An 89,956-nucleotide genomic window follows, 5' to 3' on the forward strand; every position below is an offset into this window, starting at 1 on the left:
TGCCCCTGAACGCGACCGCCGAACTCGCAGCATTCTTCGCCCCACTGCTCACCACGGACCAGCACGCCCAGGCATAGGGCGAGCACCGGCGCAGGCCAGGCGGCAGGGTAGGACAGGCAGCGGCACGACGGCGGGGCACCGCCGTCGTGCCGCCGCCCCTCACGAAAAGTGACGCGCAAGTGCGGGTGCCGCCCGAAAAGTGACGCGTTTCTGCGGGTGCCCACCCGAATTGTGCGCTGTTGCCCCGGCGGAAGGGGGCGCCCCGCCGGAACGCGGTGCCAAGGCCGGCCCGACGGGGGCCTCAGGCGTCCTGTTCCACCTCTTCGAGCAGGAAGAGGCGGCGTTCCCCAATGGCGTCATCCCGCACCCACACCACGCCCAGCCCGGCGGAGGCCTCGTCCACGCGTCCGTGCAGGTGGGTGCCGTGCCCGTCGCGGGCCACCACCTTGGCGCCCGGGTCCAAGCCCTCGGGCGCGGCCTCCGGCGGGAGGAAGTTGCTTCTGGTCTCCATGATCTGCCCCTTTTCCGTTCGGGTTAGGACTGGTCCTAGCCTGCCCGGGCATCGTGGTCGATGACGCCCCCATCCGCATCGATGCGACCCCGCTATCGTGACTTACGCTACAGGTGTCACCGTTGCATCCACGTTGCACGCCCGGCGCGTCCGCCGGGAACCGCGCCCGGACGCAACCGCGCTTGGACGCAACCGCGCTTGGACGCAGCGAGGCGGCCGAGGCCCGCAACGGGGTTCCCCGGCCGCCCCGGCCGCCATCATCCGTTCCGGTAGGCCGCCCGGAACCGTTCGGCCCTAGGCGCGTGCCCCGGCGGGCAGCTCGTGGCCGAAGTGGTCCAGGGCCCAGTTGCCGTAGGCCGGTTCGGCCACGTTGACGATGTGGTTCATGCCCGCGTGCATGTCCCGCCAGAAGCGCTGCAACGGCTGGTCCATCTGCAGGGAACCTCCCCCGGCGTGCAGGAACAGGTCATCGACCGCCGCCAGCGCACGGTGCGTGGCGCGGGCCTGGTTGCGGCGCACCTCCAGGCGCATGTCCAGCGGAACCACCTTGCCGGAGGCGGCGTAGTCATAGACGCGCGCGAAGTCGCCCAGGACGTGGGAGATGCTGGACTGGATGTCAGCGGCGGCCTTGCCGACCGCCTGCAGCTGGAAGGTGTCCGTGGAGGCCTTCACCCCGCCGCGCTGCACGCGGGTGGAGTTGAACGCCAGCGCCGCGCCCAGGGCGCCCTGGGCGATGGCCAGGGTGCCGGTGGCGATCGCGCCGGAAAACATCACGTGGCGCGGGATCGAGTAGAGCGGGTTGTCCAGCCCCAGCGCGCGCCCGGCGGTGCCGGCGATGATGTCATCCTGCGCGATCACCCGGTAATCGGGCACGAAGACGTCCTTGACCACCAGGTCCTTGGACCCGGTGCCGCGCAGCCCCATCACGTCCCACGAATCCTGCAGGATCTCGTAGTCGGCGCGCGGGAGGCAGAAGTGGCGGACATCGTCCTTGTTCGGGGTGCCGTCCGGGTTGGCGACGAACCCGCCGATCATGACCCACTGGCAGTGGTCGGTGCCGGAGGAGAACTTCCAGTGCCCGTTGAAGATGTACCCGCCCTCCACCGGACGGCCCACCCCCATCGGCGCGTACGGGGAGGCCACCCAGGTGTCCTGGTCCTGACCCCAGATCTCCTCCTGCAGGCGCAGGTCGGCCAGGGCGAGCTCATGCGGGTGCACGCCCACGACGCCGGCCACCCAGCCGGTCGCCGCGTCCGCGGAGCCGGCGGCGATCACGGCCTTCATGAAGTCCACCGGGTGCGATTCCATGCCGCCGAAGCGCTTGGGCTGGAGCATGCGCATCACCCCGGTGTCCTTGAGCCGGGAGGCAACGCCGTCGGTGAGGCGTCCGGCGTTCTCGTTGGCACGGCCGTTGGCGGCGAAGTAGTCGGCCAGCGCCTCGATGCGGGTGAGGACGTCTTCGGTCGCGGCCGCCGCGGTCTCGTTCAGGGTGTCGGTCATTGTCGTATCCGTTCGTGAAATGCCCGCCGCCCGGGGGTTTGGATCCCGGCTGCGGATCGGGTGGGTTAGGAGTTGTCGGCGGCGTCGGCCGGATCCACCGGGACCACGCGGGAGTGGCCCCAGTAGTGGGCGGCCGAGTACCGGGTCGGGGTCCACGTGTCCTCGTCGATGGTGATGCCGCCGGTGCCGAACTCCAGGCCGAAGTTGGACGGGGTGCGGACGTAGAAGGAGACCATCTTGTCGTTGGTGTGCTTGCCCAGCGTCGAGAGGATCGGCGCGGCGTCCTCCTCCAGGACCTTGTCCCAGGCGCGGCCAATGACGTCGAGTTCGTCCACCTCCAGCATCAGGTGCCCGATCGCCGAGCCCACTCCCGGGAGCGAGGCGAAGGCGAAGGAGTGGTGGCGCTCGTTGCAGTGGGTGAACGTCAGGTCGAAGACCTCGCCGCCGATTTCGCGTTCGATGTGGTCGGAGAGCCTGAAGCCCAGGACCTCGAAGTACAGGTGGTTGTAGGCCTCCCAGTCGACGACGGACTGGAAGACGTGCCCGAGCCCGCCGGTGCCGGTGACGAAGCCGGCCCCGGCCGGGGAGACGAACCGGTCGGTGGCCTCGCGCAGGCCGTAGTGCAGTTCCAGGGCCACCAGCCCGTCCGGGTCGGTGAACACGGCACCGGCGGTGATGCGGCGGGCCTTGGCGGCCTCCTTGTCGAGCTGCTTGACCGCGTAGCCGGCGGCCTCGACGCGGGCGGAGAGTTCGGCGAGCTCCGCGGCGCCGCCGACCTCCCAGCCAAGGACGGAAACGCCGTCGCGGCCGGCCTTGTTGACCACCAGGCGGTATTCCTTCTGGTCAGCCCGGAACTCGAGGCGGTCGGCGGTCTTGACGGCCACCTGCAAGCCGAGCAGGCCGGCGCCGAACTCCTCCCAGGCGTCCAGGTCGGTGGTGTCGATGATGGCGTATCCAAGGCTCTTCACGGCAGCTGGCATGGGGCTTGTCTCTCCTTCGTGCGGGGATTCCGGCGGATCCCCCGCCGGGCTTCTGGAGCCCCGCCCGCCGGACCGGGGTCCGCGGCGGTGAGGCACATCACCATTGGGCCCCCGATTTGCCCTTGCCGGAACCAAATCGTTCCAAATCCCAGAACGGCCCCCACCACCGGCCCGGGGCCGGAATCGCGGCGTCCGGCGGCCGTTTCACGTCACGGAACGCTTTGCGCGGTCCCCGTCCCCGCGTGGCATACGGTCAACACAATTCGCTCCCGGAGCGCTCCCGCGCCCCGGCACACCGTTGGAAAGGACCCCATGATCCACGTCGACGAGGCCGGCTCCGGCCCCGCCCTGCTGCTGCTGCACGGGGCCGCTCCGGGAGCCACCGGCAAGGCCAACTTCGGCCAGAACCTGGACGGCTTCTCCCGCACCTTCCGCACGCTCATCGCCGACCTTCCCGGCCACGGCGCCTCCGACTCCCTGCCGGCCGACGGCGGCCCGCAGTACCGGCGGCTGGCCGCGGCCTTCGACGCGGACCTCGAAGCCCGCGGCATCGAGAAGGTGCACGTTGTGGGCATGGCCACCGGTGGCGCCGTCGCCGTCGCCCTGGCCGCGCTGTTCCCCGAGCGCGTGGGCAAGGTGGTCCTGGTGGGTCCTCCCGGCAGCCGCGCGCACCTCTCCCCCGCACCCTCCGAGGGCATCAAAGCGATTCAGGCCTACAACCGCGGCAGCGGTCCCAGCCGGGAAAAGATGCGCGCCTACCTGGAACTGACCGTCCACGATCCGGGCCTGATCACCGAGGAGATCCTGGACGAACGCTACAACGAGAGCGTGCGCCGGCTGGGCCTGGACGGCCAGCAGAGCATCGGCGCCACCGCGCCGGGCCGCGAGGACGTGCTGGCCTACCTGCCCGAGGTGGCCGCCGAGACGCTGGTGGTCTGGGGCCGCGGCAACCGCCTGCAGGGCGTCGAGGGCGCCTTCCAGTTCCTCTCCGGCCTGCCGCGCGCCGAGGCGCACATCTACGACGACGCCGGCCTTTGGGTTCCGTTCGAGAAGAAGGACCACTTCGAGCACCTGGTCACCGGCTTCCTCACCCGCTCCTAGCCCGTTTCACCCGCCGCATCCACCCGTCCATCCGCAGCCCGGACGGCCGCCCCATCCGCAGGATTTTGCTACCTCCGGGGCAGCCCTCCCGGAATCTTGCTCGCTTGGAGCCGGTGTTTCCGAAATAATGCGCGACGCCGGAAGGCCGGTTCCGTAGCCACGGAACCGGCCTTCCGGCGTCGTTCTGCTGTTCGTCGCGCACCCGGCGCACAATTCGAGCCGGCACCCGCACAAACACGCCACTTTTCGGGAAGGGACCCGCACTTACGCAGCACTTTTCCGCGCGAGGCGAGGCGGCGTGACGCTGCCTACAGGACGGGTCCGCGGGGCTGCGCCGGCGGTAAATTGGGTGCCAGAGAACCGTCCCGGGACGGCGCGGAGGACCGGAAGGGCGGTGGCAACCTTGCAGAGCGCACTGACCCATGCCCGGGCCCTGTTTGCCCTGGCCCCGGCGCAGAACGACCACCTGGCCGCGTTCCGGGTGGCGCTAAGCGTGGCCGTTCCCTCCCTCGCCCTGCTGCTCCTGGGCCGGACGGATCTGATCATCTACGCCGTGTTCGGGGCCTTCACGGCGATGTACGGCAGGGCCGAATCCCACCAGCTGCGCCTGAGGCACCAGCTGCAGGCGGCCTGCCTCCTGCTGGCCGGGGTGGGAACGGGCATCCTGCTCTCCGCCCAGCGCGTGGACCCCTGGGCCCTGGTGGCAACCGAGGCGGCCTTCGCCGCGCTGGCCTCCCTGGGAGCCGACCGCGCGGGGCTGCGGCCGGCCGGACCGTTCTTCAGCATCTTCGCCCTCGGCGCCTGCGCCTCGGTCCCCCTCAGCGTCGCCCCCGGGGCTGCCCTGCTGATCGCCGCCGGCTCTGCGGCGTTTTCGGTCCTGGTGGGATGCGCCGGATGGGCCCGCACGCGCCGGTGGGCGCCGGGAGCGGCCCGGCAGGTTCCCCCGTTGCGCGGCCCGCGACTGGCCGCCGCGACGACCCAGGCCTCCCGCTACCTGGTGGCCGTCGCGGCCGCCGGCACCATCGGACTGCTGGCCGGCATCGGGCATCCGCACTGGGCCATGGCCGCGGCGGCGGTGCCGCTGGCCGTCGAGGGAACCACGCGCCGGGTCTACCGCGGCATCCACCGGATCCTGGGCACCTTCGCGGGGCTCGGCGTGACCGCGATCGTCCTGTTCGCGGACCCGGGCGCCACCGTCCTGGCGCTGCTGGTCATCGCGTTCCAGTTCCCCACCGAGCTGTACATGGCCCGCCACTACGGCCTGGCCCTGGTCTTCTTCACGCCCCTGATCCTGATCATGACGCAGCTGGCCGCTCCCGCCGATCCGGGATCCCTGATCATGGACCGCGGCCTGGAAACGCTCCTGGGGGCATTGGCGGGAATCGCCACCGCCCTGGTCCTCAAAGGCCCCCGCAACCGAACCGGGACCGGAGCGCACGCCTAGGACGGATGGACGCCGATGGCGGCGGCCTTGATGACGAAGTGGACGGCCATTCCGGGGGCGAGGCCAAGGTCGGCCGACGCGGACGGGGTGATGTCTGCGGCCAGGCCCCCGGCGCGCACGCGGATCTGGTCGCCGTGCGGTTCCAGGTCCGTGATGGTCACCGGGAACGAGTTCCGGGGGCTGCCGTGCTCCTCGGTGAGGAACACGGACACCGCGGAGGGCGGAAAGACCGCCACGGCGTCCTGGCCGGGGCCAACGGTGTCGTCCAGGCGGCCCGCCACGGCCCAGCCCTGGGCGGTGGTGAGGCCGGCCGCGGTGGCGGTACCGGCCATGAGGTTCAGTCCGGCCAGGCCGGCGGCGAACCGGCTGCGGGGTTTTTCCAGGACTTCGCGGGTGGGGCCCGCCTCGCTGATCCGCCCGTCCTCGAGGACGATCACCCTGTCTGCCAGCATGAGGGCGTCCAAGATGTCGTGGGTGATGATGATGGCCCGGCGGCCGGCGAGGACGCGTTTGAGGAGCCGCCGAAGCAGCGGGGCCGCATGGATGTCCAGGGCGGCCATCGGCTCGTCGAGCAACAGCAGCTCGGGATCCGCGGCCAGGGCGCGGGCCACGGCAACGCGCTGGGCCTGCCCGCCGGAGAGCTGTCCGGGCCGCCGTGCGGCGAGGGATCCGGCGTCGACCTCGTCGAGCCAGCGCCGTGCCGTTTCCCGGGCGGCGGGGCGGGAGGCGCCGGCGCTGCGGGGCCCGAACGCCACGTTGTCCAGGGTGCTGAGGTGCGGGAACAGGAGCGCCTCCTGGGCCAGCAGGGCCGTGCCCCGGGCATGCGGAGCCGTCCATAGGTTCCTGCCGGCCGCCAGGTCGAAGAGGACCTTGTCGCCGATGGATGCCTTGCCGGCGTCGGGGCGCAGCAGGCCGGCGATGATCGCCAACAACGTCGACTTGCCCGCACCGTTGGGTCCAAGGACGGCAAGGGTCTCGTCCGGTCCGACGCTGAGGGAGACGTCGAAGCCGCGTGCGGCAAGGGTTGCGTCCAGCTGGAAGGTCACCGCAGCGTCCTTTCCGGTGCCGGACTTTCTTGGGCCGGACTTTCCGGTGCGGGCCTGGCCCGCGCCGGGGCTGGGCGGGGGCCCCGGTAGGCGAGTCCGACGACGGCGACGGCCACGGCGACCAGGACCAGGGAGAGCGCGACGGCGGCGTCGGCGTCGGTTTCGCGCTGCAGGTAGATCTCCAGCGGCAGGGTCCGTGTGACGCCCTGAAGGCTGCCGGCGAAGGTGAGCGTCGCCCCGAATTCACCCAGGCAGCGGGCGAAGGAGAGCACGGCGCCCGAGGCAAGTCCGGGCAGGACGAGCGGAATGCTGACGCGGCGCAGCACGGTGGTCGGCCGCGCGCCGAGCGTGGCGGCCACCGCCTCGTACTTGGTGCCGGCCGTGCGCAGGGCTCCTTCGAGGCTGACGACCAGGAAGGGCAGGGCGACGAACGTTTGGGCGAGAACGACGGCGGTGGTGGAGAAGGCGATCTGGATGCCCGCCACCTCGAGGCTGCGCCCCAGGAGTCCTTGGCGGCCGAAGGTGTAGAGCAGCGCGATGCCGCCAACCACCGGTGGCAGCACGAGGGGCAGGAGCACGAACGCGCGCAGCAGGCGCTGGCCCGGAAAGCTGCCGCGGGCCAGCACGAGCGCCAGCGGCACGCCGAGGACGACGCAGAGCGCCGTGCTGGCCGCGGAGGTGCGCAGGCTCAGGCCCAGGGCGGTAAGGGATGACTCCGAGGTGATCAGGGGAAAGAACTGGGCCCAATTGACCTTGGCCACCATGGCCGCCAGCGGCAGCAGGACGAAGAGTCCGCCTGCTGCCGCGAGGGCGTAGATCCAGGGCGGGATGCCGGTGTATCCGGTTCCGCGGTGTGGCGCCATGCCGTCCCTACGGGGCGCCGAAGCCGGCATCGGCCAGGACCTTCTGGCCCTCGCTGCCGGTGACCGCGTCAATGAAGGCCTCCGCCAGTTCCTTGTTCTCGCTGGTGCCGACGGTTCCGATCGGGTAGGTGTTCACGGCCTGGCCGGACTCGGGGAACTCGATGCCCTTGACCTTGTTGCCGGCGGCCTTGACGTCGGTGACGTAGACCAGGCCGGCGTCCGCTTCGCCGGAGGTGACCTTGCCGAGCACGTCGGTGACGGAGGATTCCTCGCTGACCGGGGTCAGGATGGTGCCGGTGGCCTGCTCGACGGTTTCGGTCGCGGCACCGCAGGGCACCTGCGGGGCGCAGACGACGACCTTCACGTCCGGCTTGGCCAGGTCGGCGAAGGAGGCGATCGAGGCGGGGTTGGCCGGCGGGACCGCGATCTCCAGAACGTTGGTCGCGAAGTTGGCCGGCGTCCCTTCGATGAGCTGCGCGTCGGTGAGCTTGTCCATGTTCTTGGTGTCCGCCGAGGCGAACACGTCCGCCGGCGCGCCCTGGCTGATCTGGGTGACCAGGTCCGAGGATCCCGCGAAGTTCAGCGTGACCTTGGTGCCGGGGTGGTCGGCCTCGAAGCCGGCGGCGATTTCGGTGAAGGTGTCCTTCAGGGACGCGGCGGCGAACACGGTCACCGTGCCGGAGAGCCCGGACGTCGCGGAAGGGCTTTCGCTTGCGCCGGGCGTGCCGGAGCCGCAGCCTGCCAGGCCTGCCGCCAGGGCGCCGGCGACTAGCAGGGCCGCGATGTTCGTGCGGGTAACCCTCATACGATGCTCTTTCCTTGGGGCGTTTCGATGATGACGGTGGTGGCCTTGACCACGGCGGTGGCCACGGACCCGAGCTCCAGGCCGAGTTCCCTGACCGCCTCGCTGCTCATGAGCGAGACGACGCGGAACGGCCCGCACTGCAGTTCCACCTGCGCCATGACCTTGTCGGCCGTGATGCCGGTGACCAGGCCCACGAAACGGTTGCGGGCAGAGGACCCCACCCGCGTGGGATCCTCGGGCAGCTGCGCCTGGTTCCGGGCAAGCTGGGCCAGTTCCAGGCCATCCACGGCCAGCCGGCCGGAGTCGTCCTTCAGCGGGGTCAGGATGCCGTTCTCGGTCCAGCGCCGGACGGTGTCGTCGCTGACCCCCAGGAAACGGGCTGCTTCGGATATGCGAATTTTCGGCATGTGTTCATATTCCCCCATTTGCGGATCTTTTGCGCATTATTAACCGCATGTCAGCTTGAGAGGGCCTATTTGGGCCGATTCTGAGTTGCGCCCAAGGAGTTGCGCCGTCGCGCCGGCAGGCGCCGCGCCCGCAGCGTTTCCGCGTCCCCGGCCCTTGAGGGAGGCCTTCGCGCCCGGGCCGCTCCACAGGATTTTGCTACCTTCGGGGCAGTCCTCCCGGAATCTTGCTCGCTTGGAGCCGGTGTTTCCGAAATAATGCGCGACGCCGGAAGGCCGGTTCCGTAGCCACGGAACCGGCCTTCCGGCGTCGTTCTGCTGTTCGTCGCGCACCCGGCGCACAATTCGAGCCGGCACCCGCACAAACACGCCACTTTTCGGGAAGGGACCCGCACTTACGCAGCACTTTTCCGCGGACTGGGTGTACTTAGGCGGCGCGGCTGGCCTCGAGGCGTTCGATCTGGTCGTCATGCGGGTCGTTCAGGCGCACCATGCGGACGCTGCCGGGGACCGCGTAGAGGATGATCGGCACGACGATCATGACGATTCCACACGCCAGGATCGAGGTCTGCACCCCGTGCAGGTCCGCAAGCCAACCCGTCAGCAGCCCGCCCACCGGGAAGGACAGTGTGTAGACCACGTGGCGCAGGCCCAGGACCCGGCCGCGGAAGTGGGTGGCCACCATCAGCTGGATCGCGGTGTTGATCGAGGCCAGCGCGCCCAGGGCCGCCACCCCGATGGCGACCAGGGCCACCATCGCGACCACGAAGGAATCGGTAAGGCCGATCACTGTCAGGCCAAGGCCGTAGACGACCACCGAACCGCCGATCATCTGGGACATCTTGAGCCGATCGTGCAGCCCGGCCACCAGCGGGGCGGAGAAGATCGCGCCCAGGCCCAGCGCCAGGCTCAGCGCGCCCACGCCCCCGGCGTCCACGCCGTAGACGTCCTTGCCCAGGACCACCGTCAGGGAGTAGATCGGGTTGCCCAGCAGGCCGATCAGGACGGAGAGCAGGATCGCGACGAAGATGCCCTTCTTGAGCCAGATGTAGGCGCCGGCGTCGATGTTCTGCTTCAGGATGTTGCCCTGGACGTGCGAGCTGAAGGAGATCGGCACGGTGCGCAGCAGGAACAGGGCGGTGAGCACGAACAGGAAGGACAGGGCCGAGCACAGGAACGCCCAGTTGACGCCCACGCTGGCGATGATGGCGCCGGCGATGGCCGGGCCCATGGCCTTGGAGATGTTGCCCTGCAGCGAGTTCAGGGTGACGCCGGACATCAGGTCCGAGCGCGGCACCAGGTCGTTGATGAAGGCGGCCCAGCCGGGCAGCGTCATGCCGTTGAACACGGCGATCAGGGCGACCAGCCACAGGATGGCGTAGGGTTCGCGGACCCCGGCGTTCCAGGCCAGGAACATCGCGAAGGTGGAGAGCATCATGCCGATCTGGGCGAAGATGATGACCTTGCGCCGGTTCAGCTTGTCGGCCAGCGAGCCGCCGATCGGGCCCATGATGACGCCCGGGACGTACTGGAAGGTGGCCACCAGGCCCACCATCGTCGCCGACCCGGTCATCTGGTAGATGACCATCGGCACGGCCAGCGTGGTGATGAACTTGCCGGTGTTGGTCAGGATCGCGCCGATCCAGAAGATCGCGAAGTCGCGGTGCTTGAGCGCGCGCAGGGAATGGATGAACCCGGTCTGGACGGGTTGGTCCGGCGCCGTGGCGCCGGGGGCCTTCGGGGATGAAAGGCTCACGGGGGCTCCTGTCCTGGCGGCCGCAGGGGCCGGTCCGGGATGGTCTGGGAATGCGCGGCGGTCCGCGCTCTCCCTCCATTAAGGGGGTGTGGCGCAGAACACCCAAAACCGCGGTTTCGTTCTCCGAAACACCGGGCGCCGCCCGATCACCGGATGGAATTTGCCCGGTCCGCGGCGCCCGAGGTCAGCCCGGAGTTCGACGGCGGGCGGTTCGACGGCGGGCGGGTTCGGCGGATGGGCGCGGCAGGCGGGCACGACGGCGGCGAGTTCGACGGCGGCGGCGCGCGCCGGCGTCGTGCCCCCCCCAAAAAAAACACACACGGAACCGTTAACCGGCTATGCCCCATAAGCGCCCGTGGCCCCGCACCGGTTGCCGGTGCGGGGCCACGGGGCCTGCGGGTGTCAGCGGCCGAATTTCCTAGCGGCCGAAGGCCTTCTGCCAGACGGCGGCGTCCGCGGACTGCTTCGCCGCGTCGCTCAGCGGCATGCGCCACACCTGGCCGGAGTCCAGGGCCGGCAGCGCGCGGCCGAGGGCGGTCGGGGCCGGCACGTCGGCGCGGACGGCGTAGTCGCCCAGTTCGGCGAACAGGCTCTGGCCGCGCTTGGAGAAGTTGTAGTTCATGAAGACCTTGGCGGCCTCCACGTTCTTCGAGGAGGCGGTGGTCCCGAGGTAGTAGTCGAAGGTGACCAGGCCCTCCTCGGGGACCACGTACTCCATCGGGGCCTTGTCCTCGGTGACGGCGACGTTGACCGAGGCCGAGCCGGTGGTGGCGACGGAGACCTCGCCGCGGGCCAGCGCGGTCAGCTTCTCGCCGGCGCCGTCGTAGACCGTCGGCTCAAGCGCGGCGACCTTGTCCCAGTAGCCTTCCTCCAGCTCGGTGGCCACGAAGCGGTTCAGCGCGGCGACCGAGCCGCCGGAGAGGCCCTGGGAGATGCCCATCTTGCCCTTCCACTTCTCGTCGGCCAGGTCTGCCCAGGACTTCGGGGCATCCTCCGGGGAGACCAGCTGGGTGTTGTAGCCGAAGGTCTGGACCACGTTAAGCACGCGGGAGAAGTTGCCGTCCTGGATGACCACCTCGTCCAGGTCCTCGGTGCCCGGCACCACGTAGGGCGCAAACACCCCGCTCTTGCTGAAGTTGTCGACGATGTCGTAGTCGGAGGTGCGGATCACGTCCGCGGTCAGCTTGCCGGCGCCCTGTTCGGAGAGCACGCGCTCGGACAGGCGGGCCGGCACCAGGCGCATCAGCTCGACCTTGATGCCGGTGTCCGCGGTGAAGGCCTCCAGGTAGGCCTGCTCGGCCGACTCCTGGTAGCTCGAGTACAGGCTCAGGGTCTGGGTCTTGGCGGTCTCGTAGGTGTCCTTGTCGGCGATGGTTTCGCCGTCGATGACCAGGCCGTTGGCGGTGTCCACCGCCGCGGAGGCGCTGAGCACGCCCCCGCCCGTTTCGGTGGAGCCGCCGCAGGCGGCCAGGGATGCCGTCAGCATCAGGGCGATGCCGGGAAGCGCGATCTTCTGGAACTTCATCGTTCGAACCTTTCGTGGTGCGGGCTAGAGGGAGTTCTTCCCCGAGTCGGAGGCCTCGTTCAGGGACTTGTTCTGCTTGTCCCGGCTGCCGAGCAGCTGCGCGGTGATGGCCAGGGCGGCGATCACGATCACGAACAGCACGCTGATCGCGGCCGCGGTGGTGGTCTGGCCGTTCTCGAACTTGTCGTAGACCAGGATCGAGAGGATGCGGGTGTTGGAGGTGAAGAGGAACAGCGAGGCGGACAGCTCGCGCATCGCCAGCATGAGCAGGAGCAGGACCGTTGACACGATGCCCACGCGCATGAGCGGGACGGTCACGTTCACGATGGCCCGGGAGCGCTTGGCGCCCAGCATGACCGCGCTGTCCTCGAGGTCGCTGTGCAGCTGCAGCATCGAGGAGGAGATGGAGCGGTAGCCCTGCGGCAGCGCCACCGACATGCAGGCGATCATCAGGATCGCCAGGGTGCCGTAGACCGGCATCGGCAGGCTCAGCCAGGTCCAGAGGATGCCCATGCCCAGGACGATCGAGGGGATCGCCAGCGGTGCGGTGGAGATCTGCTCCAGCAGGCCGCCCAGGCGGCTGGTGGTGCGGTAGCGGATGTAGGAGCTGGCGAAGTTCAGCGTGGTGCCGGCCAGGGCCGCGACGACGGCCACGATCACCGAGTTGGTCAGGGACGTGAGGAAGTCGGGAGCCGAGGCGACCTCGAGGATGCGCTCCAGCGTGAGGCCGCCGTCGAACAGCTGGCCCATGCTGGTCAGGTACGGGGAGTCCTGGGTGGCCGCCAGCAGCAGGGCCAGCATCGGCAGCGCGACGGAGAGCGCGAAGTACACCAGCGCGAAGATGGTGGCCGGCCACCGCCAGGCGCGCAGCGGGATCTGGCGGGGGCGGGCGCCCTTGCCGGTCATGGTGGTGAACTTGCGCCGGTTGACGATCCACTGCTGGGCCACGGTGATGATCACCAGGCCCGCGGTGAGCAGGATGGCGATGCCGGCGGCCGCGTTGGCCTGGGCCGGGGCCGAGGACATCAGGCGGAAGATGTAGGTCGGCAGGGTGTCGATGCCCGCGGGGTTGCCCAGCACCGCGGCGACCGGGAAGTTCTCCATGCTCAACGCGAACACCAGGATGCCGGAGCCGAGCAGCGCGGGCATGGCCAGCGGCATGGTGACGGTGCGGAACATCCGGGGCAGCGAGGCCCCGTGCACGGCGGCGGCCTCCTCCAGGTCGGCGTTCATCATCGACAGGGAGCTGTGCACCAGCATGAAGACGTACGGGGCGTAGAACAGCCCGAGCACGAAGATCAGGCCGCCCATGCTGTAGATGTTGATGGTCAGGTCCAGCCCCAGGTCCTTGAGCAGGATGTTGGCGAAGCCGGCGTTCGGCGAGGCCAGCATGGACCAGGCCAAGGCCCCGACCAGCGCCGGAACGAACACCGGAGCCATGCCGATGATGAAGATGAACTTGCGCAGCGGGGCGTCGGTGCGGGAGCAGATGAAGGCCAGCAGGGCGCCGACCACCAGCGCGATCACCGAGGCGCTCAAGCCGATCAGCAGGGAGTTCCACAGCCCCTTGGTGGCTTCCGCGGTGGCGAGGAACCCGAGGTTTTCCCACGTGAAGGAGCCCAGCCCGGCGTTGCCGGGACGGGGAACCTCGGTGGACATCGCGGCGACCAGGACCAGGATCATCGGCATGACGACCAGGACGGCCAGCGCGGCCAGGATCACCAGCGCGGGGATTTCCTTGCGGATCCTGCCACGCAGGCGGCGTCCGCCGTTGCCGGGGGACGGGGAGGGGGCCAGGTGCTTGGCCTCGGGACGGTCCAGGATCTGCGTCATGCGCCCACCTCCTCCAGACGTGCATTGTTCTCCGGCAGGCGGGCATCGATGTTGTGGCCGGCGGGGACCTCGGCGGGCAGGACCTGCACGTTCTCCGGAGCCACGGTGGCCCAGAGGCGGTCGCCGATCCCGAATCGCTCGGCGCCCTTGGTGGGGGCGAAGATGTCCAGTTCGGAACCGTCCTGAAGCTCCACCGCGTAGCGGACGCTGCTGCCCTGGAAGCCGGTGACGCGCACGGTTCCGGCCCATTCGTTGGCGCCGCCGTGCGGGGCGCGGGACAGCGCGAAGTCCTCGGAGCGGATGCACAGCTTCAGGTCCTTGCCCCCGGCCAGCGTCCGCTGGGTGGAGCGCACCGGCACGTCGGTGCCCGCGACCTTGGCAGTGACCTGGCCGTCGCCGTCCAGGCTGGCCTGGCAGTCGAAGACGTTGGAAACACCCAGGAAGTGGGCGATCGAGGCGCTGACCGGCGCATCGTAGATGTCGGTCGGCCCGCCCATCTGGACGATCCGGCCTCCCTGCATCAGGGCGATGCGGTCGGCCAGGGCGAACGCCTCCTGCTGGTCGTGGGTGACGTACACGGTGGTCAGGCCGAGCTTCAGCTGGATTTCGCGAAGCTCCACGCGCAGGTTGTCGCGCAGCCGGGCATCCAGGTTGGACAGCGGCTCGTCGAGCATCAGCACGGAGGGGCGCATGACCAGCGACCGGGCCAAGGCAACGCGCTGCATCTGGCCGCCGGACAGCAGCGAGGCGCCGCGCTGGGCGAACTCCTGCAGGCCCACCAGCGCCAGGACCTCCGTGACGCGCTGCTTGATCTCCGCGGCCGGCAGTTTCTGCAGCTTCAGCGAGTAGGCGACGTTCTGGAAGACCGTCATGTGCGGCCACACGGCGTAGGACTGGAAGACCATGCCCACGTTGCGCTTGTTGGGAGGCAGGTTGATGCCGGCCTCGGCGTCGAACACCACGGTGTCGCCGATGGTGATGCGGCCCGCGGTGGGCTCCTCCAGCCCGGCGATGCAGCGCATGGTGCTGGTCTTGCCGCAGCCGGACTTGCCCAGCAGCACCACCGATTCGCCGTCCCCGATCTCCAGGTTCAGGTTCTCGATGGCGGTGAACTTGCCGTACCTCAGTTGCAGGTTCTCAATGACGATTTTCATGGCGTTACCCTCGTTTCGCGGATGGTGTCGTGGGGCCGCGGCAGCGGCGGCCTGCCTATTCGAAGTAGGTGCGGGCCTCGATGAGCACGGGCACATTGCCGGCGAAGGCCTTCTGGAGCGCGGCGCGCAGTTCCTCGGCCGTGTCCACCGCCTCGGCGGCGACGCCGTAGCCGTTGGCCAGGTGGACGAAGTCGATGCGCGGCACGTCCAGTCCGGGGGTCTCCCCCGCGTCCAGGGCTCGGGTGAAGCGGCGCAAGGCGCCGTAGGTGCCGTTGTTCAGGATCACGAACACCACCGGGATGCCGTACTGGGCGGCGGTCCACAGGCCGGTGATGCCGAAGTTGGCCGAGCCGTCGCCGATGGTGGCCACGACGCGGCGGTCCGGGTGGGCGAGCTGGACCCCGACGGCGGCGGGCAGCCCAAAGCCCAGGCCCCCCGAGGCCGGGGAGTAGAAGGAGCCTTGGCCCTCGAGGACCGCGTTGTTCCAGAAGGAGTCGGCGGTGGAAGTGGATTCGTTGACGTAGACCACGCCCTCGGGCGCGTGCTCGGCGATGGTGCGGAAGACCGTGTCCGGGTGCAGTCGGTCCGCGCGGTCGACGCCGGCCGGCGCCTGGGCGCGGGACGCGCCCGCCTGCCCTGCCGCCGTCGTGCTGCCCGTGCCGGGTGTGACGACGCGGGGAGCGACGGCGGCCGCGAGGCGGGCCAGGCCGTCCCCGACCGGGGCCAGGTACGCGCGGCCGAAGGGTGCGCGGGCCACCTCGGAGGGGTCGTTGGAGAGGTGGATCAGCTCGGTGCCCTCGGCCAGGAAGCGACCCGGGCGGTGGTGGTGGTAGCGGAAGACCGGGGCGCCGGCGACCAGCACCAGGTCATGCCCGGAGAGCAGTTCGTTGATGGACGCGACGTTCGCCGGGAGCACGCCGCGGAACAGCGGGTGGGTGTTCGGGAACGGGCAGCGGGCCGGGGACGGGGCGATCCACACCGGGCAGCCAAGGCGTTCGGCGAGGGCGACCGCGTGCGCGTTGGCGCGTTCGGCGTCGACGTCCGGGCCGAGGACCAGGACCGGGTTCTTGGCCGCATCGATGGCCTCGGCGATTTCGGCGAGCTGCTCCGGCGCGAGCGCGGCGGCGGCGCTGACGGTGCGCTTGGCGAGGTAGTGGGTGTTCGGGTCGGCCTCGCGCTCCCAGTCGTCGTAGGGCACGGAGACGTAGACCGGGCCCGGCGCCGGCAGCGTGGCCATGTGGATGGCCTGGGAGATGGTGCGCGGGACGTCGGTCGCGGCCAGCGGTTCGGCGCTCCATTTCGCCAGGGGCCGGGGCAGCTGGGCGGCGTCCATGTTGGCGAGCATGACCTCCTGGCCCACGGTGTCGCGGACCTGCTGGCCGGCGGTGATCACCAGCGGGGAGTGCGAGTAGACGGAGTTGGTCAGCACGCCCATGCCGTTGCCGGTGCCGGCGGCGGCGTGCAGGTTGACCAGGGTGGGCCGGCCGGTGGCCTGGGCGTAGCCGTCGGCCATGGCGACGACGGCGCCCTCGTGCAGGCCCAGCACGTACTCGAAGTCCTCCGGAAAGTCCTTCAGGAAAAGCAGCTCGTTGGACCCGGGGTTGCCGAACACGGTGCGCATGCCGTTGCTGCGCAGCAGGTCGTAGGTGGCTTCGCGGATCGTCGTCATGGTGGTTCCTTAGGAAAACGGGGAAGGAGCCGGGAGTGTCGCAGCTCACGTCAAGCTAAGCGGAACGCGTTCCATAGGACAAATAAAAACTATGGATTGTTCCATAGAGAAGATCTATATTGGAGGACGTGAGCGACTACGACATCGGCATGGTCCGCATCTTCGTGCTGGTCTACGAGACCCGGTCGGTGACGGAGGCGGCGCAGCAGCTGTTCATCACCCAGCCCTCGGTCAGCTACGCGCTGGGAAAGCTGCGCAACCGGTTCGGGGACCGGCTCTTCGTCCGCCGGCAGCAGCGGCTGGTGCCCACCCGGCTGGCCGACGAGCTGTACCCGCGGCTGCGCGAACTGCTCGAGGGCATGGACGGGGTCATGGGGCAGGCGGCCGGCTTCGACCCGGCCACCTCCACGCGGACCTTCCGGCTGCACATGACGGACGTGGGCATCACCGGGCTGCTGCCGCGCGTGCTCCGCCGGCTGGCCGCGGAGGCCCCCGGCATCGCCGTCGAGCTGGAATCGCTGAACCTGCCGGCGGCGGCCGACGCGCTGCGCCTGGGCCGGGCCGACGCCGTGGTCTGCACTCCCCTGCTGGACGGGCCGGATCTGGTGCGCGAGCTGCTTTTCACCCAGCCCTACGTGGGCGTGTGCGGGACGGGGCACCCACGCATCGGCGAGCGTCCCACGGTGGAGGAGTTCGAGGCGGAACTGCACGTGGGCGTCGCCGCGGAGACGGGCCACCAGGCGGTGGACCTGCGGATCCGGGAACTGGGCGTCAAGCGCCGGATGGCGGTGCGGCTGCCGAGCTTCGCGGGGCTGGCCGGGATCCTGGCGCAGACGGAGCTGCTTTCCTTCGCCCCGGAGTCGTACGCGCAGCGCTTCGTCGCGCAGGGCCAGCTGCGGGTGTTCGAGCTGCCGTTCGCCGTCCCGGTGTCCGAGGTCGCGCTCTACACGGTCCGGCGCCAGCTGCCCTCCCCCGAGGCTGACTGGTTTCGGGGCCTGGTCGCCGACGCGCTCCGCACTCCCGTCGCCTGAGTCCCCTGCCGAATTCTGACGCGTAAGTGCGGGTCCTCCAGGAATTTTGTTACCTCCCGGGCAGTCACGGCGAGATTTTGCTACCTCCCGGTGGGTGTTTGGGGAATTCTGCTCACCCCACTCGGGCGCTGCGGACACGGTTCGCGGGTAAGGCAAAGGAAGCGATTCAGGTACGACGCCGGATCCGCGGGCTTGGCCGGGGGGAAGGCCGGCAGCAACGGGCCGGGGAACACCTCCCCAAGGCGGCAGGATTGTGAAACCACCCGCCGAACGTGCGCACTTTCCGGAAAACACCCACCGCGAGGTAGCAAAATCCCGTGGCGACTGCCCGGGAGGTAACAAAATTCCGCTGGGAAACGGACCGCCTACGGTTCCGCGGCCGCCCAGGGAAACACGGCACAGATCCTTCCGACAACCGCACTTACGCGTCAGAATTCGGGCCAGAACCCGCACTAACGCGCCATAATTCCTGCCCACACCCACACAAACGCATCACAATTCGGGCCGGGACCCGCACTTACACGTCAGAATTCGGAGGGGGTCAGCGGCCTCCGGCCTTGGCCAGGTCGGCGCTGATGCCGCGGGCGGCGGCGACCACGCGCGGGAGGATCGTCTGCGGGACGGGGATCCGCGAGTCGGGGAACGCGACCGCCACGGAGGCGACGATCCCGCCGTCGTCCCCGAACACCGGGGCCGCGACCGAGGTGCGCCCGGGCAGGCCGTCGTCGCGGGAGACGGCGGCGCCGGTGTGGCGGATCTCGGCGAGGTCGGCCCGCAGGGTGGGCAGCAGGCCGGCCAGGCCGGCGTCGCGCTCGCCCATCCGGCACAGCTCGTTCCAGGCGTCGGGGCTGTAGGCGAGCAGCACCCGTCCCCCGCCGGTGCGGTGCAGAGGCAGCCGGCGGGTGGCGCGCGCGGAGCCCTCAGTGGCCTTGACGCGGGTGATGCGGTCGGCGAAGAGGCCGTCGGTGCCGTCGCGCACGCCGAGGTAGACGGTGCCGCGGGTCGCCACGTGCAGGTCCACGAGGTACGGCTGGGCGAGCTCGCGCAGCCGGCGCACCTGCGGGGCGCCGATGCCCAGGCGCCAGATGCGCATGCCCAAGCGGTAGCGGCCGTGGGACAGCCGCTCCACCCCCTCCCAGCTGACCAGGGCGGCGAGCATGCGGTGCACCGTCGCCGGGGGCAGGCCGGTCTCCTCGCAGATCCCGGCCACCGTCATCTCCGCGCCCCCGGAGAAGCAGTCCAGGATCTCGAAGGCGCGTCCCAGGACGGAGCGCTTGCCGTCATCCTCCGCAGCGGCGCGGGCCATGGCACCTCCTGTGACACTTGCTGGATCCACGTTCCATCGAACCCAGCTCCATTGAATCGAGCTCCATCGAACCACGGCCCGGTCGCGGGACCGCCGGTTCCGTTGCGGCAGACGGAACAGTTTCCGCACCGCCTAGAACGGGTACTGCTCGATCTCCGGGCGCAGGGTGACCCACTGGGTTTCCGTGAACGCCTCCAGGTTGGCCGCGGCCCCGCCGAAGCGCGACCCGGTGCCGGAGGCCCCGGTGCCGCCGAACGGGGCGTTGGCCTCGTCGGACACGGTCTGCTCGTTGATGTGCACCTTGCCCGTGCCGATCAGGTCGGCCAGCCCCATCGCCGCGCCCACCTCGCCGAGGATGCCCACGGACAGCCCGAACTCGCTGGCGTTGACCAGTTCCGCGGCCTCCGCCACGTCGGAGAACGCCAGCACCGGGGCAACCGGACCGAAGATCTCCTCCTCCCAGGCCCGCATGCCGCGCCGGATGCCGGTGAGCACGGTGGGGCGGTAGAACGGCCCGTCGTGGGTGCCGCCGGCGGCCACCTCGGCCCCGGCCAGGACCGTGTCCTGCACGATCCCGTCGATGTTCTTGAGCTGGCGCTCGTCGATGATCGGGCCCAGCTGGACGTCCTCGCGGAACGGGTCGCCCACGCGCAGCGCGTCGGCCTTGGCCGCCAGCGCGGCCACGTACTCGTCGTGGAGGGACTCGTGGACCAGGTGCCGGCCGGCGGCCATGCAGATCTGGCCCTGGTGCAGGAAGGAGCCGAAGGCGCCGGCGGAGGCGGCGCGCTGCACGTCGGCGCCGGGCAGCACCACGATCGCGTTGTTGCCGCCCAGTTCCAGGTGCGCCCGCTTCAGGTGCCGGGCCGCGGCCTCGCCCACGCGCCGGCCGGCCGGCGTCGAACCGGTGAAGGAGATGATCCGCACCTCGGGCGCGGCTACGACGGCCTCGCCCACGTCGGCGCCGCCGGGCAGGGTCTGCAGGACGCCGGCGGGCAGGCCGGCCGCGTCGAAGACCCGCTGGAGCACGACGCCGCCGCTCACCGAGGTGCGCGGGTCCGGCTTGAGCAGCACGGCGTTTCCGAGCCCCAGCGCCGGCGCCACGGAGCGGATGGACAGCGTGAGCGGGAAGTTGAAGGGCGCGATCACGGTGACGACGCCGGCGGGGCGGCGGCGCGCGATCGACCAGCGGTCCTTGTTGGAGGTGAGCACCTCGCCGTGCGGATGGGTGGGCAGCGCGGCGGCCTCGTGGCATTCGGCGATGGCCGCGGCGATCTCGGTGCGCGCCTTGGTGCGGGTGCCGCCGGATTCGCGCACGATCCAGTCCTCGATCTCCGCGGCGTGCTCCTCGAAGAGCGCGGCGGCGCGGCGCAGCACCGCTGCGCGTTCGGCGGGCTTCAGCGCGGCCCAGCCGCGCTGCGCGGCGGCCGCGGTGGCTGCGGCGGCGCGGGCCTGGTCGCCGGAGGCGACGCCGATCTCGCCGAGGACCTCACCGGTGGCGGATTCGCGCACGGCGAGGGTGCCGGCGGCGCCCGCGGTCCAGGTGCCGGTGTGGACCTTGCCGCTCCAGAGCGCGGGGTCGAGGAAGCTCATGGGTTTCTCCTGCTGGGGTTCGGGGGCAGTGGCCGGCGCGCGGGGCGCCGGCCACGGGGCGGAAAACAGCGGACGACGGCGGGAACGGCTACCGGTTCTTCCATTCGGGGGCGCGCTTCTCCAGGAAGGCGCGGACACCCTCGACGCGGTCCTCGCTCAGGTACGGGTTGGGGCCCACGTTCAGGCGCAGGGCGCTGGGCAGCGGCAGGCCCCAGCTCTTGGTGGCCATCTCCTTGTAACGGCGCAGCGTGACCGGCGAGTTCGCGAGGATCTCGTCGACGTACTTCTGCACCTCCGCGCCGAAGGATTCGCGCGGGACCACCCGGTTGACCAGGCCGATCTCCTTGGCCTCCTCCATCGGGATGGTGCGGGCGGTGTAGAGCAGGTCCATGGCGACGGCGCGCGGCAGCAGGCGCGGCAGCAGCACGGAGCCGAGGTTGGCGCCCATGCCGCGGCGGGCCTCGGTGAGGCCGATCGTGGCGCCCTCGACGCCGATGCGGACGTCGGCGGAGAGGGCGATCTCGCAGCCGCCGGCGATCGCGTGCCCGTTGAGCGCGGCGATGACCGGCTTGTAGGTCTCCAGCATGACCTCGAAGAGCGCGCGGTAGGTGCCGGTCATGGGCACGTGGATCTGGCGGCCGGAGCGGGCGAGGTCGTCCATCTCCTTCATGTCCCCGCCCGCGCAGAACGCCTTGTCGCCGGTGCCGGTGATGACGACGGCGTAGACGTCCGGGTCCTCGCCGGCCTCGACGAACGCCTCGGTGAGCTGCTGCACGGTGCGGCGGGCCATCGCGTTGCGGCGGTGCGGGCGGTTGATGGTGATCCAGGCGGCGTGGCCGCGGACCTCGTAGAGGACCTCGTCGCTGTGGTCGGGGGTCTCGGCGGGGTTGTTCTCAGTGACCTCGGTGCTCATGGCCGGGTCTCCTTCCGTGGTGCTCTGGCTTTTCTAAATGCTCTGGCTTGTCTGGTGCTTTGGCTTGTCTAGTGCTTGACCGCGTCGGGTGTCCCGCGGCCGGCGGCGGTGCCGTCCGCGAACAGCGAATCGATGTCCTGCTCCCCCAGCCCCAGCGAGGCGAGGACGGAGCGGGTGTCGGCGCCCAGTTCGGGCGGGGCGCCCTGGTGCGGCGGGTAGCCGCCGTCGAACGTCAACGGCAGGTTGACGACGCGGAACCCGGGGATCCCGGGGTGCTCCAGCGGGACGATCTGGCCGATCGCCCGGACCTGCTCGTCCTCGAGCGCCTGGTCGACGGTGTGGACCGCCGAGTGCGGGACCAGCGTGGGCCCCAGCCGGTCCAGGACCTCGGCGGTGGTGAACTTGACGGTGTGCTGGGACAGCGCCACGTTGACCGGGTTCCGGTGGCGCACGCGGTCCGCATTGGACCCGAAGCCCTCCCGGTCCCGGAGCTCCCGGGCGTCCAGGGCCTCCAGCAGCCGGTGCCAGGTGTCGTTGTTCCCGGCCTGCAGGAACACGTGGCCGTCGGAGGTCGGGAACGCGCCGCTGGGCACGGTGGCCCGGTAGCCGGAGCCCAGCCGCTTCGGGGCCGCCCCTCCGGCGGCCACCCCCATCAGCGGGGCGGTCAGCCACGTCAGGGCGGTCTGCAGCAGCGAGGGCTGGACGTGGCTGCCGCGGCCGGTGGCGTCGCGGCGGCGCAGCGCCTCGTAGATCCCGACGACGGCCCACATGCCCGTGCCCATGTCCAGCAGCGAGACGGGCACCCGGGCCGGGTCGCCGTCCTCGCCGCCGGTGATGGACACGATCCCGGAGTAGGCCTGGACCATCGGGTCGTAGGCCGGCTGCCCGGCGCGCGGGCCTGTGTGCCCGTAGCCGGACATCTCGCAGTAGATCAGCCGCGGGTTCAGCTCCCGCAGGCGCTCCCAGGTGAAGCCGGCCTTGGCCAGCGATCCCGGACGCAGGTTCTGGATCAGGACGTCGGCGGAGGCGACCAGTTCCTCCAGCAGTTCCCTGCCGCGACCGGTCTTGTAGTCCAGGACGACGGACTTCTTGTTCCGGTTGAAGGACAGGAAGGCCACCGAGCGTCCCTCCCACTCCGGGGGCAGCCACTGCCGCGCGTCGTCGCCGGTCCCGTGGCGCTCCACCTTAATGACCTCCGCTCCGAGGTCCCCGAGGACCTGGGCGCCGTACGGAGCGGCCACGGACGTGCCGATCTCCACGACGCGCAGCCCGGCCAGCGAGGACCCGGCGGACACGCTAGCCACCGTGGGCTCCGGCGTGCTCGGCGAGGCGGGCCTCGAACTCGTCGCGGGCGGCGGACGTGATGTCCTGCTTCCACGGGGCCAGACATCCGGCGTAGGTCTCCGGGCCCAGCCGGAAGTGCTGGGCCTCCTCGGCCGTCTCCACGAACGGCATGTCCATCGGGTAGGCGTCCGCGCCGTAGGGGCGCGGGCCGGCCTGGGAGACGTGGCCCCAAAGCTCGTGGCCGACGATCCCCTCCGCCATCACGACGCATTCGATCAGGGCGGCCAGGTCGACGCCGGTTTGGATCCCCTCGCCCTCGAGCATGTGCACGAAGTCCTCGGTCGGGATCATCTTGCTCAGCCGCCCGTTGCCCCCGTAGGGGCAGCCGCCGAGGCCGCCGATGGCCGTGTCCACGATGAGCCGGTGGCGCTCGTCGAGTTCCTTCATGGCGACGTAGGCGCTGATCGGGGCCATGCCGCGGCCGTTGTGCAGGTGCAGGTTGATCGTGGTGACCTGGGGCCATTCGCGCAGGACCCGCCGGATCTGGGATTCCATGGCGCCGGGGGTGTTCCAGCTCATCGGGTCGCCGAAGAGGATCCCGGTGGTCGGGACCCCCGCCGCGGCCCACGCGTCCATCTGGAGCTGGATGGTTTCCATCCGCTGGTCCTCGCTGAACTCTCCGAGCCAGTTCGAGCCCCAGGCGGCGTTGACGGCGACCATCGCCTCCGTGGCGCCGGCCTTCACCTGCGCCTCGATCTGTGCCGGGAGCATCTCGATCTCCTGGGCGATCGTGCGTCCGGCGTTGCGCTGGACGAAGACGTCGCACACGTGCACGCGCGAGGTGCCGACCTTCGAGGGCGGGGACAGCGGGGGCATGAACCGGGCCCGCCGCTCGATGCCGCGCTGGTTCAGGACCAGGGCCGTGTAGTTGACCCCCTCCACGGGGGTGAACCCGTTGATGATCTCCTCGATGTTGGCCATCTGCGGGACCCACCGGGGGCTCACGAAGGAGCCGACCACGATGTTCTCCAGGCCCGTGGCGGACAGCGCATCCAGCAGGCGGATCTTCTCCGCCACCGGGATGGCGGCGCTTTCGATCTGCATGCCCTCGCGCATGCCCTGCTCGATGATGCTGACCTGCGGGAACCCGGTCATGCCCGGACCGCGGGGACTTCGTCGGGGGCCTGGGCCACCACGTTGTCCGCCAGCAGCCGGTCGATCTGCTCGGAAGTCCGGCCCAGGGATTCCAGCACCGCCACGGTGTCCTGGCCCAGCTCCGGCGGGGTGGTGGCCAGCGTGGGGTACTCCCCGTTGAAGGTCATCGGCAGGTTGACCACCTCGAGGTCCTCGACGGCGGGGTGTGGCAGCGGCTGCATCATCCCGATGGCCTTGACCTGCTCGTCCGCGTACACCTTGTCCACGGTGTTCACCGGGGAGTGCGGGACCTTCGCCTCGATCAGGCGGGGGACGATCTCCGCCAGCGTGAAGCGCGAGGTGCGCTCCGAGAGTGCCTGGATGACCTCCGCCCGGCGGAGGTTGCGCTCCGGGTTGGTGGAGAAGCCCTCGCGCTCGTCCAGGTCCGTCGCCTCGATGGCCCCGAGCAGGCGGCGCCAGATGTGGTCGTTCCCGGCGGAGATGAAGACGTGGCCGTCCGCCGTCGGGAAGGCGCCGTAGGGGACCACCCCGCGGAAGCCGGAGCCGAGGCGCTTGGGCGGCGGGTTCCCGGCCGCTGCGCCGATCAGGGGCGAGGTGATCCAGGTCAGGGCGGTCTGCAGCAGCGAGTTCTGCACGTGGCAGCCTTCGCCGGTGGTGTCGCGGCGGCGCAGCGCCTCGAACACGGACAGGGCCATCCACATGCCGGTGCCCATGTCCAGCAGGGAGACCGGCACCCGGGCCGGGGACCCGCCGTCGTCCCCGGTCATGGAAACGATGCCGGAGAACGCCTGGAGCAGCGGATCGTAGGCCGGCTGCATGGCGCGCGGGCCGGTGTGCCCGTAGCCGGACATCTCGCAGTAGATCAGCCGCGGGTTCAGCGCGTGGACGTGCTCCCAGGTGAACCCGGCCTTGGCCAGGGCGCCCGGGCGCAGGTTCTGGATCAGGACGTCGGCGCCCGCGATGAGGTCCTCGAGGACCTTCTTGCCCTCGGCGTCCTTGTAGTCCAGGACCACGGACTTCTTGTTGCGGTTGAAGGACATGAAGGCGATCGACTCGCCGTTCCACGACGGCGGCGCCCACTTGCGGGTGTCGTCCCCGGCGTGGCGCTCGATCTTGATGACCTCGGCGCCGAGGTCGCCCAGGATCTGGCCGCCGAAGGGGGCGGCCACGGACGTGCTGATCTCGATGACCCGCAGTCCGGTGAGCGAACCTTGGCCGGGCATGGTAAAGGGGGTGCTCATGCGGTCTCTCCTGTCTGTGCGAACTGCCCGTCCAGGGCGAGCAGGGAGCGTTCGAAGTCGTCGCGGGCGGCGCTGGTGACGGCCTGTTTCCAGGGCGCCAGCGCGCCGGCGTAGGTGTCCGGGCCCAGCCGGAAGTGCTGGGCCTGGTCGAAGGTCTCGATGAACGGCATGTCCATCGCGTAGACGTCCGTTCCGTAGGGGCGCGGGCCCACCTTGGAGACGTGGCCCCAGAGTTCGTGGCCGACCACCTCCTCGGCGAGCAGCGCGGCCTCAATGAGCGCGCGCAGGTCGACGCCGGTGTCCACGCCCTCACTCTCGAGGAAGTGCACGAAGTCCTCGGTCGGGATCATGCGGGTGGCCCGTCCGTTGCCGCAGTAGGGGCAGCCGCCCAGGCCGCCGATGGCGGTGTCGACCACCAGCGTGTGGCGGGAGTCCAGTTCCGTGAAGGCCGCGTACGCGCTCAGCGGCGCCATGCCGCGGCCGTTGTGCAGGTGCAGCTGGAAGTTGGTGATCCGCGGCCAGGTCTCCAGGACCCGGCGGATCTGGGAGCGCATGGCGGCCGGGGTGTTCCAGCTCATCGGGTCGCCGAACTGGATGCGGGTCACCGGGATGCCGGCGGCCTCCCACGCGTCGATCTGCAGCCGCAGGTACTCCATGCGGGTGTCCTCGGAGATCTCGCCGATCCAGTTGGAGCCCCAGCAGGCGTTGATCGCGACCTGCGCCTCGGTGGCGCCGTTGGCGACCGCGCGCTGGATGGTTTCCGGGACCGCGTCGACCTCGTCCTCGAGGCTGCGGGCGGTGTTGCGCTTGACGAAGACGTCGTCCAGGTGGATGCGGGTCTGCCCGACGGACGGGTCCGGCCCGGAGATCTTCGGGGCGAACGCGGCGCGGCGCTCGGCTCCCTTGGCGTTGAGCGCCAGGGCGGTGTAGCGGACGCCCTCGGCGGGGGTGAACCCGTCGATGACCTCCTCGACGTGCGCCATCTGCGGAACCCACTTGGGGCTCACGAAGGAGCCCACCACGATGTTCCGCAGGCCGGTCGCGGAGAGCGCATCCAGCAGGCGGATCTTGTTCTCCGTGCTGATGCCGGCGCTTTCGATCTGCATGCCTTCGCGCATGCCTTCCTCGACAATGATGACCGCCGGGTGGTTCCGGTCGGCGTGCAGCAGGTCGGCGTTGGGGCGGGGGTGGCTCATGCCATGGCCTCCTTTTTCTGCGGCGCCCAGGCGCCGGGTGCAAGTGCGGCTCCCGCGGCGCTGGCCTGGCCGCCCCGCGGCAGCGCGCGCAGGGCCCGGTAGAGTTCCTCGGTGGCCTCGGGGGTCAGCCCGCCGACGGCGCAGCAGTCGGTGAACTTGGTGCGCAACTGGTCCTCGTCCAGCGGGTTGAGGGCGTCGCCGCGGGTGATGTCGACGCGGCGGGCCAGCGTGCCGCCGTCGTCGAAGGCGATCTCCACCACGGTGAAGCCGGCTCCGTACCCGGGGTCCCCGAGCGGGGGCTCGGCGCTTTCGCCCACGCTGACGCGCCCCATCAGGGAACGCACCTGCTCGTCGGCGAAGGCCTCCTCGGTGAAGTCGCTGAGCAGCACGTTGCCGCGGATGATTGCGGCGGCCAGCGCGTACTCGAGGCTGAACTTGGCCTGGGTGGCGTTGCGCGGCGGGTAGGCGCCCAGCGGACGCGTTCCGTTGGTGTGCAGCGTGGCCGTGATCGCGCGGATGGGGCGGGTGCCGATCTCCGCGCGCAGCTCCAGCACCGCGTCAATGCCGCGGTGGGTGCCGTAGCACGCGGGGTAGCGCTTCAGGCCCCAGTCCCGAACCCAGGCGTCCTGCCAGTACTCCAGGCGTTCGGCCAGGGTTTCGGCGGCGTCGCCGATGGGGGCCAGGTCCGGGTCCCCGAAGCGCTCCAGGAACCCGCCCGGCACCTCCAGTTCGGAGGTGTTGGCGGTGAAGCCCGCCTCGGCCAGTTCCAGGGCCATGACGGCGTCGCGGGCCGCGACGCCGGCGTGCAGCGGCTTGGTCATGGAGCCGAAGTTGGGCCGGCTGCCGGCGACCAGCGAGGACACCAGGCCCAGCGCGTGTTCGGCGGTCCCCGCAGGGGTCCCGCAGAGCCGGACCAGGGCCGCGACCGTGGCCAGCCGGCCCACCGTGGAGGTGGTGTGCCAGCCCCGGGCGTAGTGCACGTGCTGCGGCAGGAGGTCGGCCAGCGCGCGGAAGGTGGCGGCGCCGACGTCGTACGCCTGGACCAGGCGCCCGCCGTCGATCCCGCGCTGCTCGGCGACGGCCAGCAGGGCCGGGAAGAGCACCGTGGAGGGGTGCATCGGCATGGACGGCGAGATGTCGTCGTAGTCCAGCAGGTGCCCGGCGGTCCCGTTCAGCAGGGCGGCCATGGACGCCGAGGTAGTCTCCCCGGACGTCCAGACGGTGGCCTGGCCGCGCGCGTTTTCGCGCGCGGCCCAGGCCCGGAGGATCGCGTCCCCCTCGAAGGCGGCCGCCGCCACGGCCACCGCCACCGTGTCCGCCAGGGCGCGGGAGACCTCGTCGGCGTGCGGGGTCGCGGCGGTCCCGGTCCCGGCGGCGAAGGCGGCAAGCACGGCCGTTGCGCCGGCGGCCTCGCCGTACGTAGGTTCACCCACTCCTGTCACCCCCTAGAAGGACTTCGGCAGGCCGAGGGTGCCGTGGGCAATGCCCGCGAGCACCATGTTGTTGGAGATCGGCGCCGTGGACGGCAGGCGCGCCTCGCGCCACTTGCGCTCGATCCCGTATTCCTCCGCGGCCGCGTAGCCGCCGAAGGTGTCGAACGCGGCCTGCGCGGCCTGCCACAGCGCCTGGGAGGCGAGCAGCTTGGCGGCGTTGACCTCGAAGCGCGGGTTCTCGCCGCTGAGGTACATGTCCGCTGCACGCCAGCGCATCAGCGAGGCGGCCTGCAGGTTGGCGTAGGCCTGGGCGATCGGGAACTGCACGCCCTGGTTCATGCCGATCGGACGGTCGAACACCACACGCTCGTTGGCGTACTGCACCGCGCGGTCCAGCAGGTGGAAGCCGGCGCCGATGTACTCGGAGGTGACGATCACCCGCTCGGAGTTCATGCCGGTGAGGATGACCTTGAAGCCCTTGCCCTCGTCGCCGATGCGGTTCTCCACCGGCACGCGCAGGTTCACGATCGCCAGTTCGTTGGTCTCGTGGTTGACCATGGTCTTGATCGGGGTGGCGACGATGCTGCCGTCGGCGATGGCCTGCTTCAGGTCCACCAGCAGCACGGTGACGCCGTCGGACTTCTTCGCTACGTCTTCGTACTTCTCGGTGCGGACCAACAGGAGCAGCAGGTCCGAGTGCTGGATGCGGGAGATGAAGATCTTGTTGCCGTTGACCACGTACTCGTCGCCCTCGCGCTTGGCGAAGGTGCGGATCCGGGTGGTGTCGGAGCCGGCGTCGGGCTCCGTGACGCCCATGGACTGCAGGCGCAGCTCGCCGGAGGCGATCTTCGGCAGGAAGCGGGCCTTCTGCTCGTCGGTGCCGTGGCGCAGCAGCGCGCCCATGGTGTACATGCCGGCGCGGGCGGCACCGGCGTGGCCGCCGTTGCGCTCGATCTGCTCCAGGACGATTGCGGCATCGCGGATGTCCGCGCCGCCTCCCCCGAACTCCTCGGGGATCAGCATGCTCATCCAGCCGGCCTCGTAGAGGGCATCAACGAACTCTTCCGGGTAGACGCCGGCGGCGTCGCACTTGCCCCAGTAGTCGCTGTCGAACGGCTTGCACAGGTCGTCGATGGCGTCGCGGATGGCAAGCTGCTCTTCGGTCAGGCCGAACGGTGAGGATTCGATGGCCGCCATGGGTCCACCTTTCAGGAGTGGGAACGTTGCTTTTCCCCTACTGAAGCCCACCCTCCACGGGTGTGAACACCGTCACTCTCACCCAGTGGAATTGGGTCCGAAAACGGGCGGAATTTTCCGCGTGGCGAGAGAATCCTGCCCCTCCCCTTGCCTCCCCCGCCTTCGCGAAAAGTGACGCGAAAGTGCGGGTGCAAACCCGAATCCTGACGTGTTTGTGCGGGTTCTTCGCGGAATTGTGCTCACTTGGGGGCAGTGTTTCCGGGATTCTGCTCGCTTCGGGGCAGTGCGTTCGGAATTGTGTGCCTTGGGACGCCGGGTGCACGACGCCGGCGGGCCGGGTTGGGTGCCTAGGCCCGCCGAGCTTGGGGATCCCGGCGTCCAGGCTCCGCCACAGCGCTGTCCCCCGATTGGACGGAATGGACCCGCCATAACGTCGAATCCAGGGACAGGGTTGTGGCGCCGCTTTCACGGCCGCAGAGACGGGAACGGGCGGAAGGGAAACCCCTTCCGCCCGTTTTCGCCGGCAGCCCCACCACCGGCGGCACCCCGCAGAAACTGCCCTGCGCACTATCTGCCCAACACTGCCTCGGAGCGATCACAATCCTGGAAACGCTGCCCCGGAGGTAGCAAAATCCCGTGGGGGCAGCAGCGCGCACACACACAATTCCGCCCAACACCGGCACAAACGCGTCAGGATTCGGGTTTACACCCGCACTTACGCGTCACTTTTCGCAAGAGAGGGACCGGCTACCAGTCGATGCCGGCGAGCAGCTGGTTCGCGTCGGCCGCCTCCGCGAGCCCGTCCAGGCGCGCGGACAGCGCCCGGGCCCGCTCGGCGCCCAGGATGCAGACGTTCAGGTCGAACTTCAGCCGCACCTGCTCCGGGGTCAGCGGCCGCTCGGCGGTGCCCAGGTTCGCCAGCACCTTCTCCTCCACCAGCGTCCCGTCGGCCAGCGTCACGCGGGCGATCGTCGGGAAGTGGCGCGGGTAGATCGCCTCGCATTCGTCGTCCGGCACGTAGTGCACCGTCGAGGCCAGCCGGCGGATGGAGGGGTTGTCCAGCGTCTCCTGGGTGAAGTCGTCCAGGTACACCCCCAGCCCGGTCCCGCCGTGGAAGCCGATCGCGAAGGTGAACGGGCCGGAGAACTGCGCGTGGTACGGGGACTGCGGGCTGATCTTGGCCTCGCGCGGCTGCGCGATGGTGCGCGTGACGGCCATCGGCACGGACAGCTCCACCCGCTCGATGTCCGCCGCGGCGATCCCGCGCGCGGCCAGCCGGCGCGCGGCGTCGATGCCGGTGTGCGTGAACACGTTGGTCGGGTACGGCTTCATGAAGCAGTTGTCCAGCTCCCAGCGCTCGCCGAGGTCCCCCACCAGCGCCTCCAGCGCCTCCGCGGCCAGCGGATGCATCCCGGTGTAGGCGTTGAAGAACCCGAACCTGCCCTCCAGCACCGAATCCGGGGCGGTGATCCCGCGGGCGGCCATCTGCGCCGCGACGACGCCGGAGTGCGCGGCCCAGCCGCAGTGCACGCGCTTGACGGTGCCGCCGACGCGGTTGGCCTCGAGCAGCCCGGCGCCCATGGAGCAGGCGATGCCCATCGCGTGCCGGATCCCGTCCGCGTCCAGCCCGTAGGCGGCGGCCGCGGCGGCGGCGGAGCCGATCGCCCCGCAGATCGAGGTGGCGTGGAAGCCGCGCTCGAAGAAGACGTTGTTGTTCAGGTCCTCGTCGTGCGCGGCCATGCCCAGGCGGATGGCGATCTCGTTGCCGGCGGCGACGGCGGCCAGGAACACCTCGCCGGAGGCCCCGGCCTCCTCGGCGGCGGCCAGCGCGGCCGGGACCACGGAGGCGCTCGGGTGCAGGATCGAGGGCACGTGGGTGTCGTCGAAGTCCAGCGCGTGCGCTGCGGTGCCGTTGACCAGCGCGGCGGCCGGGGCCGGCACGCGGTCCGGGTAGCCGAACACGGACGCCTGCGCGTGGCCGCCCCACCCGCGGACCAGGTCCAGCGCGGCCCGCACGGGCTCGGTGTCGCGGGCGGCCAGCGAGATGCCGAGCGTGTCGGTGACGCGGGCCAGAGCATCCGCGCGGATCCGGGCGGGCAGGTGGGCCACCGTGGCGGCGGTGAACCCGGCCAGCCGGGCGCTCAGCGTGGGTCCGGGCACGGCGGCTCCCGCCGTCGTGCCGGTGCTGGCGTTGCCTTCTGCGGTGGCGGTCATGCGGTCTCCTCAGCGGGAAGGGCGGGAAGGTCGGGAAGCAACGCCAGCGGCCGCACCGGGGAGCCGGTGGCCCCCGTCAGCGGCAGCGGCGCGATCAGGAAGTCGAAGCGGCCCGCGCCGAGGCCGGCGAGGGTCTCCAGGTTGAGCATTTCGATGATGGGTACGCCGCGTTCGACGAGCATCAACTTGTGCACGGGCAGGCGGGCGTGGCCCTCCCCGGCGGGGATGTGCTCGAACGCGGTGGTGTCCGAGCCCACGAAGCGGGGCTCGAAGGCCGCCAGCCAGGCGCCGCCGGCGGCATCGGGTCCGGGCACGCCGGGGTCGTGGCTGATGAAGGCGTGCGGGTCGTTCCACAGCTGCGCCCAGCCGGTGCGCACCAGCAACGCGGCCCCTTGCGGGATGGCGTCCGCGCCGCCGGGCAGCAGCGCGGCGGCGGCGGCGAGCTCGGCCGGGCCCACGGGGAACCCGGGCTCCAGCCGCTCCAGGCCGAGCGCGCGCGGTATGTCCAGCAGCACCCCGGGCAGCAGCGCCGGGTCGATGCTCTCCACCCCGTGCGCGGTGAACCGGCCGGTGCCCTGGGCATCGGCGGCCGGGATGCCGCCGTGCAGGAGCCCGTCGTGGCTGATGTGGCTGAGGGCATCGACGTGGGTGCCGGTGTGGGTGCCCAGCACCAGCAGGTCGTTGGCCCCGGAGGTGCCGTCGACGCGGACCGCATCGCCGTGGCGGCGCAGCAGCGCGTGCTTGTAACCGGGGTGGCTGGGCGAGGACGGGATGTTCGGGTGCAGCGGCTGGGCGAGGTCGACCATGCGCACCGAGCCGGCGGCGGTGCGCCCGGCGTAGACGCGAGCGGCCTGGGTCTCCGCGGTCATCGTGCGCTTCCTTCCGGGGATGCCGCCTGCAGCAGGCGGTCGGCGCGGGCGGCGATCGCGGCGGCCTGGCGCACGATCGCGGGGTCGATGAAGGATCCGTCGCCCAGGGTCGCGGCGGCGTTGGAGCCCAGGTCCATGGCCCCGGCGGCGGCGAGCACCTCGCGGGCCCAGGCGGTTTCCTCGGCCGTCGGGGCGAACGCGGCGCGCACCGCGGCGACCTGCGCCGGGTGGATGCAGCTGCGTCCGAAGAAGCCCAGCGCCCGCAGCGCGGCGGAGGAGGCGGCCAGGCCGGCGTCGTCCCTGACGTTGGTGAAGGCGCTGCCGACCGGGGACGGCAGCCCGAGCGCGCGGGAGGCGAGCACCACGGTCTGGCGGGCCAGCTGCAGGCCGGGTTCGCCGGCGGGCCCGCGCGGCACGCCGAGGTCGGCGCCCAGGTCCGCCTCGCCGAGCATCATCGAGTGCACGCCGGGCACGGCGCCGATCTCGCTGGCGGCGGCGACGGCGCGGGCCGATTCGAGCTGGCAGATCAGCCGCTGACCGATCCCCCAGTCGGCGGTGGCCTCGGCGGCGCGGGCCGCGTCCGCGGCCGTGTCCACCTTGGCCACTCGGATGGCGCTGACGACGCCGGCGCGCACCAGGGGCGCGAGCGCGGCGACGTCGGCCTCGAAGTCGGGCGTCGAGGGCGGGTTCACGCGCACCACCACCGGGGCGGCGAGCCCTTCCCCGAGGTGCCCGGCCAGCGCGGCGCGGGCGGCGGGACGCTCGGCCGGGTGGACGGCGTCCTCGAGGTCCACCACCACGCCGTCGGCGGCCGCGGCCGCCTTGGCGAAGCGTTCGGGGCGCACGGCCGGGACGTACAGCCAGGCGGCGGCGTGCTCCCAGGCCAGGGTTTCCGGAGCCAGCGGCGCCGGCATCAGACCGCGCCCTTGGCGCGCAGCCCGGCGACCTGCTCCGGGGTGTAGCCGAGCTCGGCGAGGACCTCGTCGGTGTCCTGCCCGTGGCCGCGGCCGGTGTGGCGGATGGTGCCGGGGGTCTCGGAGAGGCGGAAGAGCACGTTCTGCATCTTCACCGGGCCCAGGTCCGGGTCCTCGACGGTGGCGATGGTGCCGATGTGGTTCAGTTGCTCGTCCTCGATGACTTGGGACATGTCGTAGACCGGGGCGATGGCGGCCTCGGCCTGCTCGAACGCGGCGATGACCTCCTCCAGCGGGCGGGCGGCGATCCATTCGGCGACGGCGCCGTCGATGGTGTCCGCGTGCTGGGCCCGGCCCAGGCCGGAGGCGAACCACTCCTCCTCGATCAGTTCCGGGCGCCCCACCAGGCGCATGACGCGCTCGGCGATGGAGTTCGCGGAGGAGGAGATCGCGACCCAGCGACCCTCCTTGGTCTGGTAGGTGTTGCGCGGGGCGTTGTTCTCCGAGCGGTTCCCGGCGCGGTGGGTGATGTAGCCGAGCTGGTCGTAGGCGGTCAGCTGCGGGCCGAGCATCGCCAGGATGGGCTCGATGATGGCCAGGTCCACCACCTGGCCCTGGCCGGTGCGGTCGCGGTGGTGCAGCGCGGTGAGCGTGGCGATGGTGGCGGCCAGGCCGGCGATGTTGTCCGCCAGGGCCAGCGGCGGCAGCGTGGGCGGCCCGTCCGGCTGGCCGGTGGAGAAGGCGAAGCCGCTCATGGCCTCGGCGAGGGTGCCGAAGGCGGGGCGTCGGGAGATCGGGCCGGTCTGGCCGAAGCCGGTGACGCGGACCAGGATCAGGCCCTGGTTGTGCTCGGAGAGGGCCGCGTAGTCCAGGCCCCACTTCTCCAGCGTGCCCGGGCGGAAGTTCTCGATGACGATGTCCGCGTCCCGGGCCAGTCGCAGGAAGACCTCCTTGCCTTCGGGGGCGGAGAGGTTCAGCGTGGCGGTGCGCTTGTTGCGGGCCAGCAGCGTCCACCACAGGCCCTTCCCGCCCTTGGACTTGCCGTGCGTGCGGGCGCCGTCCGGGCGGGTGGGGTGTTCGATCTTCAGCACGTCGGCGCCGAAGTCGGCCATGATCGTGGCCGCGGAGGGGCCGGCGAAGAGGGTGGCGATGTCGAGGACCTTGAGGTCCTTCAGCGGCCCCTGGCGCTCGGCGTCGATGCCGGTCGCGGGGGACGGGCTTGCGGCCGTCTGGGTCATGGGAGGGGCTCCTCATGGAAGGGGTGGGATTCCGCGTCAGCGTAGGCAGCGGCGTTTGGCCGCAACAAGGCCCGCTATCACTGGGTGAGAGGACGACGGCGGCGGGTCCCCTGGGCGCGGAACGGCCGCGAACGCGGGGGTTGACGGGCCCGAAGCTGGGCTCATATTCTGCAATTCAGAATTTAATTCTCATATACAGAATCATCCCGCGGGGTCGAGGCCCTTGGCAGGACCCCGGCGGGAGCTCAGGAAAGGGCAGTCCGATGACCCAAAACAATGCAGCCAGCGGGAACAACGCAGTAGTCGAGGTCCCCACACTGGTGGTCGGCGGCGGCATCGCCGGCCTGGCCACCGCACTGGGCCTGGGCCGCAAGGGGCGGCCGGTGCATGTGATCGAGCGCGCGCCGGAGTTCGGCGAGGTCGGCGCCGGCATCCAGCTGGCCCCGAACGCGATGGCTGTCCTGGACGAGCTCGGCGTGCTGGACGAGGTCATGAAGGACGCCGTGCTGCCGCAGAAGAAGCGCTACATGGACGCGGTGACCGGCAAGGAGATCGCGACGATCGACCTCGGCCCCGAGTTCGTGGCGCACTACGGCTACCACTACATCGTCACGCACCGCGCCGACCTGCACTCCGCCCTGCTCAAGGGCTGCCAGGAGAACGAGTTCGTGACCCTGGAGAACAACCGCACCGTGCTGCGCGCCGAGAACCTGGACGGCGGCAAGGCCCAGGTTGTCACCGAGGACGGCACCACCTACCTCGCCGACGCCGTTATCGGCGCCGACGGCCTGCGTTCGGCCATCCGCCCGCTGATCGTCGAGGACCAGACCGTCCCGTCCGAGTACGTCGCCTACCGCGGCACCGTGCCGATCGAGACCGTCCCGGCCGAGGCCGTCGAAACCCCGATGGTCCTGTGCTGGCTGGGCCCGCACATGCACCTGATCCAGTACCCCCTGCGCGGCGGCAAGCTGTACAACAACGTGGCGGTCTTCCGCTCCGACTTCTACTCCCCCGACCACGAAAACTGGGGCACCGAGGAGGAGCTGGACGCGCGCTTCGGCATCTGCTGCGAGCAGGTCCAGGAGGCCGGCAAGTACCTCAACCGCGAGATCCGCTGGCCGATGTACGACCGCGAGCCGGTCAAGACCTGGACCGAGGGAAGCGTTTCGCTGATCGGCGACGCCGCGCACCCGATGCTGCAGTACCTGGCCCAGGGCGGCGCCCAGTCCCTCGACGATTCGCTGGCCATGGTCGACGCGATCACCACCGAGCCGGACGCGCAGGCCGCCTTCAAGTCCTTCGAGGCTCGCCGCGTCGAGCACACCGGCAACATCCAGCGCCTGGCCCGCGTGGCCGGGGAGCTGTTCCACATCGACGGCATCGGCCGCGAGCTGCGCAACAACTCCTTCAAGGACCACGTGCCCACCGACTACCAGAACCTCGACTGGATGTTCATGCCGCTGCGCAAGGCGCCGGAGGCCCGCACCTACCCGATCTGACCCCCACCGGACCACACCCCCGGAACTTTGCTCACTCCCGGGCAGTCTTTCCGACAATAGTGCTCGCCTGCGGTGGGTGTTTCGAAAATAGTGCGCGGCCCCGTCCGCGCGGCTGACGCAGAACGACGGCGGACACGGAACGACGGCGGCACGCACGTGCCGCCGTCGTTCTGCGTTGGCAGGCCGAACCGGTCAGCCCGGCCGCACCGCCGGCACGGAGGACGCTGCGGCGGCAACCGGCGCCGCGGCCGCCAATGCAGCGTGCTACTCGATACCCGCTCCGAGCATTTCGGGCACCTCGGGGATCGGCCGCAGGTGTTCACCAAGCACGCGAACGGCCGCTTCGATATCGTGATCGGCCAGGGCCTGCAGAATGGCCTGGTGCTGGCTGGTCGTGATGTGCCGGAGAGATTCCCCGGCGATGCGCGCCTGGGCCAGGGAACTGCGCTCGTGCAGTGGGCGAAGAGTGTCATACATCTGGACAAGGAGGGCATTGCCGCTTGCCTCGACGCCGGCGCGGTGGAACGCGATGTCCAGCTGGCCGTATTCGATGTAGTCGTCGCGGGTCTGAAGCTCCCTAAAGTCAACCATGAGGTCCAGGGCGCGGCGCATCGCGTCGGGTACTCCCGCGCGACGCGCACAGAGCTGGCGCAGGGCGTGGGATTCGATCGCGAAGCGGACGTCGAACACCTCGTAGAGCTCGGTGGCGCTCAGCCCGCGGACTTGGGCGCCGCGGCGGGGGACCAGGTTGACGTACCCCTCCCCCGCGAGGCGGTGGAAAGCCTCCCGGACCGGCGTCCGGGAGAGGCCCGTCGCCTCGCAGACCGTCACCTCTTCCACAAATTTTCCCGCCGAAAGGGAGCCGTTCATTATTTCGGACCGCAGCCATTCGTAGGCCCGGTCAACCGCCGTTTTCCCCACGCCTGCTCCTTCACTCGAGGCCCCAGCTTGCATCACCCGCCGTAGAAAATAAACGGCCTACACCATTGACTAGGGGCCCATCTTATAAATATCGTTCACACTCATGTTACACACTCCACGTATACATGAGGTATCTAAAACGATGAAGGGGTTGTTGGGATGAAAGTCAGCATCGCGCAGTTGGACTCGACGGACGACGTGGAGCGGAACCTCGCCCGCATCGAGGAGATGGCGGCGACCGCCGCCGGGCAGGACGCCGACCTGGTGGTGTTTCCCGAGTTCGCCATGTACGACCTGCCGCAGCCCGACCACCGCTTCGTGGAGGTCGCCGAGCCACTGGATGGGCCCTTCACGCAGGCGCTTCGCCGGACGGCGGCGCGCCACGGCGTGGCGATCGTCGCCGGCATGCTGGAGTCGATCGAGGGCGAGGACCGCGCCCACAACACGCTCTACGTTGCAGGCCCCAACGGGGAGTACCTGGCGCACTACCGCAAGGTCCACCTGTATGACGCGTTTATGGCCAAGGAATCGGACCTCATCCGCCCCTCCGAAGCGGACGGCCCGGTGCTGTTCGAGGTCGCGGGCACGACGGTGGGGCTAAGCACCTGCTACGACATCCGTTTCCCGGAAAGCAGCCGCGAACTGGCCGCCGCGGGCGCGGACCTGATCGTGCTGGCCGCCTCTTGGGTTCCGGGCCCGCGGAAGGAGGACCACCTGCACGTCCTCGGCCGCGCCCGCGCGATCGAGAACACCGTCTACTTCCTGACCGCCTGCCAGGCCCCGCCGATCTCGACCGGGGGAAGCGTGCTGCTCGACCCGATGGGCGTGGTGGTCGGGGAACTGGGCGAGAAGCCCGAGGTGCGCACCTTCGAGGTGGACAAGGAGAGGATCGCGGCGGTGCGCCGGGTCAACCCGTGCCTCACGGACCGCCGCTTCGAGGTCCGCCGCCTTGCCACGGCCGGGGTGGTGGACTGATGTTCCTCCTCGGCCCCGTCCCCGACCTCCTGCCCGACGCCCTCGTCTCCCGGGCGGGCGGCATCGCCTCGTCCACCATCGGCCACATGCGCGACCACGGCTTCGCCCACGGACTGGCCGCGCTCACCGGCGCCAACCGCGCGGTCGGCACCGCATTCACCGTGCGCCTGCCGGACCTGGACTCGACCATGCTCCACTACGCGGTCGACCGCATCGAACCCGGCCACGTCCTGGTGATCGACGCCGGAGGCCGCACGGACCGGGCTTGCGCCGGGGCGATGGTCGCCTTCGCGGCCCTGCACCGCGGGGCCGCCGCCATCGTGGTCGACGGCATGGCCACGGACCTGCCCGACCTGGTCGAGTTCGGGATCCCGGTCTTCGCCAGGGGCATCAGCCCGCGCACCACCAGGGTGCTGGGCGTCGAGGGCGCGATGAACGTCCCCGTCTCCGTGGCCGGTGCGGCCGTCGAGCCCGGCATGCTCGTGATCGCCGACCAGGACGGCGTCGCCTTCCTCTCCGCGGCGGATTTCGAGGCCGTCGCCGACCGCGCGGAGAAGGCCCAGCAGATCGAGCCCGGCGTTAAGGAAGCCGTCCTGGCCGGCAAGCTCCTCTCGGAACTCTCGGGGGCCGCCGACCTGGTCCACCAGAAGGCCGTCCACCTGTCCTGACCCGCCCCGCCCCGCCCCGCCACCGCCCTCTCCCCAACCAATCAGGAGCACCCATGAACAAGTCCCGTTCCCTCGCCGCCGCGCTCGCCCTCGGACTCTCCGGCGCCCTCGCCCTCACCGGATGCGGCTCGCAGGAACCCGCCGCGTCCGCCGCGCCCGTCGACTACGACTGCGCCAATCCCTCGCCGGTCGGCCAGCCCATTCCCGTCACGTTCGCCGCCAACGCGATCGTCAGCAACGGGGCCGTCTACGCGGGCCTGAAGGAGGGGTTCTTCAAGGAGCACGGGCTCGAGATCGAGATCCAGCCGGTGGCCAACGTCTCGGCCGCAATCTCCTCGGTGCAGGGAGGCACGACCGACTTCGGCTTCGCCACCTCCGTCTCGCTGTTCCAGGCCGTCGACAGCGGCGTCCCGATCTCGGTCGTCGCCCCCTTCGCCGGCATCGCCCCGAACTACTACGAGAACATGAAGAACGGAGTCAAGGGATACACCACCGAGGTCACCGCCCTCGTCGCGGCCCCGGGCTCCGGCATCAAGTCGCCCGCCGACCTCGCCGGACGCACCGTTGCCGTGGCCGACGCGCGCGGCCAGTCCGAACTGACGACCCGCTTCGTCATCAATGAGGCCGGGGCGGATGCCGATTCGGTGAACTACACCGTCATGGCCTTCCCCGACTCGCTCAACGCATTCAAGGCCGGCCAGGTTGACGCGATCTTCACCGTCGACCCGTTCCTGTCCCAGGCCGTCGCCGCCGGCGGGGAGGTCATCTCCTGGCCCGGCGTCGAGACCTTCCACGAGGGCCCCACCTCGGCCATCATCTCCTCCAACAAGTTCATCGAGTCCGCCCCGCAGACCGTCGCCCGGTTCACCTGCGCCATCCAGGAGTCGAACGAATTCGCCAACGAGAACCCCGACGCCGTCCGCGAGGCGACGGCCGTGGCGCAGGGCGTGGAGGCGGCAACCCTCGCGACGGCCACCGTCCCTTACTTCTATTCCACCGCCGACCTCGCCGGATTCGAGCGCTTCGCCGGAATCATGCACGACTTCGGGTTCGTCACCAATGAAGTTGACGTCCAGTCCGTCGTCCTGCCCCGCGCCCTTTCCAACGGCTAAGCAACCGTTCCCCTAGAGGAGAAAAATTTCATGCGAGACCCCCGCACCACGGCCCGGCGCCTGCTTCTGGGAGCCCTTGGGATCGGGATCTGGCTCGCCCTATGGCAGTGGTCCACCACCGGTGGACCGCTGTCGGGGACCGCCGGACTGCCACCCGCCACCGACACGCTCGGGGCCACCGCGGCCCTTGCCGCCGACCCGGGATTCTGGAGCACCATCGGCGAGACGCTGGCCATGATGCTCGCCGGACTCCTCGCCGCCGTCGTCCTCGGCGTGGGGCTCGGCATCGCGATGGGCCTTTCCTCCCGCGCCTTTGCCGCCCTGGACCCGACCACCCAGTTCCTCAGGCCCGTCCCGCCCGTGGTCCTGCTCCCGCTGGTCCTGCTCGTCGTCGGGCCCACCAGAACCCTCGGGATCGTGCTCGCCGCCTTCACCGCCGTCTGGCCGATCCTTGTCCAGACCCTCGTGGGAGTGCGCGGGGTGGACCCCGTCGCCCTTGAAACCGTGCGCGCCATGCGACTGCCCTGGCACCTGCGCCAGAGCTCGGTGATCCTGCCCAGCGCCCTGCCCAACATCGCCACCGGCATCAGGATCGCGGCCAGTTCCGCGCTTATGCTCGCCATCGGCGTCGGGCTGCTCGCCGGCGCGCCCGGCCTGGGCCGCTCGATTCTCAACGCGCAGCAGGCCGGCGACGGGACGCTCGTCTTCGCCATCATCATCTGGAGCGGGCTGCTGGGGCTGGCCACCAACACGCTGCTCTCGGCCGGCGAGCGCGCCCTAACCCGCAACCACGGACCCCGCGAGGAGCTCGCCGCATGAAAAACTGGACCAGGGCCGCCCTCGGCCTGGCCGTACCGGCCGCCGCCGTCGCCGGCTACGCGGCCGCCACCACGGCCAACCCCGACCCCTTCTTCCCGCCGATCCCGGTCATGCTCAAGCGGTTCGCTGACCTGTGGCTCTTCGAGCACCTCCCCACGGACGTCGTGCCGAGCCTGCGCAACTTCGCCGCCGGCTACGCGATAGCCCTCACCCTGGGCCTGCTCGCCGGCATCCTCGTCGGACGCATCCGGTGGCTCAAGGAGATGGCCGAACCCCTGATCCACTTCGGCCGCTCCGTGCCACCCATCATGCTCATTCCCCCGCTGGTCCTGGTGCTCGGCATCGGGGATGCGTCGAAAGTCTTCGTCATCGCGCTCGGGGCAGTGTTCCCCGTCCTCCTGACCACGGTCGACGGCATGCGGCAGGTCGACCCCGCCCTCCTGGACATGAGCAGGTCCATCGGGCTCGGCCGCGTCCAGACCCTCCGCCGGATCGTCCTGCCGGCCGCCTCCCCCGCGATCTACGGGGGCGCGCAGACCGGACTGCAGGTGGCCCTCATCCTCATGGTCTCCAGCGAAATGGTCGCCGCCACCCACGGCATCGGATACATGACCATGCAGGCCCAAGCCACCTTCAACGCGCCCAGCGTGTGGGCCGGAATCCTGCTGCTTGCCGTCCTCGGCTTCCTCATCAACGCCGCCTTCACCCTCGTACGCAATCGGGCCCTGGCCTGGCACACCGGCCGCGCCGCCGCCTACGCGGCCGCCTAGAACGAAAGAACCAGGAACATGAACCTCACCGAAAACGACCCCGCCCGCCCGGTCCGCCTGGCCGTCCGCGGCCTGTCCAAGACCTACGGCTCCGGGAGCACCGCGAACAGGGTCCTCGTCGACATCACCCTCGACGTCCACCAGGGCGAGTTCATCTGCCTCGTCGGTCCCTCCGGGGCCGGAAAGACCACCCTGCTCAGGTGCCTCACCAGCCTGATGCCGCCCACCTCGGGCACCGTCGCCCTGGATGGAAAGGTCCTCAACGGACCGAGCGAGCACATCTCGATCGTCTTCCAGGAATACACCCGCTCCCTGCTGCCGTGGATGACCGTCGAGGCGAATATCGCCCTGCCGCTCCAGGCCCGCGGGATGTCCCGGAAGGAAGCCGTTGCCCAGGTGGAGCCCCTCCTGCGCAGCGTCGGGCTGCCCGGCACCGGCCGGAAGTATCCCTGGCAGCTTTCGGGCGGCATGCAGCAGCGCGTCGCGATCGCCCGGGCCCTGATCACCGAGCCCGAGGTGCTCGTCATGGACGAACCCTTCGCCTCCATCGACGCCCAGACCCGCCTTGAACTCGAAGACCTCACCCGCACCCTGCAGCAGGAGCGGAACATGACCGTCGTGCTGGTCACCCACGACATCGACGAAGCCGTCTATCTCGCCGACCGCATCGTCGTGCTCTCCAAGAACCCAGCCACCGTCCAGGAAATCGTCGACGTTGGACTCGGCGACACCCGCGACCAAATCACCACCCGCGAGGACCACCGGTTCGCCGAGCTCCGCTCCCACATCCTGGGCCAGATCCGCGCTGCCCAGATCCGCGGAGCCGTCCGCGTCTAGTCCCCACCAACCCCGGGATCGCCGGCGCCCTCACGCCGGCTCCCGCCCCCAAGGCCCGCCCCACAGAAAGGCATCCCCGCCCATGAGCGCACCATCGACCGGATTCTGGTTCACCGACGCAAGCGTCCCGACCGCCGAAATCGTCGCGAAACTCGGCTTCGACTTCGTTGTCCTCGACGTCGAACACGGCATGTTCGACCTCGCCATCCTCGAACGGTTCATCCCCGCCCTCAAGGGCATGGGACTCGACGTCTACGCCAAGGTCCTCGGCCCCGCCCGCGAACCCATCCAGCAGACCCTCGACTTCGGCTGCGACGGCGTCATCATCCCCCACGTCGAAAGCGCGGCCCACGCGGCGGAGGTCACCGCCTTTTCCAAGTTCCCGCCCCTGGGTCGCCGAAGCCTCGCCGGCGGCCGGACCACCGGCTGGAACCCGCTCACTGACGCATGGATCGCCGAACAGAACTCGACCACCCGCTGCTTCCCGCTCATCGAGGAAGGCACCGCGGTTGACGAGATCCAGCAGATCGCCGCCCTGCCCACCGTCGACGGGATCCAGATCGGCCCCACGGACCTGTCCACCAGCCGCGGCCGCGGCGCGTACGGGCGCACCCCGGCCGACCTCGAGGACTTCGAGAAGTGCATCGACGCCTTCGACCGTGCCGGCAAGCCGTGGATCTTCCCCGCCTGGACACCCTTCGAGCAGGAGTGGGCCCTCTCCAAGCGCTCCCCCATGATCCTGCTCGGCATGCAGTACTACGTCATGCTCGGCGCGCTCACCCAAGCCAAGGAAAGCTTCGACGTCCTCGAAGCCCAGCAGCGGCTGGAAGCGACCACCTAAGACGGAAACGTCCGGCCGAATGCCCAGGCCACTGCGCAAGGCGCCGGCGACCCGCACCTACCCGATCTAACCTCCACCGGACCGCACCCCTCCGGAATTTTGCCCACTTCACGGCAGTGTTCGCGGGATAGTGCTCGCTGTGGGTGGGTGTTTGAAAAATAGTGCGCGGTCCCGTCCGCGCAGCAGAATGACGACGGCGGCACGCACGTGCCGCCGTCGTCGTCCTGCTCTGGCGCCCTGGCCGCACCGGAGCCCGATGGCTATCGGGTAGCCCCTATCTCCCTGGCCATGGGCAGGGAAAGCTAGTCGAGGACGTAGAAATCCAGGTGCACGGCGTCCGGATGGCGCACCCCGGAGCCCACGAGGATCCGCGATCCGAGCCAGGCCCAGCGGCCCTCGGACACCATCCGCGGCACGCAGCGGAAGTAGATGCGCTGCGGATCCACGCTTTCCCCGCGGACCAGCGCGGCGATGTCCTCGGCGGAACCGGCGCGGATCCCGAAGTTGGAGACGTAGATCTTTTCGCCCTCGTCCGTCTCGATGACGTATTTGGCCTCCAGCTCGGTCAGCGTGTCCGACTTCAGGAGCTGGAAGTCCGCGCCCACTGGCAGGACGGTGCCCCTCAGCTCCGGGCCCTCGACCGACCCGCCGGTGATGGGGACGATCCGGCGGAAACCGTCGGGGGTGTCTCCGACCTCGATGGGGCGGGAAACCTCGACCTTTACGGTGGCGAGGTAGGACAGGGCCGGCTGGACACGAGCAGTCATGCCCCGATCCTACGGTGCGGGACGCCTGGCCCCGCACCGAAACACCCTGCTCAGGGGCGCGGCGACGGAAAGGCGATGCGCCGAAGCGCCCCCATGATCGTGGCCCGCTCGCCGGCGGGGATCTCGCCCAGCAGCAATTCCTCGACCCTGCGGACCGATTCCGCGGCCTGCGCGCACAACTGCCGTCCGGCATCGGTTGCCCGAATTGTCCTGGAGCGCCGGTCCGCGGGATCGACTTCCCTCACCACCAGATTCCGGCCCTGGAGCTCGTCGAGAATCGCAACCAGACGGCTGGGGTCCACCTTGAGGGAGGCGGCCAGCTCGCGTTGGGTGAGGCCATACTCGGTGCAGGCCAGCGAGAGGGTCGCGTAGGACTGCCGTTTCAGCCCGAATTCCTCCAGCTGCTCGTCGACAAGCTCCAAGGTGACCAGCTTCGCCCGCGCGATGAGGAACCCGATTTCATCCGTAAGTCCGGAAGCGCGCAGGCTCCGCGTCTCGGTGCTCAGTTCCTCCCGCTGTCCTTCTTGAATCACCTTTACCCCTACTCCGCCGAGCCCCGCTCGCGCTATCGGAAAAGCCGAACACCGCGGGGCGCCACCACTCTGGCACATGGCCCTGCGAGGGAATCACCCTCGCCCCATACGCGTCAATGACCCAAAAGGTATCGAGTCATACCATAATAGCATTTCGCAATCGTTGCAGTAATCAACGGTTGCTGCGAACAATGTTCTCACATGGTGTGAGGAGCGCCACTACCGGCAACCGCCGCGCAGGATCCATTGCCACCATCCATTGCCATCCACGGTGGCCATCCCGGAAGGTCCCCACTTTGCCCATCGATGAAATCAGGCTGCAGACGAACGTTCCCGCGACCATGCGGGACGGAACCGTGCTCCGCGCCGACGTGTACTACCCCAGCAGCAGCGAACCGGTGCCCGTGATCGTCATGCGCCACCCCTACAGCAAGTCCCGGACCCCGACGCTTCGGGACGTGGACATCGTCAAGGTGGTCCAGAGCGGATACATCCTGGTGTTCCAGGACGTCCGGGGCCGCTTCGCCTCCGACGGCTCGTTCGAACCCTCCCTCCACGAGGAGGAGGACGGAACCGACACCGTCCGCTGGGCGGCCCAGCTGCCGGGATCCGACGGGCGGGTGGGCATGTGGGGCTCTTCCTACGGGGCCGAAACGCAGTGGAGCGCGGCCCTCGGCGGACCCGACGAGCTGCTCTCGCTCGTTTCCATCAATCCCCCCTCCCATTCCCAGTTCAATGGTTTCCTCATGCGCCGCGGGGTCCACGAGTTCGGCAGCCGGCTGAACTGGGCCCATGGTTCCATCGCCCTGGAGGAACTGCGGCGGGCCAACGAAGGCACGGACCTCAAGGAGCTCGTGCGGGAATACGCGGTGTCGCAGGAGAAGTTCGACACCCAGGAGATCTACGGGCTGCTCCCCTTCTCGAAGATCCACGAGGAAGAGGAGGGCTTTCTCTCGCTGGCCAGCCGGACGTTCGGGGAACCGGCCGATGCGGACTGGCGCCACGTCAGCAGGACCCATGACCGGTACGGGGAGATCAAGCCGCGGGCATTCATCGTGGGCGGCTGGTTCGACTGCTTCCTTGGTTCAACGCTGTCCCAGTACGAGGGCATGCGCAGCGCCGCGACCGCCGCGGGGAAGCCGGTTCCGCACCTGCTGATCGGTCCCTGGTCGCATCGGGAAAGCGGTGACCGCCTGGGCGACCTCAGCTTCGGTCCGATGGCCAAGGCCGCACTGCCGGGACAGGACGAGGCGCTGACCGGGCAGATCATCCGGTGGTTCGACGCGACCTTGAAGGGCATTGGCGCACCGCTGGAAGCCCTTCCCCCCGTGCGGGTCTTCCTCATGGGGACCAATCGGTGGCTCGGGTTCGAATCCTTCCCTCCCGCCGAGGCCACCACCCAAAGCTGGTTCCTCGGAGCCGGCGCGACGCTCGGTACGGTTCCCGCCGCGCTCGAGGAGCACGTCTCCTACGACTACGATCCCCGCGATCCCGCCCCCACCGTGGGCGGCCCGATCCTCATGGCTCCCGCTTTCCGGGTCGGTCCGGTGGCCCAGAACGAGCTCTACGACCGCGAAGACGTCGTCTCCTTCACCAGCGCCCCGCTGGCCGATCCGCTGCACGTGATCGGGTCGGTCCAGGCCGTGCTCCACGCGGCAACCAGTGCCGTGGACACGGACTTCGTCGTCACGCTTTGCGACGTGTACCCGGACGGTCGATCGATCCTCATCGCCGACGGGATCGTCCGGGTCTCCGAAAGGAACAGCTACACCGACGACGGCGTGTTCAGGCCCGGCGCGCGATCCCTCGTCGAGCCGGACGAGGACCTGGAACTGCGCGTGGACCTGCTCGCGACGGCCCACACCTTCGGCACCGGGCACCGGATCCGCGTGGACGTCACCTCCAGCAACTTCCCCCGATGGGACGTGAACCTCAATACGGGCGCCTCGTTCTACGACAGCGACACCAGCGTGGTCGCCCGGCAAACCCTCAAGTTCGGCGGCCTCCACAAGAGCCGCATCGAACTGCCCGTGGTCCCCGGCGCAACCGTCGCCGAAGCGTCCATCTAACGACCTGCCTACCAACACCCCGCCCCAGATATTCAGAGAGGAATATCCATGGTTCCCCGCAATCTTGTCCTCACCTCGTCCTGCCTGGCCGCCCTGTTGGCCGTCTCGGGATGCGCGTCCTCCTCGTCCGCCGGAACCCAGCAGAGCCAGGACCTGACCCTGGCCGTGGCCAGCGAACCGGTGGGCCTTGACCCGTCCGTTTCCGCCAACGGCAACACCTCCAGCTGGTTCGTCGACCTGGCCTACCAGTCCCTGATCTCCACCGACGAGAACGGCGGGCTGGCCCCCGGGCTGGCCGAGAAGTGGGAATTCATCGGCGACGGCCACAAGCAGCTGAAGGTGACGCTGCGCCCCGGCCTCAAGTTCGCCGACGGCACCGATCTCCGGGCCAAGGACGTCGTGGCCTCCATCGAGTACTTCAAGAAGGGCAGCGGCCCCTCCAGCGTCTACTTCAAGGACCTTGAGCTTGAGGCCGCCTCGGACCTGGAGGTCCTGATCGGCAGCCCGGACGAGAACCCCCTGCTCCCCACCCTCCTCACCCCGAAATACATGGGCGGGGGCATCATCAGCCCCAAGGGCCTGGAGAACCCGGACGCGCTGAACGCCTCCACCTTCGGGGCCGGCCCGTACCAGCTCGACGCGGCCCAGACGGTCAGCGGCGACCAGTACGTGTACGTGGCCAACGAGAACTACTACGACCCCGAAGCGGTCAAGTTCGAGGAAATCACGATCCGCATCATTCCGAACGTCACGTCCCAGGTCCAGGCCCTGAAAACCGGCCAGATCGACCTGATGCAGGGCGACGTCTCCGTCATGTCCGACGTCACGGGCGAATCGAAGCTCTCGGTCACCAGCAGCCCCACCTTCTGGAACGGGCTGTACTTCGCGGACCGGGACGGCAAGGTTTCGCCCGCCCTGGCCGACGAGCGCGTCCGCCAGGCGCTGAACTACGCGATCGACCGCGAGGCCATCGCCAAGGCCGCCTACGGGGAATACGGCAGCGCCGAATCCCAGCCGATGGTCCCCGGGGACCCGACCTTCGGATACGACGAGGAACTCGCCGGCTACTACGCCTACGACCCGGAGAAGGCACGCCAACTGCTGGCCGAGGCCGGCTACGCGGACGGCTTCACCCTCAGCATCCCCTACAAGGCCAGCCAGGCCCCGAGCACCAAGATGGTCCAGTCGATCGCGGCCCAGCTGGAGGAAGTGGGCGTGAAGGTGACGCTGGAACCGGGGGCCAACACCGGCGAGTGGGTCAGCAAGCTCGTCTCCCTGCAGCACGGGGCGTTCCAGCAGGATTCCTCCGGCCGGCCCATGATCCTGGCGACCGAGATGGGTTGGCTCCCGGGCGGCGTCCTGAACCCCTTCAACGTCGACGACGCCGACATCCAGGACGCGTACGACGCCCTGGTCGCGGCGGGCGAGGATCCGGACGGCGCCAAGGCCAAGGAACTGATGCGCGTGCTCGTGGAGAAGGCCATCACGCTTCCGGTCGCGAAGGCAGACGAGATCTTCGTCTACGACAACACCAAGCTGCAGGACATCGACTTCATCGGCGATTCCCCCAAGCTGTCCTACGTCTACGACTGGGAGCCGGCCAATGCGGGCTAACCGGGCGGCACGCCCCGCCACGGGCAGGGGGCACAAGGCATGCTGAGGCTCTTCCTCCACCGGCTGGCCGTCTCCGTGCCCCTGCTGGTGCTCGTGTCCGCCGTGACCTTCATCCTCCAGGCGCTGATCCCCGGTGATCCGGCACGCACCTTGCTGGGCGTCAACGCCTCGCAGGAGCAGTACCTGGAACTGCGCCAGGCCCTGAACCTGGACGCCCCGTTCCTGACCCGCTACTGGGACTACCTCAGCGGCGTGCTGCAGGGGAACCTCGGCGAATCGATCTTCACGTCGATCCCCGTGATCACCAGCGTCCTGCAGCGGCTGCCCGTGACCCTGACGCTGATGGCGGGCTCGGCCATCCTGGCGGCCGCCATCGGGATCGTGCTCGGAGTCTGGAGCGCGACGCGCGGGCGGGCGGTCAGCAAGGCCGTCGACGCGCTGTCCATGGTCGGGTTCGCCCTGCCGAACTTCTGGCTCGGATTGGTCCTGGTGTCGATCTTCGCCATCAGCCTTCCCATCTTCCCGGCCACCGGGTTCACCAGCTTCGACGACGACCCCGCCGCCTGGCTGATGTGCCTGGTCCTGCCGTGGGCGGCCCTGGCCCTGCACGGCATCGCGGCCATCGGCAAGGTCACCCGCGACAGCATGAAGACCACGCTGGACATGGACTACATCCGGACCCTGCGGGCGGCGGGCGTGAAGCGCCGGTCGCTGGTCTGGAAACACGCCCTCAAGAACTCGGGCGTCCCGGTCCTGACCATGACCGGACTCACCATGATCCACTTCCTCTCCGGCACCGTGCTGGTCGAGAACGTCTTCGCGCTGCCGGGCCTGGGCACCCTTGCCGTGAACTCCATCAACAACCACGACACCCCGGTCACCCAGGGCGTCGTGTTGACCTTCACCGTGCTCGTCATCGTCGTCAACCTCGCCGTGGACATGGCCTACACCGTGCTGAACCCGAAAGTGCGCCTCTCATGAGCATCCAAGCCGCCTCGCCTCCCACGCCGGCCTTCCGGAAACTGCGCCAGCTCTCCGCCCTGGTGGACCTGCGGCACAACGCCGTGCCCGCGATCTCGCTGGCATTCATCCTCCTGGTCAGCCTCGCCGTCGTCCTGGCCGACGTCCTGGCGCCCTACGACCCCCTGCACCAGGACCTGCCGGCCGCCCTCTCCGGCCCCTCGGCCGCCCACTGGCTCGGGACCGACACCCTGGGCCGGGACGTGCTCAGCCGGCTCCTGCACGGCGGCCAGCCGGCGCTGGCCGGCGTCGTGCTGGCGCTGGGCGTGTTCACGGCCTGCGGGACCGCCCTGGGCATCCTGGCCGGATACCTCGGCGGCTGGGTCGACCGGTGCGTGGGCATCGTGGTGGACATGTTCATGGCCCTGCCGAACATGGTCATCATCCTGGCCGTGCTCGCGGTCTTCAGCCAGAGCCAGACCGCCTCGATGATCACCCTGGGCGTCCTCGCCTCCGGCAACCTGATCCGCATCGTCCGCAGCTCGGTCCTGGCCCTCAAGGAGGAGCTCTACGTCTCCGCCGCCGTCGTCTCCGGCCTGACGGACGCGCGCATCATGGCCCGGCACATCCTGCCGGGCCTGATCGGCCCGGTCCTGGTCCAGCTGTCCATCTTCAGCGGCGTCGCCCTGTCCGTGCAGACGGGCCTGGGGTTCCTCGGCGTCGCCAGCAAGCCGCCCGCGCCCAGCTGGGGCGGCATGGTCGGCGAGGCGGCCGAGGTCATGTCCGCCCACGGATTCTTCCTGCTGGTCACCGGCGGCATCATCACCCTCCTGACCTTTGCCTTCGGGTTCCTCGGCGACGGATTGCGCGACCTGGCGGCGGAGACCAAGAAGCAGCCCGCCGCCTCCCTCTTCCGCAAACCCGCCGCCCGCGGCGGACTTTCCGCCCTCCCGCCGGCGCCCGTCCCGGGCGCACGGCTGTCCGTCCAGGACTACTGCGTCGGCTTCCACTCCGACGGCGGGGTCAAGGAGACGGTCAGGAACCTCAACTGGGCCATCCAGCCCGGGGAGATCCTCGGGCTGGTCGGCGAATCGGGCAGCGGAAAAACGGTCACCGCCCTCAGCCTCCTGGGGCTCCTGCCCTCCAACGGGGAAGTCACCGGCGGCCGCGCCTACCTGGACGGCAAGGACATCTCCGGACTGTCCGAAACCCAATACGAGGACATCCGCGGCAAGGAGATCGGCCTCATCTCCCAGGAGCCGATGGTCGCACTGGATCCCTCCTTCACGATCGGCGACCAGCTGACCGAGGTCCTCCGCCTGCACCACAGGGAGAACAGGCAGGCCCTCAAGGCGCGGGCGCTCGACCTGCTGCACCAGGTGCAGCTGCCCCAGCCCGAAGGCCTCCTGTCGAAGTACCCCCACGAGCTCTCCGGCGGGATGATCCAGCGCGTGGTCATCGCCATCGCCCTGGCCGGCTCGCCCAAACTCCTCATCGCGGACGAACTCACCACGGCCCTGGACGTCACCGTGCAGGCGGAGATCCTGGACCTCCTGCGGGACCTGCGCGACCGCACCGGCATGTCCATCATCGTGGTCACGCACGACCTCGGCGTGGTGGCGGACCTGTGCGACCGCGTCCTGATCATGTCCCAGGGCGAGATCGTGGAGCAGGGCGGCACCGAGGACATCTTCTACTCCCCCACCCGGGACTACACGAAAAAGCTGATCAGCAGCACTCCCAACCTCGTGAAGGCGCTCTAACCATGGAACCCAACCTGCTCGCGGTCGACCGCCTGGCCGTCGACTACAAGAAACCCGGGTTGCGCAGCCGCACCCACCGGGTCATCCACGACGTCAGCTTCACCGTCGCCCGGGGCGAAACCCTCGCGCTCGTCGGGGAGTCCGGATCCGGAAAATCGACGATCGGCAAGGCCATCCTGGGCCTGGTGCCGTGCGCCGCGGGATCCGTCCAATACCAGGGCCAGGAACTCGGCGGCCTCGGCAGGAAGGCCCGGCGGGCCCTGGCCGGGCAGCTTCAGGTGATCTTCCAAAACCCGTACGGATCGCTCAACCCCGCCCTGACCATCGGCCAGATCCTGTCCGAGCCGCTCACCGCTTCCGGAAACTTCACCCGGCAGTCCGCCGGCGCGAGGATCGCCGAACTCCTCGAGCGGGTCAACATGCCCTCGGACACCGTCACCCGCTTTCCGGGCAACTTCTCCGGCGGCCAACGGCAACGCATCGCCATCGCCCGGGCCCTGGCCCTGGACCCGGCGCTGGTGATCTGCGACGAGCCGACCAGCGCCCTGGACGTTTCGACGCAGGCGTCGGTCCTGGAACTGCTCGCCGAAATCCAGGACCGGACCGGGGTCTCCTACCTCTTCATCACCCATGATCTGGCGGTGGTGCGCGAGTTCGCCCACCGGGCCATCGTCCTTGAGCAGGGAACCATCGTCGAGGAGGGACCCAGCAGGGCGCTCTGCGACGCCCCGCAGCACGTGTACACGCAAAAACTCGTGGCCGCCGCCCCGGTGCCGGACCCCCGGATCCAGCGCCAGCGCAGGGAACAGCGCCACCAATCCAGGCAGCTGGTCACCTCGGCGGCCCCCGCCCGGCCGTGACCGGGCGGTCCTCCGAAACCGACTGGACGCGCATCGGACGCACGACGCCGGCGGCACACAGGTGCCGCCGTCGTCGTGCGTCCGGCGCCGGGCGAGGGGCGCGGCGTGGGATGCACTGCGGGATGCCACATATGCACAGCGGAGGAAGGACTTGCTGGGCAGTTGCACATGGCGTGGGACACATGTGCTTGGGCATGGTTGAGGCAGCCGCTCGCGATGCCGGGACGCGGCGCGACGCACCTGTGGCCTGCCCTGACTTGGGGCGTGCCCGCACCGGTGCGCCGCGTGCATTCCGGCAAGCGGCCCGTGCCCGCCACCGATCCGTGTCAAAGGAGACCCATGATCGTCGAAGCCCCCACCGCGGTCCACCCCAGTGGCCCGCTTGCAGATGCCCAATCCCAGCTTGCCGCCGCCATCTCCACGCTCGGCTTCGAAGCCGGCCTCCACGACCTGCTGGCCAGGCCCCGCCGGGAGATGACGGTCAGCGTGCCCCTGCGCCGCGACAACGGGTCGATCGAAATCCTGACCGGACACCGCGTGCAGCACAACTTCTCCCGCGGGCCGGCCAAGGGTGGCCTGCGCTTCAGCCCCCACGTGAACATCGACGAGGTGCGGGCCCTGGCCATGTGGATGACCTGGAAATGCGCGCTGCTCGACGTCCCCTACGGCGGGGCGAAGGGCGGCATCACCATCGATCCGCGGGGCTACTCGATGGCCGAACTGGAGCGGGTCACCCGGCGCTACACCTCCGAGATCCTGCCGATCATCGGCCCCGAGCGCGACATCCCCGCACCGGACATCGGCACCGACGAGCAGACGATGGCCTGGATGATGGACACCTACTCCGTCTCCAGCGGATACACCGTCCCCGGCGTGGTGACCGGAAAGCCCGTGAGCCTCGGCGGATCCCTGGGACGGTCCAGCGCGACGTCGGCCGGCGTCGTCCACATCGCCCTTGCGGCGCTGCGGCACCTGCAGATCACCCCGTCCCGGGCCACGGCCGCGGTGCAGGGCTTCGGCAAGGTCGGCGCCGGCACCGCGCAGTTCCTCAGCGACGCCGGGGTCAAGGTCGTTGCGGTGTCCGACCAGTACGGCGCGCTGCACTCCTCCCGCGGGATCGACATCTCCGGCCTCACCGAGCACGTCGCCGCCACCGGATCGGTGGTCGGCTTTGCCGGCGCGGAGCCGCTGGCCGCCGACGAACTGCTCGAACTGGACGTCCACCTCCTGGTGCCGGCGGCCATCGAAGGGGTGCTTCACGAGGGCAACGCACCGCGCGTGCAGGCCAGGGTCGTGGTCGAGGGGGCCAACGGCCCCACCACCGCCGCGGCGGACGAGATCCTGAAGTCCAGGGACGTGCTGGTGGTGCCGGACATCCTGGCGAACGCCGGCGGTGTCATCGTGTCCTACTTCGAATGGGTGCAGTCCAATCAGGCGTATTGGTGGTCCCGGCGGGAAGTCGACGACCGGCTGGAATCCCGCATGCTCCTGGCCTGGGCCGGCGTCCTCGACACCGCCGGCACGCGGGGAATCTCGCTGCGCGAAGCCGCGATGGTGACGGCGGTTTCCCGTGTCGCCGACGCCCACCTCACCCGCGGCCTCTACCCGTAAACCCCAGCGCCGCGCCCACTTCCCGGAAAGGATCGAGATGCCACCCGCGCCAGCCCTTGAGCAACTGGAGCAACTGGACACCAACGCCCCGGCACCTTCGGCGCGGTTCGGTGCGTCCCGCACCGCCGCGGAAGACGTCGAGTGCGGGCCGTCCTGCCACTACTGCGCAGGGCCGGAAACCGACTAGGGCACGCCTCGCGCAGCACGACGGCGGCACGTGCGTGCCGCCGTCGTTCTGCGTTCTCGGTTCGGCCCGCTCAGGGCTCCCCCGGAGCGGGCGGGTGCTCGATGGTGACGGTGCCGGCGTCGCCGTCGACGCGGATCCGCTGGCCGCTGGCCAGCCGCTGGGTGGCGACTCCGGTGCCGAGCACGGCCGGGATGCCGTACTCCCGGGCCACGATGGAACTGTGGCTCAGCGGGCCGCCGACGTCGGTGACCACGGCCGAGGCCATCGCGAACAGCGGGGTCCAGGCGGGGGTGGTGATGCGGGCGACCAGGACGTCCCCGGGCACCATCAGGGCGAAATCCTGGGGCCCGGTCAGGACGCGGGCGCCAGCGCTGACCCGGCCCGCGCTGGCGCCGATGCCCTTGATGGTGTCGCCGGCCTGGTCCGGTGGGCCCGCCGGCATCATTTTCCCGAAGGCCCGCTCCATCCACCGGCTCTCCGGGAGCATCTGCGGGACGGCGGCCTTCGCCTGGCCGCGCCACAGCATCCTGCGCTCCTCGACGGCCGCGGCGCGGACGGGGCGGTCCGCTCCGGTGATGGCCACCACTGCCGGTGCCTCCGGGGCGGCGAGGCCGAACGCGACGGCGGTTTGCAGCTCCTGGTGGCGCAGCCAGAACACGTCGGCCGGCCGGGCGATGACGCCGGCATCGACCAGCCGCCGTCCGAGCTCGAGCAGCATCCGCCGCAGCAGCGGCCACGCCAACCCGACGTCGGCGAGCGCGTCCTCCCGGATCGGGGCGGCGTTCTGCGCCCACCGGAGCAACCGCATGAACGCGGCCCGACGGCGCGGCCCCAGGCGGGCGATCATTCGGCTGGTTTCTTCCTCCCTGCGGGCGGCCGACCGGCGCTGGCGCTCGTGCGGGTCCTGGCCCTGTCCCCGCAGGTAGAACTTCGCCGTGTCCAGCAGGGCCGAGGGATCGTCCGCCGGCACCGGGCTGGCGAAGTCCAGGTTGTAGACGGCATGGCCGAATCGGTCGAGGTGGTCTTGGAAGCGTGGATGCCACTGCCGCCACAGGGCCTGGTCGAAGCCGGCCGGCGGGGACCCGGTGCGCTGCGACTCGGCCAGTGAGGCCGTAGGTTCCCCGAGGATCGCCGGGGCCAGCCCGGGCACTCCGCGGGCCCAGGCCGCAAGATCGTACAGCGACTTCTCCGCCCGGATGGGTTCGCTGTCGTAGCCCAGCAGGAACGTCTGGGCCGGGGGATCTCCCTCGCGCCGAACGAACTTGCCGTAGTACGCCCCGAAGGAGATTTCGCTGGTCGCGGCGAGCGGAATGATTGACTGCACGGCCGTGTAGTACACGGTTCCGGCGTCCAGCAGCGCCTGCACGCCTTCAAGCAGTTCCGCTCCGGAGAGCTCCGCGGCGGGCTTCGCCAACCAGTCCCTGATCACCCGTTCGTACCGGGGGTGCGAATACTCCCGCCATCCGGCCACTCCCATGTGCGCCTTGCCGCGGAGCAGCGCGCGGACCGCGGTCAGCGACCTGCCCATCATCCGCCACATGCCCGAGGTCCGGTAATAGTAGTAGGCGTAGCCGTTGATGGTGGGCAGTCCCACGTCGCCCGCGCGGAGGACGTCCTTGCCGATGGCCTCCGCCATCAGGGCCCTCAGCGACCGGGACACCGAGCCGTCGATGAGGTCGGCGAACAGCGGCGAGAGCGGGTCGGGCAACTGCTCCACGATGCTCGCCCGGAAGTAGAGTCCCTTCGGGTAGGGCACCGTCCAGGTTTCCGGGGTGTCGGCTGCCGGTTCCGGCAGTGCGGTGATGGGCCGGGACTGCAGAATGAAGAACTCCCCGCCGGCCCGCGCCCACTCGATGTCCTGCGGTGTCCCGAAATGCTCCGCAATCCGTGTTCCGTAGCCGGCCAACGCGGCCGCGGCGGGATCGTCCAGGACGGGCTGACGACGGCGGGCCGCGGGCACCGGCTGCTCCCGCGTGCCGTGGTCCGCATAGACGGTCATGACCTCCTTGTCGGCCGTCAGGCGTGACAGCACCCGGCCCGTCCCCGCTTCGATGACGGCGTGGTCCGGGGTGACCGTTCCGCCGACCACAGACTCGCCCAGGCCCCACGCGGCACTGAGCACGATCTGGTCGCGGCGTCCGTTGGCCGGATTGGCGGTAAACATGACCCCGGCGGCCTCGGCTTCGACCATCCGCTGGACCACGACGGCGAGGCTGACCGTGTCCGGTCCGATCCCTTCGCGGGCCCGGTAGGCCAAGGCACGCGCCGTCCAGAGGGAGGCCCAGCAGTCGGTCACGGCCGCGGCCAGGGCCTCCGCCCCGCGGACGTTGAGGTAGGTGTCCTGTTGCCCGGCGAAGCTGGCCGTAGCGAGGTCCTCGGCGGTGGCGGAGGAGCGCACCGCCACGGCGGTGTCCCCCTTGGCTGTGTCCCCGCCCAGTCGCACGTAAGCCGCACCGAGTTCGGCCGCGACCGCGGCCGGCATGGTGCCGCCGGCGAACAGGGCGCGGATCCGCTCCGAGGCGTCCTCATGGTCCTGCGGCGGCAACGCGGCCAGTTCCTGGACCGCCGCCTCCAGGTGATTGGCCTCCACAAAGGCCGCATAGGCCGCGGTGTTCAGCACAAACCCCGGCGGGACGGGAACCCCGGCCCGGATGAGGCCGCCCAGCCCGACTCCCTTGCCGCCCGCCGCGGCAAGATCGCCTTGTCCCACATCGCCAAGGTCGTTGATGTAGGTCACGGCTGTGCGTCCGTTCTGCCCGGCACCGGGCCGTCGTCGTTGGGCCTGATCCCCCACATGGTGGCACGCCGGGAGCCAAGAATCCATGGTGGTGAGGGGCCTCGCAGCGAAGGCGCGCCTTCAGGAACCTCGGGACATCTTGACCACTATGTGAGACTGGCATCTTGGCATATGAGACGAAGGATTAGGCTCGCCCCATGGATTCCAACCTCGCCGTTGCCCCGTTCGTGACCTTCGACTGGTATGCGGCCCACCGCGACCAGGTGGTGCTCGTCGATGCCCGGTGGTATCTGGACGGCTCCTCGGGCCTGGAGGCCTACCGGCAGGGGCACCTGCCCCGGGCGGTGTTCGTGGACCTGGACCGCTGGCTTTCCGGGCCCGCCTCGCCGGAGACGGGCAGGAACCCGCTACCGGACCCGCAGGTCTTTGCCCGGGGCATGAGGGAAGCGGGCATCAACGAGGCGGACACCGTCGTCGCCTACGACGACGCCGGCGGAGTCATCGCCGCCCGGCTCGTCTGGATGCTGCGGGCGACCGGGCATGCGGCCGCGGTGCTCGACGGCGGCATGTCCGCCTACACCGGCAGCCTCGAGGCCACTGCGCCGCCCCGAAAGCCCGGAACCTTCACTCCCGTTCCCTGGCCGGCCGAACGGCTGGCCGACATTGCCGCAACGGCCGCCGGGACGGCCACGGTCGTCGATGCCAGGAACAGGGACCGCTACCAGGGACGGCAGGATCCGGTCGATCCCCGGCCCGGACACATTCCCGGCGCCCTCAACATCCCGTGCAGGGAAAACCTCGACCCGGCCGGACGCCTCCTGCCCCGGCCCCGGCTGCGCGAGCACTTCGAACGGGCCGGCATCGATTCAGCCGGGAATCTCGTCAGCTACTGCGGCTCCGGCGTCACCGCCTGCCACAACCTGCTCGTGCTCGAACACCTGGGGCTGGGCCACGGCAGGCTGTTCGTGGGCGGCTGGTCCCAGTACGGACACCGGAGCGACCTTCCCGTGGAAACCGCCTCCCCGTCCGGCGCGTAGGCCGCTTCCCGCCACGATCCGTCCTGCTTCGCGGTCCAGAACGGCGCTTCGGCTGGCTCGCCTGAATCTAGCCGGCGAGCTTCTTGAGCAGTTCGACGGCGACCGGGCCGGCGGAAGCGGGGTTCTGGCCCGTGACGAGGTTCCGGTCGATCTCCACGTGCGGGGCGAACGCCTCGCCCGTTTTCACGGTCAGGCCCGCCGCATTCAACCGGTCCTCGAGCAGCCACCGCGCCTTGTCCGCTTTCCCGCCCTTCCGTTCTTCGGCGTTGCTGAAGGCGGTGACGCGGTACCCGGCGTAGGCGTTGGCGCCGCCGTCGGACACGGCCGCCAGCAGGGCGGCCGGACCGTGGCAGACGATGCCCGTGGGCAGGCCGGTCTCCAGCGCCTGCCGCAGGATCCGCCCGGCCGCCCCGTCCACCGCGAGGTCCTCCATGGGCCCGTGGCCTCCCGGAACATAAACGGCGTCGAAGTCATCGAGGCGGACCGCCTCCAGGTCCAGCGGCTCCTGGAACTCCGGAGCGGAGGAGACCACGGCCTTGACCCGCTCGGCGTTCTCGGGGCCGCCGTTCGCCCGCGGCGACAGGCTGGCGTGGTCAACCGGCGGGCGGACCCCTCCCGGAGTGGCCACGGCGACCTGGTGCCCTTCGGCCTTGAACTTCTCATAGGGGATGACGGCCTCGTCCGCCCAGTAGCCGGTGGGGTGCGTGGTGCCATCCGCCAGCGTCCAGTGGTCGGCTCCGGTCATCAAAAACAGGATCTTCGACATGATCTTCCCTCCGGTAGCGCGGCGCGCGCCGCGGCAGGCTGGTGGCTAGGGGCGGGCCCCTCCGACGGACCCGCCCGCCAATACCCATGAGTCGAGCACCATGATAATTCCGCTGGCCACGGGCCGGCAGGAGCACGGCTGGAAGGGGCACGGCCGACCCGGTCAGCGCACATACTCGAAGTGCCATGCCTCGGCGTACGGGCTGCCCTCCTCCAGGTCCTTGCGGTGGACCCAGCCGTAGGCGGCGGAGTTCCGCTTCAGCCACTTGTAGTACCTGCCGCGGAAGGAGTAGTCGTACGTCTCGGGGAAGTCGATGGCGAAACCCCACCCGTGGTTGCTGGTGCCCGGCCGCGCCGCGATGTACGGGCCGAGTTCGCGGTAGAGGCACTCCTGGGTTCCGCGGGTGCGGTAGGTCAGGTCGATGTCCAGGTTGGTGCCGAACCTCGTCCTGAACGCGTTGTTCAGCCGCGTCAGGTCGCCCAGCGCGGGACCGGCAACAAGGTTCCGCCCCGGATCCCACGGGATCGCCACCAGGGCCTTGGCACTGAGCTTCCCGTTGGCCATCCCGCGGATGCGGGCCGAACTGTACCGCTTGCCCCAGACGGACGGGGAAGGGCTGGTGGCGCGGAGCGCACTGGCCCGCACCCAGCCGACCATCCCGGCGGCGCGCACCAGTCTCCAGCCGGGGGTGGCCCCGTACTTGGCCTCCAGCGCGGCGTCGTGCCAGGCGACGACGCCGGCGGGCAGGTCCCCCGCCATGACCGCCCCGTTGGGTATGTGGCGCAGCACGGTCCCCGCCTTGCGGGTGAAGTGGCGGGCCGATTCGGGCAGGCCGTTGCGGTTCGAGGTGTACGTGGGGTCATCCAGGGACTTGAGCCGGACGTACTTGTTGGAAACGTACGCTGTCCTGTCCTTGTAGCGGAGCCGGATCCACCCGTTCCCGGCGGTGCCGGCGGCCTTGAAGATCTTGCCCTTCGGGAAGCGGCCCAGGATCCGCGCGGAGGTGCCCGCACCCGCACGGATGTTCAGCCCCGTGAGCGTCTGGTACTTCAGGTTCTTCTTCAACCCCGCCGCGGCCTCGGAGGCCGCCGCCAGGCCCGCCCCGCCCAGGGCGGCCGCCGCGGCGGCGCTTCCGGCCAGGCGCAGGAGCGCGCGCCGGGTCAGGGTGTCGGTGGAATCGGTCGCATGGGGCATGCTTGACAACGTTAGTGGAAATGTTGCCAAGCGCCGCGAAACGCGCCAAGACTTGGAACATGCCGCCGCAGCGCGACCCGCCTCGCGGCGCGGCGGTCAGTCCCGCAGCTCCGCGATCAAGCCTGCAGCGCGGCGGCCAGCGCCGCGGCGGCGTTCTGCGCGGCGGCGACGGCCCGGCCGAACCCGGAGGCCGGAATGCGCCCGCTCGGATAGGTGATGCCGATGGCGAACTCCACCGCGCCGCCGGCGCCGCGGACCGGGACGGCGAGCGCGCTGACCCCGGATTCGACCTCGCCGTCCTGGAAGGAGTATCCGAGGCTGCGGACCTCGTCGAGCACCGCGGAGAGTTCCTCGACCGATTCGGCCCGGCCGCGTTCGAAGCCTTCCGGGAAGAGTTCGGCGAGCGCGCCGGCGTCGAGGTCCGCCAGCAGCGCCTTGCCCATGGCGCTCAGGTAGGCGGGCTGGGAGTGCCCGGAGCGGTCGCCCACGCGCAGTAGGTGGGGGCTCTCGACGGACAGCAGCGTGACGGCCATCCCCTGCTCCAGCGCGGCGAGGTGGACCGTCTCCTGGGTGGCCTCCACCAGATCCTCGAGCACGGGACGGGCGATTTCCAGGATGCGGGCGCGGGAGTTGCGCAGGCGGCGGATGGCCGGGCCCGCGGCATAGGCCTTGGATTCGGGGTCCTGCTCGGCGAAGCCGTAGTGCGCCAGCATCTGCAGGAGGCGGTGGGCCGTGGAGGGGGCGACGCCCAGCAGGGTGCTGGCCTCGCCGATCCGGAGGCCGCCACTGCGCTCGGCCACCAGCAGGAGCAGGCGGAGCGCCTTGTCCACGGAGCCGATCGGATACGCCGGCGCTTCGCGCTCGCCTTGCTTGGTCATGGTTCTTTATACCAGAACCGCATCCCAGAAATGCTTGACGCACCTCCGCCCGCCAACCCATAATTCTGTAAGACAGAAAATGTATCTGCATTGCAGAAGAAGCCCTCACGATAGGAGCGACAATGAGCACAGGTACCACCGAGCGCGGATCGGGGCTGGACGAGTCAGCGAACGCGGAGTTCTACAGCACCATCAAGGAGAACCACTACTCCCCGCTGTGGCAGCTCATGGGCGGGCTGGGCCCGGAGGCGAAGACCAACATGGTCCCCCACATCTGGCGCTACGAGCAGGCCCGCGCGCTTATGGTGCAGGCCGGGGAGGTCGTGCCGCTGGAGGATGCGCTGCGCCGCGTGCTCGGCTTCCGCAACCCGGGCTCCCGCCCCTTCGACCGCACCGGCGCCACGGACACCCTGTGGTCCGCGCTGCAGCTGGTGAAGCCGGGCGAGATCGCCCCGGCCCACCGCCACACCCCCTCCGCGCTGCGCTTCATCATCGAGGGCGACGGCGCCTACACGGTGGTCAACGGCCAGCGCGTGCCCATGGACGAGGGCGACTTCCTGCTGACCCCCAACGGCCACTGGCACGAGCACGGGCACACCGGCGAGGGCCCGATGATCTGGCTCGACGGCCTGGACTCCCCGCTGATGTCCCGCCTGAACCAGTACATCATCGACGAGGAGGGCGCCCTCCAGGACGTGGATCCGGCCATGCCGGCCCCCTACGTCAACGGCCTGATCTCCAAGCCGTGGGGCGAGGCCGAGCGCGTCGCCCAGCCGCTGGTCTACAAGCTCAAGGACGCGCTGGAGACCATCGAGTACCTGCGCGAGCGCGAGGGCGACCCGTTCGACGACATCATCGTCGAGTACCGCAACCCGATCTCCGGCGGCCCGGTCATGACCACCATCGCCGCGTTCCTGCAGCTGATCCGTCCGGGCGTGGACACCAAGGCCCACCGCCACACGCACTCCACCGTCTACCACGTGGTCCGCGGCTCCGGCTACAGCATCGTCGACGGCGAGCGCATCGAGTGGACCAAGGGCGACACCCTGGCGATCCCGCTCTGGTACGAGCACTCCCACCACAACCACACCGGGGAGGACGCGGTCCTCTTCTCCTACACCGACAAGCCCGCCATCGAGGCCCTGGGCCTCGGCCGCATGCGCGCCTCCGAATAACAAAGCGAGAAACACATGAAGCTCTACGCCTACAACGACTACCGCCTGGCCGTGCTGGCCGAGGACGGCACCCTGGCCGACATCACCGACCTGGTCCCCGCGCACACCTCCCCCAAGGAGCGCACCAACGCCCTCGTCGCCGCCTGGGACGGGGCCAGGGACGCCGTGGCCGCGCGCGCGAAGGCCGGCAACGGCGTCGCACTGGCGGACGTGACGGTCCGCGCCCCGCAGCCGCAGCCGCGCAACCTGTTCGCCGCGCCGATCAACTACCACAAGCACCAGCAGGAGATGGGCGGCGGCAACGGCGTCTACGGCGACCGCCAGATCCTGGACGTCTCCGTCCGCAAGGGCTTCCTGAAGGCCGTCACCTCGATCGTCGGCCCGGACGGCGCGATCGAGTTGCCCTTCGCGGACCGCCGGTTCGACCACGAGGCCGAGGTCGGCATCATCATCTCCAAGGAGGCCAAGCGCGTCTCCGAGGAGGAGGCGCTGGACTACGTCTTCGGCTACACCCCGCTGCTGGACATCACCCTGCGCGGCGAGGAGGACCGCTCCTGGCGCAAGTCCATGGACACCTTCACCCCGATCGGCCCGTACATCGTCACGGCCGACGAGATCGAGGACCCGGCGGACCTGGACTTCTGGCTGACCGTCAACGGCGAGCTGCGCCAGAAGTCCAACACCTCCTACCTGATCTACTCGATCGCGAAGCTGATCTCCGAGTACTCGCAGGTGGTCACGCTGCAGCCGGGGGACATCATCGCCACCGGCACCCCGGAGGGCGTGGGCCAGATCCTGCCCGGCGACACCGTGGTGCTGACCATCCCGGCGATCGGCGAGCTGACCATGCCGGTCACCGCGCGCGCCTAGCCGCGCCACATCAGGCAAGGCACGACGGCGAAGCGCCCCGCCGCCGTGCCTTGCCTTGCGTGGTTGGGAGAAATCTCCCACTTTCGAGGTGCCTGCGGCCCCGGAACCCGGCGTGTTGCCGCGACGCGCCGGGCACTCGCCCCCGGATGTGGGAAGAATCCCGGAACGGGCGCGGAATGAACCGGCCCCCTCCGGGGTTGGCACCCGGGTGAGCACCAACCCAACCCTCCGCCAGCTACTCCGCGAGGACCTGCAGGCCGCCCGCGCCCAGGACCCCGCCGCGCGCAGCGACCTGGAGGTCGGCCTCGCCTACTCCGGCGTCCACGCCATCTGGAGCCACCGGATCGCCCGCGCCCTGTGGGACCGGTCCTGGCGCGCCCCGGCCCGGCTGCTGTCCCAGTTCACCCGCTTCCTCACCGGTGTGGAGATCCACCCCGGGGCGAGCCTCGGCCGGCGCCCCTTCATCGACCACGGCGCGAAGATCGTCATCGGGGAGACCACCGTGATCGGCGACGACGTGATGATGTACCAGGGCGCCACCCTCGGCGGGCGCGCCCTGGACCGCGGCAAGCGCCACCCCACGGTCGGCAACAACGTGATGCTCGGCTCCGGCTGCCGCATCCTGGGTCCCGTGACCATCGGCGACAACTGCGCGATCGGCGCCAACGCGGTGGTGGTCACCGACATCCCGGCCGACTCGATCGCGCTGGGCATCCCCGCGATCCACCGCCACAAGGATGGCCAGTACCCGATGGACCCGCGCACCGACCTGATCGACCCCTCGCTGCTGCTCTAGCCGGCGGGGATGCCGGGGCGGGGAGCGTTTGGACCACACTTCCCGCTCCTCCCCCGCGTTTGGCCAAAGGTAGCCGTCGGGTTTCACCCCTGAACCCGGCAACTACCTTTGTCCAAACGCAGGAGGGGGGCGGTTTCCTTTGGCCAAAACCCGACGGCCCAACGCGAAGGGCCCCGTGCACGGCGTGCACGGGGCCCTTCGCGTTGGCATCAGTTCTTGGTGACGCTGCCCATCGTCGAGGCGATGGGTCGCAGGAACAGCGGCCGGGCCAAGAACCAGGCCGCGACCGTGACCACGATCGCCGCGGCGAAGAACCAGAAGCCGAGCCAGCTGTCGGTGTCCTGCGCGGCGAACATGTGGTTCAGGTTGCGCAGGGCCCCGGTGGTCAGCACCATCACCACGTGCACCACGATGAAGGCCACGAAGAACAGCATCGTCGGGAAGTGGATGGCGCGGGCCACCTCGATCGGGTAGGCCTTGTTCAGCTTCTTGGCGTCCTTCGGCCACGCCCCGCTCATCCGCGCGCCGGTGACGATGGCCAGCGGCGCGGCAATGAACACGATCGCGAAGTAGGACAGCAGCTGCAGGGCGTTGTAGTTGACCCAGCCGTTCTCATGGGGCCAGTCCAGCGAGGCGTACTGCAGCGCGGCGGACACCGCGTTGGGGAACACGTCCCAGCTGGTGGGCACGATGCGCATCCACTGGCCCGTGGCGAACAGCAGCACGATGAACACCAGCCCGTTGAGCATCCACAGCACGTCCATGCTCTGGTGGAACCACAGCTCCAGGCTGATCTTGGTGGGCTTGCCCTTGGTCTTGATCAGGCCCTTGTTGTTGCGGGTCCAGTAGGCCTTCGGGCGCGTAGTGGTGCGCACCTGCCAGCCGGAGCGGATGATCAGGACAAGGAAGAACAGGTTCAGGAAGTGCTGCCAGCCCAGCCAGGCCGGCAGGCCGGTGGGGGCGTTCGCGGGCAGCTCGGAGTGTCCGGGGTAGGTGACCAGGAAGTCCTGGACGGCCGGCTGCTCGCGCAGCCACTTCGCCAGCAGGACCACCAGGAACAGGACGGCGATGGCGGCCACGGCGATGGCGGCGCCCTTGGCCCACGGGCTCTTGAAGACAGCCGGTGTCTTCGTGGCCTCAATCATGACGGGGATTCCTCTCGGACGGGCCGCGGCCGGGAGGCCACGGCCGCGGAACTAGTTGGAGCGGGCCTCGAGGGCCTCGATCAGCTGTGGGACAACCTTAAACACGTCGCCCACGATGCCGAAATCGGCGACGTCGAAAATCGGCGCGTCCTCGTCCTTGTTGATCGCCACGATCGTCTTGGCCGTCTGCATGCCGGCCCGGTGCTGGATCGCCCCGGAGATGCCCAGCGCCACGTACAGCTGCGGGGAAACCGTGGTGCCGGTCTGGCCCACCTGGTGGGACTGCGGGATGTAGCCGGCGTCCACGGCCGCGCGGGACGCGCCCACGGCGGCGCCGAGCGCGTCCGCGAGCTGCTCCACCAGCACGAAGTTCTCCTTCGAGTTCAGCCCGCGCCCGCCGGAGACCACCTTCGCGGCCCCGCGCAGCTCGGGGCGGCCTGTCGCGGCCGGGGCCTCGGAGACGGACTCGATGACGGCGGCCGGGCCGGCCGGAACCTCGATGGACTGCACGGTGGTCTCCGCCCCGGCCGCGGCGGCGCGGTCCTCGACGGCGCCCTGGCGCACGGTGATGATCGGCAGGGCGGACTCCACCGTGGACTCCACCGTGTAGGCGCCGCCGAAGACCGAGTGCACCGCCAGGACGCGGCCGCCGTCGGCGCGCACGTCCACGGCGTCGTAGGCCAGCCCGTTGCCGGTGCGGATGGCCAGACGGGCGGCCACCTCGCGGCCCTCGACCGAGTGGGAGGCCAGCACGGCGGCCGGCTCCAGCGCCGCGATCGCGGCCTGGACGCCGGCCGCCTGCGCGGCGACCAGCTGCCGTCCGACCTGCTCGGACTCTGCGGCGAAGACCTTCACCGCGCCGAGGGCGGCCAGTCCCTCGGCCACGGCCGCACCGGCCCCGGGCCGGGTGACGACGACGGCGACCGGGGTGCCCAGCTTCGCGGCCGCACCCAGCAGGGAGGCCGCGGAGTTGCTGGCCGCGCCGGAAGCGGAGGTTTCGATGAATGCAAGAACGTTTGCCATGTTCGTTTCTTCCTTAGATGAGGCGGCCGGAGGCAAGGAATGCGGCCAGCTGCACGCCGGCGTCGCCCGAGTCGACGATCTTCACGCCCGCGGCGCGGGCCGGACGCTCGCTGATGCCGGCGACCGTGGAGGCCGCGGAACCGGCGCCGGAGGCCGGGACGTCCGCGATCGGCTTGCGCTTGGCGGTCATGATGCCCTTGAAGTTGGGGAAGCGGGCCTCGGCCACGTTTTCGGTGACGGAGACCAGTGCCGGCAGGGAGGCGCTGACCGTGGAGGTGCCGCCGTCCTCGCGGCGCTCGCCGCGCACGGAGCCCTCGGAGATCTCCACCTGGCCCAGCGAGCCGAGCAGGGGCACGCCCAGCAGTTCCGAGACCATCGCCGGGACCACGCCGCCGCGGCCGTCGGTGGACTCGTTGCCGGCCACGATCAGGTCGAATCCGGTCTCGCGCAGCGCGTTGGCCAGCACCTTGGCCGTCTGCACGGCGTCGGCGCCGGCCAGCTCGCCGGCCTCGATGTGCACGCCGGAATCGGCGCCCATCTGCAGGCCCTTCTTCAGCGCCGTCTTGGCGCCTTCCGGGCCCATGGTCAGGACGACGACCTCGGTGCCCTTGTGGGAATCCTTGTGGGAGAGCGCCACTTCCAGGGCGCGCTCGTTGATCTCGTCGGCGACCGGATCGCTGGCCGCGCGGTCCAGCAGTCCCGTCGCGAGGTCGATCCTGCGCTCCTCGTAGGTGTCCGGCACCTGCTTCATCAATACGACGATCTTCACGATGCGCCCCTTCCGCTAGCCATTCAGTGGGTCAGTGTTGACCGTCACAATACGGAACCGCACCCCGGGAGCGGGAGGCCCACTCTCACCGAATGGAAAGTGAAGGCAAGGCACGACGCCGGCGCTCACCACCCGGCGTCGTCCTCCGGCGGCTCCTGGCCGGCGTGGCGGGCCCGCTCGATCACGTAGGAGGACAGCGTCGCGGTGATCACGCCCAGGAGCACCAGGCCGGAGAGCATCAGCACGGTCGCGGCAACGCGCCCCTGGACCGTGATCGGATAGAGGTCGCCGTAGCCGACGGTGGTGATCGTGACCATCGCCCACCACACGGCATCCCCGAGGGTGGTGATGGAGGCTCCGGGTGCGTACCGTTCGGCCTCCAGCACCGCCAGCGCCGAAACCCACAGGACCAGCAGCGCGGCAACCGCGGCGATGGCGACGATGCGCCCGCGCAGTGCCGCGCCGGTGGCCCGGTTCAGCACGGCGACCAGGCGCAGCAGCCAGATCGGACGCAGCGGGGGGATCAGGATGATCGCGATCTTGTACAGGTGCGTCCAGAACCAGCGTTTGCGGTTGTCGGCGAGGATCAGGTCCATCACGTAGTCGGCGACGAAGACCAGCCAGGTCGCCATGATCGCGGCCGACGTGATGCCCAGCATCAGTCCGGCCGGCTGCGCAAGGACGCGCCAGGTGTAGGCGGCAAGGAAGATCAGGGAGGCCACCACCAGCCAGGGATCCAGGGCCGCGCGCCACCGCTGGTGCCGGGTTGCGGCCTCGGGTTTGTGCTGTGCCATCGCGGGTTCCCTTCCCTCCCGCGCATTCTTCCAGTTCGGGGGTGCCGCGGACAGCGGTTGGCGGGGCGGCGGTTGGGGGCGGGAGCAGACGACGGCGGAAGGCGCGCCGGCGGTGGGGCGGGCAGTTGGGCGGGCGGTTGGACGTGCCGTTGGGCGGGGACTACGCGGACTGGTGCAGGATGAAGGCGGCCAGGAAGCCCAGGGCGGCGATCAGGCCGGTAAGCATGTGCTGTTCCTCGAAGGCCTCCGGGATCATGGTGTCCGCCAGCATGGCGAGGATGCCTCCGGCCGCGACCGCCGTGACCGCCGCGACCAGTTCCCCGGGCGCGTTTTGCAGGGCCGCGTAGCCGAGCAGCGACGCGAAGCCGGAGAGCAGCGCGATGCTCCCCCAGACTGCGAAGACCAGCCACCGGGGCTTGCCGGCGCGTTTCATGTCCGCGGTGGAGGCCAGGCCCTCCGGGACGTTGGAGATGAAGATCGCGGCGAGCATCGTCGGGTTCACCGCGGCTCCGCCAACCAGGCCCAACCCGAGCACGACCGACTCCGGGATCCCGTCCAGCAGCGCTCCCACGGCGATCGCGACGCCGCCGGATTCGGCGGTGGCCGGCGGCTTGACGGAGGGCTGGGCGGGGCCGGGCGGCGGGACGGAGGCCGGGGCGGCCTCCGTCGGGGCCGGCGCCGCCCCCTGGCCGGGCTGGGGGCCGCCCAGCGGGAGCGGCACATGCTGGGGCTGCTGCTGCCGGACATGCTGCGCACGGCCACGGCGGCGGTGTTCGGCGCCGAAGCGCACCAAAAGGGCGTTGGCGCCGACGTACGCCAGTGCGCCGACCAGGAATCCCGCCACGGTGGGCCAGAGCCCACCGACCGTGTTGGCCTCGTACACCAACTCAAAGGCGAGCGCGGAAATCAGCACGCCCGCGCCAAAGGCCATGACGGAGGACACCGCTTTGCGCGGGACGTTGAACCGCCACGCCACGACCGCTCCAAGGATCAGCGCCGCGCCGGCGAAGGTGCCCCATGCGAGGGCCTGGAACCACATCGGCATGGGGCCACCCTACGCCGTTGGACCGGGCCGCAGGGGCCAGGACCGCAAGGTGGGCGCGGCTCAGCGTTCGGGAAGCGCGGCTGCGGGGTGGGTGGCTGCCCACGAAGCGAGCAGGCGCATCCGTTCGTCCGAGGGCGAACCGGGTTCCGCCGAGTAGATGGTCACGGTGAGGTCCGGCTCGGCGGCCATTTCCAGCCCTTCGTAGGCCAGGGTCAGTTCCCCGACGATGGGGTGCCGGAAGTTCTTGGTGCCGGTGCCGTGCTGGCGCACGTTGTGGGCCCCCCACCGGGTGCGGAATTCGGTGCTGCGGGTGGAGAGCTCGCCGATCAGGTCGTGAAGATCCTTGTCGCGCGGCGCCCGCCCCGCTTCCGTGCGGAGGATCTCGACGCACACGTCGGCAAAGAGCTCCCAGTCGGGGTAGAAGTCGCGGGAGGCCTCGTCGAGGAACTGGAAGCGGGCGAGGTTGGGCGGGTTTCCCCCTTGCGCGTAGACGGGCAGGTAGAAGGCCCGGGCCAGCGGGTTGGCGGCCAGCAGGTCCATGCGGCCGTTGCGCACGAACGCGGCGCCCTGGGTGACCGCGTCCAGGGCCCACTGCAGGCTCGGACGCGGGTTCCAGGCCTTGCCGGTCCTGCGGCGGGGACGGACCGCCGCGGGCATGCCGTCGGCCGCATGGGCAAGGTTGAAAAGGTGGGCCCGTTCGGCGTCGTCGAACCGGAGCGCGTTGGCCAGGGCCTCCAGCACCCCGGCCGAGGCGCCGGCGATCGCGCCGCGCTCCAGCTTGGCGTAGTACTCCACGCTGACCCCGGCCAGCGCGGCGACCTCGCTGCGGCGAAGCCCCTTCACGCGGCGGTTGGGTCCGGGCGGGAGCCCGGCCTCTTCGGGGGTGATTCTGGCCCGCCGCGACATGAGGAAATCGCGGACCTCGCTTCGGTTGTCCACACCACCAGCGTAGGGGCCCGAGCGCCCGCGTGGGGTGCCCTGCCGGTACACCCCTCGACAGGGACTCCCTCGCGCCCCGGGACCGTGGTGAGCTAGTACGGTCCTCAAACCCGCAGCCCTTCCAGGGGTGCACGGCAGCCTCCCGGCGTGGGAGGGATATGGAACAACGCACCCGATCCTGGCGAAGGAAACCCCGTGACTTCATCCCCGGCCCCGTACCGCATGGTGGGCCGCCCCCTGGCGGTCCTGCTGGCGCTGCTGACGGTGTTCGGACCGATCTCCATGGACCTGTACCTGCCGCTGCTGCCCGCCCTCACCCTCGAGTTGGGGGCCGCGACGGCGACGGCGCAGCTGACGGTCACGGCCTGCCTGCTGGGCCTCGCGCTCGGCCAGGTCGTCGCCGGCCCGGTCTCGGACCGCTTCGGACGCCGCCTGCCCTTGATCGTCGGGGTCGTGGCCTACGTGCTCACCTCGGTGCTGTGCGCGGCCAGCCCGACCGTCGAACTGCTCATCCTCGCCCGCTTCGTCCAGGGCCTGGCGGGCGGGGTCGGGATCGTCATCTCCCAGGCCGCGGGACGCGACGTGTATTCCGGTCCGGCCCTGATGCGCTACTACGGGCGCCTCACCGTGCTCGGCGGGCTGGCCGCCATCGTCGGCCCGCTCATCGGCGGACAGCTGGCCAAGGCGACCGACTGGCGGGGGTTGTTCCTTTTCCTCGCCGGCATCGGAGCCGCGCTGCTCGTGGCGGTCCTGCCGGTCTTCCGCGAGACCCTGCCCGCCGCGCACCGGACCGGCGGAGGCCTGCGGCACACCGTCCGCGACTTCCGGCGGCTGCTTGCCGACCGGCACCTGCTGGGCGCGGTGCTGGTGACCGGGTTTGTCAGCGCCGCGCTGTTCGCCTACCTCAGTGGAGCCACGTACGTCCTGCAGGAGCACTACGGGCTCTCCCCCCAGGGGTACTCGCTCGCCTTCGGCCTGAACTCCCTCGGGTTCATGGTCTTCGGCTACCTATCCGCCCGGCTCTCCGAGCGCTGGTCACGGCAGGCAACCCTCGTCCTTGGACTGGCATTGTGTGCGGCGGGGGCGCTGGGGCTGCTGGCCACGGGCCTGTTCGGCCTTCCCCTCGCAGCGGTGGTCCTCTCCCTGCTGGCCTTGGTGAGCGGGGTGGCCACCACCACCCCGCCGGCCACGTCGCTGGCGTTGGAGAACCACGCCGAGCTGGCCGGCACAGCCTCCTCCCTGCTGGGCCTGGCCCGGTTCGGGTTCGGCGGCCTCGCTGCCCCGCTGGTCGGGATCACCGGCTCCACCACGGCCCTGCCGCTCGGCCTGGTCACCGTCGCCGCCATCGGGCTGGCGGCCGCGACCTGCCTGGTCCTGCTCCGGAGCGCGGCTCCGCCGTCGAACTCCACCGAATCAAGACCTGCCGAATCAAGACCTGCCGAACCCCACGCCGCCGCGTCACCGGCCAACCGCTGAGCGCGCCCCGCGTCTTCTTTCCGAACCCCCAGAATCTTCCAACCCACCAGAAGGAGAACACCATGACCATCGTGAACGCCTACGCAGCGCTTTCCCCGACCGAGCTGCTGGCCCCCACCAAAATCGAACGCCGCGACGTCGGCCCGCACGACGTGCTGATCGAGATCAGGTACGCCGGCATCTGCCATTCCGACATCCACACCGTGCGCGGGGACTGGGGACCGCAGCCGTATCCGCTGGTGCCCGGGCACGAGATCGCGGGTATCGTCGCCGAGGTCGGATCCGCCGTCACCAAGCACGCCGTCGGGGACCGGGTCGGCGTCGGCTGCATGGTCAACTCCTGCGGGGAGTGCACGAACTGCACGGCGGGCGACGAGCAGTACTGCCTCAACGGGATGGTGGGCACCTACGGCGCCGCCGACCGCGACGGGACCATCACCCAGGGCGGCTACTCCACCCACGTCGTCGTGACCGAGGACTTCGTGCTCCGGATCCCGGAGGGCATCGACCTCGACGTCGCCGCTCCCCTTCTCTGCGCCGGCATCACCACCTATTCGCCCCTGCGCCGCTGGGGCGCGGGGCCGGGCAAGAAGGTCGCCGTCGTCGGGATGGGCGGCCTGGGCCACATGGCCGTGCAGATCGCCCACGCGCTCGGCGCGGACGTCACCGTCCTCTCCCAGACCCTGTCCAAGAAGGAGGACGGGCTGCGGCTCGGCGCCGGCCACTACTTCGCCACCAGCGACCCCGAGACCTTCGAACGGCTTGCCGGCAGCTTCGACCTGATCGTAAACACCGTCAGCGCCAGCATCGACATCAGCGCCTACCTGATGCTGCTGTCCGTCAACGGAACCCTGGTCAACGTCGGCGCCCCGGCCGAGCCGCTGCCGGTCAATGCGTTCGCCCTCATCGGCGGCCGCCGGAGCTTCGCCGGATCGATGATCGGCGGGATCCGCGAAACCCAGGAGATGCTCGACTTCTGCGCCGAGCACGGCGTCGCCCCGGAAACCGAACTCATCGGCGCTGACCAGATCAACGACGCCTACGAGCGCGTCCTGGCCTCCCAGGTCCGCTACCGCTTCGTCATTGACGCCGCCACCTTCGCCTAGCAGGTCCCCTCACCGGGGCGTGGCCGGACAGTCCGTTCCGGCCACGCCCCGGCGAGGTCTCCCAAGACGAGAACCCGCCCCATTCGCGCTTCCTGGCCCGGTCAGGTTTCCGTTCGCTTCTCCGGGCGCAGATGGGCCTGCTCCACCAAGTCGGTGATCCAGGGCCGTTGGCCCCGGTGGAGCGTCAGGCCCTCGGGCACCTTGTCGACGGATCCGGCGGTACCTGACGCATCGATGGTGACCGGACCCGCGCCGGTGGGCGCGTTGGTGATGTGCAGGTCGCCGAAGGACTCCGGCAGCACCGGGTCCAGCCACAGGCCGCCGCGGGAGACGTGGGCGTCGTAGCGCATCAGGCTCGTCACCAGGAAGATCGGGGTGGTGGCGGCCCAGGCCTGCGGCGAGCATGCCGTCGGATAGGGCACGGGCGCGGCGAACTGTTCGCGGTCGAAGCCGCAGAACAGTTCGGGCAGCCTTCCGTCCGAGTACTCCGCGGCTTCCAGCAGGGCCGTGGCGATCCGCTGCGCCTCGCGCACGAACCCGCAGCGCAGCAGGCCCGCCGCGATGAACGCGTTGTCGTGGGGCCACACCGAGCCGTTGTGGTAGCTGGCCGGGTTGTAGGCGCCCATGTCCGAAGCCAGGGTCCGCACGCCCCAGCCGCTGAACATCTCGGGGGACATCAGGCGCTGGGCCACCAGCGGCGCCTTGTCCTCGTCGACCAGCCCGAACCAGAGGCAGTGGCCCATGTTGGAGGCGCAGGCGTCGACCGGGCGCTTGTCCTTGTCCAGGGCAATGGCGTAGTAGCCCTTGTCCGGCAGCCAGAACTGCTCGTTGAACCGCCGCTTCAGCCGGGCCGCGCGGTCCCGCAGCTCGGCGGCCAGCTCCAGGTCGCCGTCGTCGTACGCCATCCACGCGCGAGCCATGTAGGCGCCGTGGACGTACGCCTGGACCTCGCACAGGGCGATCGGCGGCTCCGCCAGGGTGCCGTCGGCGAAGTTGATCCCGTCCCAGGAGTCCTTCCAGCCCTGGTTGATGAGCCCTTGGTCGTTCAGGCGCTGGTATTCGACGAAGCCGTCGCCGTCCTTGTCCCCGTAGTCCCGTATCCAATCCAGCGCCCGGTCCGCGTGCGGCAGCAGGGCCGCGATGGTTTCCTTGGCAACGCCCCAGCGGCTGAGGGAACCCAGGGCCATCACGAACAGCGGCGTCGCGTCGACGCTGCCGTAGTAGGCGGACTTTCCGCCCAGGGACAGGCCGCCGGAGACACCCAGGCGCACCTCGTGCAGGATCTTGCCCGGCTCCTCCTCGCTGGCAGGGTCCACCACGCTGCCTTGGCGCTCGGCCAGGGTCTGTAGCGTGCCCAGGGCCAGCGACGGGTCCACCGCCAAGGACATCTCCGAGGCCCACAACGAGTCCCGGCCGAACAGGGTCATGAACCAGGGCGCCCCGGCGGCGACCACCACGCGCTCGGGATGGTCCGGATCCTCGATCCGCAGGGCACCCAGGTCGTCGTAGCTGCGCCGCAGGGTGCGCTCGATGGAGCGGTTGCCCATTCGCACCACGGGAATCCTGTCCACCCACTCCTGCCGGCGCACATCGCGCGGGGACATCTCGCCCGGAGCCGGATGGACGAACGGCGCCCGAGGGCTCTTGCCGCCAACGGTGGGTACCACGCTCAATCGGGCGCTCCAGTGTCCGTGCGGCGGAATCTCCACTGCATATGTCAGGTCTTCGGCCGTGGCCGTGGCGCCGTCGGCGGCAATGACGACCCCCTTATGGACGTCCTGCCACGTGCCGCGGATGGTCAGGGAGCCGTCCCCGGCCTCGCGGGTCTCCTCCCACTGCCGCTGGATCCGGGCTTCCTTCACCTCGAACAGGTCCGCGAAGTCCGCCTCGACACGGAGGCGGATGTCGCATTCGACCGGTTGGAGGGAGTAGTTGCGGACCGTGACCTGCTCGAGGATGCCCCGGCCCACCTCGCGCCGCCGCTCCACGAGCAGCGGGCTGTCCGCATAGCCGTCCGAACGTGGCACCCGGCCAGCGAACTGCGCGCGGTAGGGTTCCTTGGTCTCAGCCGCCAGCGGCTCCACCGGCTGGCCGTTGACGGTCAGGTTCCAACGGGACAGGATGCGCGTGTCCTCGAAGAAGACCCCGTGCGGCAGCTCGGGATGGATGTCCCCGTTCGGCAGGGAGATGCAGAAGGATGATCCCTCCACCAAGGTAACCGTCCCGGCTCCGAGCGGTCCGGCAGCCGTATCGGCATTCCATCCGGCCATTTCCGGCTCCTCCACGAGGATGGACATGGTACGGCGGCCCGCCGCTTCCCCGCCCGGATCATCCGCTGACAGGTTCCTGCGGCTTCGGTAACCGCCTTATTCAACGCTACGCCTGTCCGCTGTCCGGGACCAGAGCCGGCGCGGGCAGGTACGGCTAGCCCGCCTCCTCCCCCAGCCACACGCAGGCGTCGTCGTCGCGGTGGGGATCTGCGCGTTGCCGCCGACCACCAGGTTGTCGTAGCCCCACACGTGCGACCACGGATCGGCGACCGAGGTGCCGTCGTCGGCTTGGCCCATGCGCATGGTGCCCTGGTAGTGCAGGCTGGAGCCGTTGGGCATCAGGCGCGGCTCGGCCACGAAGGCCCCGAGCGCGTTCCCGGCGCGGCGCAGCCGCTCGGTGGGCTCGGCGATCTCGGCGCGCTCCCGCTCAGTGAGCTCGTACGTGCTGGTCAGTTCGGGAAGCCGCGGTAGTCTAGCTCGCCGTCGTCAAAGGCCACGGCGTCCTGGTGGCGGGGCCGCTTGCGCAGGCCGTACCCCATGTTCACGTGGCCCCAGCGGTTTTCCGCGTGCGGTGCGCCGGGCTCCATCGGGAACGGCGTGGGCTCCGAATACATGGCCGGCGCGGAGAAGGGATGGGCGGGCTCGGCTTCCAGGTCCGCCTTGAGGCCGATCCGGCCGACGTCGATGTTGGCGGCCGAGCGGGCGGTGCCCCGCTGCACGACGGCGGGCAGGGCCACGCCGCCGGCCAGCTCCGCCACCAGAGGGGCGGGAACACCGCTGGGGTGGGTCATGGTGGGGTCCTATCCGAAAAGGGTCACCGCTTCGTCGTGGCGGTGCTGCGGAACTGTCTTGAGCCTGCCTAGGGCGCTGGAGAAGTGCGCGCGGACGATCTCCGTGCCCCTCAGAGCGACCATCGTGCCCCAGTTTTCCGCGGCCGCCGAGTCGGCGGCGGCCATGCCCAGCCGGGTGGCCAGCACGCGGTCGTAGGCGGTGGGGACGCCGCCACGCTGGATGTGGCCCAGGACGGTGGCCCGGGTCTCCAGACCGGTGCGCGCCTCGATCTCCGGCGCCAGTTGGTCGGCGATGCCGCCCAGGCGGGGCCGGCCGAAGGCGTCCAGACCGCGGTGGGAATGGGCGGTCTCGGTACCCTCGGGCATAAAACCCTCGGCCACCACCACCAGCGGGGCGCGGCCGCGCTTGTGGGCGTCGGTGACCCATTCGACGATCTGGTCCATGGAGACCTGCTGCTCCGGGATGAGGATGGCGTGGGCTCCCGAGGCCATGCCGGCGTGCAGGGCGATCCAGCCCGCGTGCCGGCCCATGACCTCGGCGACCATGCACCGGTGGTGGGATTCGCCGGTGGTGCGCAGCCGGTCGATGCCCTCGGTAGCGATCTGCACGGCGGTGTCGAACCCGAAGGTGTAGTCCGTGACGTCCAGATCGTTATCCACGGTCTGGGGCACCCCGACGATCTTCAGGCCGGCCTCGCTGATGCGGTGGGCGGCCGCGAGGGTCCCTTCCCCACCGATGGCGATCATTCCGTCGATGCCCCGGCGCGCCAACTGCTTGCCGATCGCCTCCGGTCCGCCGTTCCCCTCGAAGGGGTTGGTGCGGGAGGTTCCCAGGATCGTGCCGCCCTGCTTGGAGATGCCACGGACGCTCTGCCGGGGCAGGTCCATGACGTCGCCCTCCACCACTCCGCGCCAGCCGTCAAGGAATCCGACGAATTCGTGCCCGTACTGCTTGATGCCGTTGAGCACCGCTCCGCGGATCACCGCGTTCAGCCCGGGACAGTCGCCGCCGCTGGTGAGAATGCCAATTTTTACTGAACTCACTCCTTTGCCCGCGCCGCGGCAGGAAGCATTATGTGCAGCCTGCCGCGATGCCATCTGGCTGCCTGCCATTCAACTGCTTGCCACTGAGCTGCTTGCTGGTGGGATGCCGGCCGTCAGCCAGTCAGCGAATGGCCGCGGCGGTGGCGGAGTCGTCGTGTCCGCCGACTCTCTGGTCGGGGAGGCGGAGTCCGGTGGCGACGTCGAAGAGGTGGAGGTGGCCGGGGACCGTGCGGACGTGGAGGGTGGAACCGGCCGTCGGCGGGCGGCGCCCATCCACCCGGGCCACGATGGTGTGCTCGCGCCCGTCCAGGACGGTGCGGCCGTAGACGTATGCGTCGGCGCCGAGTTCCTCGACCACGTCGACCGTCACGGCCAGGCCCTCACCGGCCGGGGCCGCCTCCAGGCCCTCGGGGCGCACGCCCAGGGTCACCGTGCCCCCGGCCGCCGCGAGCGTCCCGGCCGGGACGGGGTGGACCGTGCCGCCGAACACCACGCCGGCCTCGGTCACGGGCAGTTCCAGCAGGTTCATGGCCGGGGAGCCGATGAAGCCGGCCACGAACACGTTGGCGGGGCGGTCGTAGAGGTTCCGCGGGGTGTCCACCTGCTGCAGGATCCCGTCCCTGAGCACGGCGACGCGGTCGCCCATCGTCATCGCCTCCACCTGGTCGTGGGTGACGTACACGGTGGTCACCCCCAGGCTCCGGGTGAGGGAGGCGATCTGGGTGCGGGTCTGCACGCGCAGCTTCGCGTCCAGGTTGGAGAGCGGTTCATCCATCAGGAACACCTGCGGGTTGCGCACGATCGCCCGGCCCATGGCCACGCGCTGGCGCTGGCCCCCGGAGAGCGCCTTGGGCTTGCGGTCCAGGTACTGCTTCAGACCCAGCAGCCGCGCGGCCTCGAGGACGCGCTGTTCGCGCTCCTCCTTCGGGACCCCGGCGATCTTCAGGGCGAAGCCCATGTTGTCCGCCACCGACATGTGCGGGTAGAGCGCGTAGTTCTGGAAGACCATCGCGATGTCACGGTCCTTGGGGGCGACGTCCGTGACGTCCCTGCCCCCGATGAGGATGCGTCCGGTGCTGACTTCCTCCAGTCCGGCGAGCATGCGCAGGCTGGTGGATTTGCCGCAGCCGGAGGGGCCAACCAGGACGAGGAACTCGCCGTCCTGGATTTCCAGGGTGAGCCCGTCGACTGCGGGCCGGCCGGTGCCCGGGTACAGCCGGGTGGCCTGGTCAAACGTTACCGTTGCCATGGTTCCAGTCTTCCCTTCACGGGCAGGTACGTGCCCGACGATCCGTAGTGAATGGAGGAGCGTATTCGGTTGTGCCTGGCTCTGACTACTTGCCCGCAATGCCTGGATGTGCGGAACGCGTGGCGCCTAAATCACATCCTGCGTCTCACTATTCCATGGCCCGTCAAGCGCCTACGTCACACCGGCCCGTGCACCCCTTGGCGACGCAGGCAGCGCGGAGGGCGCACCCCACGGCATCCGGGTCAACGCCGTCAGCCCCGGCATGATCCGCACCCCCGCAACCGAAGGGGACACCTGCTGGCCCCGGACCACCCGATGACCCGGATCGCCGCCCACATCCCGCTCAAGCGGATCGGCTCGCCGGAGGAGGTTGCCAAGAGCGCCCTGTTCCTGGCCTCCGACGAGGCCTCCTACATCACCGGCGCCAACCTCATGGTCGACGGCGGCTGGTCGGCGGTGCTGCCGGGCTAACCGAGGGAACCGCGCGCCGCTCAGCCCACGCGCTCGCCCTCGAGCGGCCCGCCCGCGGCGCGCCACTCGATGAGCCCCCGCGAGAGGTTGACAGCGTCGAAACCCAGTTCCACGAGCAGGTTTGCCGCGCCGCGCGAGATCAGGCCGCCGGTGCAGAAGGCGATGAGGAGGCGGTCATCGGGCAGTTCCTCGGCGCGCTCCTCAAGTTGGTCGATCGGCAGGTGGTGCGAACCCGGGATGTGGTGGTTTCGCCACTCGCGTTCCCTGCGCACGTCGACGACGAGCGCTCCGGCCTCGATGAGCCGCATCGCCTCCTCGGCGCTCACCGCCGCGGGCCGCCGAAAGTAGTGCCGGATGCTCACCGCTACACCTTCCCTCGCACGTTGACGAGGGGAATGACACGGGCGAACTCCTGGGGCGAGCGCAGGCTTGCGGCGCCGTCAGCGGCCTCGGCGGGCACGGTCAGCAACAGTTGTTCCACGCCTTCAGCCTAACTGAAGGTTAGCGTGGTTTGGCCATGAGGTCGACGACGTGAAGACGCAGGGCCTCGGTGAGCCCAGGATGGGCGGCGGCAAACTCGGCGTCGAGTTCGGCGAGCTTCTGCGCAGCCTCCGCCAGCAGTCGTTCTCCGGCCTCCGTGACCTGCAGCCGGGAGGCCGCCCCGGCCCGCGCCGTGGCGTCTTCGACCAAGCCGTCCGCCGCGAACGCGGCGATCGTGGCATGGGCGCTCTGCACCGTGATCCGCGAGCGGCGGGCCAGATCGCTGAAGGAGATGCCCGGAGTGCCGCGGATGTGCCCGAGCAGGCCGTACTTGCGGGTCGTGAGGCCGAGCGGCTTGAGCGCCTCGGCCAAGGCCGACTCCCAGATCCGTCCCATCGTCAACAGCGTCACCGTCGGACTGAACGGGGGAATCTCTGGCATGAGAGCATGCTAGCCGCCAAGGGGCCGGCAAGATCGCGGAGGGCTTGGCTACATTCCGCCTTCGGTGGCCATGTTGTTGAAGCGGGAATAGTGGCCTTGGAAGGCGACGACCATCGTTTTGGTCGGGCCGTTACGGTGCTTGGCCACGATCACGTCGGCCTCGCCGGCGCGCGGGGACTCCTTGTCGTAGATGTCCTCGCGATGGAGCAGGATCACCATGTCGGCATCCTGCTCGATCGATCCCGATTCACGCAGGTCGGAGACCATTGGCTTCTTGTCGGTGCGCTGCTCGGAGCCACGGTTCAGCTGGGAGAGCGCGATGACCGGGACGTCCAGTTCCTTGGCCAGGAGCTTCAGGGCGCGGGAGAACTCGGAGACTTCCTGCTGGCGGGATTCGACGCGCTTGCCGGAGCTCATCAGCTGCAGGTAGTCGAGCACCACCAGCTTGAGGTCGTGCTTCTGCTTCAGGCGGCGGCACTTGGCGCGGATCTCCATCAGCGACATGTTGGGCGAGTCGTCGATGAACAGCGGGGCGTCGTTGAGCCGGCCCATGGTGGTGGCGATCTTGCCCCACTGCTCGTCCTTGATGGTTCCCTTGCGCAGGTCCTGCAGGCCGATGCTCGCCTCGGCCGAAAGCAGGCGCATCGCGATCTCGTTGCGGCCCATTTCGAGCGAGAAGAAGACGGCGGTCATGTTGTTCTTAATGGCCGCTGACCTGGCAAAATCCAATGCGAACGTCGATTTGCCAACGGCCGGCCTCGCCGCGATGACGATCATCTGGCCGCCGTGCAGACCCTGGGTCAGCTCGTCGAGTTCGTAGAAGCCGGTGGGAACGCCGGTCATGCCTTCGCCGCGGTGGCCGGCGGATTCGATCTCGTCGACCGTGCCTTCGATGATGTCGCGCAGCGGGACGTAGTCCTCGGCGGTGCGGCGTTCGGCCACGGCGAAGACCTCGGCCTGGGCCGCGTTGACGATCTCATCGACCTCGCCGTCCTGCGAGTAGCCCATCTGGACGATCTTCGTGCCGGCCTCCACGAGGCGGCGCAGCACCGCGCGCTCGCGCACGATTTCGGCGTAGAACCCGGCATTGGCGGCGGTCGGCACGGACTGCAGCAGGGTGTGCAGGTAGGCGGGGCCGCCGATGCGGGCGATATCGCCCCGCTTGGTCAGCAGGTCGGACACGGTGACGGCGTCGGCCGGCTCGCCGCGGCCGTAGAGGTCGATGATGGACTCGTAGATGGCCTCGTGCGCAGGGCGGTAGAAGTCGATGCCGCGCAGCACCTCAACGCAGTCGGCGATGGCGTCCTTGGAGAGCATCATGCCGCCGAGCACGCTCTGTTCCGCCACGAGGTCCTGCGGCGGGGTGCGACCGAACTCGGACTCTCCGGATCCTTCTGCAGAATCTAGGTGCGTGAGCGACACGGGGCTTCCCTTCAACTTCGCCGGGGCGTGCCGCGCGGCTCGCCCTCCGACTCCCCCAGCATCCCAGCCGGGTACGACACTTTGCGTCACTGTGGAAACCCGGCGGCGGCACGGCCGCAAGGGCCCGGGGATGCAGTGGAGACCATGCCACCCTAGACCCGTTTCCTGCCCTCCCCAAGCGGCCTACCCACACCCCCTGTGGATAAGTTGTGCGTTGCCCGGCGTGTTGTGTGCACAGTCTGGGGAGAACCTTGTGGATTAACCAAAACCTTTGTCCACATTCCAATGATGACTAGGGAAAACGCCTTTCCACCCCTGTGCATAACAAGTTCTTTCCTCGGGCGTTTCTCCCCAGCCGTGGATAATTGTGGGGAAAAACTCATCAGGGCCGCGCCACTTTTCCACGGAACCCCTCAAGTTATCCACAGGTCAGTCCTGCCTGTGGAAACCGCCCTGCGGAATCGTTGAGCCTGACGGGGGACGTTGCGATACTGGGCCGCATGAGTGAAGCCAAAACCCTGCCCACCGACGTGGATCCACGCGCCTTCATCGCCGCCGTTGAGCACCCCGTCCGCCGCGCCGACGCCGAGTACCTCCTGGACCTCATGCAGGAGGTGACCGGCCACGAGCCGGTGATGTGGGGCCCGAGCATCGTCGGCTTCGGGGCCTACCACTACCGCTACGAAACGGGCCGTGAAGGCGACGCGTGCGCCGTCGGCTTCTCTCCCCGGAAAGCCTCGCTCTCCCTCTATGGGCTCACCTACGGACCCGAGGCGCCGGCCCTGCTGGAGCGCCTCGGCAAGCACAAGCTGGGGGCCGGCTGCCTGTATGTCAACAAGCTCGCGGACGTGGATCCCGAGGTCCTGCGCGAGCTGGTGGCGCAGGGGTACCGGCATGTCATGGCCGACCTGCACGTCCAGGGCCGCGCCTAGGACCCGGCTGCATCTCCCCTATCATGAAGTGGCAGGTCAGGGCCGCCACGCCCGTTCCGGCGGCGAAATCCCGGCCCCCAAGGTCCCCACGAAGGCAACGGGTGTTGGTTGACAGCCCTCTGTGATCCATGACATCTTTCTGACCGTGAACCTGTCAGACAGCTGGACAGCAGGACAGCAAATTGTACGCGTCAGTGCGGCCGAGGCCGTGTTCAGTTCCCTTCGCACAGCCATCGAGGCGGGCCGTCTTCCCATCGGGACGCGGCTGAGCTCAGAGGCGATGCTGGCCCAGCAGTATGGGGTCAGCAGATCGGTGGTCCGCGAGGCCCTGCGCTCCTGCGCGTCCCTGGGCCTGACGGAAACCCGGACGGGCAAGGGAACCTTCGTGATCTCCGACCATGTGGGCGGCGATCTGGCGCTGGGCCAGTATTCGGCGCGGGAGCTGACCGAGGCCCGGCCACATATCGAAGTGCCTGCCGCCGGCTTGGCCGCGCAACGGCGCAGCGAGGATGAGGTGCAGCTTCTCCGCGACATCGTGGCCGCCATGGACCGCGAAGAGGACCCCGAGGCATGGGTCGCGCTGGACGCCACTTTCCATGCTGCAATCGCCAAGATGAGCGGCAACCGGGTCTTCGAGAAGGTGGTGTCCGATATCCGCGACGCGATGGCCAACCAATCGGAGACCCTGAACATGGTGGCCGGGCGGCAGGCCGATTCGGATGTTGAGCACCGGGAGATCCTGGCCGCCATCGAAGAGGCATCACCCGAACAGGCCAGTGAGGCCATGCGTCGGCACCTCGCCGCGGTCGACGCCGCCCTGGACCGGGTACTGAACCGCTGACGACCTGCAGCCCATGGGCGGCCCCGCGGTTTGCCGGGTCCGTGCCTGCAGGAACGAACTTCCCTCAAACCAAAGGATATTTTTGTGCTTCACCCCCTCGCCGTGAACCCGGCGACTGCCCGTCCCGCCCACGTGCCCGTTGCGGAGCAGACCCGCGACGGACTGGTGGAGAGCGTCCACTACGGGTCCGTGATCGCCTTGGCGGCGGACGGCGGCGCGCTCTTCTCGGCCGGAGATCCCCTGGCGCTGTTCTACCCGCGCTCCTCGCTCAAGCCCCTGCAGGCCGTGGCCATGGTCCGTGCCGGGCTGCGGCTGCCGGCAGAACTGCTGGCGCTCTCCGCGGCCAGCCATTCCGGTTCCCGGATGCACGTCGACGGGGCCCGGCGGATCCTGGACCTGCATGGACTGCATGAGGAGGCACTGGAAAACACCCCTGACCTTCCCTACGGCCGCGTTGAGAGCGGCGAGTGGCTGCGCCGCGGCGGCGCGCCCAGCCGGCTGGCACAGAACTGCTCGGGCAAACACGCGGCCATGCTCGCCACCTGTGCCCTCAACGGCTGGCCCGGGCGCGGGTACATGGAGCCCTCGCACCCCCTGCAGCAGGCGATTGCCGGCGTCGTCGGCGAGCTCACCGGCGAGGAACTGCACACCGTCAGCACGGACGGCTGCGGAACCCCGCTGTTCGCGGTGACGCTGCGCGGCATGGCCCGGGCCTTCGGGCTGCTCGCTTCCGCCGCACCGGGCACCGCGGAGGCCGCAGTGGCGGACGCCATGCGAACACACCCCGAGCAGGTGGCCGGCGAGGGGCGGGACGTCACCGGGCTGATGCGCCAGGTGCCCGGCCTGCTCGCGAAGGACGGCTTCGAAGGCCTGCAGCTGGTGGGATTGCCGGACGGCCGCTCCCTGGCCATCAAGATCGCCGACGGCGGAGACCGCGCCCGGCTGCCGGCGACCCTCCACGCCCTGGAACTGATGGGCCTGGACGCCGGCGCGCTCGCGGCCCTTCAGCCGGACCCTGTCCTCGGCGGCGGGCGGCCGGTCGGCCAGCTGCGCGCCGTGGACTTCACCCGATAAGTCCCTCCCTCGCGGATCTCCCGCCCGGATCTCCCTTCCGACAACGACGTCACCTCACAGAACCCAAGGATCACCCATGAGCACTGCCTCTTTCCGCACCGACCATGACCTGCTGGGGGACCGAGACATCCCCGCGGACGCCTACTGGGGCGTGCATACCCTGCGCGCGGTGGAGAACTTCCCGATCACCGGCCAGCCGCTGTCCACCAATGCGCAGCTGGTCCGGGGCCTGGCCGCCGTCAAGCTGGCCGCGGCACGCACCAACCAGGAACTGGGCCTGCTGGATGCCGTCCGCGCCGACGCCATTGCCGAGGCGTGCCAGGAAATCCTCGACGGCAAGCTGCACGAGCAATTCATCGTCGACGTCATCCAGGGCGGCGCCGGAACCTCCTCCAATATGAACGCGAACGAGGTCATTGCCAACCGGGCGCTGGAGATCCTGGGCCACAAGAAGGGCGACTACTCCCGGCTGCATCCCAACGACCACGTCAACCTGAGCCAGTCCACCAACGACGTCTACCCCACGGCCGTGCGCGTGGCCACGATCCTCAGCGTGCGCGGGCTGCTCGATGCGCTGGAAACCCTCGAAGAGGCCTTCGCCGCGAAGGCCGCCGAGTTCCGCACCGTGGTCAAGATGGGCAGGACCCAGCTGCAGGACGCCGTGCCGATGACCCTGGGCCAGGAATTCGGCACCTACGCGGTCACCGTGGGCGAAGACCGGCTGCGGCTGGCCGAGGCCGGCCTGCTGATCCACGAGATCAACCTGGGGGCCACCGCCATCGGCACCGGCCTGAACGCCCCGGTCGGCTACAGCGCCGCGGCGTGCCGGCACCTGGCCGAGGTCACCGGCCTGCCGCTGGTGACCTCGGTGGACCTGATCGAGGCCACCCAGGACGTCGGCGCCTTCGTGCACCTGTCCGGCGTGCTCAAGCGCGTCGCGGTCAAGCTCTCCAAGATCTGCAACGACCTGCGCCTGCTCTCCTCCGGCCCGCGCGCCGGGCTGGGGGAGATCAACCTGCCGGCCGTGCAGTCCGGCTCCTCGATCATGCCGGGCAAGATCAACCCGGTGATCCCGGAAGTCGTCAGCCAGGTGGCCTACGAGGTCGTCGGCAACGACGTCACCATCAGCATGGCCGCCGAATCCGGGCAGCTGCAGCTGAATGCCTTCGAGCCGGTCATCGTCCACAGCCTGGACAAGAGCATTTCCCACTTGGAGAACGCCTGCCGCACCCTGACCGATCGCTGCGTGCGCGGCATCACCGCCAACGCCCAGCGGCTGCGGCTCTCCGTCGAGCAGTCCATCGGCCTGGTGACCGCGCTGAATCCGCACCTGGGCTATGCCGCGGCCACGGCCATTGCCCAGGAAGCCCTGGCCACCGGCCGCGGCGTGGCCGAACTGGTGCTTGAGCACGGACTGCTCTCCGCCGACCGGCTCGAAGAACTGCTCCAGCCCGAACGGCTGGCCAACCTCACCAACTAGGCCCCCACCACCCCAAGGCCCTCCCGACCGCAACGTCCGACCGAACCCTTCCCCCACCAAGGACCGTTATGACTCTCTCCTCCCAGGGACTGCGCCACCCCGCGCCCTCCGACGACGGGCACATTTCCGAGGCCGGCCTGCACGCCGAGGACCCCGGCTACCACAAGAGCCTGAAACCCCGGCAGATCCAGATGATCGCCATTGGCGGCGCCATCGGCACCGGGCTGTTCATGGGCGCCGGCGGCCGCCTGGCCAACGCCGGTCCGGCCCTGGTGATCACCTACGCCGTCTGCGGATTCTTCGCCTTTATGATCCTTCGGGCGCTGGGCGAACTGATCATGCACCGGCCCTCCTCCGGCTCCTTCGTCTCCTACGCCAGGGAGTTCTTTGGCGAAAAGGCGGCCTTCGCCACGGGATGGCTGTACTGGCTGAACTGGGTGATGACCGCCATCGTGGATGTCACCGCCGTCGCCCTGTACATGAACTTCTTTGCCAAATACTGGGCGCCCATCGGCGATGTCCCACAGTGGGTCTTCGCCCTCGCCGCGCTGGTGCTGGTTCTGGGCCTGAACCTGGTCTCCGTGAAAGTCTTCGGCGAGCTGGAATTCTGGTTCGCGCTCATCAAGGTCGTTGCGCTGGTGTCGTTCCTGCTGGTGGGCACCTACTTCGTCATCTTCGGCACGCCCATCCAGGGCCATGAGGTCGGATTCAGCCTGATCTCCGGCAACGGGGGCATCTTCCCGGCCGGCGTGATGCCCGCCGTCATCGTCATCCAGGGCGTCGTGTTCGCCTACGCCTCGATCGAACTGATCGGCACGGCAGCCGGCGAGACCCGGAACCCGGAGAAAATCATCCCGCGGGCCATCAACACCGTGGTGCTGCGCATCGCCGTCTTCTACGTCGGGTCGCTGATCCTGCTTTCCCTGCTGCTGCCCTACACCGCCTACAAGGCCGGCGAAAGCCCGTTCGTGACGTTCTTCGGCACCATCGGCGTCGCCGGAGTGGACGCGATCATGAACCTGGTTGTCCTGACCGCGGCGCTGTCCTCCCTCAATGCCGGGCTCTACTCCACCGGACGCATCCTGCGCTCGATGGCCGTTGCCGGCTCGGCCCCGCGTTTCGCGGCGCGGATGAGCAAATCCGGCGTGCCGTACGGCGGCATCGCGCTGACCGCGGTGATCGCCCTGCTGGGTGTGGTGCTCAATGCGGTCGTGCCGGCGCAGGCCTTCGAGATCGTGCTCAATGCGGCGGCCATCGGCATCATCAGCGCCTGGGGCATGATCGTGCTGTGCCAGCTGAAGCTGACGCGCTGGGCCAAGGCCGGAACGGCCGAGCGCCCGTCCTTCCGGATGCCCGGCGCCCCGGTGACCGGCTACCTCACGCTGGCGTTCCTTGTGGCGGTGCTCGTCCTGATGGCGTTCGATTCCCCGGTCGGCACCTGGACCGTGGCATCGCTGGTGGTCATCATCCCGCTGCTCGTCTTCGGCTGGTACCGCTGCCGCGACCGGATCCATGCCATCGCCGCCCAGCGGGATGCGGAGCAAGCCCGCACGGAGCCGGTGGTTCCGGCCGCACCGCACGACTCCTGAATCGGCAACGGACGACGGCGGCACCCCGGCCGGGGTGCCGCCGTCGCCGTCTTGGCCGGTCCGGGCCATAGGCGGGGCCCGCCGCGGAGACGGGTCGGCGCGGCCAAGCCGTGCTCAGCCTTCCCCGCTCAGCCCTCCCCCGCGCCGGCGATCAGCTCCGCGATCCGGCCCAGGGCCCGGGACAGGGCCAGGTCGGTCGGGGCTCCGTACCCGATGACCAGACCGTTGGCCGGCTCCCCCGCCGCGGCGTAGTCGGCGAGCGCGGCGACCAGGATGCCTTCGCGGGCCGCGGCCTCGATGACCGGCGCCGCGGGCTGGTCGAAGCGCACCGTGGCGTGCAGGCCGCCGTCGAGCGCACCGAGGGCGACCCCGGGGAGCTTCCCCAGCTTGGCCAGGACCAGGCTGCGGCGGTGGGCGTATTCGCGGCGGGTGCGGGCGGTGTGCCGGGCCAGGGCCCCGGAGTCGATGTAGTGGGCCAGCGCCTGCTGCTGGACTCCCGAGACGGGGCTGTCCAGCGCGGTCCGGGTCCGGCGCACGGCCTCGCCGGCGGGGCCCGTGGCCACCAGGTATCCGCAGCGCAGCCAAGGGGTAAGGGTCTTCGAAAAGGACCCCACCAGGACCGTGGTGCCCGCCGCCCCCAGGGACGCCATGGCCGGCAGCGGCTGCCGGGCGTGACGGAACTCGCTGTCGTAGTCGTCCTCGATGACCACCGTCCCGTGGCCGGCGGCCCAGGCGAGCATGTCCACCCGGGCCTGCACGCCCATCCGTCCCCCCAGCGGATACTGGTGACTCGGGGTGGCCAGCACCGCGTCCGGGACGGGGTCCAGCGCCCGGAGCAGGTCCGGGTCCATCCCGTCGGCGGTGGCGGGGACGGGCTGCACGTGCGCGCCGGCGGTGCGCAGCACCCGCCGCGCCGCGGCATACCCGGGATCCTCCACGGCGATGCGTAGGGGACGGTCGGCCGGCTTGAGCGCCAGCGCGAGCAGCAGCAGCGCGTCGCTGGTGCCGGCGGTGACCACGACGTCGTCCGGGCCGCAGTCCAGGCCCCTGGCCCGGCGCAGGTGGCCGGCGATCGCCGCGCGCAGTTCCGGGGTCCCCGCGGCCGGGGGCATCCACGCGTTCCCCGCCTGGGCCGCTGCCTCACGCCACGCGGCCTTCCAGGCGGGGTCGGCCAGGCCCCTGGTGCTCGGGTGCCCGGGAGCGAGGTCGGCCCAGATCTCGGGGACGGGGCCCGACGCCGGCCGGTCCGTCCCGGCGGCAGGCCCCGCGCCGGCGTCGGCGGGCAGTTCCAGGGCGGCGACCGTGCCCCGACGCGGGTGGGCGCTCAGGTACCCCTCGCCCAGCAGCTGCTCGTAGGCGGTGACCACTGTTCCCCTGGACACGCCCAGCGTGCGGGCCAGGGCGCGGCTGCCCGGCAGCGCCTCGTCACGGGCGATCCTCCCGTCGAGGATCGCCGCCCGCAGGGCCCGGGACAGCTGCGCCGTCAGGGGCTCGCCGGTGGAGCGGTCGAGCAGGATGGGCAGCTCGGTCACCATGTTGCCGCCACCTTTCACTGGTCCAATCGTTTCCGCAATATCTGGCCTTATCGTAAGTCCAGTTTTGCGGACAGGCTGGACGCATGAGCGATTTCGACTTCCGCGGCCTCAGCGCCTTCCCCCTGACCCCCACCACCGAGACCGGCATCGACGGGCGCGCCGTCGCAGCCCAGGTCGAACGCGCCGTCGCGGCCGGGGTGGACTCCATCGGCGCCTTGGGCAGCACCGGAGGCTATGCCTACCTTGAGCGCGAGGAACGGCGCCGGGTCGCGCGGATGGTGGTCCAGGCGGCCGGGGGCACTCCCGTTATGGTCGGGGTGGGGGCCCTGCGCACCCGCGAGGTCCTGTGTCTCGCCGAGGACGCCCAGGCCGAGGGCGCCTCCGCGGTGCTGCTCGCCCCGGTGTCCTACCAGCGGCTCACCGACGAGGAGGCCTACGGGCTCTATGAGGACGTCTCGCGGGTCGCGTCCGTCCCGGTCTGCGTCTACGACAACCCCGGGACCACCGGTTTCACCTTCAGCGACGACCTCTACGCCGCGGTGACCCGGCTGCCGAACATCGCGGCCGTGAAGATTCCGCCGGCGCCCGTCGGGGACGCGGCCGAGCGCATCACGACCCTCCGCGCGGCCCTGGCGCCCGGGACCGTCCTGGGGGTGAGCGGCGACTGGTTCGCCGCCCCGGCCCTGAACGCCGGCGCCGACGCGTGGTTCAGCGCCGCCGCAGGGCTGTTCCCCGAGCCCGCCGTCGCGATCACGCGCGCCGCGCGGGCCGGCGCGGCGGACGAGGCGACCGCGCTCTCGGAGCGGCTCGAGCCGCTCTGGGCGCTGTTCCGCAAGCACGGGAGCCTGCGCGTGGTGGCGACCGCCAGCGAGCTGATCGGCACCACCACCAGCCCCAGCCTGCCGCGGCCGCTGCGCACCTTGCAGGGAGAGGCACGGGCCGCCGTCGAGGAGACCCTCCAAGCCCTGAACCTGCAATGACCCGGCCCGGCCGCGCCCTCCCCCGGTACGTCGCCGCGGCGTCCCTGGCGAGGCTCGCCGACGGGGGCGGGGCGATCGCGCTGATCCTCCTCGCGGCGTCGCAGGGCGGGCACGGAGCTGTGGTGGGTGGGGCCGCGGTTCCCGACGCCGCACTGCACGGTGCCGTGCTGGCCGCCTGCCTGACGGCGCCCCACCTCCTGGGCCCGTTCGTGGCCCGGCGGATGGACCTGGCCGCGGACCCGCGCAAGCCCATCGCCACCGCCTGCCTGCTCTACGCCGCCGCACTGGCCACCGCGGTGGCAACCTTCGGCGCCGTGCCCTTCGCGCTCAGTGCCGTGCTGGTCGCGATGGCCGGGACCTGCGGCCCGCTGCTCACCGGCGGACTGAGCAGCCGCCTGCCCGCCCTCGCCGCCCCGGCCCAGCGCGCACAACGCCGCGCCCAGGGATGGGACGCGGCCACCTACGGGATCGGCGCGTCCCTCGGCCCGGCCATCGTGGCGATTGTCGCCTCCTCCACGACGCCGGCCGCCGCCGCCCTGTGCCTGGCCGGCTGCGCGGCGCTGGCCGCCGTCTTCGTCCTCCGCCTGCCCGCCCCCGTGGCGGCCGGCGGAAGCCGAGGGGACGTTCCCACCGCCCTGGAAACCATCACCCTCATCCTGCGCGACGGGGACCTGCGCCGGACCCTGGCCTTCACGACGCTCGTCGCGGGCAGCGTTGCGGCCCTGCCCGTCGCGGCACTCGGCGCGGCCGCCCGCTTCCAGCTCGACCCCGCGGCCGCGGCGGTCCTGGCGGCGTCCTACGGCATCGGATACCTGCTCGGCTCCGGGATCGTCCTGGCCTTCCCGCTGCGCGGGGAACCGCGCCGGATCATGCCCGTCCTTGCCGCGGCCCTGGCGCTTGCCTTGGCGGCCACCGCCGCGAGCCCGGCCTTCGCCGTCTCGGTCGCGGCCTACGCCGTCGCCGGGGCCCTCAACGCCCTGTTCATGGCCGCCACCCTGGCCGCGCGCAGCGAATACGCGCCCGCGGCGGCGCGCGGACAGGTCTTCATCTGGGTCGCCGCGCTGAAGATCTCCTCCGCCTCCGCCGGGACGTTCCTGGCCGGGCTGCTGGCGCCCGTCGATTCCCGGCTCCCCCTGGTGGCGGGGGCCGTGTCCGTGGCCGCGCTGACCCTGGGCTTTGGCATGCCCGTGCGTCGGATACGGGTGACGCGTCGGCATGCACAAGACGCACGGGCATGCGCAACCCAAACGCCGCCGATCCATCCGGCCACCCCACTGGCCGATTGACCAAGCGCGGGGCCTGCCCCGCGTGCTAGCCGACTCCGGCGAGGCGGCGCAGCAGGTCCGCGGCGGATTCCTCGGTGGCGTCACGGTACCCGGTGCCTGCCCAGATGTTGATGCCCTCGGGGTCCCCGGCCGTGGCCGCGGCCTTGCGGATGGGGCTGGTCAGGTGGTGCAGGGCCGGGTATCCGGCGGGCGCCTGGCCGTTGAAGCGGTCCACGAACCGGTTGTGCAGGGCGCGAGCCGGACGCCCGGAGAAAGCCCTCGTCAGAAGCGTGTCGGTGGATCCGGGTTCGATGCCGGCGGCGTCGGCCAGCGCCGCCTTGTAGGGGGCGGAGGCACCGCTTTCGGGAGTGCGCAGCAGGACGGTGCCGAGGACAACCGCCTCGGCGTCGGCCGTCAGGGCCTCATGGATCCCGGCCGAGGTGGACAGGCCCCCCGCCGCCCAGAGGGGAAGGTCCACCTCCGCGTGGACACGTCCCAGCAGCTCCGGCAGGGGAACCTCCGCCAGCGGGGCGTCCGGGGTGAGCGTTCCGGAGTGGCCGCCAGCCAGGTACGACTGGACCACCAGGCCGTCCACGCCCAGGGCGGCGGCCCGCTTGGCCTCATCCGGGTTGGTTACGGTCTGGAGGACCAGCGAGCCGGCCCGCCGCAGCCGGCGGACGGTGTCGGCGTCGGGCAGGCCGAAGGTGAAGGTGACCACCGGGACGGGGTCGCCGGCCAGCAGCTCCACCTTGGCGTCCCACTCGTCGTCGTCCTCGCGCGGCTCCACGCCGTCCAGGTCCACCCCGTAGCCTGCGGCCAACTCCCGCAGCGCCCCGGCATAGGCGTCGAACGCCGCCCGCTCCACCGGCACCGGGTTCGGCGCGAACACGTTGACGCCGAAGCGCTCGGTTCCGGAGCGCACCTGCGCGATCTGCTCGGCGAGCTGGTCCGGCGTCTTGTAGCCGGCCGCGAGGAAGCCCAAGCCACCGGCCTCGGCGGCGGCAAGGACCAGTGCCGGGGTGCTGGGCCCGCCCGCCATCGGGGCCGCAACCAGCGGGATGCTCGCCCCCAGGCCGGCCAGCAGGCCGGTGGCCCGCAGCGATCCGTCGGATGTGTGCTCTTCCGGCATGGTTGCCCTCCTCGGCCTGGACTGCCCTGAACTGCCTGGCGTCGAACTACCTAGCGTCGTTTCCCCATGCTATGCACAGCAAAGGGTGCGGCGGGAACCCCGCCGCACCCTCCGCCGTCGTACCGGCACCCGTTATACCCAGGCCCGGTTTACCTAGACCTGATTTACCTAGACCTGGGTGCCGAGCTTGAAGCCCTTGGAGGCCTGGCCGTGGTAGGAGCCGTCCTCGTCGCCG

At 70.2% G+C, this 89,956-nt stretch carries 81 protein-coding genes; 33 read left to right on the forward strand and 48 right to left on the reverse strand.

Features of this window, described 5'->3' with window-relative positions; translation table 11 throughout:
- Window positions 1–301 precede the first annotated feature (301 nt).
- The 3 genes from ABD912_RS00885 to ABD912_RS00895 all read right to left on the reverse strand — a co-directional run bounded on the left by ABD912_RS00885 (window position 302) and on the right by ABD912_RS00895 (window position 2,991).
- The gene (locus ABD912_RS00885; RefSeq protein WP_345147772.1) at window positions 302–511 is read right to left on the reverse strand and encodes a hypothetical protein; all 210 of its coding nucleotides are present in this window, start codon (window positions 509–511) and stop codon (window positions 302–304) included.
- Window positions 512–805: 294 nt separating this feature from the next.
- Window positions 806–2,011, reverse strand: a complete 1,206-nt coding sequence (locus tag ABD912_RS00890) for an acyl-CoA dehydrogenase family protein (protein ID WP_345147774.1) — start codon at window positions 2,009–2,011, stop codon at window positions 806–808.
- A 65-nt stretch (window positions 2,012–2,076) separates the two neighbouring features.
- The gene (locus ABD912_RS00895) at window positions 2,077–2,991 is read right to left on the reverse strand and encodes a VOC family protein (protein ID WP_345147776.1); all 915 of its coding nucleotides are present in this window, start codon (window positions 2,989–2,991) and stop codon (window positions 2,077–2,079) included.
- Between the two features lie 312 nt (window positions 2,992–3,303).
- On the opposite strand from ABD912_RS00895, the gene ABD912_RS00900 reads away from it, so the two are divergent.
- A complete protein-coding gene (locus tag ABD912_RS00900) occupies window positions 3,304–4,092 on the forward strand; it encodes an alpha/beta fold hydrolase (protein ID WP_345147778.1) in 789 nt (262 codons plus the stop codon).
- A 394-nt stretch (window positions 4,093–4,486) separates the two neighbouring features.
- Window positions 4,487–5,536 (forward strand): FUSC family protein, encoded by a 1,050-nt coding sequence (locus ABD912_RS00905; RefSeq protein ID WP_345147779.1) that lies wholly within the window; start codon window positions 4,487–4,489, stop codon window positions 5,534–5,536.
- On the opposite strand, the gene ABD912_RS00910 is transcribed toward ABD912_RS00905, so the two are convergent.
- The 9 genes from ABD912_RS00910 to mdlC all read right to left on the reverse strand — a co-directional run bounded on the left by ABD912_RS00910 (window position 5,533) and on the right by mdlC (window position 16,591).
- Complete coding sequence (locus tag ABD912_RS00910; RefSeq protein WP_345147781.1) at window positions 5,533–6,582, reverse strand: sulfate/molybdate ABC transporter ATP-binding protein; 1,050 nt, start codon at window positions 6,580–6,582, stop codon at window positions 5,533–5,535. The two genes, ABD912_RS00905 and ABD912_RS00910, sit on opposite strands and share 4 nt — an antisense overlap.
- A complete protein-coding gene (locus tag ABD912_RS00915) occupies window positions 6,579–7,445 on the reverse strand; it encodes an ABC transporter permease (RefSeq protein ID WP_345147783.1) in 867 nt (288 codons plus the stop codon). Before ABD912_RS00915 ends, ABD912_RS00910 begins: the two co-directional genes overlap by 4 nt.
- A 7-nt stretch (window positions 7,446–7,452) precedes the next feature.
- Window positions 7,453–8,250: a molybdate ABC transporter substrate-binding protein gene (modA, locus tag ABD912_RS00920; RefSeq protein WP_345147785.1), complete on the reverse strand. Its 798-nt coding sequence runs from the start codon at window positions 8,248–8,250 to the stop codon at window positions 7,453–7,455.
- On the reverse strand, window positions 8,247–8,657 hold the full coding sequence (locus ABD912_RS00925; protein ID WP_345147787.1) for a TOBE domain-containing protein: 411 nt from the start codon (window positions 8,655–8,657) through the stop codon (window positions 8,247–8,249). Before ABD912_RS00925 ends, modA begins: the two co-directional genes overlap by 4 nt.
- Window positions 8,658–9,081: 424 nt before the next feature.
- Window positions 9,082–10,410 (reverse strand): MFS transporter, encoded by a 1,329-nt coding sequence (locus ABD912_RS00930; protein ID WP_345147788.1) that lies wholly within the window; start codon window positions 10,408–10,410, stop codon window positions 9,082–9,084.
- A 418-nt stretch (window positions 10,411–10,828) separates the two neighbouring features.
- Window positions 10,829–11,935 carry an ABC transporter substrate-binding protein gene (locus ABD912_RS00935; RefSeq protein ID WP_345147789.1) on the reverse strand — a complete coding sequence of 369 codons (1,107 nt, stop codon included), beginning with the start codon at window positions 11,933–11,935 and terminating at the stop codon, window positions 10,829–10,831.
- A 24-nt stretch (window positions 11,936–11,959) separates the two neighbouring features.
- Entirely contained in the window at window positions 11,960–13,768 is a 1,809-nt protein-coding gene (locus tag ABD912_RS00940) for an ABC transporter permease (protein ID WP_345147790.1), read from the reverse strand.
- The gene (locus tag ABD912_RS00945) at window positions 13,765–14,922 is read right to left on the reverse strand and encodes an ABC transporter ATP-binding protein (protein ID WP_345147791.1); all 1,158 of its coding nucleotides are present in this window, start codon (window positions 14,920–14,922) and stop codon (window positions 13,765–13,767) included. Before ABD912_RS00945 ends, ABD912_RS00940 begins: the two co-directional genes overlap by 4 nt.
- 55 nt (window positions 14,923–14,977) lie before the next feature.
- A complete protein-coding gene (gene mdlC, locus ABD912_RS00950) occupies window positions 14,978–16,591 on the reverse strand; it encodes a benzoylformate decarboxylase (protein ID WP_345147792.1) in 1,614 nt (537 codons plus the stop codon).
- A 128-nt stretch (window positions 16,592–16,719) separates the two neighbouring features.
- Between mdlC and ABD912_RS00955 the strand changes: the two genes are divergently transcribed.
- Entirely contained in the window at window positions 16,720–17,622 is a 903-nt protein-coding gene (locus ABD912_RS00955) for a LysR family transcriptional regulator (protein ID WP_345147793.1), read from the forward strand.
- A gap of 541 nt (window positions 17,623–18,163) precedes the next feature.
- Here ABD912_RS00955 and ABD912_RS00960 read toward each other — a convergent pair.
- From ABD912_RS00960 to ABD912_RS01020, 13 genes are all read right to left on the reverse strand, one after another.
- A complete protein-coding gene (locus tag ABD912_RS00960) occupies window positions 18,164–18,928 on the reverse strand; it encodes an IclR family transcriptional regulator (protein ID WP_345147794.1) in 765 nt (254 codons plus the stop codon).
- Window positions 18,929–19,060: 132 nt separating this feature from the next.
- A complete protein-coding gene (locus ABD912_RS00965; RefSeq protein WP_345147795.1) occupies window positions 19,061–20,518 on the reverse strand; it encodes an aldehyde dehydrogenase family protein in 1,458 nt (485 codons plus the stop codon).
- An 88-nt stretch (window positions 20,519–20,606) separates the two neighbouring features.
- Window positions 20,607–21,431: an enoyl-CoA hydratase/isomerase family protein gene (locus ABD912_RS00970; protein WP_345147796.1), complete on the reverse strand. Its 825-nt coding sequence runs from the start codon at window positions 21,429–21,431 to the stop codon at window positions 20,607–20,609.
- 68 nt (window positions 21,432–21,499) lie between these two features.
- On the reverse strand, window positions 21,500–22,735 hold the full coding sequence (locus ABD912_RS00975; protein WP_345147797.1) for a CaiB/BaiF CoA transferase family protein: 1,236 nt from the start codon (window positions 22,733–22,735) through the stop codon (window positions 21,500–21,502).
- A complete protein-coding gene (locus ABD912_RS00980) occupies window positions 22,728–23,870 on the reverse strand; it encodes a beta/alpha barrel domain-containing protein (protein ID WP_345147798.1) in 1,143 nt (380 codons plus the stop codon). Before ABD912_RS00980 ends, ABD912_RS00975 begins: the two co-directional genes overlap by 8 nt.
- Window positions 23,867–25,111: a CaiB/BaiF CoA transferase family protein gene (locus tag ABD912_RS00985; RefSeq protein WP_345147799.1), complete on the reverse strand. Its 1,245-nt coding sequence runs from the start codon at window positions 25,109–25,111 to the stop codon at window positions 23,867–23,869. Before ABD912_RS00985 ends, ABD912_RS00980 begins: the two co-directional genes overlap by 4 nt.
- Window positions 25,108–26,307 (reverse strand): beta/alpha barrel domain-containing protein, encoded by a 1,200-nt coding sequence (locus ABD912_RS00990; protein ID WP_345147800.1) that lies wholly within the window; start codon window positions 26,305–26,307, stop codon window positions 25,108–25,110. The genes ABD912_RS00985 and ABD912_RS00990 overlap by 4 nt, the downstream gene beginning before the upstream one ends.
- Window positions 26,304–27,740 carry an MmgE/PrpD family protein gene (locus ABD912_RS00995; protein ID WP_345147801.1) on the reverse strand — a complete coding sequence of 479 codons (1,437 nt, stop codon included), beginning with the start codon at window positions 27,738–27,740 and terminating at the stop codon, window positions 26,304–26,306. The genes ABD912_RS00990 and ABD912_RS00995 overlap by 4 nt, the downstream gene beginning before the upstream one ends.
- Before the next feature lie 12 nt (window positions 27,741–27,752).
- Window positions 27,753–28,937, reverse strand: coding sequence for an acyl-CoA dehydrogenase family protein (locus tag ABD912_RS01000; RefSeq protein ID WP_345147802.1), 1,185 nt, complete (start codon window positions 28,935–28,937; stop codon window positions 27,753–27,755).
- A 747-nt stretch (window positions 28,938–29,684) separates the two neighbouring features.
- Window positions 29,685–31,151 carry an MmgE/PrpD family protein gene (locus ABD912_RS01005; protein WP_345147804.1) on the reverse strand — a complete coding sequence of 489 codons (1,467 nt, stop codon included), beginning with the start codon at window positions 31,149–31,151 and terminating at the stop codon, window positions 29,685–29,687.
- Entirely contained in the window at window positions 31,148–32,020 is an 873-nt protein-coding gene (locus ABD912_RS01010; protein ID WP_345147805.1) for a cyclase family protein, read from the reverse strand. Before ABD912_RS01010 ends, ABD912_RS01005 begins: the two co-directional genes overlap by 4 nt.
- Entirely contained in the window at window positions 32,017–32,934 is a 918-nt protein-coding gene (locus tag ABD912_RS01015) for an HpcH/HpaI aldolase/citrate lyase family protein (protein WP_345147807.1), read from the reverse strand. Before ABD912_RS01015 ends, ABD912_RS01010 begins: the two co-directional genes overlap by 4 nt.
- Window positions 32,934–34,172, reverse strand: a complete 1,239-nt coding sequence (locus ABD912_RS01020) for a CaiB/BaiF CoA transferase family protein (protein ID WP_345147809.1) — start codon at window positions 34,170–34,172, stop codon at window positions 32,934–32,936. Before ABD912_RS01020 ends, ABD912_RS01015 begins: the two co-directional genes overlap by 1 nt.
- A gap of 263 nt (window positions 34,173–34,435) precedes the next feature.
- Here ABD912_RS01020 and ABD912_RS01025 point away from each other — a divergent pair, with 263 nt between their 5' ends.
- A complete protein-coding gene (locus ABD912_RS01025) occupies window positions 34,436–35,671 on the forward strand; it encodes an FAD-dependent monooxygenase (protein ID WP_345147811.1) in 1,236 nt (411 codons plus the stop codon).
- Window positions 35,672–35,935: 264 nt separating this feature from the next.
- Here ABD912_RS01025 and ABD912_RS01030 read toward each other — a convergent pair whose 3' ends face one another.
- Window positions 35,936–36,592, reverse strand: coding sequence for a GntR family transcriptional regulator (locus tag ABD912_RS01030; RefSeq protein ID WP_345147813.1), 657 nt, complete (start codon window positions 36,590–36,592; stop codon window positions 35,936–35,938).
- A 159-nt stretch (window positions 36,593–36,751) separates the two neighbouring features.
- Between ABD912_RS01030 and ABD912_RS01035 the strand changes: the two genes are divergently transcribed.
- From ABD912_RS01035 to ABD912_RS01065, 7 genes are all read left to right on the forward strand, one after another.
- Entirely contained in the window at window positions 36,752–37,567 is an 816-nt protein-coding gene (locus ABD912_RS01035; protein WP_345147815.1) for a carbon-nitrogen hydrolase family protein, read from the forward strand.
- Window positions 37,567–38,235: an RraA family protein gene (locus tag ABD912_RS01040; protein WP_345147817.1), complete on the forward strand. Its 669-nt coding sequence runs from the start codon at window positions 37,567–37,569 to the stop codon at window positions 38,233–38,235. The genes ABD912_RS01035 and ABD912_RS01040 overlap by 1 nt, the downstream gene beginning before the upstream one ends.
- Before the next feature lie 53 nt (window positions 38,236–38,288).
- Window positions 38,289–39,347 (forward strand): ABC transporter substrate-binding protein, encoded by a 1,059-nt coding sequence (locus ABD912_RS01045; protein ID WP_345147818.1) that lies wholly within the window; start codon window positions 38,289–38,291, stop codon window positions 39,345–39,347.
- A 30-nt stretch (window positions 39,348–39,377) separates the two neighbouring features.
- Window positions 39,378–40,166: an ABC transporter permease gene (locus ABD912_RS01050; protein WP_345147819.1), complete on the forward strand. Its 789-nt coding sequence runs from the start codon at window positions 39,378–39,380 to the stop codon at window positions 40,164–40,166.
- A complete protein-coding gene (locus ABD912_RS01055) occupies window positions 40,163–40,936 on the forward strand; it encodes an ABC transporter permease (RefSeq protein WP_345147820.1) in 774 nt (257 codons plus the stop codon). Before ABD912_RS01050 ends, ABD912_RS01055 begins: the two co-directional genes overlap by 4 nt.
- Window positions 40,937–40,954: 18 nt before the next feature.
- Window positions 40,955–41,773 carry an ABC transporter ATP-binding protein gene (locus ABD912_RS01060; RefSeq protein WP_345147821.1) on the forward strand — a complete coding sequence of 273 codons (819 nt, stop codon included), beginning with the start codon at window positions 40,955–40,957 and terminating at the stop codon, window positions 41,771–41,773.
- Window positions 41,774–41,855: 82 nt separating this feature from the next.
- Window positions 41,856–42,614, forward strand: a complete 759-nt coding sequence (locus ABD912_RS01065) for an HpcH/HpaI aldolase family protein (protein ID WP_345147822.1) — start codon at window positions 41,856–41,858, stop codon at window positions 42,612–42,614.
- A 302-nt stretch (window positions 42,615–42,916) separates the two neighbouring features.
- Here the strand turns inward: ABD912_RS01065 and ABD912_RS01070 are convergent, their stop codons facing one another.
- On the reverse strand, window positions 42,917–43,381 hold the full coding sequence (locus ABD912_RS01070; protein ID WP_345147823.1) for a DUF3237 domain-containing protein: 465 nt from the start codon (window positions 43,379–43,381) through the stop codon (window positions 42,917–42,919).
- Window positions 43,382–43,431: 50 nt separating this feature from the next.
- A complete protein-coding gene (locus tag ABD912_RS01075) occupies window positions 43,432–43,914 on the reverse strand; it encodes a MarR family winged helix-turn-helix transcriptional regulator (RefSeq protein ID WP_345147824.1) in 483 nt (160 codons plus the stop codon).
- Between the two features lie 296 nt (window positions 43,915–44,210).
- Between ABD912_RS01075 and ABD912_RS01080 the strand changes: the two genes are divergently transcribed.
- The 7 genes from ABD912_RS01080 (at window position 44,211) to ABD912_RS01110 (ending at window position 52,978) form a co-directional block, all read left to right on the forward strand.
- On the forward strand, window positions 44,211–45,983 hold the full coding sequence (locus ABD912_RS01080) for a CocE/NonD family hydrolase (RefSeq protein ID WP_345147825.1): 1,773 nt from the start codon (window positions 44,211–44,213) through the stop codon (window positions 45,981–45,983).
- A 48-nt stretch (window positions 45,984–46,031) separates the two neighbouring features.
- The gene (locus ABD912_RS01085) at window positions 46,032–47,597 is read left to right on the forward strand and encodes an ABC transporter substrate-binding protein (RefSeq protein WP_345147826.1); all 1,566 of its coding nucleotides are present in this window, start codon (window positions 46,032–46,034) and stop codon (window positions 47,595–47,597) included.
- Between the two features lie 39 nt (window positions 47,598–47,636).
- On the forward strand, window positions 47,637–48,578 hold the full coding sequence (locus ABD912_RS01090; protein ID WP_345147827.1) for an ABC transporter permease: 942 nt from the start codon (window positions 47,637–47,639) through the stop codon (window positions 48,576–48,578).
- Window positions 48,575–50,320: a dipeptide/oligopeptide/nickel ABC transporter permease/ATP-binding protein gene (locus ABD912_RS01095; protein ID WP_345147828.1), complete on the forward strand. Its 1,746-nt coding sequence runs from the start codon at window positions 48,575–48,577 to the stop codon at window positions 50,318–50,320. Before ABD912_RS01090 ends, ABD912_RS01095 begins: the two co-directional genes overlap by 4 nt.
- 2 nt (window positions 50,321–50,322) lie before the next feature.
- Entirely contained in the window at window positions 50,323–51,180 is an 858-nt protein-coding gene (locus ABD912_RS01100) for an ABC transporter ATP-binding protein (RefSeq protein WP_345147829.1), read from the forward strand.
- A gap of 339 nt (window positions 51,181–51,519) precedes the next feature.
- Complete coding sequence (locus tag ABD912_RS01105) at window positions 51,520–52,791, forward strand: Glu/Leu/Phe/Val family dehydrogenase (protein WP_345147830.1); 1,272 nt, start codon at window positions 51,520–51,522, stop codon at window positions 52,789–52,791.
- A gap of 37 nt (window positions 52,792–52,828) precedes the next feature.
- Window positions 52,829–52,978 (forward strand): hypothetical protein, encoded by a 150-nt coding sequence (locus tag ABD912_RS01110; RefSeq protein ID WP_345147831.1) that lies wholly within the window; start codon window positions 52,829–52,831, stop codon window positions 52,976–52,978.
- A 70-nt stretch (window positions 52,979–53,048) separates the two neighbouring features.
- Here the strand turns inward: ABD912_RS01110 and ABD912_RS01115 are convergent, their stop codons facing one another.
- On the reverse strand, window positions 53,049–55,715 hold the full coding sequence (locus ABD912_RS01115) for a PEP/pyruvate-binding domain-containing protein (protein ID WP_345147832.1): 2,667 nt from the start codon (window positions 55,713–55,715) through the stop codon (window positions 53,049–53,051).
- Between the two features lie 197 nt (window positions 55,716–55,912).
- Here ABD912_RS01115 and ABD912_RS01120 point away from each other — a divergent pair, with 197 nt between their 5' ends.
- Window positions 55,913–56,752, forward strand: a complete 840-nt coding sequence (locus ABD912_RS01120) for a sulfurtransferase (RefSeq protein WP_345147834.1) — start codon at window positions 55,913–55,915, stop codon at window positions 56,750–56,752.
- Between the two features lie 67 nt (window positions 56,753–56,819).
- Here ABD912_RS01120 and ABD912_RS01125 read toward each other — a convergent pair whose 3' ends face one another.
- From ABD912_RS01125 to ABD912_RS01135, 3 genes are all read right to left on the reverse strand, one after another.
- Window positions 56,820–57,518, reverse strand: a complete 699-nt coding sequence (locus ABD912_RS01125; RefSeq protein WP_345147836.1) for a type 1 glutamine amidotransferase domain-containing protein — start codon at window positions 57,516–57,518, stop codon at window positions 56,820–56,822.
- Between the two features lie 162 nt (window positions 57,519–57,680).
- Window positions 57,681–58,712: an SH3 domain-containing protein gene (locus ABD912_RS01130; RefSeq protein WP_345147838.1), complete on the reverse strand. Its 1,032-nt coding sequence runs from the start codon at window positions 58,710–58,712 to the stop codon at window positions 57,681–57,683.
- 116 nt (window positions 58,713–58,828) lie between these two features.
- On the reverse strand, window positions 58,829–59,590 hold the full coding sequence (locus ABD912_RS01135) for an IclR family transcriptional regulator (RefSeq protein WP_345147839.1): 762 nt from the start codon (window positions 59,588–59,590) through the stop codon (window positions 58,829–58,831).
- A 122-nt stretch (window positions 59,591–59,712) separates the two neighbouring features.
- Between ABD912_RS01135 and ABD912_RS01140 the strand changes: the two genes are divergently transcribed.
- From ABD912_RS01140 to epsC, 3 genes are all read left to right on the forward strand, one after another.
- A complete protein-coding gene (locus ABD912_RS01140; RefSeq protein ID WP_345147840.1) occupies window positions 59,713–60,765 on the forward strand; it encodes a cupin domain-containing protein in 1,053 nt (350 codons plus the stop codon).
- Window positions 60,766–60,780: 15 nt separating this feature from the next.
- A complete protein-coding gene (locus ABD912_RS01145) occupies window positions 60,781–61,635 on the forward strand; it encodes a fumarylacetoacetate hydrolase family protein (RefSeq protein ID WP_345147842.1) in 855 nt (284 codons plus the stop codon).
- A 208-nt stretch (window positions 61,636–61,843) separates the two neighbouring features.
- A complete protein-coding gene (gene epsC / locus ABD912_RS01150; RefSeq protein ID WP_345147844.1) occupies window positions 61,844–62,431 on the forward strand; it encodes a serine O-acetyltransferase EpsC in 588 nt (195 codons plus the stop codon).
- Window positions 62,432–62,640: 209 nt separating this feature from the next.
- Here the strand turns inward: epsC and ABD912_RS01155 are convergent, their stop codons facing one another.
- The 6 genes from ABD912_RS01155 to ABD912_RS01180 all read right to left on the reverse strand — a co-directional run bounded on the left by ABD912_RS01155 (window position 62,641) and on the right by ABD912_RS01180 (window position 68,146).
- Window positions 62,641–63,576 (reverse strand): cytochrome b/b6 domain-containing protein, encoded by a 936-nt coding sequence (locus tag ABD912_RS01155; RefSeq protein WP_345147846.1) that lies wholly within the window; start codon window positions 63,574–63,576, stop codon window positions 62,641–62,643.
- 51 nt (window positions 63,577–63,627) lie between these two features.
- Window positions 63,628–64,599 (reverse strand): electron transfer flavoprotein subunit alpha/FixB family protein, encoded by a 972-nt coding sequence (locus tag ABD912_RS01160; protein WP_345147848.1) that lies wholly within the window; start codon window positions 64,597–64,599, stop codon window positions 63,628–63,630.
- A gap of 13 nt (window positions 64,600–64,612) precedes the next feature.
- Window positions 64,613–65,368 carry an electron transfer flavoprotein subunit beta/FixA family protein gene (locus ABD912_RS01165; RefSeq protein ID WP_345147850.1) on the reverse strand — a complete coding sequence of 252 codons (756 nt, stop codon included), beginning with the start codon at window positions 65,366–65,368 and terminating at the stop codon, window positions 64,613–64,615.
- Window positions 65,369–65,493: 125 nt separating this feature from the next.
- On the reverse strand, window positions 65,494–66,162 hold the full coding sequence (locus ABD912_RS01170) for a potassium channel family protein (RefSeq protein ID WP_345147852.1): 669 nt from the start codon (window positions 66,160–66,162) through the stop codon (window positions 65,494–65,496).
- A gap of 160 nt (window positions 66,163–66,322) precedes the next feature.
- A complete protein-coding gene (locus ABD912_RS01175; protein WP_345147853.1) occupies window positions 66,323–67,207 on the reverse strand; it encodes a ZIP family metal transporter in 885 nt (294 codons plus the stop codon).
- A gap of 60 nt (window positions 67,208–67,267) precedes the next feature.
- Window positions 67,268–68,146 (reverse strand): helix-turn-helix transcriptional regulator, encoded by an 879-nt coding sequence (locus ABD912_RS01180; protein WP_345147855.1) that lies wholly within the window; start codon window positions 68,144–68,146, stop codon window positions 67,268–67,270.
- Window positions 68,147–68,368: 222 nt separating this feature from the next.
- Between ABD912_RS01180 and ABD912_RS01185 the strand changes: the two genes are divergently transcribed.
- Both ABD912_RS01185 and ABD912_RS01190 read left to right on the forward strand, forming a co-directional pair.
- Window positions 68,369–69,622: a multidrug effflux MFS transporter gene (locus ABD912_RS01185; protein ID WP_345147886.1), complete on the forward strand. Its 1,254-nt coding sequence runs from the start codon at window positions 68,369–68,371 to the stop codon at window positions 69,620–69,622.
- Window positions 69,623–69,684: 62 nt separating this feature from the next.
- Window positions 69,685–70,728: an NAD(P)-dependent alcohol dehydrogenase gene (locus ABD912_RS01190; protein ID WP_345147857.1), complete on the forward strand. Its 1,044-nt coding sequence runs from the start codon at window positions 69,685–69,687 to the stop codon at window positions 70,726–70,728.
- Window positions 70,729–70,829: 101 nt separating this feature from the next.
- Here ABD912_RS01190 and ABD912_RS01195 read toward each other — a convergent pair whose 3' ends face one another.
- The 5 genes from ABD912_RS01195 to ABD912_RS01215 all read right to left on the reverse strand — a co-directional run bounded on the left by ABD912_RS01195 (window position 70,830) and on the right by ABD912_RS01215 (window position 76,082).
- Window positions 70,830–72,998, reverse strand: a complete 2,169-nt coding sequence (locus tag ABD912_RS01195; RefSeq protein WP_345147859.1) for an amylo-alpha-1,6-glucosidase — start codon at window positions 72,996–72,998, stop codon at window positions 70,830–70,832.
- A gap of 96 nt (window positions 72,999–73,094) precedes the next feature.
- Window positions 73,095–73,337, reverse strand: coding sequence for a GMC oxidoreductase (locus ABD912_RS01200; RefSeq protein WP_345147887.1), 243 nt, complete (start codon window positions 73,335–73,337; stop codon window positions 73,095–73,097).
- A gap of 110 nt (window positions 73,338–73,447) precedes the next feature.
- Window positions 73,448–73,789, reverse strand: coding sequence for a hypothetical protein (locus ABD912_RS01205; protein ID WP_345147861.1), 342 nt, complete (start codon window positions 73,787–73,789; stop codon window positions 73,448–73,450).
- 9 nt (window positions 73,790–73,798) lie between these two features.
- Complete coding sequence (locus tag ABD912_RS01210; RefSeq protein WP_345147863.1) at window positions 73,799–74,833, reverse strand: ATP-dependent 6-phosphofructokinase; 1,035 nt, start codon at window positions 74,831–74,833, stop codon at window positions 73,799–73,801.
- A 121-nt stretch (window positions 74,834–74,954) separates the two neighbouring features.
- Entirely contained in the window at window positions 74,955–76,082 is a 1,128-nt protein-coding gene (locus tag ABD912_RS01215; RefSeq protein ID WP_345147864.1) for an ABC transporter ATP-binding protein, read from the reverse strand.
- Window positions 76,083–76,317: 235 nt separating this feature from the next.
- Between ABD912_RS01215 and ABD912_RS01220 the strand changes: the two genes are divergently transcribed.
- The gene (locus ABD912_RS01220) at window positions 76,318–76,401 is read left to right on the forward strand and encodes a hypothetical protein (RefSeq protein WP_345147888.1); all 84 of its coding nucleotides are present in this window, start codon (window positions 76,318–76,320) and stop codon (window positions 76,399–76,401) included.
- Window positions 76,398–76,553 (forward strand): SDR family oxidoreductase, encoded by a 156-nt coding sequence (locus ABD912_RS01225; RefSeq protein ID WP_345147866.1) that lies wholly within the window; start codon window positions 76,398–76,400, stop codon window positions 76,551–76,553. Before ABD912_RS01220 ends, ABD912_RS01225 begins: the two co-directional genes overlap by 4 nt.
- Before the next feature lie 20 nt (window positions 76,554–76,573).
- Here the strand turns inward: ABD912_RS01225 and ABD912_RS01230 are convergent, their stop codons facing one another.
- The 3 genes from ABD912_RS01230 to dnaB form a co-directional block, all read right to left on the reverse strand.
- Window positions 76,574–76,915, reverse strand: coding sequence for a rhodanese-like domain-containing protein (locus ABD912_RS01230; RefSeq protein ID WP_345147868.1), 342 nt, complete (start codon window positions 76,913–76,915; stop codon window positions 76,574–76,576).
- Between the two features lie 139 nt (window positions 76,916–77,054).
- Entirely contained in the window at window positions 77,055–77,474 is a 420-nt protein-coding gene (locus ABD912_RS01235) for a MarR family winged helix-turn-helix transcriptional regulator (protein ID WP_345147870.1), read from the reverse strand.
- A gap of 48 nt (window positions 77,475–77,522) precedes the next feature.
- A complete protein-coding gene (gene dnaB, locus ABD912_RS01240) occupies window positions 77,523–78,896 on the reverse strand; it encodes a replicative DNA helicase (RefSeq protein WP_345147871.1) in 1,374 nt (457 codons plus the stop codon).
- Between the two features lie 500 nt (window positions 78,897–79,396).
- Here dnaB and ABD912_RS01245 point away from each other — a divergent pair, with 500 nt between their 5' ends.
- The 5 genes from ABD912_RS01245 to ABD912_RS01265 all read left to right on the forward strand — a co-directional run bounded on the left by ABD912_RS01245 (window position 79,397) and on the right by ABD912_RS01265 (window position 84,812).
- On the forward strand, window positions 79,397–79,828 hold the full coding sequence (locus ABD912_RS01245; RefSeq protein WP_345147872.1) for a DUF1801 domain-containing protein: 432 nt from the start codon (window positions 79,397–79,399) through the stop codon (window positions 79,826–79,828).
- Window positions 79,829–79,973: 145 nt separating this feature from the next.
- Window positions 79,974–80,669: a FadR/GntR family transcriptional regulator gene (locus ABD912_RS01250; protein WP_345147889.1), complete on the forward strand. Its 696-nt coding sequence runs from the start codon at window positions 79,974–79,976 to the stop codon at window positions 80,667–80,669.
- 84 nt (window positions 80,670–80,753) lie between these two features.
- On the forward strand, window positions 80,754–81,743 hold the full coding sequence (locus ABD912_RS01255; RefSeq protein WP_345147873.1) for an asparaginase: 990 nt from the start codon (window positions 80,754–80,756) through the stop codon (window positions 81,741–81,743).
- A 76-nt stretch (window positions 81,744–81,819) separates the two neighbouring features.
- Window positions 81,820–83,223 (forward strand): aspartate ammonia-lyase, encoded by a 1,404-nt coding sequence (gene aspA / locus ABD912_RS01260; RefSeq protein ID WP_345147875.1) that lies wholly within the window; start codon window positions 81,820–81,822, stop codon window positions 83,221–83,223.
- A 68-nt stretch (window positions 83,224–83,291) separates the two neighbouring features.
- Complete coding sequence (locus tag ABD912_RS01265; RefSeq protein WP_345147877.1) at window positions 83,292–84,812, forward strand: amino acid permease; 1,521 nt, start codon at window positions 83,292–83,294, stop codon at window positions 84,810–84,812.
- A gap of 128 nt (window positions 84,813–84,940) precedes the next feature.
- Here ABD912_RS01265 and pdxR read toward each other — a convergent pair whose 3' ends face one another.
- Window positions 84,941–86,347: a MocR-like pyridoxine biosynthesis transcription factor PdxR gene (gene pdxR / locus ABD912_RS01270; protein WP_345147879.1), complete on the reverse strand. Its 1,407-nt coding sequence runs from the start codon at window positions 86,345–86,347 to the stop codon at window positions 84,941–84,943.
- 83 nt (window positions 86,348–86,430) lie between these two features.
- On the opposite strand from pdxR, the gene ABD912_RS01275 reads away from it, so the two are divergent.
- Window positions 86,431–87,327, forward strand: coding sequence for a dihydrodipicolinate synthase family protein (locus tag ABD912_RS01275; RefSeq protein WP_345147881.1), 897 nt, complete (start codon window positions 86,431–86,433; stop codon window positions 87,325–87,327).
- Window positions 87,324–88,613: an MFS transporter gene (locus tag ABD912_RS01280; RefSeq protein WP_345147883.1), complete on the forward strand. Its 1,290-nt coding sequence runs from the start codon at window positions 87,324–87,326 to the stop codon at window positions 88,611–88,613. The genes ABD912_RS01275 and ABD912_RS01280 overlap by 4 nt, the downstream gene beginning before the upstream one ends.
- A 25-nt stretch (window positions 88,614–88,638) precedes the next feature.
- Here ABD912_RS01280 and ABD912_RS01285 read toward each other — a convergent pair whose 3' ends face one another.
- Window positions 88,639–89,721 carry an NAD(P)H-dependent flavin oxidoreductase gene (locus ABD912_RS01285; RefSeq protein WP_345147885.1) on the reverse strand — a complete coding sequence of 361 codons (1,083 nt, stop codon included), beginning with the start codon at window positions 89,719–89,721 and terminating at the stop codon, window positions 88,639–88,641.
- Window positions 89,722–89,956 lie beyond the last annotated feature (235 nt).

Origin of the sequence: Arthrobacter ginkgonis, from assembly GCF_039540195.1 — a bacterium.
Taxonomy (GTDB): Bacteria; Actinomycetota; Actinomycetes; order Actinomycetales; family Micrococcaceae; genus Zafaria; species Zafaria ginkgonis.

Coding starts and splice junctions, on each gene's coding strand:
- ABD912_RS01045 (WP_345147818.1), top strand. CDS start 38,289: ATGAACAAGTCCCGTTCCCTCGCCGCCGCGCTCGCCCTCGGACTCTCC.
- ABD912_RS01175 (WP_345147853.1), bottom strand. CDS start 67,207: ATGCCGATGTGGTTCCAGGCCCTCGCATGGGGCACCTTCGCCGGCGCG.
- ABD912_RS00890 (WP_345147774.1), bottom strand. CDS start 2,011: ATGACCGACACCCTGAACGAGACCGCGGCGGCCGCGACCGAAGACGTC.
- ABD912_RS01090 (WP_345147827.1), top strand. CDS start 47,637: ATGCTGAGGCTCTTCCTCCACCGGCTGGCCGTCTCCGTGCCCCTGCTG.
- ABD912_RS01135 (WP_345147839.1), bottom strand. CDS start 59,590: ATGACCAAGCAAGGCGAGCGCGAAGCGCCGGCGTATCCGATCGGCTCC.
- ABD912_RS01065 (WP_345147822.1), top strand. CDS start 41,856: ATGAGCGCACCATCGACCGGATTCTGGTTCACCGACGCAAGCGTCCCG.
- ABD912_RS01005 (WP_345147804.1), bottom strand. CDS start 31,151: ATGACCGCCACCGCAGAAGGCAACGCCAGCACCGGCACGACGGCGGGA.
- ABD912_RS01235 (WP_345147870.1), bottom strand. CDS start 77,474: ATGCCAGAGATTCCCCCGTTCAGTCCGACGGTGACGCTGTTGACGATG.
- ABD912_RS01050 (WP_345147819.1), top strand. CDS start 39,378: ATGCGAGACCCCCGCACCACGGCCCGGCGCCTGCTTCTGGGAGCCCTT.
- ABD912_RS01215 (WP_345147864.1), bottom strand. CDS start 76,082: ATGGCAACGGTAACGTTTGACCAGGCCACCCGGCTGTACCCGGGCACC.
- ABD912_RS01285 (WP_345147885.1), bottom strand. CDS start 89,721: ATGCCGGAAGAGCACACATCCGACGGATCGCTGCGGGCCACCGGCCTG.
- ABD912_RS01205 (WP_345147861.1), bottom strand. CDS start 73,789: ATGACCCACCCCAGCGGTGTTCCCGCCCCTCTGGTGGCGGAGCTGGCC.
- ABD912_RS00885 (WP_345147772.1), bottom strand. CDS start 511: ATGGAGACCAGAAGCAACTTCCTCCCGCCGGAGGCCGCGCCCGAGGGC.
- ABD912_RS01145 (WP_345147842.1), top strand. CDS start 60,781: ATGAAGCTCTACGCCTACAACGACTACCGCCTGGCCGTGCTGGCCGAG.
- ABD912_RS01130 (WP_345147838.1), bottom strand. CDS start 58,712: ATGCCCCATGCGACCGATTCCACCGACACCCTGACCCGGCGCGCGCTC.
- ABD912_RS01015 (WP_345147807.1), bottom strand. CDS start 32,934: ATGCCGGCGCCGCTGGCTCCGGAAACCCTGGCCTGGGAGCACGCCGCC.
- ABD912_RS01010 (WP_345147805.1), bottom strand. CDS start 32,020: ATGACCGCGGAGACCCAGGCCGCTCGCGTCTACGCCGGGCGCACCGCC.
- ABD912_RS01105 (WP_345147830.1), top strand. CDS start 51,520: ATGATCGTCGAAGCCCCCACCGCGGTCCACCCCAGTGGCCCGCTTGCA.
- ABD912_RS01035 (WP_345147815.1), top strand. CDS start 36,752: ATGAAAGTCAGCATCGCGCAGTTGGACTCGACGGACGACGTGGAGCGG.
- ABD912_RS01100 (WP_345147829.1), top strand. CDS start 50,323: ATGGAACCCAACCTGCTCGCGGTCGACCGCCTGGCCGTCGACTACAAG.
- ABD912_RS01190 (WP_345147857.1), top strand. CDS start 69,685: ATGACCATCGTGAACGCCTACGCAGCGCTTTCCCCGACCGAGCTGCTG.
- ABD912_RS00965 (WP_345147795.1), bottom strand. CDS start 20,518: ATGAGCTTCCTCGACCCCGCGCTCTGGAGCGGCAAGGTCCACACCGGC.
- ABD912_RS00915 (WP_345147783.1), bottom strand. CDS start 7,445: ATGGCGCCACACCGCGGAACCGGATACACCGGCATCCCGCCCTGGATC.
- ABD912_RS01040 (WP_345147817.1), top strand. CDS start 37,567: ATGTTCCTCCTCGGCCCCGTCCCCGACCTCCTGCCCGACGCCCTCGTC.
- ABD912_RS01155 (WP_345147846.1), bottom strand. CDS start 63,576: ATGATTGAGGCCACGAAGACACCGGCTGTCTTCAAGAGCCCGTGGGCC.
- ABD912_RS00895 (WP_345147776.1), bottom strand. CDS start 2,991: ATGCCAGCTGCCGTGAAGAGCCTTGGATACGCCATCATCGACACCACC.
- ABD912_RS01265 (WP_345147877.1), top strand. CDS start 83,292: ATGACTCTCTCCTCCCAGGGACTGCGCCACCCCGCGCCCTCCGACGAC.
- ABD912_RS01275 (WP_345147881.1), top strand. CDS start 86,431: ATGAGCGATTTCGACTTCCGCGGCCTCAGCGCCTTCCCCCTGACCCCC.
- ABD912_RS01120 (WP_345147834.1), top strand. CDS start 55,913: ATGGATTCCAACCTCGCCGTTGCCCCGTTCGTGACCTTCGACTGGTAT.
- ABD912_RS00960 (WP_345147794.1), bottom strand. CDS start 18,928: ATGGCCCGCGCCGCTGCGGAGGATGACGGCAAGCGCTCCGTCCTGGGA.
- modA (WP_345147785.1), bottom strand. CDS start 8,250: ATGAGGGTTACCCGCACGAACATCGCGGCCCTGCTAGTCGCCGGCGCC.
- ABD912_RS01280 (WP_345147883.1), top strand. CDS start 87,324: ATGACCCGGCCCGGCCGCGCCCTCCCCCGGTACGTCGCCGCGGCGTCC.
- ABD912_RS01110 (WP_345147831.1), top strand. CDS start 52,829: ATGCCACCCGCGCCAGCCCTTGAGCAACTGGAGCAACTGGACACCAAC.
- aspA (WP_345147875.1), top strand. CDS start 81,820: ATGAGCACTGCCTCTTTCCGCACCGACCATGACCTGCTGGGGGACCGA.
- ABD912_RS01070 (WP_345147823.1), bottom strand. CDS start 43,381: ATGACTGCTCGTGTCCAGCCGGCCCTGTCCTACCTCGCCACCGTAAAG.
- ABD912_RS01160 (WP_345147848.1), bottom strand. CDS start 64,599: ATGGCAAACGTTCTTGCATTCATCGAAACCTCCGCTTCCGGCGCGGCC.
- ABD912_RS01085 (WP_345147826.1), top strand. CDS start 46,032: ATGGTTCCCCGCAATCTTGTCCTCACCTCGTCCTGCCTGGCCGCCCTG.
- ABD912_RS01200 (WP_345147887.1), bottom strand. CDS start 73,337: ATGCCCAACGGCTCCAGCCTGCACTACCAGGGCACCATGCGCATGGGC.
- ABD912_RS01020 (WP_345147809.1), bottom strand. CDS start 34,172: ATGACCCAGACGGCCGCAAGCCCGTCCCCCGCGACCGGCATCGACGCC.
- ABD912_RS00945 (WP_345147791.1), bottom strand. CDS start 14,922: ATGAAAATCGTCATTGAGAACCTGCAACTGAGGTACGGCAAGTTCACC.
- ABD912_RS01060 (WP_345147821.1), top strand. CDS start 40,955: ATGAACCTCACCGAAAACGACCCCGCCCGCCCGGTCCGCCTGGCCGTC.
- ABD912_RS01140 (WP_345147840.1), top strand. CDS start 59,713: ATGAGCACAGGTACCACCGAGCGCGGATCGGGGCTGGACGAGTCAGCG.
- ABD912_RS00985 (WP_345147799.1), bottom strand. CDS start 25,111: ATGAGCACCCCCTTTACCATGCCCGGCCAAGGTTCGCTCACCGGACTG.
- ABD912_RS01000 (WP_345147802.1), bottom strand. CDS start 28,937: ATGGCGGCCATCGAATCCTCACCGTTCGGCCTGACCGAAGAGCAGCTT.
- ABD912_RS00940 (WP_345147790.1), bottom strand. CDS start 13,768: ATGACGCAGATCCTGGACCGTCCCGAGGCCAAGCACCTGGCCCCCTCC.
- pdxR (WP_345147879.1), bottom strand. CDS start 86,347: ATGGTGACCGAGCTGCCCATCCTGCTCGACCGCTCCACCGGCGAGCCC.
- ABD912_RS01245 (WP_345147872.1), top strand. CDS start 79,397: ATGAGTGAAGCCAAAACCCTGCCCACCGACGTGGATCCACGCGCCTTC.
- ABD912_RS01125 (WP_345147836.1), bottom strand. CDS start 57,518: ATGTCGAAGATCCTGTTTTTGATGACCGGAGCCGACCACTGGACGCTG.
- ABD912_RS01185 (WP_345147886.1), top strand. CDS start 68,369: ATGGTGGGCCGCCCCCTGGCGGTCCTGCTGGCGCTGCTGACGGTGTTC.
- mdlC (WP_345147792.1), bottom strand. CDS start 16,591: ATGACGACGATCCGCGAAGCCACCTACGACCTGCTGCGCAGCAACGGC.
- ABD912_RS00970 (WP_345147796.1), bottom strand. CDS start 21,431: ATGAGCACCGAGGTCACTGAGAACAACCCCGCCGAGACCCCCGACCAC.
- ABD912_RS01225 (WP_345147866.1), top strand. CDS start 76,398: ATGACCCGGATCGCCGCCCACATCCCGCTCAAGCGGATCGGCTCGCCG.
- ABD912_RS01055 (WP_345147820.1), top strand. CDS start 40,163: ATGAAAAACTGGACCAGGGCCGCCCTCGGCCTGGCCGTACCGGCCGCC.
- ABD912_RS00980 (WP_345147798.1), bottom strand. CDS start 23,870: ATGACCGGGTTCCCGCAGGTCAGCATCATCGAGCAGGGCATGCGCGAG.
- ABD912_RS01170 (WP_345147852.1), bottom strand. CDS start 66,162: ATGGCACAGCACAAACCCGAGGCCGCAACCCGGCACCAGCGGTGGCGC.
- ABD912_RS01095 (WP_345147828.1), top strand. CDS start 48,575: ATGAGCATCCAAGCCGCCTCGCCTCCCACGCCGGCCTTCCGGAAACTG.
- ABD912_RS00935 (WP_345147789.1), bottom strand. CDS start 11,935: ATGAAGTTCCAGAAGATCGCGCTTCCCGGCATCGCCCTGATGCTGACG.
- ABD912_RS00990 (WP_345147800.1), bottom strand. CDS start 26,307: ATGAGCCACCCCCGCCCCAACGCCGACCTGCTGCACGCCGACCGGAAC.
- ABD912_RS01025 (WP_345147811.1), top strand. CDS start 34,436: ATGACCCAAAACAATGCAGCCAGCGGGAACAACGCAGTAGTCGAGGTC.
- ABD912_RS00900 (WP_345147778.1), top strand. CDS start 3,304: ATGATCCACGTCGACGAGGCCGGCTCCGGCCCCGCCCTGCTGCTGCTG.
- ABD912_RS01195 (WP_345147859.1), bottom strand. CDS start 72,998: ATGGCCGGATGGAATGCCGATACGGCTGCCGGACCGCTCGGAGCCGGG.
- ABD912_RS00925 (WP_345147787.1), bottom strand. CDS start 8,657: ATGCCGAAAATTCGCATATCCGAAGCAGCCCGTTTCCTGGGGGTCAGC.